At 74.0% G+C, this 85,463-nt stretch carries 82 protein-coding genes and 2 pseudogenes (1 of these 84 only partly in view); 38 read left to right on the top strand and 46 right to left on the bottom strand.

Translation table 11 applies throughout. The annotated features are described in order from the left end of the window. On the top strand, positions 1-481 hold a 481-nt coding region (locus tag ACIP5O_RS15910; protein ID WP_401293402.1), incomplete at its 5' end, for a tetratricopeptide repeat protein. 252 nt (positions 482-733) lie between these two features. Here the strand turns inward: ACIP5O_RS15910 and ACIP5O_RS15905 are convergent. Further along, on the bottom strand, positions 734-1,108 hold the full coding sequence (locus ACIP5O_RS15905) for a hypothetical protein (protein WP_401293399.1): 375 nt from the start codon (positions 1,106-1,108) through the stop codon (positions 734-736). A 64-nt stretch (positions 1,109-1,172) separates the two neighbouring features. On the opposite strand from ACIP5O_RS15905, the gene ACIP5O_RS15900 reads away from it, so the two are divergent. The 7 genes and pseudogenes from ACIP5O_RS15900 to ACIP5O_RS15870 all read left to right on the top strand — a co-directional run bounded on the left by ACIP5O_RS15900 (position 1,173) and on the right by ACIP5O_RS15870 (position 9,017). Beyond that, positions 1,173-1,730 (top strand): TetR/AcrR family transcriptional regulator, encoded by a 558-nt coding sequence (locus ACIP5O_RS15900; RefSeq protein ID WP_401293397.1) that lies wholly within the window; start codon positions 1,173-1,175, stop codon positions 1,728-1,730. Positions 1,731-1,905: 175 nt separating this feature from the next. Beyond that, positions 1,906-2,325 (top strand): annotated as a pseudogene (locus ACIP5O_RS15895) (hypothetical protein); the annotation flags it as partial. A gap of 89 nt (positions 2,326-2,414) precedes the next feature. Continuing rightward, complete coding sequence (locus tag ACIP5O_RS15890; RefSeq protein WP_401293396.1) at positions 2,415-2,762, top strand: RICIN domain-containing protein; 348 nt, start codon at positions 2,415-2,417, stop codon at positions 2,760-2,762. 90 nt (positions 2,763-2,852) lie between these two features. Then, positions 2,853-4,040, top strand: a complete 1,188-nt coding sequence (locus ACIP5O_RS15885; protein ID WP_401293394.1) for a flavin-containing monooxygenase — start codon at positions 2,853-2,855, stop codon at positions 4,038-4,040. 101 nt (positions 4,041-4,141) lie between these two features. Then, the gene (locus tag ACIP5O_RS15880; RefSeq protein WP_401293392.1) at positions 4,142-4,810 is read left to right on the top strand and encodes a chloramphenicol acetyltransferase; all 669 of its coding nucleotides are present in this window, start codon (positions 4,142-4,144) and stop codon (positions 4,808-4,810) included. 17 nt (positions 4,811-4,827) lie between these two features. Further along, a pseudogene (locus ACIP5O_RS15875) lies at positions 4,828-5,250 on the top strand (DUF6924 domain-containing protein). Between the two features lie 395 nt (positions 5,251-5,645). Beyond that, positions 5,646-9,017, top strand: a complete 3,372-nt coding sequence (locus ACIP5O_RS15870; protein WP_401293389.1) for a hypothetical protein — start codon at positions 5,646-5,648, stop codon at positions 9,015-9,017. A gap of 96 nt (positions 9,018-9,113) precedes the next feature. Here ACIP5O_RS15870 and ACIP5O_RS15865 read toward each other — a convergent pair whose 3' ends face one another. Beyond that, on the bottom strand, positions 9,114-9,611 hold the full coding sequence (locus ACIP5O_RS15865) for a hypothetical protein (protein WP_401293386.1): 498 nt from the start codon (positions 9,609-9,611) through the stop codon (positions 9,114-9,116). A 23-nt stretch (positions 9,612-9,634) separates the two neighbouring features. Continuing rightward, positions 9,635-10,942: an MFS transporter gene (locus ACIP5O_RS15860; RefSeq protein WP_401293384.1), complete on the bottom strand. Its 1,308-nt coding sequence runs from the start codon at positions 10,940-10,942 to the stop codon at positions 9,635-9,637. A 269-nt stretch (positions 10,943-11,211) separates the two neighbouring features. On the opposite strand from ACIP5O_RS15860, the gene ACIP5O_RS15855 reads away from it, so the two are divergent. After that, the gene (locus ACIP5O_RS15855; RefSeq protein WP_401293381.1) at positions 11,212-12,255 is read left to right on the top strand and encodes a GlxA family transcriptional regulator; all 1,044 of its coding nucleotides are present in this window, start codon (positions 11,212-11,214) and stop codon (positions 12,253-12,255) included. A 182-nt stretch (positions 12,256-12,437) separates the two neighbouring features. Here the strand turns inward: ACIP5O_RS15855 and ACIP5O_RS15850 are convergent, their stop codons facing one another. Then, entirely contained in the window at positions 12,438-12,890 is a 453-nt protein-coding gene (locus ACIP5O_RS15850; RefSeq protein ID WP_356543332.1) for an ATP-binding protein, read from the bottom strand. A gap of 419 nt (positions 12,891-13,309) precedes the next feature. Next, positions 13,310-13,678 carry an STAS domain-containing protein gene (locus ACIP5O_RS15845; protein ID WP_401293378.1) on the bottom strand — a complete coding sequence of 123 codons (369 nt, stop codon included), beginning with the start codon at positions 13,676-13,678 and terminating at the stop codon, positions 13,310-13,312. 160 nt (positions 13,679-13,838) lie between these two features. Between ACIP5O_RS15845 and ACIP5O_RS15840 the strand changes: the two genes are divergently transcribed. Together ACIP5O_RS15840 and ACIP5O_RS15835 are read left to right on the top strand one after the other, a co-directional pair. Then, positions 13,839-14,420: a sigma-70 family RNA polymerase sigma factor gene (locus tag ACIP5O_RS15840; protein WP_356543328.1), complete on the top strand. Its 582-nt coding sequence runs from the start codon at positions 13,839-13,841 to the stop codon at positions 14,418-14,420. Next, positions 14,417-15,655: a maleylpyruvate isomerase N-terminal domain-containing protein gene (locus tag ACIP5O_RS15835; RefSeq protein WP_401293374.1), complete on the top strand. Its 1,239-nt coding sequence runs from the start codon at positions 14,417-14,419 to the stop codon at positions 15,653-15,655. The genes ACIP5O_RS15840 and ACIP5O_RS15835 overlap by 4 nt, the downstream gene beginning before the upstream one ends. A gap of 5 nt (positions 15,656-15,660) precedes the next feature. On the opposite strand, the gene purU is transcribed toward ACIP5O_RS15835, so the two are convergent. Further along, a complete protein-coding gene (gene purU / locus ACIP5O_RS15830) occupies positions 15,661-16,512 on the bottom strand; it encodes a formyltetrahydrofolate deformylase (RefSeq protein ID WP_356543325.1) in 852 nt (283 codons plus the stop codon). Between the two features lie 59 nt (positions 16,513-16,571). After that, positions 16,572-17,015 carry a hypothetical protein gene (locus tag ACIP5O_RS15825; RefSeq protein ID WP_125666827.1) on the bottom strand — a complete coding sequence of 148 codons (444 nt, stop codon included), beginning with the start codon at positions 17,013-17,015 and terminating at the stop codon, positions 16,572-16,574. Between the two features lie 216 nt (positions 17,016-17,231). Here ACIP5O_RS15825 and ACIP5O_RS15820 point away from each other — a divergent pair, with 216 nt between their 5' ends. Next, on the top strand, positions 17,232-18,521 hold the full coding sequence (locus tag ACIP5O_RS15820; protein ID WP_401293371.1) for an ABC transporter substrate-binding protein: 1,290 nt from the start codon (positions 17,232-17,234) through the stop codon (positions 18,519-18,521). An 8-nt stretch (positions 18,522-18,529) separates the two neighbouring features. Here the strand turns inward: ACIP5O_RS15820 and ACIP5O_RS15815 are convergent, their stop codons facing one another. Both ACIP5O_RS15815 and ACIP5O_RS15810 read right to left on the bottom strand, forming a co-directional pair. Continuing rightward, positions 18,530-19,984 (bottom strand): hypothetical protein, encoded by a 1,455-nt coding sequence (locus ACIP5O_RS15815; protein ID WP_401293368.1) that lies wholly within the window; start codon positions 19,982-19,984, stop codon positions 18,530-18,532. A gap of 192 nt (positions 19,985-20,176) precedes the next feature. After that, positions 20,177-21,559: a transcriptional regulator gene (locus ACIP5O_RS15810; protein ID WP_401293366.1), complete on the bottom strand. Its 1,383-nt coding sequence runs from the start codon at positions 21,557-21,559 to the stop codon at positions 20,177-20,179. Positions 21,560-21,818: 259 nt separating this feature from the next. On the opposite strand from ACIP5O_RS15810, the gene ACIP5O_RS15805 reads away from it, so the two are divergent. From ACIP5O_RS15805 to ACIP5O_RS15795, 3 genes are all read left to right on the top strand, one after another. Beyond that, positions 21,819-22,508 (top strand): bifunctional DNA primase/polymerase, encoded by a 690-nt coding sequence (locus tag ACIP5O_RS15805; RefSeq protein WP_401293363.1) that lies wholly within the window; start codon positions 21,819-21,821, stop codon positions 22,506-22,508. A gap of 80 nt (positions 22,509-22,588) precedes the next feature. Further along, positions 22,589-23,464, top strand: coding sequence for an ABC transporter ATP-binding protein (locus ACIP5O_RS15800; RefSeq protein ID WP_401293361.1), 876 nt, complete (start codon positions 22,589-22,591; stop codon positions 23,462-23,464). Then, positions 23,464-25,107, top strand: coding sequence for a transporter (locus ACIP5O_RS15795; RefSeq protein WP_401293359.1), 1,644 nt, complete (start codon positions 23,464-23,466; stop codon positions 25,105-25,107). Before ACIP5O_RS15800 ends, ACIP5O_RS15795 begins: the two co-directional genes overlap by 1 nt. A 98-nt stretch (positions 25,108-25,205) precedes the next feature. On the opposite strand, the gene ACIP5O_RS15790 is transcribed toward ACIP5O_RS15795, so the two are convergent. Both ACIP5O_RS15790 and ACIP5O_RS15785 read right to left on the bottom strand, forming a co-directional pair. Continuing rightward, positions 25,206-26,414, bottom strand: coding sequence for an FG-GAP-like repeat-containing protein (locus ACIP5O_RS15790; RefSeq protein ID WP_401293356.1), 1,209 nt, complete (start codon positions 26,412-26,414; stop codon positions 25,206-25,208). A 38-nt stretch (positions 26,415-26,452) separates the two neighbouring features. Continuing rightward, positions 26,453-27,487 (bottom strand): hypothetical protein, encoded by a 1,035-nt coding sequence (locus ACIP5O_RS15785; protein ID WP_401293354.1) that lies wholly within the window; start codon positions 27,485-27,487, stop codon positions 26,453-26,455. A 175-nt stretch (positions 27,488-27,662) separates the two neighbouring features. On the opposite strand from ACIP5O_RS15785, the gene ACIP5O_RS15780 reads away from it, so the two are divergent. Further along, on the top strand, positions 27,663-28,487 hold the full coding sequence (locus ACIP5O_RS15780) for a TetR/AcrR family transcriptional regulator (RefSeq protein ID WP_401293352.1): 825 nt from the start codon (positions 27,663-27,665) through the stop codon (positions 28,485-28,487). Here the strand turns inward: ACIP5O_RS15780 and ACIP5O_RS15775 are convergent. The 5 genes from ACIP5O_RS15775 to ACIP5O_RS15755 all read right to left on the bottom strand — a co-directional run bounded on the left by ACIP5O_RS15775 (position 28,484) and on the right by ACIP5O_RS15755 (position 32,233). Beyond that, positions 28,484-28,921, bottom strand: a complete 438-nt coding sequence (locus ACIP5O_RS15775) for a GNAT family N-acetyltransferase (protein WP_401293349.1) — start codon at positions 28,919-28,921, stop codon at positions 28,484-28,486. The two genes, ACIP5O_RS15780 and ACIP5O_RS15775, sit on opposite strands and share 4 nt — an antisense overlap. Further along, positions 28,918-30,171, bottom strand: coding sequence for an RNA polymerase sigma factor (locus tag ACIP5O_RS15770; protein WP_401293346.1), 1,254 nt, complete (start codon positions 30,169-30,171; stop codon positions 28,918-28,920). The genes ACIP5O_RS15775 and ACIP5O_RS15770 overlap by 4 nt, the downstream gene beginning before the upstream one ends. Continuing rightward, positions 30,168-30,530, bottom strand: a complete 363-nt coding sequence (locus ACIP5O_RS15765) for a YciI family protein (RefSeq protein ID WP_401293344.1) — start codon at positions 30,528-30,530, stop codon at positions 30,168-30,170. The genes ACIP5O_RS15770 and ACIP5O_RS15765 overlap by 4 nt, the downstream gene beginning before the upstream one ends. 169 nt (positions 30,531-30,699) lie before the next feature. After that, on the bottom strand, positions 30,700-31,725 hold the full coding sequence (locus ACIP5O_RS15760) for a hypothetical protein (protein WP_401293342.1): 1,026 nt from the start codon (positions 31,723-31,725) through the stop codon (positions 30,700-30,702). A 97-nt stretch (positions 31,726-31,822) separates the two neighbouring features. Next, on the bottom strand, positions 31,823-32,233 hold the full coding sequence (locus tag ACIP5O_RS15755; RefSeq protein WP_401293339.1) for a hypothetical protein: 411 nt from the start codon (positions 32,231-32,233) through the stop codon (positions 31,823-31,825). Between the two features lie 81 nt (positions 32,234-32,314). Between ACIP5O_RS15755 and ACIP5O_RS15750 the strand changes: the two genes are divergently transcribed. The 4 genes from ACIP5O_RS15750 to ACIP5O_RS15735 all read left to right on the top strand — a co-directional run bounded on the left by ACIP5O_RS15750 (position 32,315) and on the right by ACIP5O_RS15735 (position 36,708). Further along, positions 32,315-33,133 (top strand): helix-turn-helix domain-containing protein, encoded by an 819-nt coding sequence (locus tag ACIP5O_RS15750; RefSeq protein WP_401293336.1) that lies wholly within the window; start codon positions 32,315-32,317, stop codon positions 33,131-33,133. Continuing rightward, complete coding sequence (locus tag ACIP5O_RS15745; RefSeq protein WP_401293333.1) at positions 33,130-33,303, top strand: DUF397 domain-containing protein; 174 nt, start codon at positions 33,130-33,132, stop codon at positions 33,301-33,303. The genes ACIP5O_RS15750 and ACIP5O_RS15745 overlap by 4 nt, the downstream gene beginning before the upstream one ends. A 155-nt stretch (positions 33,304-33,458) precedes the next feature. Beyond that, entirely contained in the window at positions 33,459-35,606 is a 2,148-nt protein-coding gene (locus ACIP5O_RS15740) for a hypothetical protein (protein WP_401293331.1), read from the top strand. Between the two features lie 181 nt (positions 35,607-35,787). After that, positions 35,788-36,708: a serine hydrolase gene (locus ACIP5O_RS15735; protein ID WP_401293328.1), complete on the top strand. Its 921-nt coding sequence runs from the start codon at positions 35,788-35,790 to the stop codon at positions 36,706-36,708. 24 nt (positions 36,709-36,732) lie between these two features. On the opposite strand, the gene ACIP5O_RS15730 is transcribed toward ACIP5O_RS15735, so the two are convergent. Beyond that, on the bottom strand, positions 36,733-37,776 hold the full coding sequence (locus ACIP5O_RS15730) for an alpha/beta fold hydrolase (protein ID WP_401293325.1): 1,044 nt from the start codon (positions 37,774-37,776) through the stop codon (positions 36,733-36,735). Positions 37,777-38,533: 757 nt separating this feature from the next. Then, entirely contained in the window at positions 38,534-39,223 is a 690-nt protein-coding gene (locus ACIP5O_RS15725; RefSeq protein WP_030208665.1) for a metal-dependent transcriptional regulator, read from the bottom strand. Between the two features lie 150 nt (positions 39,224-39,373). Between ACIP5O_RS15725 and ACIP5O_RS15720 the strand changes: the two genes are divergently transcribed. Beyond that, entirely contained in the window at positions 39,374-40,129 is a 756-nt protein-coding gene (locus ACIP5O_RS15720) for an SIS domain-containing protein (RefSeq protein ID WP_125666281.1), read from the top strand. Positions 40,130-40,184: 55 nt separating this feature from the next. Here ACIP5O_RS15720 and ACIP5O_RS15715 read toward each other — a convergent pair whose 3' ends face one another. Continuing rightward, positions 40,185-41,084 (bottom strand): NAD(P)-dependent oxidoreductase, encoded by a 900-nt coding sequence (locus ACIP5O_RS15715; protein WP_401293321.1) that lies wholly within the window; start codon positions 41,082-41,084, stop codon positions 40,185-40,187. A 99-nt stretch (positions 41,085-41,183) separates the two neighbouring features. Between ACIP5O_RS15715 and ACIP5O_RS15710 the strand changes: the two genes are divergently transcribed. Then, positions 41,184-41,534: a winged helix-turn-helix transcriptional regulator gene (locus ACIP5O_RS15710; protein WP_401293318.1), complete on the top strand. Its 351-nt coding sequence runs from the start codon at positions 41,184-41,186 to the stop codon at positions 41,532-41,534. Positions 41,535-41,642: 108 nt separating this feature from the next. Here the strand turns inward: ACIP5O_RS15710 and ACIP5O_RS15705 are convergent, their stop codons facing one another. Continuing rightward, entirely contained in the window at positions 41,643-42,383 is a 741-nt protein-coding gene (locus ACIP5O_RS15705) for a helix-turn-helix domain-containing protein (RefSeq protein WP_401293316.1), read from the bottom strand. Between the two features lie 241 nt (positions 42,384-42,624). On the opposite strand from ACIP5O_RS15705, the gene ACIP5O_RS15700 reads away from it, so the two are divergent. From ACIP5O_RS15700 to ACIP5O_RS15690, 3 genes are read left to right on the top strand one after another with little or no spacing between them, the layout of a single operon-like run. After that, positions 42,625-43,287: a DUF4097 family beta strand repeat-containing protein gene (locus ACIP5O_RS15700; RefSeq protein ID WP_401293313.1), complete on the top strand. Its 663-nt coding sequence runs from the start codon at positions 42,625-42,627 to the stop codon at positions 43,285-43,287. 50 nt (positions 43,288-43,337) lie between these two features. Continuing rightward, complete coding sequence (locus ACIP5O_RS15695) at positions 43,338-44,321, top strand: ATP-binding cassette domain-containing protein (RefSeq protein WP_401293310.1); 984 nt, start codon at positions 43,338-43,340, stop codon at positions 44,319-44,321. Next, positions 44,318-45,106, top strand: coding sequence for an ABC transporter permease (locus ACIP5O_RS15690; RefSeq protein WP_401293306.1), 789 nt, complete (start codon positions 44,318-44,320; stop codon positions 45,104-45,106). The genes ACIP5O_RS15695 and ACIP5O_RS15690 overlap by 4 nt, the downstream gene beginning before the upstream one ends. Positions 45,107-45,154: 48 nt before the next feature. Here ACIP5O_RS15690 and ACIP5O_RS15685 read toward each other — a convergent pair whose 3' ends face one another. Together ACIP5O_RS15685 and pdxH are read right to left on the bottom strand one after the other, a co-directional pair. Then, positions 45,155-46,510 carry a PAS domain-containing protein gene (locus tag ACIP5O_RS15685; RefSeq protein WP_401293303.1) on the bottom strand — a complete coding sequence of 452 codons (1,356 nt, stop codon included), beginning with the start codon at positions 46,508-46,510 and terminating at the stop codon, positions 45,155-45,157. A gap of 414 nt (positions 46,511-46,924) precedes the next feature. After that, a complete protein-coding gene (gene pdxH / locus ACIP5O_RS15680; protein WP_356543433.1) occupies positions 46,925-47,551 on the bottom strand; it encodes a pyridoxamine 5'-phosphate oxidase in 627 nt (208 codons plus the stop codon). Between the two features lie 286 nt (positions 47,552-47,837). Between pdxH and ACIP5O_RS15675 the strand changes: the two genes are divergently transcribed. Continuing rightward, positions 47,838-48,938 carry a citrate synthase 2 gene (locus ACIP5O_RS15675; RefSeq protein WP_053644959.1) on the top strand — a complete coding sequence of 367 codons (1,101 nt, stop codon included), beginning with the start codon at positions 47,838-47,840 and terminating at the stop codon, positions 48,936-48,938. Here the strand turns inward: ACIP5O_RS15675 and ACIP5O_RS15670 are convergent. The 6 genes from ACIP5O_RS15670 to ACIP5O_RS15645 form a co-directional block, all read right to left on the bottom strand. Further along, positions 48,917-49,960 (bottom strand): isopenicillin N synthase family dioxygenase, encoded by a 1,044-nt coding sequence (locus ACIP5O_RS15670; protein ID WP_401293300.1) that lies wholly within the window; start codon positions 49,958-49,960, stop codon positions 48,917-48,919. The two genes, ACIP5O_RS15675 and ACIP5O_RS15670, sit on opposite strands and share 22 nt — an antisense overlap. 414 nt (positions 49,961-50,374) lie before the next feature. Beyond that, entirely contained in the window at positions 50,375-50,953 is a 579-nt protein-coding gene (locus ACIP5O_RS15665) for a TetR/AcrR family transcriptional regulator (protein WP_401293297.1), read from the bottom strand. Then, positions 50,941-51,666 (bottom strand): enoyl-CoA hydratase family protein, encoded by a 726-nt coding sequence (locus ACIP5O_RS15660; protein ID WP_356543271.1) that lies wholly within the window; start codon positions 51,664-51,666, stop codon positions 50,941-50,943. Before ACIP5O_RS15660 ends, ACIP5O_RS15665 begins: the two co-directional genes overlap by 13 nt. After that, complete coding sequence (locus tag ACIP5O_RS15655) at positions 51,663-53,249, bottom strand: 4-coumarate--CoA ligase family protein (RefSeq protein ID WP_401293294.1); 1,587 nt, start codon at positions 53,247-53,249, stop codon at positions 51,663-51,665. The genes ACIP5O_RS15660 and ACIP5O_RS15655 overlap by 4 nt, the downstream gene beginning before the upstream one ends. Positions 53,250-53,371: 122 nt before the next feature. Then, entirely contained in the window at positions 53,372-55,663 is a 2,292-nt protein-coding gene (locus ACIP5O_RS15650; protein ID WP_401293292.1) for an ATP-binding protein, read from the bottom strand. 329 nt (positions 55,664-55,992) lie between these two features. Continuing rightward, on the bottom strand, positions 55,993-56,706 hold the full coding sequence (locus ACIP5O_RS15645) for an alpha/beta fold hydrolase (protein WP_401293290.1): 714 nt from the start codon (positions 56,704-56,706) through the stop codon (positions 55,993-55,995). A 244-nt stretch (positions 56,707-56,950) separates the two neighbouring features. Between ACIP5O_RS15645 and ACIP5O_RS15640 the strand changes: the two genes are divergently transcribed. After that, on the top strand, positions 56,951-57,838 hold the full coding sequence (locus ACIP5O_RS15640; RefSeq protein WP_401293287.1) for an alpha/beta hydrolase family protein: 888 nt from the start codon (positions 56,951-56,953) through the stop codon (positions 57,836-57,838). Between the two features lie 11 nt (positions 57,839-57,849). On the opposite strand, the gene ACIP5O_RS15635 is transcribed toward ACIP5O_RS15640, so the two are convergent. The 9 genes from ACIP5O_RS15635 to ACIP5O_RS15595 form a co-directional block, all read right to left on the bottom strand. Next, entirely contained in the window at positions 57,850-58,659 is an 810-nt protein-coding gene (locus ACIP5O_RS15635; RefSeq protein ID WP_401293285.1) for an excalibur calcium-binding domain-containing protein, read from the bottom strand. Between the two features lie 140 nt (positions 58,660-58,799). Continuing rightward, positions 58,800-59,534: a hypothetical protein gene (locus ACIP5O_RS15630; RefSeq protein WP_401293283.1), complete on the bottom strand. Its 735-nt coding sequence runs from the start codon at positions 59,532-59,534 to the stop codon at positions 58,800-58,802. Between the two features lie 133 nt (positions 59,535-59,667). Then, a complete protein-coding gene (locus ACIP5O_RS15625; RefSeq protein WP_356543262.1) occupies positions 59,668-60,801 on the bottom strand; it encodes an acyl-CoA dehydrogenase in 1,134 nt (377 codons plus the stop codon). Between the two features lie 44 nt (positions 60,802-60,845). Next, a complete protein-coding gene (locus ACIP5O_RS15620; protein ID WP_401293525.1) occupies positions 60,846-62,798 on the bottom strand; it encodes an acetyl/propionyl/methylcrotonyl-CoA carboxylase subunit alpha in 1,953 nt (650 codons plus the stop codon). A gap of 32 nt (positions 62,799-62,830) precedes the next feature. Further along, a complete protein-coding gene (locus tag ACIP5O_RS15615) occupies positions 62,831-64,444 on the bottom strand; it encodes an acyl-CoA carboxylase subunit beta (protein ID WP_401293280.1) in 1,614 nt (537 codons plus the stop codon). Positions 64,445-64,514: 70 nt separating this feature from the next. Further along, positions 64,515-66,215 (bottom strand): acyclic terpene utilization AtuA family protein, encoded by a 1,701-nt coding sequence (locus ACIP5O_RS15610; protein WP_401293277.1) that lies wholly within the window; start codon positions 66,213-66,215, stop codon positions 64,515-64,517. Continuing rightward, positions 66,215-67,051 (bottom strand): TIGR03084 family metal-binding protein, encoded by an 837-nt coding sequence (locus ACIP5O_RS15605; RefSeq protein ID WP_401293274.1) that lies wholly within the window; start codon positions 67,049-67,051, stop codon positions 66,215-66,217. The genes ACIP5O_RS15610 and ACIP5O_RS15605 overlap by 1 nt, the downstream gene beginning before the upstream one ends. 126 nt (positions 67,052-67,177) lie before the next feature. Continuing rightward, positions 67,178-67,591 (bottom strand): hypothetical protein, encoded by a 414-nt coding sequence (locus tag ACIP5O_RS15600; RefSeq protein ID WP_401293272.1) that lies wholly within the window; start codon positions 67,589-67,591, stop codon positions 67,178-67,180. Positions 67,592-67,748: 157 nt separating this feature from the next. Continuing rightward, complete coding sequence (locus ACIP5O_RS15595; RefSeq protein ID WP_125667724.1) at positions 67,749-68,282, bottom strand: NUDIX hydrolase; 534 nt, start codon at positions 68,280-68,282, stop codon at positions 67,749-67,751. Positions 68,283-68,482: 200 nt separating this feature from the next. Here ACIP5O_RS15595 and ACIP5O_RS15590 point away from each other — a divergent pair, with 200 nt between their 5' ends. Further along, on the top strand, positions 68,483-68,926 hold the full coding sequence (locus tag ACIP5O_RS15590; RefSeq protein ID WP_401293268.1) for a hypothetical protein: 444 nt from the start codon (positions 68,483-68,485) through the stop codon (positions 68,924-68,926). A 190-nt stretch (positions 68,927-69,116) separates the two neighbouring features. Here the strand turns inward: ACIP5O_RS15590 and ACIP5O_RS15585 are convergent, their stop codons facing one another. Then, positions 69,117-71,420: an excinuclease ABC subunit UvrA gene (locus ACIP5O_RS15585; protein ID WP_401293265.1), complete on the bottom strand. Its 2,304-nt coding sequence runs from the start codon at positions 71,418-71,420 to the stop codon at positions 69,117-69,119. Positions 71,421-71,843: 423 nt separating this feature from the next. Next, on the bottom strand, positions 71,844-72,029 hold the full coding sequence (locus ACIP5O_RS15580) for a DUF1272 domain-containing protein (RefSeq protein ID WP_401293262.1): 186 nt from the start codon (positions 72,027-72,029) through the stop codon (positions 71,844-71,846). 170 nt (positions 72,030-72,199) lie between these two features. Here ACIP5O_RS15580 and ACIP5O_RS15575 point away from each other — a divergent pair, with 170 nt between their 5' ends. From ACIP5O_RS15575 to ACIP5O_RS15555, 5 genes are all read left to right on the top strand, one after another. Next, positions 72,200-72,940, top strand: a complete 741-nt coding sequence (locus tag ACIP5O_RS15575; protein ID WP_401293259.1) for a MerR family transcriptional regulator — start codon at positions 72,200-72,202, stop codon at positions 72,938-72,940. A 32-nt stretch (positions 72,941-72,972) separates the two neighbouring features. Beyond that, a complete protein-coding gene (locus tag ACIP5O_RS15570) occupies positions 72,973-73,308 on the top strand; it encodes a YnfA family protein (protein ID WP_401293256.1) in 336 nt (111 codons plus the stop codon). Positions 73,309-73,592: 284 nt separating this feature from the next. Beyond that, a complete protein-coding gene (locus ACIP5O_RS15565; RefSeq protein ID WP_401293255.1) occupies positions 73,593-73,790 on the top strand; it encodes a hypothetical protein in 198 nt (65 codons plus the stop codon). 46 nt (positions 73,791-73,836) lie between these two features. Beyond that, entirely contained in the window at positions 73,837-74,310 is a 474-nt protein-coding gene (locus ACIP5O_RS15560; protein WP_401293252.1) for an Rrf2 family transcriptional regulator, read from the top strand. Positions 74,311-74,378: 68 nt separating this feature from the next. Further along, positions 74,379-75,086: an NIPSNAP family protein gene (locus tag ACIP5O_RS15555; RefSeq protein ID WP_401293249.1), complete on the top strand. Its 708-nt coding sequence runs from the start codon at positions 74,379-74,381 to the stop codon at positions 75,084-75,086. A gap of 49 nt (positions 75,087-75,135) precedes the next feature. Here ACIP5O_RS15555 and ACIP5O_RS15550 read toward each other — a convergent pair whose 3' ends face one another. The 5 genes from ACIP5O_RS15550 to ACIP5O_RS15530 all read right to left on the bottom strand — a co-directional run bounded on the left by ACIP5O_RS15550 (position 75,136) and on the right by ACIP5O_RS15530 (position 77,369). Then, positions 75,136-75,285 (bottom strand): hypothetical protein, encoded by a 150-nt coding sequence (locus ACIP5O_RS15550; RefSeq protein WP_401293247.1) that lies wholly within the window; start codon positions 75,283-75,285, stop codon positions 75,136-75,138. A gap of 59 nt (positions 75,286-75,344) precedes the next feature. Continuing rightward, positions 75,345-75,722, bottom strand: coding sequence for a VOC family protein (locus ACIP5O_RS15545; protein WP_401293244.1), 378 nt, complete (start codon positions 75,720-75,722; stop codon positions 75,345-75,347). Between the two features lie 61 nt (positions 75,723-75,783). Then, positions 75,784-76,125 carry an SCO0607 family lipoprotein gene (locus ACIP5O_RS15540; protein ID WP_401293241.1) on the bottom strand — a complete coding sequence of 114 codons (342 nt, stop codon included), beginning with the start codon at positions 76,123-76,125 and terminating at the stop codon, positions 75,784-75,786. 118 nt (positions 76,126-76,243) lie between these two features. Then, positions 76,244-76,444, bottom strand: a complete 201-nt coding sequence (locus ACIP5O_RS15535) for a hypothetical protein (protein WP_356543245.1) — start codon at positions 76,442-76,444, stop codon at positions 76,244-76,246. A gap of 25 nt (positions 76,445-76,469) precedes the next feature. Further along, the gene (locus ACIP5O_RS15530) at positions 76,470-77,369 is read right to left on the bottom strand and encodes an EamA family transporter (protein WP_401293523.1); all 900 of its coding nucleotides are present in this window, start codon (positions 77,367-77,369) and stop codon (positions 76,470-76,472) included. 155 nt (positions 77,370-77,524) lie between these two features. Here ACIP5O_RS15530 and ACIP5O_RS15525 point away from each other — a divergent pair, with 155 nt between their 5' ends. Then, positions 77,525-78,394, top strand: coding sequence for a LysR family transcriptional regulator (locus ACIP5O_RS15525; RefSeq protein ID WP_401293237.1), 870 nt, complete (start codon positions 77,525-77,527; stop codon positions 78,392-78,394). 101 nt (positions 78,395-78,495) lie between these two features. On the opposite strand, the gene ACIP5O_RS15520 is transcribed toward ACIP5O_RS15525, so the two are convergent. After that, positions 78,496-81,291, bottom strand: coding sequence for an FAD-binding and (Fe-S)-binding domain-containing protein (locus ACIP5O_RS15520; protein WP_401293234.1), 2,796 nt, complete (start codon positions 81,289-81,291; stop codon positions 78,496-78,498). Between the two features lie 51 nt (positions 81,292-81,342). Here ACIP5O_RS15520 and serC point away from each other — a divergent pair, with 51 nt between their 5' ends. Further along, a complete protein-coding gene (serC, locus tag ACIP5O_RS15515) occupies positions 81,343-82,461 on the top strand; it encodes a phosphoserine transaminase (RefSeq protein ID WP_401293232.1) in 1,119 nt (372 codons plus the stop codon). A gap of 79 nt (positions 82,462-82,540) precedes the next feature. Here serC and ACIP5O_RS15510 read toward each other — a convergent pair whose 3' ends face one another. Beyond that, positions 82,541-83,542, bottom strand: coding sequence for a WD40 repeat domain-containing protein (locus ACIP5O_RS15510; protein WP_401293230.1), 1,002 nt, complete (start codon positions 83,540-83,542; stop codon positions 82,541-82,543). A gap of 70 nt (positions 83,543-83,612) precedes the next feature. Between ACIP5O_RS15510 and ACIP5O_RS15505 the strand changes: the two genes are divergently transcribed. The 3 genes from ACIP5O_RS15505 to ACIP5O_RS15495 all read left to right on the top strand — a co-directional run. Continuing rightward, a complete protein-coding gene (locus ACIP5O_RS15505; protein WP_401293227.1) occupies positions 83,613-84,467 on the top strand; it encodes an alpha/beta fold hydrolase in 855 nt (284 codons plus the stop codon). Positions 84,468-84,595: 128 nt separating this feature from the next. Then, the gene (locus tag ACIP5O_RS15500) at positions 84,596-85,306 is read left to right on the top strand and encodes a class I SAM-dependent methyltransferase (RefSeq protein WP_401293225.1); all 711 of its coding nucleotides are present in this window, start codon (positions 84,596-84,598) and stop codon (positions 85,304-85,306) included. 71 nt (positions 85,307-85,377) lie between these two features. Further along, positions 85,378-85,463 carry the start of a GDSL-type esterase/lipase family protein gene (locus tag ACIP5O_RS15495; RefSeq protein WP_401293222.1) on the top strand. The gene runs 607 nt beyond the window's last position, so the window shows 86 of its 693 coding nt (coding positions 1-86); its start codon is at positions 85,378-85,380; the stop codon falls past the right edge of the window.

Genomic DNA, 85,463 nt, shown 5'->3' with positions numbered 1-85,463 from the left:
GCACGAGACCACCCTCGCCACACGGGAACGAGTCCTGGGCCACGACCACCCGCACACACTCAACTCACGCCACAACCTCGCCAACGCGTACACGTCGGCCGGGGACCTGAAACGGGCCATCCCCCTGCACGAGACCACCCTCGCCAGCTGCGAACGGGTGCTGGGCCAGGACCACCCGCACACACTCGTCTCGCGCGGCAGCCTCGCCCACGCGTACGAGTCGGCGGGGGACCTGAAACGGGCCATCCCCCTGTACCAGGCCAACCTCGCCAGCTGCGAACGGGTACTGGGTCAGGACCACCTGCACACACTCATCATGCGCAACAACCTCGCCAGCGCGTACGGGTCGGCCGGGGACCTGAAGCGGGCCGTTCCCCTGTACGAGGCAGTCCTTGCCGACTGCGAGCGAGTGCTGAGTCAGAAGCACCCCCTCGTCGAGCAGGTGCGTTCGAACCTGGAGCATGTGCGGGCCGCGCAGTAGGAGACGCTCGGGGTCGGAGCCGCGCGTCACGCCGCCCACCTGGCCGTGCACCACGCGCCGGTCCAGGTCGACGCCGTGGACGCCTCCCCGGCCCAGTACGCCATGGCCACCACCCTCCACGGCCCGCTCGCCCCGCGCCTCGTCCATCAGGACGCCGTCGCCCACCTGCGGACGCACCCCGCCACTTCCCGACCCTGTCGGAGGCGGCCCCGCACGTCCTGGCGGCGCTCGGCGCCTGACCCGGGGTCCGGGTCACCGGCTCCGTACCCAGGCGCGTGCCGCCTCCGCGTCCTGGGTGGCCGTCGTCGGACAGCCCCAGAGGCTGTCGCTGCTGTGGATGGCCTTGGCTCGTTCCTCCGGGATGTCGGCCGGTGCCACGAAGGCGAGGCCGCGGCAGTGGGCCGTCAGGCCGGGGCGGAGTTCCTTGAGGGCGCGGATGCGGTCGGTGGCGGGGGTGCCGGCGGGGCGTTCCTCCGGTGCGGGCATCAGAAGGACGGCGGCGAAGGGGGCGGTCCGTTCGGTGAGGGTGCGCAGCTCGCGCAGGATCAGTTCCTGGGCTTCGGGCGTGGGCAGACCGGTTGCGTCGATCTCGTGAACCGTCGTCCCGCGCGTCTTTCGTATGTCCATGGGCGCGAGTGTAGAGAAATTAGCGACCATCGGTCACTAATAAGGTCGGCATAGCCTGGCCGCGATGACCACGAAGGCGAAGAACACGACCGGAAATCGGCCCGGACGGCCCGCGCGCCTCAGTCGCGAGCTGATCGTCGAGGCCGCGCTGCGAGGTGACGTGGGGACGCTCACCATGCGGGAGCTGGCGTCCCGTCTCGGCGTGTCGCACTCGTCGCTGTACCGGTGGGTGCCGGATCGGGACGGTGTGCTGGATCTGGTGAGCGAGGTCATGGTCGAGCGGCTGCTGCCCGAGGGGGAGCCGGGGGCCGACGACTGGCGGGAGTGGCTCGCGCGGCTCGCGCGTGCGATGCGGGACGAGTTCCTGGCCGTACCCGGGTACGCGGCTCATGTCGCCCGCCCGCACCGGCACCACCCGGAGTCGTTCGGGCGACTGCGGGAGCGGGTCGTCACGGCGTTCCGGGCGGCCGGTGCGGAAGAGACGGACGCCGAGCTGAGCTGGCAGGTGTTCGGGTTCGGTGTGGTGCGGTGGCTGGGGGCGGCCGGGAGCGACCCCGGAGAGCCGCCGTTCGAGGTGTTCCTCGAAACCTTGTTGCGCGGGCTTCCGGTTCGGTCCGGTTAGGGCCTGTCCGGCGGATCAGGGTCGGGTAGGCCGCGGCGTCTGGTGCATGGGGTCTCCCCAGGCCCTCAAGGGCCTAGGGGAAGCATCGCAAGGCGCCGGAGCGGCTCGATAGCGGAGCTATCGGGACGTTTCGGCAACGCGGCGAGGTACCGTGCCAGACGCCGCGGCCCCGGCCATGATCCGCCGGACAGGCCCTAGGGCCCGTCCGGCGGGCCGGGTCGCATCCGGACAGCCCTCGACAAGATCCGCCCGACAGGTCCCGGCTCCCGCACGGAGCGGGGTCCGCCTCATGACGGGCGGTCGCCGGCGCCTTCCTCCCGAACCGGCTGCGTCGCGCGCCGCCGACCGGAGCCGGCTGACCAGGACCGGCATGGTCATCGGCACCCCCGCCTCCATGGCCCCCGAACAGGCCGTCGCGGACCCGGTCCTGACCGGCGCCGCCGACGTCTTCGCCCTCGGCAGCCTGCTGCTGTACGCGGCGAACGGGCGGCCCCCGTTCGGCGACGGTTCCGGCCCCGACCTGCTCTACCGGGTGGTCCACGGCGCACCCGACTTCGGGGGCCTGGCCGAGGCCGATCCCGCGCTCGCGGAGCTCGTACAGAAGTGTCTTTCGAAGGATCCGGCGGACCGGCCCACCGCCGCCGAGCTGGTGGAACTGACCGAGGAGGGGGCGGCGGGGGCCGCGTGGCCGGACGCCGTCGCCGCGCGGATCGGGGAGCGGGCGGCCTTCGCGGCCGGGGCGCCCCCTACCGCTTCGCCTGGCGGTACGCGTCCGGCGCGGACGGCACGTTCCGGCTGGTCAACACGTACAGCGGCCGCTGCCTCCAGCCGGCCGGCAACACCAGCGTCACCACCGCCGCCTGCAACGGCTCCTCCGCCCAGTCCTGGAAGGTCTTCTCCTCGTCGTCCGCCGGGCGGCTCCTCAAGAACACGAGCGACGGGAAGTGCCTGATGGCGGGGGCGTTCGCGTCGACCTGCACGTGCGGGGCGAACCAGGGCGGCCAGGTCCGGCGGAACATCGGGGCCCTGTGACCGGCACGCGGGCGCGTGTATACCGATTCGCAACCGAAACCCCGCCCGGCCGAGACCCACTACGTGTACACGTCATTACGCTCGGTTCTCATGGTCACCACCCCGCACGAGCCCCCCGCCCACCCCGCGCCTCCGGTGTACGTCATCGGCGGCGGCCCCGGCGGACTCGCGGTCGCCGCCGCCCTGCGCGGACGGGGCGTCCGGGCGGTCGTCCTGGAGAAGTCCGACGCCGTCGGCGCCTCCTGGCGCGCCCACTACGACCGGCTGCGGCTGCACACCACCCGGCGGCTCTCCGGGCTCCCGGGCCTGAAGATGCCCCGCTCGTTCGGCCGCTGGGTCGCCCGCGCCGACGTCGTCCGCTACCTGGAGAAGTACGCGGAGAAGCACGAGCTGGAGGTCGTGACGGGCGTCGAGGTCTTCGGCGTCGAGCGGTCCGGCGACGACTGGGTCCTGCACGCGACCGGCGGGCGCCGGCTCGTCGGCGGCGCGGTGGTCGTGGCCACCGGCCACAACCACACCCCGAGCCTGCCCGACTGGCCCGGTCTGGACGCGTACGAGGGCGAGGTGAGCCACGCGCGCGCGTACCGCGATCCGAAGCCGTACGCCGGGAAGGACGTCCTGGTCGTGGGCGCCGGGAACACCGGCGCCGAGATCGCGGCCGACCTCGCCGGGGGCGGCGCGCAGCGGGTGCGGCTCGCGGTGCGGACGGTCCCGCACATCGTGCGGCGCACGACGGCCGGGTGGCCGGCCCAGCGCACCGGCATCCTGGTGCGGCGGCTGCCGGTGCCGGTGGTCGACAAGCTGGGGGCGGTGACGGCCCGCTTCGCCGCGCCCGACCTCTCGGCGTACGGGCTCCCCCGGCCGGACACCGGGATCGCCACCCGCCAGCGGCAGGGGGCGATCCCGGTGCAGGACGTGGGCCTGGTCGACGCCGTGCGGTCCGGGAAGGTCGAGGTCGTCGCCGCCGTCGAGGGCTTCGAGGGCGGCGAGGTGCTCCTCGCGGACGGCACCCGGATCGCCCCGGACGCCGTCATCGCCGCGACCGGCTACCGCCGCGCCCTGGAACCCCTCGTGGGCGACCTGGGCGTCCTCGACGACCGGGGCCGCCCGGTCGTCCACGGCGCCCGCTGCCCCCGCGAGGCCCCGGGCCTGTACTTCACGGGCTTCACGAACCCGATCAGCGGCATGTTCCGGGAGCTGGCGATCGACGCGGAGAAGATCGCGCGGGCGATCGCGCGCCGGGCCGCGAAGACCGGGCGCGCCCGCAAGCCCGTGTGACGGCGTCCGGCCCGGCCCCCGGGTGCCGTCGCCACCGTCCGAAGGGGCGGGCCCGGCAAATTCGGTTGGGGCCGCGCCCCGGCCGTTGACACGATGGGCGGATGGACGCCCCCGCCCCGATCGACCTCGACACGTGGCCGCGCCGGCAGCACTTCGAGCACTACCGCCGGCGCGTGCCGTGCACGTACGCGATGACGGTGGAACTGGACGTGACCGCGTTCGCCGCCGCCCTGCGCCGATCGCCGCGCAAGACCTACCTCGCGCAGGTCTGGGCGCTCTCCACGGTCGTCAACCGTCACGACGAGTTCCGGATGTGCCTCACCGCGTCGGGCGAGCCGGCCGTATGGCCCGTCGTGCACCCCGCCTTCACGGTGTTCAACCCGGAGCGCGAGACGTTCGCGTGCGTGTGGGCCGCCCACGACCCCGACTTCGGCGCGTTCCACGACGTGGCCGCCCCGCTGCTCGCGGAGCACGCCCGCGCCACCGACTTCTTCCCCCAGGGGGAGCCGCCGGCCAACGCGTTCGACGTGTCCAGCCTGCCGTGGGCGCCCTTCACCGGGTTCAACCTCCATATCGGCGGCAACGGCTGGGACCACCTCGCGCCGATCTTCACCCTCGGCCGCTACACCGAGCGCGACGGCCGGACCCTGCTCCCCCTGGCGGTGCAGGTGCACCACGCCGCCGCGGACGGGTTCCACGCGGCCCGGCTCGTCAACGAGTTGCAGGCCCTCGTCGCGGACCCGACCTGGCTGGAGGGCCCGGCGGCGTGAGGTGAGAGGGTGGCGGGATGCCTCTGCCCCAGCCCGGCGACCTGACCTCGCTGGTCCTGCGCACCCACTTCGGTGACGACGGGGCCTGGGACGCGGTGCGGGCCGCGCTCGACGCGGCCGACCGGCACTCCCACGCCACCTACGTCGGCGAGCCGCGTTTCGCCGACGCGGAGGTCGGGGCCCTGCTGGCCGAGGAGGCCGCCGCGGAGTAGGACGAGCGGGTCGTCCACCTGTTCCTGGCGGACGCGGCCACGATGACGGATCCGGGCCACCCGCTCCTGGCCGTGGACCTCTCGGACGAGCCGGGGCGGACGTTCCGGGTCCCCGCCCGCTGGTTCCCCGACGTCTCGGCCAACCTCAGCATCGCCAACATGGACTTCGCGGAGTTCGCCGACGCCGCCGACGGGTCGGGGACCTTCCGCGGCTTCGACGAGGACTGACGGCTCCTCATCGCGACCGGCCGGGCGAAGGAAGCGACATCGTCCGAGAGGGGCCCGGCATCCCGTCCCGCGACGGGGCCGCCCCCGCAGCTCCCGGGGCTGCCCGTAGGGTGGGGGGCGCATATGCCAAACGCCGCTCCGGGGGGAACGGAATGTCCAACTCCGCGCGCTCGCGCACACGATCCCGAAGATCCGGAAGATCCCTTCTTCTGGTTCCCGCCCTGCTGACGGCCCTGCTGGGACCGCTGCTCCCGACGGGCACGGCCCTGGCGGCGACGCCCGCGTCGGCGGCCACGCCCGCACCGGCCGGGACGGCCACGCCGGCTGCGACGCCCGCACCGGCGGCGACACCCGCACCCGCGGCGCCGACACCGGCCGCACCCGCGTCCGGCCCCGTGACGGCGGCCCAGAACCCCGCACCGGCCCCGAACCCGCCGGAGCCCACCACCGGCACCTGTCCCGTCCTGCCGCTCGCCCCGCTGGGCGACCCCGGCGACGCGGTCCGGCGGGTGACGCTGGACCCGCACGACACCACCTGCTTCACGGTCACGGTGGCGGAGCCGGGCCTGCACCAACTCCTCCTGGGCAGCGGGTCCCCGTCCCTCGCGCTCTCCTCCGGCGGGGTGCCGGTCGCGTGCTACGGGCTGGACTCCGGTCCCTGCGAACTGGCCGCCGGCACGTACACCCTCACCGTCACCACTGACGCCCACGCCCTCGACACGCGGCTGTCCATGGTCCCGCTGGGGACGGACACCGGCTGTGCGGAGCCCGTCGACACCGCCTTCGACACGCCTCCCGTGACCGGCACCAGCCCCGGCGCGCTCGGCATCGTCTGCCACCCCTTCACCGCCGAGGCGGGCGAACTGGTCACCTCGTCCTTCCTGAACTCCTCGTTCGCCAACGACAGCACGTGGATCACCGACGGCACGGGCAAGCACTTCTGCACGGGCGGCTACGCGTGCGTACTGCGCCCCGGGACCGGCGGCTACCGCTTCCTCGTGCGCTCCGACGCCCCCGTCGCGTACACCCTCCGCATCCGGCAGCTCTCCCACCCCTCGGGCTGCGCGGACGTGTCCGTGACGCCCTACGGCTCCGCGCCCGTCGTGGTCTCTCCCCCGACGGAGTGCAAGACGTTCACCCCGGCCGCGACCGGCCCGTACGAGATGTGGTCCCTCGACGGGGCCGGCATCTCGCAGCGGGTCGACGTGTACGGGCCGGCCGGGCGGGTCTGCGAGTACACGGACGCCTGCACGCTCACCGCGGGCGTCACGTACACCCTGGTCACCGGGGGCACCGTGCGGATCCTCGACCGGAGCTCCTCGGCGGGCTGCGAGGACGTGTCCCTCGGCCGGCCCCGCCACGGCGCGCTCTCCGCGCCCGGCGAGACCGACTGCCTGAACCTCCCGCTGCCCCGGGGCGCCCGGGTGGCCGTCCTGACCGGCTCCTCCGGCGACGGCGCGACGGCCGGCGTCCGGGTCCTCGACGGCGCCGGCGCCCTGCTCTGCTGGACGAGGGAGACCCTGGTCCCGGGCACCTGCGTCCTCGACGGCCCCGCCCCCTACCGCGCCGTCGTGGCGAGGGAGTCGGGCGCGGCCACCGGCCCGTACGGGATCGTCGTCCACCGCACGGACGTCCCGAGCGCCTGCCGGACCTTCCCCGCGGGCGACTTCGGCGCCGATCCGGCCCGGGCGGACGTCTCCCTCGACGAGGACGCCTTCGCGGACTGCCTGACGATCCCGGCGGACGACCACTCCGCCCGCGAGCTGATGACGCTCGCCCACACGGCGGGCAGCGGGTACCTCGACGTCAGCGTCCTCGACGAGAAGGGCAAGTGGATCTGCGGTTCCGGCGAGGCCGTGAACGACAGCGCCTCCCCGCTGGACTGCGCGCTGACCCCCGGCCTCTCGCACACCGTCCTCCTCCAGGGCCGTTTCGGCCCCGACGCGCACACCCTCGTGCGCCGGGACGTCACCGGCACCGCGCGCGGCTGCGTCGACAGCCCGGCCACCCCGGTGGGCGCCCCCTCCCGGGGCGGCGTCCCGACCGGCCCCGGCGCCCTGGTGTGCCACCGGGTGACCACCGCCGACGCGCGGGACACCCTGCACCTGAACGCCCGGTACACCGCGGCGGGCACGGCGTCCGGGTTCAAGGTCTACGGCGCGAACGGCAAGGCCGCGTGCGGGGACTTCGGCTCCGGCTGCGCCGTCTCCGGCTCCACCGCCTACCAGGCGGTCGTCGAGGTCGTCCACGGGGACGCCGCCGCCCCCGCCTACCGCCTCGACGCGTTCCGTGTCGGCACCGCCGCCGGGCCCGCGCCCGAGTGCGTCCGGGTGCCGGACGTCACGTACGGCGCCGGGCCGCTCACCGCCACGCTGACCGAACAGAGGCCCGCGCTCTGCGCGGTGCTGCCGACGGCGTCGAACGACTGGTTCAACCTGACGTTCACGCCGGCGCAGAGCGTCTCGAAGACGCCGGGGGCCTGGCTCTACGACGGGACGACCCGACGGAACGTCTGCTCCACCCGGACCGGCGGGTACTACAGCTGCGTGGTGCCGGGCGAGGACACCTACGGGCAGGTGGCCCGCCCGACCACGCTCGTGATCGGACTGCCCTCGCTCCCCTCCCGGGCCCCGGCCGAGGTGAGCGCGAAGGTCGTCTGCACGTCCTTCTGCGGCACCGTCTCCCGCGCGGTCACCGCCGTGGGCCCCGGCACCGTCGGCGCCGCGAGGATCACGATGAAGGTCACCGGGGCCGCGCTGCACGAGAAGGACGTGGTCGAGGTCGCCGGCGGCTCGTACCGCGCCCGGTCGACGCTCGTCTCCCTCGCGCCCGACCGGCGGACCATGGAGGTCTCCCTGGACCTGACGGGAGCCCCGCGCGCCGCCCTGGGCCTGAGCGTGCTCACCCACGACGGCGTGCGGTACTCCCGCGGCACCGTCACCGTCGTCGCGCCCCTCCGCGCCACCACCGCCCCCGCCGTCACCGGCACCGCGGTCGTCGGCGGCAGGGTGACGGCGTCGGCCGGTTCCTGGTCGCCGTCCGGGGCCTCGTACGCGTACCAGTGGCGGGCGGACGGGATCGCGGTCGCGGGGGCCACGGCCGCCGCGTACACGCTGCCCGCGTCGCTCCAGGGCAGGCAGCTCTCCGTCGCCGTCACCGCCCGCGCGGCGGGGCAGCCGACGGTGACCTCCGTCAGCGCCGCCACGGTGGTGAAGGGGACCGCCCCCAAGGCGACGAAGGCGCCGGCCGTGTCCGGCACCGTGCGGGTCGGCAGCAAGGTGACGGCCGTCGTCGGCACCTGGTCGCCCGCGCCGACCTCGTACGCCTACCAGTGGCGGGCGAACGGGGTCGCGATCGCGGGGGCCACGGCCGCCGCGTACACCCTGCCCGCCTCCGTCGTGGGGAAGAAGCTCACGGTCACGGTGACGGCGCACCGCACCGGGCACCTGAGCGGGTCGGCCGCGTCGGCCGGGTACACCGTCGCCACGGGCCTCGCGCCGAAGGCGACCAAGGCCCCGTCGCTCACGGGCACGGTGAAGGTGGGGCGGACGCTCACCCTGAACCGGGGGACGTGGACGCCGGCGCCGACCTCGTACGCCTACCAGTGGTACGCGAACGGGCGGGCGATCAGCGGGGCGACGAAGACCGCGTTCACGCCGTCGAGGGCCCAGCGCGGGCTGCGGATCACCGTCCGGGTGACGGCCCTGCGGACCGGGCACGCCTCGGGGACCGCGTGGACCCCGGCCACGGGGGCGGTCGCGGGCTGAGCCCTCCTGGAAACCATGAGGAGCCCCCGGGGCGGCGGACGGACCGCCGCCCCGGGGGCTTCTCCGCGTACGGGCCCCCGCGCGGGGGCCCGGCCGTCACCCCGTGACGTGGAGGAAGATCCCGCCCGCCATGAAGACGCTCACGACGGCGAGCGCGCCCCACACCAGGAGCGAGACGAACCACCCCTGGCGCGCCGGGCGGGTGAGCAGCGCCGCCACGGACAGGGCCGCCCAGGCCACGAGCCAGCCCCGCAGACCGGCGAACGGGGCGAGGAGGGCCCCGGCGAGGGCGGAGAGGGCCAGGTGCCACCACAGGGGCCGGCCGCCGAACCTGCGCCCCAGGTCCTCGCCGAGCAGGACCACCGGCAGGACGAGGAGCGCCGACACCGCGAACGCCGCCAGGACCCAGAGCACCGTCACGAGCGGGAGCGACGGGAGGAAGAGTCCTCCCCCGTCGTACTCCCAGGCCTCCGGCTCCCCGCTCCGGCCGGTCACCACCCCCACCGCCAGGGCCACCCCGCCCTCCAGCAGCAGCGCCAGCGTCGAGACCCTCAGCATCCGGGCGTGCGTACGCCCCGTGTCGGGACCGCTCATCCGCGATCACCCCCCTGGGGACATCATGCTCCCGCCGGGAGCACCGCCCGCGATTGGGGGCGGCTGATGACCAGGGCCATCAGGGCCGCCGCCGCGCACAGCGCGCCCGAGGCGTACCAGACGACGTCGTAGGTGCCGAAGACGTCGCGGGCCAGGCCGCCCGCGAAGGCGACGACGGCCGCGCCGACCTGGTGGGAGGCGAGGACCCAGCCGAAGACGATCGCGGAGTCCGCGCCGAAGTGCTCGCGGCACAGGGCCATCGTGGGCGGGACGGTGGCCACCCAGTCCAGGCCGTAGAAGACGATGAAGAACAGCATCGGCGGGTGCACGGACGGCGCGAGCAGGATCGGCAGGAAGCAGAGCGAGATCCCGCGCAGGGCGTAGTAGACCGCGAGGAGGCGGCGGGCGGAGAAGCGGTCGGTGAACCAGCCGGAGGCGACCGTGCCGACGACGTCGAAGACGCCGATGACGGCGAGCAGTCCGGCCGCCGCCGTGATCGGCATGCCGTGGTCGTGGGCGGCGGGCACGAAGTGGGTGCGGACCAGGCCGTTGGTGGAGGCGCCGCAGATCGCGAAGGAGCCGGCGAGGAGCCAGAAGGGGCCGGTGCGGGCCGCCTTGAGGAGAGCGGTGACGGCCCGGCGGGCGGCGCCCGGGACGGGGGCGGGCTTCGCCACGTACTCCCCGCCGTACGGGGCGAGCCGGACGTCCGCCGGGTGGTCGCGGAGCAGGAGCCATACGAACGGGACGACGGCGAGCGCGGCGAGGGCCACGGTCACGGCGGCGGGCCGCCAGCCGTGCCGCTCGACCAGCCAGGAGAGCAGCGGCAGGAAGATCAGCTGGCCCGAGGCCCCGGCGGCGGTGAGGACGCCGGTCACCAGGCCCCGGCGGGCGACGAACCAGCGGTTGGTGACGGTCGCGGCGAAGGCGAGGGCCATGGAGCCGCTGCCGAGGCCGACGAGGACCCCCCAGTAGAGGACGAGCTGCCAGGCGGCGGTCATCCACACCGTGAGGAGCGAGCCGAGCGCGATGACGGAGAGGGCGACGGCGACGACCCGGCGGATGCCGAAGCGGTCCATGAGCGCGGCGGCGAAGGGGGCGGTCAGGCCGTAGAGGGCGAGGTTCACCGAGACCGCGAACCCGATCGTGCCGCGCGACCAGTGGAGTTCGGCGTGCAGCGGCCCGATGAGCAGGCCCGGCAGGGAGGCGAAGGCCGCGGCCCCGATGATCGTGACGAAGGTGACCGCCGCGACGGACCAGGCGCGGTGGACGCGGGGGGTGCGGACCGGCCCGCCCTCGGGCGTGCGGGCGGGGGTCTCGGTTGTCTGAGCCATGCCACGAGCATCCCGGCCCGCTCCCGCGCCCGGCCATTGGCCCGGATGACAGCTTTCCAACGGATCGGGCCACCGCGCCGGACGGCGCCGGTTCGGACGGGGCCGGTGCGGATGGAGCCGGTGCAGACGGGGCCGGTGCAGACGGGGCCGGTTCGGGCGCACGGCGGGAGGAACGGCCCCCGGGCGCCGGAGAAGGCCCGGGGGTTACGGTTCCGGGGCGGCCACCAGCGGCCGTCCCGGGCCGCCGCCCTCCGGAGGGAGTACCACCCGTGCCGTCACCGTCACCGTCCCCGTCCCCGCACCGCGTCGCCGTCCTCGCCCTGCCCGGTCTCCTCCCCTTCGAACTGGGCATCCCGCACCGCATCTTCGGTCGCGCCCGGGACTCCGCGGGGCGGCGCCTGTACGAGATCGTCACCTGTGCGACGGCCGCGGGCCCGGTCCGCACCGACGCCGACTTCGCCGTGCAGGTGGAGCACGGCCCGGAGGTCCTCGCCACCGCCGACACGGTCGTGGTGCCCGCCTCGTACGAGCTCGGGCCGGTCTACGAGGAGGGCAGGCTGCCCGACGACCTGGCCGCCGCCCTCGCGCACATCCGGCCCGGCACCCGGCTGGTCGCCATCTGCACCGGCGGGTACGTGCTCGCCGCCGCGGGCTTCCTCGACGGGCGCCCGGCCACCACCCACTGGTCCGCGGCCGAGCACTTCCAGCGCCTCTTCCCGCGGGTGCGGGTCGACGCGGACGTCCTCTTCGTCGACGACGGCGACGTCCTGACCTCGGCGGGCGTGGCCGCCGGGATCGACCTGTGCCTGCACCTGGTGCGCCGCGACCACGGGACGGGCGTCGCCAACGAGGTGGCCCGCAGGACGGTCGTGCCGCCGCACCGGGACGGCGGCCAGGCCCAGTACGTCGCGCGGCCCCTGCCGCAGGACGGGACGCACACCACGACCGGCGCCCGCGCCTGGGCGCTCGCCCACCTCCACGAGCCGATCCAGCTGCGGGACCTGGCGGAGAAGGAGGCGATGAGCGTACGGACGTTCACCCGGAGGTTCCGCGACGAGGTCGGCGTCAGCCCCGGCCAGTGGCTCGTCCGGCAGCGCGTCGAACGCGCCCGGCACCTCCTGGAGTCCACCGACCTGCCCGTCGACCGGGTCGCGCGGGACGCCGGCTTCGGCACGGCCCAGTCACTGCGGACGCACCTGATGACCGCGATCGGGGTGACCCCCACCTCGTACCGGCGCACGTTCCGCGTCGCGGGCACGGAGGTCGTGGAAGCCGTGACCACGAGCGGAACGCCCTTGCCCGCGAAGGGCTGACGTCCGGGCGGCGGCGCGCCCGCGCGCGCCCCGAGCACGGCACGGTCCCGCCGCCACCCGGCCGCGACCCGCGCTCGCCGAGGGCCCACCGGACCCCGGGCCGGACAGGCCCGGGGCACACGGCCCTCGGCTCCCCTCGCCACGAATCGCTCACCCCAGGGTGGGCAAAACGGAACGAACCGTCAACAGGGCACCCGTCCGGGCGACACCGGGATCCCCGGCGCCCCCACCGGCGCGGGCGCGACCGGAGCCCGGTCCACCTCGCACCAGATGCTCTTGCCGCGCCCCTCGGGCTGCCAGCCCCACCGGTCCGCGAGGCCGTCCACCAGCTCCAGGCCGCGCCCGTTGGTGTCGTCGCCGTGCGCGTGCCGGGGCTTCGGCGGGCGGTCGCTCGCGTCGGCCACCTCGACCCGCACCCCGCCCTCCGCCGCGAACAGCATCCGCAGCACGGCCGGACAGCCCGTGTGCACCACGGCGTTGGTCACGAGCTCGGAAATGATCAGCACCAGCGTCTCGGCCAGCGGCTCGTCCTCCCCTATGCCCGAACCGGCGAGCCGCGACCGGGCCCACCTCCGGGCTCGCCCCACCTCCGCCGGGTCCGGCCCGACCTCCAACTGAACCTGAAGCACCTGCACCGTTCACACCATCCGAACCGGCGGACACATCGCCTCGCGCCTCACAGCCATCGACGCCCTCACGGAACGTGATTCCCTTGCGAGACAGCATGGTTGACGTACAGTCACCGCAACAAGCGCTTCGGGCATATTCCAGCGCGAAGGAGTACGCGTGGTCCATACTGTGCGACGCGCGCTGCGGGGAGTCGAACAGGAGCGCGCGGGGCGCCTCCTGGGGGCGCGAGCGGGGCGCATTCCGGGGCGCGGAGTCACCGCAGGGGCGACACCGGGACGATCCGGGGCAACGTGCACTCGCATCCCACGGAGAGTACCGGAGCCGGAGGCCGACTCCGGGCCGTGACGGCCCCGCCGGAGGACACGACCCGGTATCGACGTTCCGTGACGCGGACGGCCCGGACGGCCCGGACGACGCCGGGGCCTCAGCGCGCGCCGCCGGCGAGCGCGCCGTCCACGTCCTCGTACACCTCGAAGAGGCGCCGGACGCCGAGCGCGGCGAGCACCTTGGCCACGTGGCCGTCCCCGGGCTCCGGGAGGATCAGGCGGAGCCGGCCGCCGCAGGAGCGGAGCAGCCGGCGGGAGGCGACCAGGACGCCGACGCCGCTGGAGTCGCAGAACCGCACTCCGGTCAGGTCCATCACCAGATCGTGGCGCCCGACCGCGACCGCCGCGCGGACGCGGCGGCGTATCCCGGGGGAGGTGACCAGGTCCAGTTCCCCCTGGACGCGGAACACCGTCCAGGAGCCGTGCTCGTCCTCGTCGACCTCGATCGTCGCCACGGAACGCCGCATTCCCCACCGCCGTCCCGCGAAACCAGCGCATCGGGGGACGACGCTTTCCTTACCATCCGGGCCCCCGTCAAGGGCGCACTTGCGGCAAACGGGGGTGCGTTGTCGGTACGGCGCACTACTTTGGAGGGGAAGCGCAGGGTCGGCACGGGTGGAGGGTCGGATGGCGAAGGACACACCACCGCGCTGGGACCGCAGGATGCAGCAGCGGCTGGCGCGCGGGGAGGCCGCCGCCCTCGGGGAGTTGTACGACCGGTTCGCCGCGCTGGTGCACAGCCTGGCCCACCGGGTCCTCGACGACGACGCGGCGGCCGACCAGGTCACCCGCGAGGTCTTCGGCTACGTCTGGGAGAACCCCGACGCGTACGACCCCCGGCAGGGGAACATGCGCGCGTGGGTGGCCGGACTCGCCCAGCGGCAGGCCGTGCACCGGCTGCGGCAGGCGGAGACGACGGCGTACGCGGAGACGGGGGTCGGCTCCGCCGAGGAGCTGGAGCAGAAGGTGCGCCGGGCCTCGATCGCGGCCCGCGCCGACTACATCGTGACGTCGATGCCCGCGCCGCTGCGGGCCGCGCTCGAACTCGCCCACTTCCAGCGGCGGGACTACCGCCAGACCGCCGCCGACCTCGGGGTCACCGAGGACGAGGCGCGCCGGCGCCTCCGGCTCGGCCTCCAACTGCTCTCCACGGCGAACACCCGGTCGTTCGAAGGGACCTCCCCGCCCGGCTACGGACGGGCCCTGTGACCGCGGCGGACGACGGCGCGGAAGGCGTCGCGCGCGCTCCCCGGATACCGGGCCCCCGCCGGTCGGCGGACGACCACGCGGACCTGACGGAAGGGCCGGGACAGGAAGTGGAGGAAGCGGAGCCGGACGTGCCCGTCCTCTCCCACGGCGTGCTCAAGTCCCTGCTCGGGGCCTGGGCGCTCTCCGCGTGCTCCGCCGGGGAGACCGCGGCCGTCGAGGCGCACCTCACCGAGTGCGGCCCGTGCGCCGACGAGGCGCTGCGGCTGCGCGACGCCGTCGCCCTGCTCCACCGGGACCGCGACCTGGACCTCGACCCGCTGCTGCGCTCGCGGGTCCTGGAGAACTGCCTGGGCCGCCGCCCGGCCCGCATCCCGATCCCCGACTGGGTCACGCCGTACGACGCGGAGACCGCCCGGCTCGACGCGCTGCTGCGGGACATCGGCGACTCCGAGTGGCACGCGCCGGTGCGGCTCACGTGGTACGAGGAGGACCGGCAGGTGCGCCGCAGGGCGACCGTCGCCGGGGTCGTCGGCCACCTCTTCGCCGTGGACGGCCTGGTGGCCGGGGCCCTCGGCCTCGACGACCCGCTGGGCCCCGGCACGCCCGAGCTGTCGCCGTCCGAGCGGACCGAGGCGTTCTGGTCGGGCCTGGAGCGGCCGCCGGGCCGGGCCCTGCGGGAGCCCTGGCGGGACCAGAGCCACACCCTGATCCGCACGGTCTCCTTCGCCGGGCGCGGGGTGGCCGACCTCACGGTCACCTACAAGGACTTCGCGCTGCCGCTGCGGGACTCGCTCCTGGAGCGGGCCTTCGAGTGCTGGCTGCACGCGGACGACATCGCGAACGCGGTGGCGTACCCGTACGAGCCGCCCTGCGGCGCCCATCTGCACGACATGATCGACCTGGCGACGCGGCTGCTCCCGGCGGCCCTGGCCGGCCGCCGCCGCACCGGTCTCGCCGCGCCCGCCCGGCAGCTGGTCGCGGCGGGCGCGCCGGGCCGCTCGCTGCACCTGGAGGTGGAGGGCCCGGGCGGCGGCCACTGGTACATCGCGCTGGACTCCCCGGCCGCGATCGGCGACCCGGGCCGGGCGGTGGCCCAGGTCGCGATGGAGGGCGTCGAGTTCTGCCAGCTCGTGGCGGGCCGGGTCTCCCCGGAGGAGGCGGCGGCGGGCCAGGACGGCGACCGCGAGGCGATCCGCGACGTCCTGGCCGCGGCGGCGTCCCTCAGCCGCCTGTGAGGAACCTAGGCGAAGACGACCGTGCGGCTGCCGTTGAGCAGGATGCGGTGCTCGGCGTGCCACTTGACCGCGCGGGCGAGGGCCTGGCACTCGACGTCGCGGCCGATCGCGACGAGCTGGTCCGGGGTCACCTCGTGGCCCACCCGCTCGACCTCCTGCTCGATGATCGGGCCCTCGTCGAGGTCCGCCGTCACGTAGTGGGCGGTCGCGCCGATCAGCTTCACGCCCCGGGCGTGCGCCTGGTGGTAGGGCTTGGCGCCCTTGAAGCTCGGCAGGAAGGAGTGGTGGATGTTGATGATCCGGCCGGAGAGCTGCTTGCAGAGGTCGTCGGAGAGGACCTGCATGTAGCGGGCGAGGACGACCAGCTCGACGTCCTCCTCGCGGACGAGGTCGAGCAGCTTCCCCTCCGCCTCGGCCTTGGTGTCCTTGGTGACGGGGATGTGCCGGAACGGCACCCCGTAGGAGCCGACGAGCTCCTCGAAGTCGGTGTGGTTGGAGACCACGGCCACGATCTCCACCGGCAGCGCCCCGATCCGGGAGCGGAACAGCAGGTCGTTCAGGCAGTGCCCGAACTTCGACACCATGAGCACGACCCGCGTGCGCCGGTCGGCCCGGTCGATCTGCCACTCCATGCCGAAGGCGTCGCCGACCGCCGTGAAGCTGGCCCGCAGCTTCTCGACGTCCACGGGCGCCTCGGCCGAGAAGTGGACCCGCATGAAGAAGAGCCCGGTGTCCCGGTCTCCGAACTGCCGGCTGTCCTCGATGTTGCACCCCGTGATGAAGAGGTAGCTCGACACGGCGTGCACGATGCCCTGCTTGTCGGGGCACGAGAGGGTGAGGACGTACTGGTCGGTCATCCCGTCAGCCTGCCACACCCGGCCGGGGTCGAGGCGCACCGTCCGTCAGGCGGACCGGTTCAGGACCGCGTCATGATACGGAGCAGGTCGAGGGAGCGCGGGGGCGTGTCGGGGTCCTCGCCGTCGGCGAGCGCGAGGCGCACGTGGGCCTCGCGGGCGGCCCGCACGGCCTCCGGCCAGCCCTGGTGCTCCAGGTAGGCGGAGACGGGCGCGTCGGGTCCGACCTGGTGCAGGATGCGCAGCACCCGCAGGACGGCGACGTCGACGAGGGCGGCCTCGCCGGAGTCCCGGAAGATCGCGCCGACGTACTTCTCGGCGGACCAGTTGTCGAGCCAGGTGTCCTCGACCAGGCGGTAGACGGCGTCGGTGACGTCGCCGTACCCCTCCCGGCCGGCCAGCCAGGTCGTCTCGTGGAACGCGGGGTCGGAGAGCATGTGCAGCGCCGAGCGCACGTTGCTGCGCCAGCGCCACCACGGCATGTCGTTGAGCGGCATGCCGCCCATGGTGGAGGAGCGACGGCCGCGACGGGAAGGGTTCCCCGAACCGGGGGCCGGACCGGTGGCGGGGTCGTTGGCGGGACTGGACACGTTTCGATCGTACGTTCCCCTGTCCGGCAAGCGGACCCACCCCCGCCCGACCCCCGCAATTCACCCTCCCGTCACCCACCGTCGACCCGCGCTCACTCCCGTGTTACCCCTGGGGAGGAAGTGTGCGTGTTCATGACCGGCAGGCGACTGACCCCACTCCTCGCGTACGTCACGGCCACGGCGACCGGAGCGTCGCTGCTCACCGGGTGCGGCGTGCTCCCCGGAGCCGCGGGGGGCTCCAAGGAGCCCCTCACCGTGATGACCTGGGCCCCCGACCGGACCCGGGCGACCAACATGCCGGGCATGCCCGCCATGGCGCAGACCTTCGCCCGCTGGGTCAACGCCCAGGGCGGCATCGACGGCCACGAACTGCGCGTCCTGACCTGCAACGAACGGAACACCTCCGAGGGCGCCGCCGACTGCGCCCGCCGGGCGATCGACGAGAAGGCGGTCGCCGTCGTCGGCTCGTACAGCCAGCAGGGGCGCGTCTTCATGGGCTCCCTGGAAGCGGCCGGCATCCCGTACGTCGGCGGCTACGGCGTCACGGAGGACGAGTTCACCAGCCCGCTCTCGTACCCCGTCAACGGCGGACAGGCCTCCCTGGTCGCCGGGCACGGGATGCAGCTCGCCGGCATCTGCGACAAGGTCTCCCTCGTCCGGCCCGACAACGTCACCGGGGACAAGCTCCCCGCCCTGCTCGACTCCGGCCTGCACCGGGCGAAGCACGGGGGCGCCGTCGACATCCCGGCCGCCGAGGACGCCGCCGAGTACACCCGGCAGGCCGGCCGGGCCAGGTCCGGGGCGGAGGGCGGGGACGGCTGCGTGACCGCCGTGCTCGGCGAGCGCACCCAGACCTTCTTCGACTCCTTCCGCCGCCTGCCGGAGGAGGAGCGCCGCGGGAAGGGCGGGAAGGGCGGGGACGGGAAGGGCGGCGGCGTCCGCATCTCCTCGGTCCTCGGCAGCGTCGACCAGCCCGTGATCGACCGCACCGGCGGCGCCCACAGCCCCTTCGAGGGCGCGTTCGTCACCGGCTGGTACCCGGAGACGACCGACAGGAGCTGGGCGCCGATGCGCGAGGTGATCCAGGAGTACGCGTTCGTCGACAACCGGGTCGACCCGGCCGACACCGGCGTCCAGACCACCTGGATCGCGTACACGGTCCTCAAGGAGGTCGTGGAGGCCCTGGACCGGGACCGGATCACGCCGACGGACATCGCCCACGCCCTCGACCGGGGCGAGCGGATCGACACCGGCGGTCTGACCCCGGCCCTGCGCTGGAAGTACACGGACCTGCTCGGCGCCTCCGGCTTCCCCCGGATCGTCAACCACCAGGTGACCTTCCAGGTGGTCCGCCAGGGGCGGCTCGTGGCGCAGAGGCCCGGCTTCGTCGACGTCGGGGAGACGCTCCTGAGCGTCTCCTGACCCGCCCGTCAGAGCTGGGTGGGCTCCCGCTTCTCCAGTCCGTACTTCTCGGCGGTCGGGTTCCACAGGCCCGCCGCCCTGCGCTTGGCCCTTGTGGCCTCACCGCTCTTCGTGTTCGCCGCGGAGAGTTCATTGGTCGAGCGGGCCTTGCCGCCCTTGCAGCCGTTCTTCGCCTTCATCTGGACGGCCCAGGCGGCGTAGTGGTCGTCGGCGGACGCCGACGCCTTCCACGCCTCGGTGAGCGCGGCGGTCAGCCGGCCGTTGTCCGGGATCTTGTCGACCGACAGCGACCGGAGCTTGGTGACCAGGCCCCGGCGCTGCTCGGCGGCGCCCCGCAGGTCGGAGGCGGCCTGGTCCAGGTTCTTGCACTGCTTGATGGACTCGACCGAGCTGATCACCGTGTCGCGGCTGTCGCTGCTGGTCGCGAGGAGCTTGCTCAGCTCCTGCGCCTGCGGCTCCGCCGGGTCGGCCGGCTTCTCCTCCGACGGCTGCTCGCCGGGGGTCGCGGAGGAGGTCGCCGCCACGGTCGAGCCGCTCTTCTCGGGCTCCTTCTTCTCGTCCTCGCCGCTGAGCAGCGCCCCGGCGCCGAGGCCGACGACCGCGCAGCCGACGACGACGGCGGCGATCAGCGCGACCGGCGACTTGCGGCGCGGCGCGGGCTCCTCCTCGTCGTCGTAGTAGGCCTCCTGGTAGGCGTACCCCTGCTGAGGGGGCTGCGGGGGCTGCTGCTGGTACGGACCCGGGGGCGGCGCCCCGTGGCCCTGCGGCTGCTGGGGCGCCCGGGGCGCCTCCGTGCGGAAGAGGCTGTCGAACTCGGCGGGCGGCTGCCGCTCGCCGGGCTCGGCCGGGGGTACGGGGGCGATGTACCGGGTCGCGTCGGAGGCCCCGGCCTGGCCGGACTGGCCGGATCCGCCCGGCTGCGCCAGCGGGCCCGTGCCCAGGAACTGGGTCGAGTCCCCGCCGCCCTGCTGCGGCGGCACCGGCGCGATGTGCTGGGTCGCCTGCAGGTCGGAGGCGGGGGCGGCCGGGTGCGGATAGCCGTAGCCGGGCTGCTGGGCCTGCGCCTGGGGCGGCGGATAGCCGTACCCCGGCTGCTGGGGCTGGACCGGCGGCATCGCGCCCGGCACCGGCGCGATGTGCTGGGTGGCCTGCGGGTCGGAGGCGGGGGCGGCCGGGTGCGGATAGCCGTAGCCGGGCTGCTGGGCCTGCGCCTGGGGCGGCGGATAGCCGTACCCCGGCTGCTGCTGGGGTATCGGCGCCAGGTACTGCGTGGACTGCATGTCGGCGGCGCCCGGTGCCGCCTCCGGGGGCAGCGGCTGCGCGGGCGGCAGCGGCTGTCCGCCCGGCTGACCGCCGGCGGGTGCCCAGCCGCCGTCCCACGACCGCGCTTCCCCGTGGGCACCGTCGTGCGCGGGGGGCACCGCCGGGTACTGCGGCTCCGGACCCTGTCCGTTCTGCGTCACCGGGACTCCTACTGATGGACCTACGGAATCGTCGGTTCACGCTACCGGGTGGGCCCGGGGGTCCGCACACACGTGTGAGCCCGGTTACAGAACTGGTTCACGGAACCGGGCCGCGCGCCCCCGCCGGCCGATCCCTAGGGCCTGTCCGGCGGATCAGGGCCGGGGCCGCGACCCCGATCCGCCGGACAGGCCCTACGCCGCGTACAGCTCCATCCGGACCCCGAACTCCCGTACCGCCGGCTCCCCCGCGAACGGTTCGAGACGGTCCCTCAGGTCCTCCAGGTACTCCATGCCGCGCGACGACCGCAGCGTGCCCAGGAGTTCGAGCGCCCGCGTCCCCGTCCGGCAGGCCTGCTCCACCTCCCGCTGCTGGATCTGCGCCGCCGCGAGCAGGGCGAGACCGATCGCCCGCCGCCGCGCGCGCGTCTCCGGGTGCCCGGCGACCGACTCCTCCGCCGCCCGCGCCGCCGCCTCCGCGCGCCCCAGGTCCCGGTAGCAGTGGGCCAGTTCGTCCGCCAGGTACGCGTGGTCGAAGTGGGTGATCCACACCGGCTCGTCGCCCGCCTCCGGATCGGCCCGCTCCAAGGCCCGCACGGCGCCGCCCGCCGCCTCCTCGAAGGCCCGGACGTCGCCCATCAGGGCGTGCCCGCGCGCCTCGGCGGCGAGGAACATCGACTCCGCGCGCGGCGGCACCTTCCCGCGCGCGCCCTCCTGCGCCGCCCGCGCCAACTGGGCGATCTCCCGCGGGTTCCCGAGCTGCGCGGCGAGGTGGCTCATCGAGGCGGCGAGCACGTAGCCGCCGTATCCCCGGTCCCCGGCCGCCTGCGCGAGCCGCAGCGCCTGGATGTAGTACCGCTGGGCGAGGCCCGGTTCGCCGGTGTCCACCGCCATGTACCCCGCGAGCTCGGTCAGCCGGGCGGCCGCCGCGAAGAGCTGCCGCCCCACCGCCTCCCGGTACGAGCCGGACAGCATCCCCGAGACCACGCTGTCCAGGTAGTGCACCACCACCGGGCGCACGTGCCCGCTGCCGAACCGCCGGTCGAGGTCGACGAGCGCGGCCGTCGTCTCCCGCACCGCCGCCACGTCCGCGACCCCGACGCGGGCCCCCGCCGTCCGGGCCACGTGCGCGTCCGGCACCGTGATCAGCCAGTCGCGGCTGGGCTCGACCAGGGCGGAGGCGGCCACCACGGAGCCGGACAGGAACTCCCGGCGTCCCACGTCGCTGCGCCACAGCTCGCAGACCTGCTCGATCGCCCCGGGCACGGTCGGCGCGAACTGGAGGCCCACCCCGGCGGCGAGGTTCCGGCCGTGGGCCATGCCGACCTCGTCGATCGTGACCGTGCGGCCCAGCTTGCGGCTCAGCGCCTCCGCGATGATCCCGGGCGCCCGGCCGCGCGGCTGCTGCCCGCGCAGCCAGCGCGCCACGGACGTCTTGTCGTACCGCAGGTCGAGGCCGCGCTCCGCGCCGACCGTGTTGACCCTGCGGGCGAGGCCGGCGTTGGAGCAGGCCGCCTCCTGGATGAGCGCCCGGAGCCGTTCGTTGACCTGACGCGGAACGAGTGGCCTGGCTGCCATGAAGTACCCCCTGAGGCCGTGCGGGTGATCACTGGGAAGGGATCACTGCCCGGCGGATATCCGGTCAATGCCGATGTGAACACGCGAAACCGGACACGTCGGCCGCAAGCACTCACCGGCGTCCCCACCCCTGCGTACCCGCCCCGGCACCCCGGTCCTCCGCGCGCCCCCGCCCGTGCACCGGTGCGCCCCGCGTGCGGAATCGTTGCGTCACCCCGCTTCTCCGCCCCGCCCGTAACCCCGGGTGGTGCCGGGAGTTGTGCTCACCGTGGAAGAGACCATCGGAGTCACGGCGGCCGCGCGCGTCCCCGAGCAGCGGAACGAGCAGCTCCTGGACAGCGCCGTGCGGTACGCGGAAGAGCGGCACTGGGACGTGTTTCCAGGGACCTGGCTGGAAGCCGCCGAGGGCCGGGAGCGCTGCTCCTGCGGCGCGGACGACTGCGCGCTGCCGGGAGCCCATCCGTCCCGGCCCGACTGGTCGACCCAGGCGACCGGCAGCGGGGTCGGCGCCCGGCGGATGTGGTCGAAGCAGCCGAGGTCCTCGATCCTGCTGCCGACCGGCCGCACCTTCGACGCCCTGGAGGTCTCCGAGTCGGCCGGCTTCCTCGCGCTCGCCCGCATGGAGCGGATGGAGCTGACGCTCGGCCCGGTGACCTGCGCCCCGGACCGGCGCATGTACTTCTTCGTCCTGCCGGGCGCCGCCGTCAAGGTCCCGGACCTCGTCCGCAGGCTGGGCTGGATCCCGTCCTCCCTCGACCTCGTCACGCGCGGCGAGGGGCACTACGTGGCGGCCCCGCCGACCCGGATCGGCGGCCGGGGCGCCGTGCAGTGGGCCCGCCGCCCCACCCCGGTGAACCGCTGGCTCCCCGACGCGGAGGAGCTGATCAGCGCCCTCGCGTACGCGTGCGGCCGGGAGGCGGCGGACGCGAGGGCGTCGCGCGCGTCCTGACGTCCGGCCCCTGGGGCCCCGTGACGTCCGCCCTTAGGGTGGGCCCGTAAGCACGGGGACGAACGAGGGGCTGACGGGGCATGCCTGACCAGGCATCAGAGGGAGTGTTCGGAAGGACGGGCGCCGCACCGGGGGACGGGGCGGCGCCCGCGGTGCGGGTCGAGGGGCTGTGGAAGCGCTTCGGACAGCAGATCGCGGTGCACGGGATCGACCTGGACCTGCCCGCGGGGAAGTTCATCGGGCTCGTGGGGCCCAACGGAGCGGGCAAGACCACCACGCTCTCCATGATCACCGGCCTGCTCCGGCCCGACCAGGGCCGCATCCTGGTCTCCGGGAGCGACGTGTGGGCCGATCCCGAGTCGGTCGCCCGGGTCAAGTCCCGCATCGGCGTCCTGCCGGAGGGCCTGCGGCTCTTCGAGCGCCTCTCGGGCCGCGAACTCCTCGCCTACAGCGGCCGGTTGCGGGGCCTGCCCGGCGCCGAGGTCGACAAGCGCGCCGCCCAGCTCCTGGACGTGCTCGGCCTGACGGGCGCGCAGCACAAGCTGGTCGTGGACTACTCGACCGGCATGCGGAAGAAGATCGGTCTGGCGGCGGCGCTCCTGCACAATCCCGAGGTCCTCTTCCTCGACGAGCCCTTCGAGGGCGTCGACCCGGTCTCCGCGCAGACCATCCGCGGCGTCCTGGAGCGGTACACCGCGTCCGGCGCGACCGTCGTCTTCTCCAGCCACGTCATGGAGCTGGTCGAGTCGCTCTGCGACTGGGTCGCCGTCATGGCGGCGGGCCGGATCCGGGCCCAGGGCCCGCTGGCCGAGGTCCGCGGCGACGCGCCCTCGCTCCAGGCGGCGTTCCTGGAACTGGTGGGCGCGAACGAGCGCGCGGCGACGGGGGATTCGCTGGACTGGCTGGGCGGCGGCAACGGTACGGGATCGGGTTCGGGTTCGGGCGGGGCCCAGTGATGAGTGCCGTCCCCTCCCCCACCGCCCCCGCGCCCGCCGCCGCCGTCCCCTCCCTCACCTCCGTCTTCGTACGGCTCAAGCTGTCGCTGCTGCGCAACGGGCTGCGGCAGTCGGGCGGGCGGACCGCCGCGTACGTCGCCTCCGTCGTCTTCGGCGTGCTCCTCGCGGCGGGGATGCTGCTGGCCTTCGTCCTCGTCCGGGGCCACGAGAACGCCGGGACGGTCGCGATCCTCCTCACCGGGGTGGTCGCGCTCGCGTGGGCGGTGATGCCGCTCTTCGTGCCGAGCGGCGACGAGACCCTCGACCCGTCGCGGCTCGTGATGCTGCCGCTGCTCCCCCGCCCGCTGGTCCGGGCGCTGCTCGTGGCCTCGCTCGTGGGCATCGGCCCCGTACTGACGCTGTTCCTGGCGTTCGGCGCGGCGCTGTCCGTGGCGCACGGCGTCGCCGGGACGGTCGCCGCCGTGCTCGCCGTGCCGCTGGTGACGGTGACGTGCGTGGCGCTCTCGCGGGCGGTGGCCGCCGCCAACATCCGGCTGCTCACCTCCCGCAGGGGCCGGGACCTGGCGCTCCTCAGCGGTCTGGTCATCGCGGTCGGCATGCAGGTCGTGAACTTCGCGGCCCAGCGGCTCACCCGGCCCGGCGGGATGGACACGGTCGAACCGGCGGCGGCCGTCGTCGGCTGGCTGCCGCCGGCCGCCGCGATCGGCGCGGTGGACGCGGCGGGCGAGGGCGCGTACGCGGTGGCGGCGGCGCGGCTGCTGCTCACGGCGGCGGCGCTCGCCGGGCTCGTGCACTGGTGGCGGCGGAGCCTGGTGCGGCTGATGGTCGAGCCGGACGGCTCCACGATCGGCGCGGCCCCGGAGGCGGGCGCCCGGGGGAAGGACGGCCGCGCGGGCCTGCTCGGCCGGATCCTGCCGGACGGGCGCACGGGCACGGTCATGGAGCGCAGCCTGCGGTACATGTGGCGGGACCCGAAGACGAAGGCGGCGTGGGTGACCTCGCTCGCCGTCGGTCTGATCGTGCCGCTGTTCAACGCGCTCCAGGGCGCGGGCTCGATCTACTGGGCGTGCTTCTCCTCCTTCATGCTCGGCATGCTGATGTACAACCAGTTCGGGCAGGACACGTCGGCGTTCTGGATGGTCGCGCAGACCGTCTCGACGCCGGCCGACGCGTACGCCGAGCTGCGGGCGCGGGCGTTCGCGCTGCTCGCCGTCACCCTGCCGTTCACGCTCCTCGTGACGACCGCGACGGCGGCGGTGCTCGGCGACTGGGGGCTCCTCGCGGAGGGGCTCGGCCTGGCGTTCGGCCTGCTCGGCGCGATGCTGGGGACGGGCGCGCTGGCCTCGGCCCTCTTCCCGTACTCGATCCCGCAGGACAGCGGCTACAAGAACGTGGTGCCGGGGCAGGCGGGTTTGGCCTGGATCTCGATCTTCGGCGGCGTGCTGGTGTCGGGGGCGCTGTGCGCCCCGCTGATCGGCGCGGTGGTCTCCCTGCACTTGACCGGGCGGCACGCCCTCCTCTGGCTCCTCCTCCCGGCCGGAGCCCTCTACGGCACGCTCCTGACCTGGGCGGGCCTCCGGCTCGCGGCCCCGCGCACGGCGAACCGGCTGCCGGAGATCCTGGCGGCGGTCAGCAAGGGCTGACGGCCTTCGTGAGACGGGCGGGCCGCCCGGTGCGTACGGACGCACCGGGCGGCCCGCCCCGTTTCCGATCCGTGAGCCGGAAGGGGATCAGAAGGGGGTCAGAAGGCGCCGTTGAGGCCCCACCACTCGCCGTCGGTCCGCTCGCCCGACCCGAAGGCGCCGGTGCCGAGGCCCCGGTAGTGGACGAGCCAGCCCGGGTTGCCCGGGTTGCCGTTGATGGCGTAGTTCGTGTTGGTGACGGTCGCGAGGTCGGGGCGGCCGTCGCCGGTGGTGTCGCCGACCGCGAGGAAGGACTCCATGGCGTTCCAGCCGCCGGAGCCGATCAGCTTGCGGGCGCCGAGGCCGCCGGAGGCGGTGCCCGGGTAGGACCAGAGCTTGCCGGTGGACTTCTCCCGGGCGATCAGGTCGACGCGGCCGTCGCCGTTCGTGTCGCCGGGACCGACGAGGGCGTTCATCGCGTTCCAGCCGCCGGAGCCGAGCAGTTTGCGCGCGCCGAGGCCGCCGGAGGCGGTGCCCGGGTAGAGCCAGAGCTTGCCGGTGGACTTGTCGACGGCCAGCAGGTCGGCGCGGCCGTCGCGGGTGAGGTCGCCGACGCCGGCGATCCGGCCCATGGCGTTCCAGCCGCCGGAGCCGAGCAGCTCGCGCGCGCCGAGTCCGCCCGTGCCCGTGCCGGGGTACAGCCACAGCTTCCCGGTCGAGGGCTCGCGGGCGAGCACGTCCTCCTTGCCGTCGCGGCTGAAGTCCCCGTGGCGCACGAGGGCGTCCAGGGAGTTCCAGCCGCCGGAGCCGACCAGCCGGCCCGAGCCGTCGCCGGGCAGGAACCAGAGCCGCCCCAGCAGGTCCCGCGAGAGGACGTCGGCCCTGCGGTCGCCGTTCAGGTCGCCGAAGCCGGCCGCCTTGGGGGCCGCCTCCGCGTACCACGAGGGGTAGGAGGGCCGGGAGCACTCCCGCTCCGTGCCGGTGAACTTGATCGAGGAGATGGTGGTGGGCGACCACGTGGTCCAGGAGCCGTTGCTCGAAGGGTTCTCGATCGAGTAGCCCTCGTACGCCTCGTAGTCCCGGGACTCGTACAGGCAGGCGTACAGGGAGGTGCGGTTGATGTGCGAGAGGAATTTACTGCCCGCCGGGCCCGGCGCGGGCATGTTCGTCCTCGTCTTGAACATCGTGCCCTTGGCGTCCTCCTGCGTCCAGGCGCAGAAGTAGCCCTTGGGGCAGTCGCCCACGGCCGCCTGGGCGGGCGCGGCCGTGGTGACGGCGACCGTGCCCAGGGCCGCGAGGCCCAGCAGGGAGGCCAGTCCCCGCTTCATCGTCTTTCGCAATGTGTTCCCCTTTCCCCGGGGGAGACTCACGAACGGCCGGATGGTTGTACGGGAATCCGGAGGGAGTTCGACCGGCGGTCGGCGACGAAGAGCAGGACGAGGCCGAGGGCGACCCAGGCGGCGAGGGTGAGGGCCGGGACGGCCGCGCCGGTGCCGTCGAAGAAGGCGAGGGAGCGCAGCAGGCTGCCGGAGGCGCCGGGCGGCAGGACCTGGCCGAGGGTGGACCAGCCGGAGGGGAGCCAGTACGGGCCGCTGCCGAGGCCGGACAGGGGGTTGCCCAGGAGCATCATGACGGCGATTCCGGCGCCGAGTCCGGCGAAGCCCGCGAGCGCCTCCAGGCCGATGAAGGTCATGGACAGGGCGGCCATGCCGAGGCCCAGGCCGAGGGCGGTGAGCCAGTAGCTCCCGGCCAGCGACCCCGTTCCGTACTGGAGGCACCCGGCGATGGCGGCCCCTGCGAGCAGCGAGAAGAGGACGACGCCGGCGAAGCGGGTGCGCAGGTGCGCGTGGCCCGGGAAGAGCCGGGTGAGGAGGACGGCGGGGAAGATCCCGCCGAAGACCAGCGGCAGTCCGGCGGCGGCGAGTCCGGCGCCCCGGGGGTCGTCCCCGGGGAACGGCACGAGGTCGTGGACGGTGGCCTTCACGTGCTGCCGGTCCGCCGCCGCGTTGCCCAGGGCAGTCAGGGCGCCGGTGGCCGTCGGGGCTCCGGCGGTGGCCGTGTAGACGTCGATCCCGCCGGTGCCGAGGGCCAGGCCGCCCGCGACCTCGCGCTCCCGGATCGCGGTGGTGAGGGCGTCGGCGTCCTCGTAGACGGTGACGTCCCACTCGGGCCCGTCGAGCTTCGCCTTGAGTCCCTCGGCGGCGGCCTGGGGGCCGGTCACGCCGACGGGGACCTCGTGGGGGCCGCCGTTGACGCTGGGCAGGGCGAAGGCGCAGAGCATCAGGACGACCACGGCGGTCAGGCCGAGCAGGACGGCCGCGAGCTTGCGGGGCGTGCCCGGGCCCGGGCGGGGGGCGCCGGTTTCCACGGTCGCCACGGGAGGTGTGCGGTGTTCGGACATGGGGGACCTCTTTCCGGTCCGTCCGACGGCCGCCTCTCTCGGCGGGAGCGGACTGGGCGGTCGACAGGGCGGGGAAACGGGAGCGGGCGCGGAAGAACACCGCGCCGCGCCGGACGGCAGGACAGCCGGACGGAACATCCAGCATGACACACGATTACAGGGTAGGCTTATCCATGTGTCAAACCTCAGCGATTCGTCATCCCACGCCGTCCCCGACGACCTGGTGCGGGCCGCGCTGCGCGTCGCGCGCACCCGGGACGTCCCCGTCGCCGACGTCCCCCTGATCGCGGTCGCCGAGGAGGCCGGGATCTCCCGGAGCACTCTGATGCGCCGCCTCGGGGGCTCCCGCCGCGCCCTGGACGAGGCGGTGCGCGCCGCCGGGGTGGACCCCGGCGGGCAGAAGCCGGTCCGCGAGCGGGCCATGGTCGCCGCCGCCGACCTCATCAGCGAGCACGGCCTCGCCGCGGCCACGCTGGAACGGGTGGCCGACGGCGCCCGGTGCTCCGTCCACAGCCTGTACGCGGCCTTCGGCGGCCGGGACGGCCTGCTGCACGCCGTGTACGAGCGCTACAGCCCGATCCTGGACGTCGAGGCCGTCCTCGCCGCGCCGCGCGAGGACCTCCAGGAGACGATCCGCACGCTCTACCGCCTGCTGACCGAGGCCCTCGTCCGCGAGCCGCGCGTCGTGCCCGCCATGTTCGCCGACGCCCTCGCGCGCCCCGACGACCCGGCCGTCCAGGGCGTCTTCCGGCACGCCTTCTCGCGCATGGTCGAGGGCGTGGGGACCTGGCTCACCGGCGAGATCGCCGCCGGACGCATCCGCGACCTGCCCCCGCTGCTCCTCGTGCAGCAGATGCTCGGTCCCCTGGCCTCCCACTTCCTCATGCGCCCGGCGGCCGCCCACCTGTCCGTGACGGACCTGCCCTCGCACGAGGAGGCCGTCGAACTCTTCGCGGACAACTTCCTGCGGGCGGTGGGGACCCGGCCCCCGGCCCCTTAGAGCGGCTTGTACAGGTAGACGTCCTCCGCGCCGCCCGGCACCCCGGGCACGCGGCCCTTCTCCACGTACCCGTGCCGCTCGTAGAAGCCCGGGGCCTGGAAGGTGTACGAGGAGACGCAGGCCCGGTCGCAGCCCCGGCGGCGGGCCTCGGCCTCGGCGGCGCGCAGGAGCCTGCTCCCCCAGCCGTCGTGGCGGCTGTCCTCCCGCACCCACAGCAGGTCGACGGAGAGCAGCCCGCCCCAGGTCGAGGCCGTCAGGCCGCCCACGAGCACGCCCTCCGCGTCGACGGCCTTCACCGACAGCTCGCCCCGGTCGTCGGGGGTGGTGCCGGTGGCCGCGAGGTTGTACGCGTCGAGCCGCGCCTCCAGGTACGCGCCGAGCTCGGTGTCCTCGGCCCCCACGCTCAGGGCCGGTTCACGGTGGTCTTCGGTCATGCCGGGGTCTCCAGGCGGTGGGCGCGGGCGGTGAGGTGGCGGCGCTCGGGGGCGCTGGTGGTGCGGCGGGCGGCCTCGCGGTAGGAGGCCGCCGCGGCCCCGTGCTCCCCGAGGAGCTCCAGGAGGTGGGCGCGGGTGGCGTGCAGGCGGTGGTGGCGGGCCATGCGCTTGTCGGCCTCCAGCGCGGTGACCAGGGCGAGTCCGGCGGCCGGGCCGTGGACCATGGCGACGGCGACCGCGCGGTTGAGGGTCACCACCGGGTTCGGCCCGAACCGTTCCAGGAGGTCGTACAGGGCGAGGATCTGGGGCCAGTCGGTGGCACCGGCGTCCCCGGCCTCGTCGTGCACGGCCGCGACGGCGGCCTGGAGCTGGTACGGCCCGACCCGGCCGCGCGGCAGCGTCCGGCTGATGAGCTCGACCCCCTCGGCGACGAGCCGCCGGTCCCACCGGCCGCGGTCCTGCTCGGCCAGCGGCACCGGCTCCCCGGTCGGGGTCGTACGGGCGGGGCGGCGCGCCTCGGTCAGCAGCATCAGCGCGAGGAGCCCGGCGGTCTCGGTGTCGCCGGGCGTCAGGCGGTGCAGCATCCGGGTGAGCCGGATCGCCTCGGTGGACAGCTCCGGCACGGTCAGATCGGCGCCGCCCGTGGCGGTGTACCCCTCGTTGAAGACCAGGTAGAGCACGTGCCGCACCTCGGCCGACCGCTCGGTGAGGTCGGCCCCCTCCGGCACGGCCAGGGGGATCCCGGACGCCTTGACGGTCTGCTTGGCGCGGCTGACGCGCTGGGCCATGGTCGCCTCGGGCACCAGGAAGGCCGCCGCGATCTGCGCGGTGGTCAGGCCGCCGACCGCGCGCAGGGTCAGCGCGACCCGGCCGGCCGGGGACAGCGCGGGGTGGCAGCACAGGAACAGCAGGGCCAGCGAGTCGTCCCGGTCCCCCTCGGGCACGGCGTCGGCGGCGCGGTCGAGCAGCGCGGCCTGCGGAGTCGCGAGCGCGAGGGCGTCCTCGCGGCGCCGCCGGGCGCTGTCGCTGCGGACCTGGTCGACCAGCCTGCGGGAGGCGACGGTGACCAGCCAGCCCCGGGGGTTGTCCGGGACGCCGGCCTCCGGCCACTGCAGGGCGGCGGCCAGCAGGGCCTCCTGGACCGCGTCCTCGCACGCGTCGAAGACGCCGTACCGGCGCACGAGCGCGCCGAGGACCTGCGGCGCCAGCTCGCGCAGCAGGTCCTCGACGGCGGGGTGCGTGGTGGTCACGCGTCCGCCGCGGACTCGTGCAGCACCGGCCACAGCTCCACCGGCTCCACGTCCGCGAACGGCATGTCCGCGGCGATCGCCTGCGCCCGCTCCAGGCTGTCGCAGTCGAGCATGTAGAAGCTGGCGATGTACTCCTTGGTCTCCAGGTACGGCCCGTCGGTGACCGCCGGGACGCCGTCCTCGCGGCGCACGAGCTGGGCGGCGGCCGCGTCCGCCAGGCCGTAGGCGCCGAGGAGTTCACCGCTCTCGCGGTACTTCCGGTTGAACGCCTCCTGCTTGGCGATCGCCTCCGGCCACGCCTCGGCCGGGAAGGAGTCCCACTTGGCCTGGTTGCCGTAGATCATCGCGACGTACTTCATCCCGGGTGTCCCCTCGGTCCCGCGCGCCCCGTCGGCGCGCTGTCACCCCTCAGTCGGAGCCGGACACGAGCCTTCTACATCCGGCGGCGACTTTTCTCGGAAATTCTTTCCGCGCCGCCGCCGCGCCGCTGCCGTGCCGCCGCCGCCCTCCTCCGCACCACCGTACGGCTCAGGTGATGAGCCCCTGGGCGACCTTGTCGAAGTGGTCCCGCCAGGACACCGGCCCGCCGACCGGTTCGGTCCGCGTACGGGCCCGTTCCCGGCGGCAGGGGCCGCAGCGGGTCTCGTCGGCCACCTGCCGGAAGGTGTGTTCCCTGCCCGGCCCTTCGCAGATCACGATCCCGCCCCCGGCCGGGGCGGCCACGGCCGGCGCCGAGGGGCGCTCCGGGAGCTTCACCGTCAGCCGGTGCCGGAGGAACCCGACCGCCGACCGCACGCCGTCGACGGGCAGGTGGGACGTCAGGGCGTGCCGCAGCTCCGCGACCGACACCCCGCGCCGCAGCCACTCCGCCGCCGCCTCGGCCAGGCCCCGGGCCTCCCGGACGCCGAGCAGCAGGTCCCGGCTCTGGTGCCGGAGGGAGAGCAACAGGCGCTCGGCCGTCGCGACTTCGGGAGCGGGCCCCTCAGCGGCGGGCTCTTCGACGGCGGGCTCTTCGGCGACGGGCTCCTCGACGGCGGGCTCCTCGACGGCGGGCTCTTCGGCGGCGGAAGCCTCGGCGGCGGGCTCTTCGGTGGGTGGGTGGGAAGAAGTCTTCCCCCAGTCTTCGTCCTTGGGGTTTGAGCGACCGAGTTCCGGTGACGTCGGCGGACCGACCGTCGGGTTCGCACCACCCGGACCTTCCGGATCCTCCGCCTTCCGTGCCGGTGCGCCGCTCCGGATCGCCGACGCCTCTTCACGCGTGAGGGTGATGTTGGAGAGGACCTGCTGGGTGCTCCAACGACCGTCTCGCCTCTGCACCTTCCACTCGTGCAGGAACCCGCCCGCCGTCAGCGCCTTCTTCGCCCGCTGGTACTCCCGGGGCCGCAGGCCCAGTTCGTCCGCGTGCTCCCCGAGCGGCTTGGCGGCCTCGGACTCGGGGAGGCCCTGCACGTAGAGGAGGAGGAGCTTGGCGTCGCTGTTCAGGTGCCGATGGCGTACGAGTTCGTTCGATGCCTTGGTGAACGATCGAACGGGAGCGATAGCATGACGAAGCATTTCTGGTTTCTTTCTTTGGTGGGCCAGAAGTGAAGGCCCCCGAGGTGTGTTCCAGCACCCTCGGGGGCCGCTCTTTTCACAGAGCGTGACGACATATTTACCGTACAGCAGATTTCACGAACCGATGCAACAACTCCGGCTCCACGAACGGATCTTCGAACGTCGGACGTGACCTCCAGTCCAGCGGCCACGTCGCCCCGTGCAGCGCCGGGATCCCCACGTACGCCTCGCCCCTGCCGTTGCCGCTGAGCGCCCGCGCCGGAGCGGGCCAGGCGTACGCCGCCGCCGTACGGGGCGGCAGCAGGAAGTACAGGTTCCGCGCGCCCTTCGCCTCCCGGACGATCGGCCCCGCCTGGAAGTCCGTGAACGCCATCAGGCGGTACGCCACGTCCTCCCCGAGGAACCCCCCGATCCGTACGGCGTCGAAGTGCACGCCCGCGTGGCGGAGGGCGTGTCCGGTTGCGGGGACCCAAGTGGGCGCGCTGTCAAGCGGCTTGCGCAGATTCATGCGGCCAGCTTCGTGGGCGTGGTCTCCTGTGACCAGCGACACAGTCCGGTTGTGCAGGACTGTGCACTCGGGAGGTCGGGTGTGAACAGAGAGAAGAAGAAGACCGCAGGGGCCGCGAAGGCCTTCGGCACGCTCCTGCGCTTCCACCGCGAGCGGACGGGGATCTCACAGGAGGCGCTGGGCCAGAGAACCGGTTATTCCAAGTCCCAGGTGGCCATGATCGAGCGCGGGGAGCGGCGGGCCAGAGGCGACTTCGTCGAGATCGCGGATGGACTGCTGGGTGCACAAGGTGCACTTCTGGTCGTCGCGAAGGACGTGACGATCAGCGCGATGGCCGCGTGGTTCGAGGACTACCTGGCGGAAGAGGCGAAGGCCGCGAGCATCCAGGCATACGAGAACCAGCTCGTTCCCGGACTGCTACAGACCCCGGAGTACGCGCGCGCGGTTTTCGGCTGCGCCAGCCCGCCGTGGGAGGACGAGGAGGTGGAGGCCATGGTCGCGGCCCGGATGAACAGGCACGAGGTGTTCCACCGCAGGCCGCTCCCCCTGATCCGGTTCGTCCTGGAGAAGAGCGCGCTCAAACGCCCCATCGGGGGCCGCCCGTGCCTCAAGAGAAACCTCCTGCACATCCTGGAGATCAGCCAACTGCGCAACGTCGAGATCCAGGTCATGCCGGAGGACTGCGAGACCCACGCCGGGCTCAGCGGGCCGTTCATCCTGCTGGAGACGGCCGAACGAAGCAGTCAACTGGTCTACGTGGAAGGGCTGAGCGGCCGGTACTTTCTGACGGAACAGCCCGAGCTGGGAGATGCGTTCGCGCGCTTCGGAACCCTGCGCGCGCAGGCCTTCAGCCCGGGAGAGTCCTACAAACTCATCGAACAGGTGGCACGAGAGCTATGAGCACCGACCTCCACTGGACCAAGTCCTCCTACAGCAGCGAGCAGGGCGGCAACTGCGTCGAGGTCGCCGCCTGCGCCCACTCCGTCCACGTCCGTGACTCCAAGGACACCGACCTCCCCTCCTTCGAGGTCTCCCCCGCCGCCTGGGCCGCGTTCGTCTCCGGCGTGTGACGGCGTACGGACGACGGCGACCGCACCCGCCTCCCGTAAGAGGAGGGAACGGCTCCTGAAGGATGGTGCAACCATCGGTTCCGCCCGGGTGTCTTGAGGGCAGTGCGGCGCTCTTCGCCGCACCCGCTCCCATCCGCTCCTCAAGGAGGCCCCGCGTGTCCCGTGCCCGCACCACCCGGAACCGGCTGACGGTCGCCGTCGCCGTCGCCCTGGCCGTCACCACCGGAGTGCTCGCCGCTCCGGCGACGGCGGCCACGGGTGCCGTGACCGCGCCGTCGGCCGTCGCGCCGAAGGCCGTCCTCTTCCCGGCCGACTCCGCCGAGACCGCCGGTCCCACCGGCTTCCTCTCCCGGCAGGAGGACGGCGCCGTCTGGACGCGGTACGCGGACGGCGCCACCACCGCCTTCCCCGGGGGCGACGGGGTCACCCACCGGGGCTCCGCCGAGTCCGACGTCGTCGTGGTGAGCAAGGGCACCCGCCACACCGTCCACGACATGGCGCGGGGCGGCGAGCCGGTCGTCATCGACTCCCCGTACGAGCTGCGCGAGGTCAACGGCTCGACGCTCGTCATGGTCGACACCACGACCAAGGAGCTCCACCTCGTCGGCCGGACGACGCCCGACGGCGAGGTCGTCGACCGCAAGGTGACCGGGCTGCCGGCCGGGGCGGTCCCCTGGACGTTCTACGGGACCTCGCCCGGCACGCTCGGCCTCCAGGTCTCCTCGGCGACCGACGGCTTCGGCTTCGCCGTGGTCGACGTGGCCACGGCCGCCGTCACCGAGTGGTACGAGCTGGGCCAGTACAGCCGCTTCGGCCAGGTCACGCCCGACCGCGTGCTCTGGGAGGACGGGCTCGGCCGGACCAGGATCGTCGACCGCGCGACCAAGCAGGGCAGGACGCTCCCCTACCGCGCACGGGCGGTCCTGGGCGGCGACTGGCTGGCGGTCACCGACGCCAAGACGGTCGACGGCGTCACGTACCCGAACAGCCCGGTCGTCCTCGTCTCCCCGGAGGGCGACCGGAAGGTCCCGCTCCTCGACCTCGCGGGCGACGTGGCCCCGACGGGGGACGGCACGTTCCTGGTGACCGGCGGCACCTTCGCGCAGGGCACCGGGGTCTTCCGCGTCGCGCTCGACGCGAGCGGCACCCCGGCGGCCACCATGATCGGGGGCGGGCGGGTCCCGCTGGAGATGGTCCTGGAGAAGGCGAACGTGCCCGACACGTACCGCTTCGACGGCACCGACCCGCGGGTGACCTGGCAGACCAACCACCCGGACCTGGGCGTCTCCCTCGAACTGACCCACGTGGCCACGGGCCGCAAGGTGTCGCTCTGGAGCTACTACGACACCTCCATCGGCTGGGACGGCTACCTCGACCAGGTGATCGGCGCGTACAACGGCGCCTACACGTGGAAGATGAGCGCCCGCCCGGCGCACGGCGTCGGCCCCGCGGCCGTCGCGACCGGCACCACCACCGTGCGGCGCGGCACCGGCGCGGCCCGCGACTTCAACGACAACACCGGCGCCGACGCCCTCGTCCGCGACGGCTCCGGCAACCTCCTGGCCTACGACCTCGACCAGTTGAACGCCATGAAGGACCGCGACTGCCACGAGGAGGGCTGCAAGCCGGTCGTCCGCGACCCCGCGCCCGACCTGCTGGGCACCGGGTGGAACACGTACACGCTGATGGCCTCGCCCGGGAACGTGGCCGGTTCGGCCGCGCACGACGTGGTGGGGCGGGACCGCGACGGCGTGCTCTGGCTCCACCGGGGCGAGGGGCAGAAGCTGCTGCCGCGCACGAAGGTCGGCGGCGGCTGGCAGATCTACGACAAGCTGGTCGGCGGCTCGGACCTGAACGGCGACGGCCGCGGCGACCTCCTCGCGACCGACACCTCGGGCGTCCTGTGGTTCTACGCCTCCACCGGCGACGCCGAGGCCCCCTTCAAGGCCCGCACGAAGATCGGCGGCGGGTGGGGCGCCTACAACCTGCTGACCGCTCCCGGGAACATCGCCGGGGCCCCCGGGGGCGACCTCGTGGCCCGCGACGGGAACGGCGTCCTCTGGCTCTACCTCGGCAAGGGCGACGGCACCTTCACCGCCCGCCGCGAGGTCGGCGGCGGCTGGCAGAAGTACAGCCACGTCATCCCCGGCGGCGTCGACGCCAAGGGCGTGGCCGGTCTCTACGCCGTCGGCCCCTCCGGCTCCGCGCTCTACCACGGCACCAACAGCACCACCCGCCCCTTCGAGCCGGCCTCCACGCTGCCGCTGCGCAGCGACTCCACCCGCTTCAAGACCTTCTTCTGAGGCACGAGTTCCTCTTCCGAGGCACGGGGCCCGCTTCTGAGGCACGAAGCACGACGGGGGCCGCTCCTGAAGCGGGCGGCCCCTCGATTTCCCCGAATTCGTACAACCATCCGCACCCCCGGGAGTCGTACAAGGCGAACACGTCGCAGGCGTGTTCGTTTCGTTTCCAGGGGGAATCCACATGAATCGTCACATATCCCTGCGTGCCCGCGTGCTCACGGTCGCGGCCGCGGCCGGGGTGCTCGTGTCCGTCGTCGCGGGCGCGGCACCCGCCTCCGCCGCCCCCGCGCCGAAGGTCGCCTGCACGTCGGGCAAGGCCGGGCTCGCCGCCAAGCTCCAGAAGGACATCACCGCCGCCCTCGCCGGGCGCTCCGGCACCGTCGCCGTGGGCCTGTACGACCGCACCACGAAGACCACCTGCACCCTGCGCGCCACGACCGCGTACGACTCGGCCAGCGTCGTGAAGGTGACCGTCCTCGCCACGCTCCTGTGGGACGCCAAGAAGACCAACCGGTACCTGACCTCGCGCGAGACCGGCCTCGCCACCGCCATGATCACCAAGTCCGACAACGCGGCCACCACCACCCTGTGGAAGCAGCTCGGCCTCACCAAGGTGAAGGGCTTCCTGAAGGCCGCCGGCATGACGAACACGGTGCCGGGCGCCGACGGCTACTGGGGGCTCACCCGGATCAACGTCACCGACGAGCAGCGCCTGCTCTCCCTGCTCACCGCCAAGAACACCGTCCTGAGCGACAACGCCCGCGCCTACGTCCTCAAGCTCATGGGCGGCGTCGTCACCTCGCAGCGGTGGGGCACCCCGGCCGGCGCCCCCTCCTCGGTGTCCGTGCACGTCAAGAACGGCTGGCTGCAGCGCGCCACCCGCGGCTGGCGCGTGCACAGCATCGGCACCTTCAAGGGCGCCGGCCACGACTACACCGTCTCCGTGCTCACCGACGGCAACAGCACGATGAACTACGGCGTGACCACGATCCAGGCCGTGTCCAAGGCGATCCACAAGGACCTGATCCCGACCGCGTCCGCCGCCTCCCGCTACACGCCGACCACCACGCCCATGGAGGCGCACGTGGCGGTGCCGCAGTAGCGGGGACGGCCCGCCCGTCCGGCTCTACGGGGTGAGGACCCCGTTCAGGAAGGGCTCCACGGCCTCGCGCCACGCGTCCGGGTGCTCGTAGTGGAGGAGATGGCCGGCGTCGGGGATCTCCGCGTACTCCCCGTGGGGGAGGACCCGGACCATCTCCTGGGCCTCGGCGCGGCCCAGTTCGCCGTCCAGGCCCCGGACGACGAGGGTCGGGCAGCGGACCTGGGCCAGCGAGTCCCAGTGGGCGTCGTGGACCCAGGTCTCGCGGGAGGTCAGCATCTGCTCCGGGTCGAACACCGGGCGCCAGCCGTCGGCGTGCTCGGTCATCACCTCGGCGAAGAAGGCGCCCCGGGCCGGATTCGGGGTCTCCACCCAGGGGTCCTCGTCGCCGAACCAGCGGTGGACCGCCTCCAGGGACGGGAAGGGCGCCGGCCAGCACCGGAACCAGTCCTGCCAGGCGCGCTGCGAGGCCGCGCCGAGCGCGGAGGCGCGCATGTCGCAGATGACGAGGGCGCGGACGAGGTCCGGGCGCTCGGCGGCGAGCTGCCAGGCCGTCAGGGCGCCCATGGAGTGGCCGATCAGGGTCACGGGGCCGAGGCCGAGCTGCTCGACGACGGCGGCGGCGTCCGCCACGTACGCCTCGCGCGTGAACGGTCCGGCGGCGGGCTTCCCGCTGCTCCCGTGGCCGCGCTGGTCGAGGGCGACGAGCCGGTGCCCGCCGGTGAGGCGGCTCGCGGCGCGGGCCCAGTGGCCGGCGTGGCCCATCAGTCCGTGGAGGAGTAACACGCCGGGGGCGGGGGCCCGGTGGGCGTCCGGAGCGGGCGCCTCCGGGGCGGGACGGCCACCCGGACGCGGAACCGCGCCCCGACCGGGACCGGGCTGCGGGACGATGCCCGCGACGCCGGGGGCGGGGGTGGCGGGGGCGCCTTGCGCGGGGGCGCCTTGGACAGGGGCGCCGCCCCGGCCCGTGGCGCCGCTGCCCGTGATGCCGTCGCCCGTGGGTCCGGGCGTGTGGTCCCAGGCCGTCAGCCGGACGCCGTCGGCCCCGGTGACGTCGAGTCGTCGCGCCATGTCTCCGGCACCCCCTCTTTTCCGTCGAACCTCGCCAGAGTATCGAACTCGCATTCGAAAATGCTCTCCTGCCACACAACACCCCTCGTTCGAGTGACAGCCCTCAAGGATTGACGGGCGCTGCCGAGGGGAGATCTTGAGCGGGAGGCGGACCGCTCGGGGAAAAACGGTCCGAGGGGAATGACCTTGAGAGCTCGGGGCTCCAGGTCATGACCGGGGAGGACAGACCCCGGCGCCCACGGGCGTCGGGGTCCTCTGTCGTCGGTGGCGTCGTCCGTCGCCCTCATGGCCCCCACCCCTCCGCACCCGGCTCCTACCAGCGTGGCACGCCGAAGGGGCGGGCGTGGCCATTCCGACGTAAACCGGGGCGGTGTCACCGCCGCGCGGGCGGCTCGGGTCCGCCTCCGGCCACCAGGCCCACCCCAGGCGCTCGGGCCCACCCCGACCGCCCGGGTCCGCCCCCGGTCGCCCGGGTCCACTCCGGGCCGCTCGGGGCATCTCCGTACGGCCGCGCGCACGCGCGAAGGCCCCGCGCACGCGAAAGGGCCGCCTCGGCCGCCCGGGCTCGCCCCGGTCGCCCGGGCCCACCTCCGGCGCTCGGACCCGCCCCCGACCGCCCCCGGCCGCCCGGGTCCGCCCCGGCATCTCCGTACAGCAGCGCACGCGAAACCGCCGCGCACGCGAAAGGGCCGCCCCGGACCCTTCGGTCCGGGGCGGCCCCGCGCGTCACTCCACCGCCCTCCGGTGGAGCCCCGGCTCAGCGCTTCGCGACGAAGACGTGCGCCGCGACCTCCGGGTCCAGCTCGGCGGCCTCGCCGCTGCTGCCCACCAGGACGCCGCCCGCCGACTCCGAGACGGACACCACGGAGCCGGGCTGCACGCCCGCGCGCCGCAGGGTGTACATCAACTGGGCGTCCGTCTGGATCGGCTCGCCGATCCGGCGCACGACCACGGTCTTGCCGCCGCTCGCGTCCAGGTCCGCCAGGGAGACCATCGAGTCGTCGAGGAAGGCCTCGGCCTCCGCCTTCTCGCCCAGCTCCTCCAGACCCGGGATCGGGTTCCCGTACGGCGACTCCGTCGGGTGGCGCAGCAGCTCCAGGACCCGCCGCTCCACGGCCTCGCTCATCACGTGCTCCCAGCGGCAGGCCTCGGCGTGCACCTGCTCCCACTCCAGGCCGATCACGTCGACGAGCAGACACTCCGCGAGACGGTGCTTGCGCATCACGCGGGTGGCGAGGCGGCGGCCCTCGTCGGTGAGCTCCAGGTGGCGGTCGCTCGCCACGGCCACCAGGCCGTCGCGCTCCATCCGGGCCACCGTCTGGCTCACCGTGGGACCGCTCTGGTCGAGCCGCTCGGCGATCCGGGCGCGCATGGGGACCACGCCTTCCTCCTCGAGCTCGAGGATGGTGCGGAGATACATCTCCGTGGTGTCGATCAGTCCGGACATACGTGCCCCTCGATGAGTCGTGCGCTGGCCCTGCACCAATTCTGACGCATCGGACCGACAACCGGGCCTCACCCGGGTGCGGCGGTATTGACAGAGCAATGGTCCAGACCGCACCGTGAGCGGCGACCACGACGAGAAGGAGTCGCCGCGATGGGCGAGAGCAAGCTGGCCGGACAGTTCTTCGACGCCGCGATCGGCCTGCTCCAGGAGGTGCGCGACGGGGACTCCGCCGAGATCGCGGCCGCCGGCGAGGCGATCGCCGAGGCGGTCGCGAACGGCAACCGGCTCTTCGCCTTCGGCGCGGGCCACTCCTCCCTCGCCGCGCAGGACGTCGTCTACCGGGCCGGCGGCCTGGCCCTCATGAACCTGCTCGCCGTCCCCGGCGTCGTCGGCGTCGACGTCATGCCGGCCACGCTCGGCTCCGCCCTGGAGCGGGTCGACGGCCTCGCGGGCGCGGTCCTCGACTCCTCCCCCGCCAAGGCCGGGGACGTCCTCATCATCATCTCCCTCTCCGGGCGCAACGCCCTGCCCGTCGAGATGGCCATGAACGCCCGCGCGCTCGGCCTCACCGTCATCGGGGTCACCTCGGTGGCGTACGCGACGGAGACGAAGTCCCGGCACGTCTCGGGGACGTACCTCAAGGACCACTGCGACGTCGTCCTCGACTCCCGGATCGCCGTCGGGGACGCGGAGCTGACGCACGAGGGCATCGAGGCCCCCTTCGCGCCCGCGTCCACCGTCGTCACCAGCGCCCTCATGCAGGCCACGCTCGCCGCCGCCGCCGAGGAGCTCGTCCGGCGCGGCATCGAGCCGCCGCTGCTGCGCTCGGGGAACGTGGACGGCGGGCACGAGTGGAACGGGCGCGTGATGACGGAGTACGGGGACCGGATCTTCTACCGGCGGTGACCGGGGTGACCGGTGCGGGGCGGCAACCCGGTGTCCCCGCCCCCGGCCGCCCCCCTCAGCGCAGGTCCAGCAGCTCCGTCACGCGGGTGAAGCCGTCGGCGCCGTGGCCCCGGTCCAAGGCGCGGCGGGTCAGGGCCGCGGCGGCGCGCATGACGCTCGCGTCGAGGCCGTGGTCCTCGGCGGCGTGCACGACGTGCTCCATGGTCGAAAGACCCGAGGTGAGCGGGTTGATCGTGCCCGGGTACGTACGCTCGTCCACGTCCCCCGCCCACTCCTCGAACAGCGGCGGCTGGATCGTCGCGATGCCCGCCGCGAACGGCGCGAACTCCCGGGCCGTGATCCCCTCCGCCCGGGCGAGCGCGAGGGCGTGGACGTACCCCGTCATCGACGTCCAGAAGAGGTCGAGCAGCGCGACGTCGTACGCGGCGGCCCGGCCGATGTCCTCGCCCAGGTGCGTGTGGGAGCCGCCCAGTGCGTCGAGCACCGGCCGGTGTTCGACGTAGAGCGGCTCGGGACCGGCGTACAGGAAGACGCCCTCGGGCGATCCGATGGTCGGGGCCGGGGTCATGACGGCGCCGTCCAGGTAGCCGACGCCGTGCTCCGCCGCCCAGCGGCCGGTGTCGCGCGACCGCCCCGGGACGTCGGCGCTCAGGTTCGCCACCGTCCGCCCCTTGAGCGCGTCCGTGACGGCCGGCCGGCGCAGTACGGAGTCGGTGGCGTCGTAGTTGACCAGGCAGATCACCGTCAGGGGGCTCGCGGCGACCGCCTCCTCGGCGCTCGCGGCCACGAGCGCACCCCGCGCGGCGAGGTCCCCCTCCCGGCCCGGGGTCCTGTTCCACACGGTGGTCCGCACCCCGGCGTCCAGGAACGCGCCGGCCAGCGCGCGGCCCATCGGACCGAGGCCGAGGACCGTGACGGCGGGGCGGGAGGGGTGCTGCTCGGGGGAAGAAGGCATGGGTGTGTTTCCTTTGTCATCGATGTCATCAACGTCATCGGGTGCGTGCGCGTCCCATCGGGCGCGTACGCGGGTGACCGAGCGAGGAGAGGGGTGCGCATGGCGAGCCGCCGGACCCAGGACACGGACGTCTGCGGCGTCACGGCCGCGATCTCCGTGATCGACGGCAAGTGGAAGACGTCGCTGCTGTGGCTGCTGGAGTCCGGGCCGCACCGGCCCGGCGAACTGCGCCGCAAGCTCCCCGGGCTCAGCGAGAAGGTGCTGTCCCAGGCGCTGCGGGAGATGGCGGAGGACGGTCTCGTGCACCGCGAGGCGCACGACGTCCTGCCGCCGAAGACGGTCTACTCGCTGACGGACTTCGGACGCGAACTGTCCGGACTGCTCGGCCCCTTGTCGGACTGGGGCCACCGGCGCCTGGACCGGCTCACGGAAGCGCGGACCGCTTCCTGAGGCCCCGCTCCCTCCTTCCTCGTCCGGGCCCGCCACCAGGTTCTCCCGGGCGGCGGGCACCGACAAGTACCCACAAAAAAGTGGGTGCACGGGGAGGGTGACACCTCGTCAGGCGTCGGCCTCCTCGTCCCGGTCCGGCTTCGTGGAGAGGACCTCGCGGGCCTGCTCGGCGGCGCGGGCGAGGCTCTCGGCGACGAAGTCGAGGAAGCGGGCGACGTTCTCCAGGCGGGCGCCGGCCGGGGTGCCGGGGCCGAGGACGCCGACGCCCTGCCGGGCGAGTTCGCCCTGGTCGACGAGGGACCGGACGCTGGCGGCCATCGACTGGTACCAGACGTCGGCGTCGACGACGTACCGCTCGCGGCGGCGTTCGTCGCGCTCCCTGCGGATGAGGGTCTGACTCTCCAGGAACGCGATCGACTTGGAGACGGTCGCCGGGCTGACCTGGAGGTGCCGGGCGAGTTCGGACGCCGTCAGGCTGCCGGCGTCGGTCAGGAGCAGCGCGACCATCACCCGGGACATCATCTTGGGCAGGCCCGACTGCATCATGACGGTGGTGAACAGCTCCTCGTACGCCCGCACGGCCTCGGGGTCGCGCCCGTGCGGCTGGGGGGCCGGCTCGGCGGCGCCCCGGGGCGGCGCGGCGGGCTTGCGCCGGTGGGCGCGCTGCTCCGTTGCGCGGTGGGCGAGGTCCGCGCGGTACCCGGCGGGGCCGCCGTTGCGCATCACCTCGCGCGTGACCGTCGAGGTCGGGCGGTCCAGGCCCCTGGCGATCTCCGCGTAGGCGAGGCCTTCGGCCAGCCCCAGCGCGATCCGCTGACGGTCCTGCTGAGTGAGCCTGCCTCCCGGCATCACGGCCTCCTTCGTTCCCTGAGGCCCCCAGCATAGCGTTCAGCTTCATCTCATTGCAATGCACGCGCCGTCTGACGTTGCGTTAAATACATCTCCAGTGCAACGATTTAGCTGATCTGAGCTGCGGTGATGCACTTTCTACGCAACTAACTTGTTGCCAGGTTCTCGAACGCAACGTAGCTTTTCCTACATCGGAAACGACGGAAGCGCCGGAGACGGCGCGGACCGAGGAGCACCCACCATGCAGACCTTCGCCACCCCCGCCCCGATCACCACCGTCCTCGACGTCCCCGCCGGACGGATCCAGGTCATCGCCGCCGACCGCGACGACACCGTGGTCGAGGTCCTCCCCGCGAACCCCGCCAAGAGCCGCGACGCGAAGGCCGCCGAGCAGACGGCGGTCGCGTGCGCCGACGGCGTCCTGCGGATCGAAGTCCCCGCCAAGAAGGGGAACTTCGGCCCCTCCGGATCCGTCGAGGTGACGGTCCGGGTGCCCACCGGCTCCCGCGTCGAGGCGAGGGCGGCCGCCACCGAGTTCCGGGCCGTGGGCCGCCTCGGCGACGTCTCCTTCGACGGCGCGTACCGGCGGATCAAGATCGACGAGGCCGCGACCGTCCACCTCACCGCCACCGACGGCGACGTCGAGGTCGGCCGGCTGAACGGCCCCGCCGAGATCACCACCGCGCGGGGCTCGATCCGGATCGCCGAGGCCGTACGGGGCGAGGTCGTCCTCCGCACCCAGGACGGCGACATCGCGGTCGGCGCCGCCGCCGGGGTCTCCGCCTCCCTGGACGCGGGCACCACCCTCGGCCGCGTCGGCAACGAGCTGAAGAACGACGGCACCACCGTGCTCGCCATCCGGGCGACCACCACCCGGGGCGACATCACCGCCCGCAGCCTCTGAGCCCCCTGCTCCACCGTCCTCTCCCGCGTCCCTCCCGAAGGAGCATCACCATGACCGACCTGGCCATCGCGGCGAACGGGCTGCGCAAGTCCTACGGGGACAAGGTCGTGCTCGACGGCGTCGACCTCGCCGTCCCCGAAGGAACGGTCTTCTCCCTGCTCGGCCCGAACGGCGCCGGCAAGACCACCGCCGTCAAGATCCTCTCCACCCTCGTCACCGCCGACGCCGGTGACCTGCGGGTCGGCGGCCACGACCTGGCCGCCGATCCGCAGGCGGTACGGGCCGCGATCGGCGTCACCGGACAGTTCTCCGCCGTCGACGGCCTGATCACCGGCGAGGAGAACATGCTCCTGATGGCCGACCTGCACCACCTCTCCAAGCAGGAGGGACGCCGGGTCGCCGCCGGACTCCTGGAGCGCTTCGACCTCGTCGAGGCGGCGAAGAAGCCCGCCGCCGGGTACTCCGGCGGCATGAAGCGCCGCCTGGACATCGCCATGACCCTGGTCGGCGCCCCGCGGATCATCTTCCTCGACGAGCCCACCACCGGCCTCGACCCCCGCTCCCGGCACACCATGTGGCAGATCGTCCGCGAACTGGTCGCCGGCGGCACCACCGTCTTCCTCACCACCCAGTACCTGGAGGAGGCCGACCAGCTTGCCGACCGCATCGCCGTCCTGCACGACGGGAGGATCGCCGCCGAGGGCACCGCCGAGGAGCTCAAGCGGCTGATTCCCGGAGGACACGTGCGGCTGCGCTTCTCCGACCCGGTCGCCTACCGCGCCGCCGCCGCGGAGCTGCGCGGAGCCACCACGGACGACGAGGGGCTCACGCTCCAGATCCCCAGCGACGGCACCCAGCGCGCCCTGCGCACCGTCCTGGACCGGCTGGACACGGCCGGCATCGAGGCCGACGAACTGACCGTGCACACCCCCGACCTCGACGACGTCTTCTTCGCCCTCACCGGCACCGCCGACGTCCCCGCCCAGAACGCCCACGACAGCCGGCCCACCCAGACCGAGGAGACCGTCCGATGAGCACCTTCGCCCTCGCCGTGCGCGATTCGTCCACGATGCTGCGCCGCAACCTCCTGCACGTGCGCCGCTACCCCTCCCTCACCCTGAACCTGCTGCTCACGCCGGTGATGCTCCTGCTGCTGTTCGTCTACGTCTTCGGCGACGCGATGAGCGCGGGCCTGGCCGGCGGCGGGGGCCGCGACGCCTACATCGCCTACGTCGTCCCGGGCATCCTGCTCATGACCATCGGCTCCACCGTCGTCGGCGCCGCCGTGTCCGTGGCCATGGACAAGAACGAGGGGATCATCGCCCGCTTCCGCACCATGGCCGTCCACCGCGGCTCCGTCCTCGTCGGGCACGTGGTCGGCAGCGTGATGCAGTCGCTCGCCAGCGTCCTCCTCGTCGGCGCCGTGGGCCTCGCCATCGGCTTCCGCTCCACCGACGCCACCGTCCTGGAGTGGCTGGCCGCCCTCGGCCTGATCGGGCTCTTCGCCCTCGCGCTCACCTGGATCGCGGTCGGGATGGGCATGGCCAGCCCCAACGCCGAGGGCGCCAGCAACAGCGCCACGCCCCTGATCCTGCTGCCCCTGATCTCCAGCGCCTTCGTGCCGCTGGACTCGATGCCCGGCTGGTTCCGGCCCGTCGCGGAGTACCAGCCCTTCACGCCGGCCATCGAGACCCTGCGCGGCCTGCTGCTCGGCACCGAGATCGGCCACAACGGCTGGCTCGCCGTCGCCTGGTCCCTGGCCCTCACCGTGCTCGGCTACCGCTGGTCGACGGCCGCGTTCCGGCGCGACCCGGAGTAGGACGTGACCCGTACGCACGCGAACCCCCCACGAAGAACGGGCCCCCGGTCAGTACGCCGCCGGGGGCCCGTCCCCGTCTCCGCGCCCGTCCCCCAGCGCCAGGAACGCCGCCGCCCCCGTCGCCACCGACTCCGCGAAGACCACGTCCTCGCGCTCGAAGGCCGGGCGGCAGGCGGCCCGCAGGAAGGTGAGGACGCCGAGCGTCCGGCCCCGGGAGCGCAGCACCACGCACAGGGAGTGGGCCGCGTCGCCGGGCCACTGGTGGGCCTCCGCCCACACCTCGGCGGTACGGCCCGCGCTCGCCCGGACCGCGCCCACCCGGTCCCAGGCCTGGAGCGCCGGGTGCCTCGGCCCGTACCGCAGCGGGATGCCGCCGCCCACGGACGGGGAGGACGGGCCGGGGACGGACGCCGGAACGGCCAGGGCGCGCGTCAGGCGCCGGTCGCCCGCTACCCGGTCCACCAGGGCGTGGTCCGCGAACCCGGCCAGGGCGAACTCCAGGAGGACCGTCGCCGCCTCCGCCGGGTCCTCGCACTCGGCCGCCGCCGCGCCCGCCCGGTGCAGCTGGCTCCACCGGAACCGCAGCCGGTCCGCCTCCCGCGCCGCGAGCCGCTCCTCGGTCACGTCCTGGAAGAGCCAGGCGACCCCCAGCGGGACCGCCGCCTCCGTCATGGGGGAGGCGAGCCGCAGGAAACCGCTGCGCCAGCACCGGCGCCGCTCCCCCGAGGGCGTCCGCAGCGTCACCCACACCTCGGCGGGGGCGGGCGGGGTGCCCTCCGCCAGGACGTGCTGGAAGGCGGCCTCCAGCTCCTCGACGCCGTGCACGACGACGTCGCCGAGGGGGCGCCCGAGCAGGGTGGTGCGCCCGGCGCCGAAGGACCGGGCCGCGTGGGCGTTGACCATGGCGGGGCGCAGGTCGGCGTCGACCAGGACGACGCCCCAGGAGGCGTCGTCGAACAGGGCCTCGCTGAGGGCGACCGACCGCTCCAGGTCGAGCTGGACGTGGACCTCGCTGAACGCGCAGTACACCCCGGCGGGCGCGCCGTCCGCGCCGCGCACCCCGGCCGCCTGGCTGCGCACGAGCACCCGCCCGCCGTCCTTGCGGAGGAGCACGAACTCGTGGACCTGCCGGCCGGGCCCCTTCATGGCCCCCATCAGGCGCCCCAGGGTCTCCTCGGCGTCCGCGCTCCGCGCCGCCCACCCCTCGAACCCGCGCCGCCCGACGGCCTCCCCGGCGGACCAGCCGAGGATCCGCTCGGCCTCCCGGTTCCAGTGCGTGACCGTCCCGTCGGCGTCGAAGGCACAGAGCGCCGCGTCCATCCCGTCGAGCAGCGCGGCCAGCAGATCGGCCCCCGCCCCGGGAACGGAAGCGGTCTCACTCGTGGACTCCGCGAAAGCACTCACCCGACACCCCCCATGCTGTGGACCATTCAACTGGAACGTGACGCAGGGCACACCACCTTCGCCCACATTGTTTCCTGCCGGAAACGAACGGGACCGGGAGTTCGAGCCCCTTCGACGGCGCGAATAAATCCCTTGAAGGGGATCGGGACGGTGCCTAGTGTGGGGGTACACGCGAAAGGAGGTGATCCGAAAAAATGGTTTCTTTTCGGACTCGTGAGGTGACTGCGGGCTAAGGCCTGCCGTCGCACTCTGTGCACCTCGGCAGGCCAGTCTGCCGAAGACCAACGCAGTCACCCGACCCGTGAGCCGCCGGTAAGTCCGGCCGGCTCCCGTCCGACCCAGGCGCCTGGGCGGACGGGACCAAGGCTCACGGGTCGTCTGCGTGTACGGGCCCCCGGGGGGTTTCCGGGGGCTTTACGGGGCCAGGCGCTCCACGCGCCAGGAGTCGTCCTCGCGGACGTAGCGCAGGCGGTCGTGGAGGCGGTTCTCGTGGCCCTGCCAGAACTCGACCGCGTCCGGGACGACGCGGAAGCCGCCCCAGTGCGGGGGGACCGGGACCTGGGCGTCCTCGGGGTAGCGGGCGGCCAGCTCGTCGTAGCGGGCGAGGAGGTCCTCGCGGGAGGCGATCACCGAGGACTGGGGGCTGGCCCAGGCGCCGAGCCGGGAGCCGTGCGGGCGGGTGCGGAAGTACGCGACCGTCTCCTCGCGCCCGACGCGGACGGCCCGGCCCGTGACGACGACCTGGCGGGCCGCCGGGTGCCAGGGGAAGAGCAGCGAGGCGTACGGGTTGGCCGCCAGCTCCCGACCCTTGCGGGAGTCGTAGTTGGTGAAGAAGACGAAGCCGGCCTCGTCGTAGTGCTTGAGCAGGACCGTCCGGGAGGACGGGCGGCCGTCGGGGGTCGCGGTGGAGACGACCATCGCGTTCGGCTCGTGGACCGCCGGGTCCTCCGCCGCCTCCTTGAACCAGCGCGCGAACTGCGCGACCGGTTCGGGCGCGAGGTCGGCCGGGGACAGCTCCGTGGTGCGGTACTGCTCGCGCATCTCGGCGGGGTCCGGGACCCCGCCGGCCGCCGGACGGGTCGCCGGACAGTGCGCGGGATCGTCGCTCGCTGCATCGTTCACGGGATCGGTCACGGGCCCATTCTGCGACAGCGGGCCAGTCTGCCCGGCACCGGAGCCGCCCAACCCTCTCCCCCGGATCGACGGAGTGTGCCGGATGTCACGCTTCCCCGCATCATCGGAACCGTACAGACTCTTCGGCTGGATGACTGTTGATTCCCGCCATCGACCAACTCGGTTGATCGATCATCGATAGAGGAGCCGCCTGATGTCCGACTTCGTACCCGGACTTGAGGGAGTCGTCGCGTTCGAGACGGAGATCGCCGAACCCGACAAGGAGGGCGGCGCCCTCCGCTACCGCGGCGTCGACATCGAGGACCTCGTCGGCCACGTCTCGTTCGGCAACGTCTGGGGCCTGCTGGTCGACGGCGCCTTCAACCCCGGCCTGCCCGCCGCCGAGCCGTTCCCGATCCCGGTCCACTCCGGTGACATCCGCGTCGACGTGCAGTCCGCGCTCGCCATGCTCGCGCCCGTCTGGGGCCTCAAACCGCTCCTGGACATCTCGCCCGAGCAGGCCCGCGACGACCTCGCCCGCGCCGCCGTCATGGCCCTCTCGTACGTCGCGCAGTCCGCGCGCGGCCAGGGCCTGCCGATGGTCCCGCAGGGCGAGATCGACAAGGCCCAGTCCATCGTCGAGCGGTTCATGATCCGCTGGCGCGGCGAGCCCGACCCGAAGCACGTCAAGGCCGTCGACGCGTACTGGACCTCGGCCGCCGAGCACGGCATGAACGCCTCCACGTTCACCGCCCGCGTCATCGCCTCCACCGGCGCCGACGTGGCCGCCGCCCTCTCCGGCGCCGTCGGCGCCATGTCCGGCCCGCTGCACGGCGGCGCGCCCTCCCGCGTCCTCGGCATGATCGAGGAGATCGAGCGGACCGGCGACGCCACCGCGTACGTGAAGCAGGCCCTCGACAAGGGTGAGCGGCTCATGGGCTTCGGCCACCGCGTCTACCGCGCCGAGGACCCCCGTGCGCGCGTGCTCCGCCGTACGGCCAAGGAGCTGGCCGCGCCGCGCTTCGAGGTCGCGGAGGCCCTGGAGAAGGCCGCCCTGGAGGAGCTGCACAACCGGCGCCCCGACCGCGTCCTGGCGACGAACGTGGAGTTCTGGGCGGCCATCGTCCTCGACTTCGCCGAGGTCCCGGCGCACATGTTCACCTCGATGTTCTCCTGCGCCCGCACGGCCGGCTGGTCGGCGCACATCCTGGAGCAGAAGCGCACCGGCCGCCTGGTCCGCCCCTCGGCCCGCTACACGGGCCCCGGTCGCCGGGACCCGCGCGACATCGAGGGTTACGCCGACATCGCCGGCTGACCCTCGGGGTGCGGCAGGAGCTCCGCGTGGTGGCGGGCCGCCACCGACGGGTGGGCGCGGAGCTTCCCCTTCAGGGCGTTGCGCCCGTACTCGGCGAACAGCGGGTTCGCCGGGTCCGTGGTGACGCCCGGGGCCGTGGAGGCGTGCGGGAAGTCCAGCGGGGCGATCCGGGCGTCGAGCCGCGGGTTGTAGAAGAACGGGACGGAGAACCGTTCCGTCGCGCCGGGCGGGGAGACCACCCGGTGGTTGGTGGCGATCAGGTAGCCGTCGGTGGCCACTTCGAGCAGCTCGCCCAGGTTGACGACGAACGCGCCCGGCAGCGGCGGCACGTCGTGGAAGTTCCCGTCCTCCCTCTGGACCTGGAGCCCGCCCACCTGGTCCTGGAGCAGCAGGGTGAGGAAGCCGTAGTCCTTGTGGGCGCCCACGCCCTGGTCGTCGCCCTCGCCGCTGCTGCCCGGGTAGCGGACCAGCTTGAGCTGCGGGTGGGCGTGCGGGCCGAAGATGTCGTCGTAGAAGTCCTCGGGCGCGCCGATCGAGGCCAGCAGCTCGTGCAGGAGGCGCGCGGCGACGCCGCTGAGGCGGTCGATCCAGTGCAGGGCGGCGGCGCGCAGCTCGGGGAGGGCCTCGGGCCACTGGTTGGGGCCTTCGAGCCACCAGTACGGGGCCTCCCAGGGCGCGGGGGCGTGCGCGGGGCGCTCGGCGCCGATGTCCAGCTGGTCGCGCCAGTCCCGGGCTCCCCGGGTGCGCTCGTCGCCGATGCGGGTGTAGCCGCGGAAGTGCGGCGAGTTGACGTTGTCGAGGGCGAGCCGGTCGGCCTCGGGCAGCGCGAAGAAGGCGCGCATGGCGGAGGTGAGGGCCCGCGTCTCGGTCTCGGTCACCCCGTGCCCGACGAGCTGGAAGAAGCCCACGTCGTGGGCGGCCGAGTGGAGCTGGGCGTGGAGCAGCCTCCGGGCCTGCGGGCCGCGGTCGGCGGCGGAGAGGTCCACGATGGGGAGCTGCGAGGAGTACGAGCTGCTGGTCATGAGGTGTCCGCGGGGTCTACGGGTGCCCGGGGCGTCCGCCGGGGGTGGGGCGGGGGCCGCGGGTGCCGGTCTGCTGGGGCTCGGTGACGGACCCGGAGGGGTGGGTGGAGTGGTACCCCGGAAGGTCTGGGAGGCCGGGCGGGTCCGGAGGACCCGGGAGGCCCGGGGGCCCACCGGGAGGCGGAAGGCCGGTGCCCGGGCGGCCGTGGGGGTCAGACGGAGCGTCGACAGCTCATGCTCGTGACGCGGACGAAGTCCACGTGGCGACGGCGTACGAGCGGGGGCATGCGAACAGGGTACTGCGAGGGGGCCGGGAGGGATGTGGCGCGGGTCACGGAACGGGACGGTCCTCCCGTTGCGGACCGGGGGCTCTTCCCGGTCGGGGCGTACTCCCGCTCCGGCCCCGGACAGGCCCTACGCCAGCGCCTCGTTCACCAGCCGTGCCCACTGGGACACCACCCGTTCGCGGCGGGCGCGGTCGTCGGTGAGGAGGGTGGCGAGGCCGAGGCCGCGGGCCATGTCGAGGAGGCCCTGGACGGTCTCGCGGACGCCGGGGCGGGACTCGTCGGCGCCGAGGACCTCGACGGCGATGCGGTGGGACTCGCGGCCGACGCGGGCCTCCAGCTCGGTGACGCGGGCGCGGAGCTGGTCCTCGCCGGTGGCGGCGACCCAGAGGTGGAGGGCGGCCCGGAAGAGGGGGCCGGTGTAGAGGTCGACGAGGGCGGCGACGGCCGCCGCGCGGTCGTCGGAGGGCAGGGCCCGCAGCGCCTGGGAGCGCTCCTCGGCGACGTACTCGACGGCGGCCGTGAAGAGGTCCTCGCGGGTGGGGAAGTGGTGCTGGGCGGCGCCCCGGGAGACGCCGGCCCGTTCCGCCACCGCGGAGACCGTCGAGCCCGCCCAGCCGTGTTCGGCCAGGCAGGACACGGCGGCCTCCAGGAGCCGCTGCCGGGTGGCGCGGCTCCGGTCCTGCTTGGGTGCGGTCACAGCCGCCATGCGGGGTCCCGTCGTTCGAGGAAGGCCGTCATCCCTTCGCGCGCCTCGGCGGAGGCGAAGAGCGTGGCCGACCTCTGCACCAGGTCCTCCGCGTCGCGTTCGAAGGTCTCCAGGACTTTAGCGGTGACCAGCCGTTTCGATTCCCGCAGGCCCTGCGGGGACGCGGCGCGCAGGGCGTCGAGGATGCCGTCGAGGGCGTCGTCCCCGGCCGTGACCAGGCCCATGGCGAGGGCCTCCGGGACGCCGAAGCGCTCGCCCGTCAGGTAGTAGCGGGCCGCCGCGCGCGGTTCGAGGCGCGGCAGGAGGGTGAGGGAGATGACGGAGGGCGCGACCCCGATCCGCACCTCCGTGAGGGCGAAGTCCGCCCCCTCCCCCGCCACCACCAGGTCGCACGCGCCGAGCAGGCCGAGGCCGCCCGCGCGCGCGTGGCCGGTGACCCGGGCGACGACGGGCTTCGGCAGCTCGACGATCTGCCGGAGCAGGGCCACGAAGGCGTACGGGCTGGGGGGCGCCTTCAGGTCGGCGCCCGCGCTGAAGGTGGTGCCGGCGTGGTCGAGGAGCACGGCCCGTACGCCCGGGTCCTTGCCGCACGCGGTGAGCGCGTCGGCGAGTTCGGTGACGAGGGGGGCGGAGAGGGCGTTGCGGGTGGCGGGGGAGTTCAGCGTGAGGGTGGTGACGCCCCGTTCCTCGGACGTGGTGACGAGTGCGGTCATGAGCGCTGCCTCAGTTCCCTTCGGAGGATCTTCCCGGACGCGGCCCGGGGGACGGTGTCGACGAACTCCACGGCGCGGACCTTCTTGTACGGGGAGACGCGCGCGGCGACGTGCGCGACGACCTCCTCGGCGGTGAGGCCGGGCGCGGAGGGCTGGCGGACGACGAAGGCCTTGGGGATCTCGGTGCCGTCGTCGTCGGTGACGCCGATGACGGCGGCGTCGGCGATGCCCTCGTGGGTGAGGAGCAGCGCCTCCAGTTCGGCGGGGGCGACCTGGTAGCCCTTGTACTTGATGAGTTCCTTGACGCGGTCGACGACGAAGAGCCAGCCGTCCTCGTCGACGCGTCCGACGTCGCCGGTGTGGACCCATCCTTCGGCGTCGATCATGGCGGCGGTGGCGTCGGGGCGGCCGAGGTAGCCCTTCATGACCTGGGGGCCCCGGATGGCGATCTCGCCCTCCTCGCCGGGGGCGGCGTCCTTCGCGGGGTCGTCGAGGGAGAGGATCCGCATCTCGGTGGAGGGCAGGAGCCGGCCGACGGTGCCGGGCGGGGGCGTCTCGGCGTCGAGGGGGACGACGTGGGTGCCCGGGGACAGCTCGGTCATGCCGTACGCCTGCCGGACCGGCGGGAGCCCGAGCCGCTTCGAACAGGCCTCGGCGAGGGCGGCGTCGAGCGGGGCGGCGGCGCTGACGACGTACTCCAGGGAGGACAGGTCGTAGTGGGCGACGGCCGGGTGCTTGGCGAGGGCGAGGACGATCGGCGGGGCCACGTACAGGCCGTTGACGCGGTGCTCCTGGATGGCGCGCAGGAAGGCGTCGAGCTCGAAGCGGGGCTGGACGACGACGGTGGCGCCCTGGCGCAGGGGCGCGTTCATGAGGGCGGTGAGCCCGTAGATGTGGAAGAACGGGAGCACGGCGAGGATGCGGTCGCCCGGCCCCATGGGGATGAACGGCTCCAGTTGGGCCAGGTTGGTCGCGATCGAGGTGTGCGTCAGCATCACCCCCTTGGGTACCCCGGTCGTGCCGGACGAATACGGGAGGGCGGCGACGTCCTCGTCGGGGTCGACCTCGATGTCGGGGACGGGTCCGGTGGAGCCGAGGAAGGCCTGGAGCGAGCGGACCGCCTCGCCCGCCGGGGGCTGGTCGCAGAGGAGGATCTCCTGGATCCCGCCCGCGAGTTCGGCGGCGGCGCGGGCGGTGGGGAGCAGGGGCGAGACGGTGACGATCCAGCGGGTGGAGGAGTCGCGGAGCTGCTTGGCGAACTCCTCGGGGGTGGCGAGCGGGTGGACGGTGGTGACGGCGGCTCCGGCGCGGGTGGCGGCGTAGAAGGCGACGGGGAAGAGCACGGTGTTGGGGCTGTGCAGGGCGAGCACGTCCCCCTTGCGGACCCCGGCCTCGGCGAGCCCGGCGGCGACGAGCCGGTGGAAGGCGTCGACCTGGGCGTACGTGAGGGTGAGCGCCCCCTCCGCGCCGGAGCCGTCGACGAGGGCCGGGGTGTCGCCGTACTCGGCGGCGCGGCCGAGGACCGCGTCGTGGATGGGGAGGGAGACGGTCGTCACGTCCTCGTACGCGCTGTGGAACACCATGGTTGACCTCCTGGAGAGGTGGAAGGTGAGCGCCGGGATCGCCGCTGCCGCTGCGGCTTGGGGAGACCTTGGCAGCAGCCCGTAGAACAATCAAGCGTGCATGCATGATTCGGGGCGGGGCGTCAGGTCCCCGGTTCCCCCGGGCCCGGTGCCGGGGTGCGGGCGAGCCGGTCGCGGGCGTACGCGACGCGTTCGGGGTCGGCGTCGGGGCCGAGGGAGAGGCAGTCGCGGAGGACGTCCCGCGCCTCCGCCGCGCGGCCGGCCCCGTGCAGGGCATCGGCCAGGAAGGTGAGGCGGCGGCTCAGCAGGGCGGTGTTGCCGCTGGCACGGGAGAGGTCGACCGCGATCCGGTGGTGACGGATCGCCTCCCGCCACTGCTCCCGGCCGCTGTGGCACCGCCCCAGACCGTTGTGCAGGCCGTGGCGCGCGAAGGCGGCTATGTGCGGTTCGATCCGGCCGTCGTGCTCGTCCAGCCACGCCAGCGTCTCGTGGTAGGCGACGATCGCCTCGTCCGTCCGGCCGGCGCTCCTCAGGTTGCTGGCGCGGCCGTGCAGGGCCTGGAGCAGGCCGTGCACGTCTCCGACGGACTCGAAGATCTCGACGGCCCGGCCGGTCGGCTCGTGGATCCGGTCGATCTCGCCGAGGTAGTAGAAGGCCATCGCCCGGTACTGGTGGGCCCAGGCCTGCTGGGCCGGGGCGTCGGCGCGCAGCGCGGCGGCGAGGGCCTCGTCGCAGAGGGCGAGCGTGTCGCGCGGCCGACCCTCGCACATCATGACCGCCCAGGCCCGGTAGTTGAGCTGGGTGGCCTCCACCAGCGGGTCGCCCAGGAGCCGGGCGGAGTTCGCCGCGGTGCTGAAGACCTCGGGCCAGTGGCCCCAGAAGATCCACTGGTCGGAGAACCAGTGGAGCGCCTCGGCCACCTCGACCACCACGGCGTGGTCACCGGCCGTCGCGGCGGCGCGGAAGGCGGCCAGCCAGTTGTCGCCCTCGGTCTGGAGCCACTCGCGCGCCTTCTCCGCGTCGGAGAGGTCCACCGCGCCCCGCCAGTCGGGGGACGGGCCGCCGTGGTCGGGCTCGTACCAGCGGCCCGCGACCACCGCCGTCTCCAGGAGCCACCGGTAGAGGGCGTTCCGCGCCGCGTCGACGTCCTCGGCGCCCTCCTCCTCGGCCAGGCGGGCGCGGGCGTACAGGCGCAGCAGGTCGTGCAGCCGGTAGCGGTCCCCCACGGCGCCGAGGAGCCCGGCCTCGACCAGTTCCTCCAGGGCGTCCTCGGCGTCGAACAGCCCCTGCCCGGTGGTGCGGGCGGCGCCCGCCACCCCGGTGTCCGCGCCGGGGACCAGGGCCAGCCGGCGGAACATGCGGGCGGTGGCGGGCGTGAGCCGACGGTACGAGAGGTCGAAGGCGGCGGCCACGCGGACGTCGCCGGCCGCGAGCGCGTCCAGTCGGCGTTCCTCCCGGGCGAGCCGGTCGGCGAGGCGGCGCGTCGACCAGCCGGTGCGGGCGGCCATCCAGTTGCCGGCCACGCGCAGGGCCAGGGGGAGGTGGCCGCAGAGCGCGGCCACGTCCGCCAGGGCCCCGGGGTCGGCCGCCGCGCGCTCGGCGCCCACCAGACCGGCCAGGAACGCGGTCGAGTCGCGGCCGTCGAGTTCGCCGATCCGCAGCCGGTGCACGTTGTCGAGGCCGGTGAGCATGCGGCGACTGGTGACCAGCGCCGTCGTCGTACCGCTTCCGGGCAGCAGCGGGCGCACCTGGGCCTCGTCGCGGGCGTTGTCGAGGACGAGCAGGCACCTGCGGTCGGCGAGGACCTGCCGGTAGAGCGCGGGGTGGCCCTGCGGGCCGGCCCGGACGAGGTCGCGGTCGGGCACCCCCAGGGTCTTGAGGACGCCGAGCATCGACTCGGCGGCGGTGGGCGGCCGTTCGTCGACCCCGCGCAGGTCGACCACCAACGGGCCGTCGGGGAAGCGGTCGTGGAACCGGCGGGCGGCGTGCAGGGCGAGGGTGGTCTTGCCCGCTCCGGGCGGACCGCTCAGGACCGCCACGACCGGCACGCCCTCGCGGGCGTCGTCCGGCTCGGTCAGCCGGGCCAGGCGGGCGAGTTCCTCCTCCCGGCCCACGAAGTCGTCCGCACCGCGGGGCAGGGACCGCACCCCGGCGGCGCTGTAGGTCCGGGGGCCGCTCCGGGTTCCGGCCGCGTCGATCAGTTCCCGCCGGTCCTCGCCGGAGAGCCCCAGACCGTCCGCGAGTGCCGCCACCGTCCGCCGGTGGGGCGCCGCACGCCGGCCCCGCTCCAGGTCGCCGATGCCGCGCACGCTCACCCCCGACGCCTCGGCCAGGCCCTCCAGCGTCAGCGAACGCGCCTGGCGCAGTGTGCGCAGCAGGGCCCCGAAGGTCGCGCGCTCCCCCTCGGCCTCCACGGTGCTCCCCCCGACCGCCGCCCGTCTCCGGTGTGATCATCGGAAGTCTACTGAGCGAAGCGCGGCTTCCGTGAGGGTCATTCAGTTGGTGGCGGGAGGGGCGTGACGCGGGCGGGGACAAGGGTGGGGGGCGGGAGCGAGGGTGGGGGCGGGGCGGGGGTGGCCACAGACGGGGGGGCCGGGCGGGGCGGGGCGGGGGCGGGGGTGGCCACAGACGGGGGGCCGGGCGGGACGGCTCGTGAACCGGACCGGCCTACAGGTCGGCTCGCGGGACGGCTCGTGGCCCCACCCGACCCGTAGGACGGCTCACGGCCCGCCCGGCCCGCGGATCAGCTCGTGGCCCGGACCGCCCGGAGGATCAGCTCGGCGACCGCCCCGGGCCGGGAGACGGCGACGGCGTGCGAGGCGCCCTCGGCCTCCACCACCGTCGCTCCGGCGCGCTCGGCGCCGAAGCGCTGCACCTCCGGGTTGATCGCCCGGTCCGCGCCCGCCACCAGCGCCCAGGCCGGCGTGGTGTGCCACGCGGCGACCTCCGCCGCCTCGGCGAAGGCCGCCGCGGTCAGCGGGCGCTGGGCCACCGCGAGGACCTTCGTGACCTCCGCGGGGACATCGGCGGCGAAGACCTCCGGGAACGCCTCCTCGGCGATGGTGACCTCGGCGGCCGTGCCGCCGTCCGGGGTCGGGTACGTCCACTGCTTCAGGTTGGCGACCAGCGGGGAGTCGGCGAAGCGGCCCTGGAGTTCGCCCAGGCTCTCGCCCTTCTCCAGCACGTAGGCGGCCACGTAGACCAGGCCGACGACGTTCTCGGCCGCCCCCGCGACGGTGATCAGGGCGCCGCCGTAGGAGTGGCCGACGAGAACGACGGGACCGTCGATCTGGGAGACCACCGAGGAGACGTGGGCGGCGTCGGCGGCGAGACCGCGCAGCTCGTTGGGCGGGGCGATCACCGGAACGCCCTCCGCCTGGAGCGCGGCGATCACGCCGGACCAACTGGCGGCGTCGGCGAAGGCGCCGTGGACGAGGACGACGGTGGGAATGGTCATGACGGAGGTCCTCCTGCGGGACGTGGGGTGTCGGTGCGGAGCCCGTGGGCGCCGTGGAACGCGGCCGCCGTTCCGGAAGGCCGCCGCCGTCACGCTAGGAGGACCCGGACGGGGACATCTGCCCCTCAGTGCACCGGCGTTGGCCCGTCGGTGCACAACCGGCGCCCCCGCGCCCTCCCGCCGCTCCCGGTTCGTCGCCGCCGCCGGCGGCCGGGCGGGGCCGTGGCCTCTCTACGATGCCGCCATGGCGACCCCCCGGCGGCAATGTCCCCTGATACGCGTCCTGTACGACGAGTCCCGGCGGGACCTGCGGGATCCGGGGCGGCCGCGGCCCGTGCGGGTCTACCTGTGGGAGCCGGATCGGCCGGGAGCCGCCTCCGCGCCGCCGGACGGTCCCGTCCCGCTGGTCGTCGTGTCGCACGGGACCGGGGGTTCCGGGGGTGACATGGAGTGGCTGGCGGGGCCGTTGCGCGGGGCGGGGTTCCGGGTCGTGGCGCTCGACCACCACGGCAACAGCCACGTCGACGGGTACGAGCCGGAGGGCTTCCTGCACGTGTGGGAGCGGCCCCGGGACGTGAGCTTCGTGCTCGACGCGCTCGCCCGCGAACGGCCCCTGGGGCCGGTGGGCGCGGCGGGCTTCTCCCTCGGCGGCTACACGGCGGCGGCCCTCGCCGGGGTCCGGGTCGACCCGGGGATCCTGTGGGCGGTGCTGACGGGTGGGGTTCCGCTGCCGGAGATCCCCGAGTTCCCCGGCGTGCTGGAGGCGCTGCGGGTGAAGCACCCGCCGGACGAGGCCTCGCGGCGGGCGCTGGACGCCGCCGGGGCGGACCTCTCCGACCCCCGCGTGCGGGCGGTCTTCCAGGTGGCCCCCGGGGTCGGCGGGCTCGTGACCCCGGAGAGCCTGGCGGCCGTGCGGGTGCCCGTGGACATCCGCTGGGGCGGGGCGGACACCGTCACCCCGTACGAGGCCGACACCCGGCCGTACCTGGAACACATCCCCACGGCGAGCGGGCGCTCGGCCGGTCCCGACGTCCGCCACGACGACTTCTTCGCCCCGGAGCCCGCCGACCCGGACGTCCGCTTCCGGGTCGGCGGGGAGGCCGCCGCGTTCTTCCGGCGGCACCTCACCTGAATCGACAGGGGTCAGTTCTCGCAGCCCACGCCGTCGCCGTCGCGGTCGAGGTGGGGGGCGTAGCCGGGGTCGCCGCGGTGGATGGGCGCGGCTCCGGCCGCGCGGACGGCCGTGCAGTTGGCGTAGGAGACGTTCTCGTCGGCGGTGTCCTGCGTGGGCTCCGGCTCCGGCTCGGGCTCCGGGGCCGTGGTCGGCGGCTGGGTGGCGGGCCGGGGCCTCGGGGCCGGGGGCGGGGTCGGCTTCGGGGTCGGCTTGTGGAGGACCGTGTTCGGCGACTTCGGGCACGGGACGCCCGGCTCCGTCAGGTACACCACCGGCACCGCGGACGTGACCGGCGCGCCGGCGTCCGGGCGCTGGAAGCAGACCCGCCACGTGCCGTACTCGGCGGGGAGGTCGACGTCCTCGTAGGCGGCGTGGGCCCGGCCCTGGTTGGCGGTGAGGATCTGCTCGGCGGCCGCGTAGTCGCCGCCGACGAGCGAGGGCATCACCGGGGGCTCCTCGGCCTCCGTCGGGGTCGGCGTCGGGGTCGGGGTCGGGGTGGGGCTCGGGGACGCGGTGGCCGTGGCCGCCGGCCGCTCCGCCTTCGCGTCCTCCTCCGGCGGGTCCGGGGTGACGAACGGCAGCAGGAACCACAGGCCCGAGAGGACGGTCGCCAGGACCTTCTGCGACCGGTTCCAGAGGCTCGTCCAGGCCAGGGCGATGCCGGCGGGCGGGAAGACCACCAGCAGGGTGACGACCAGGGCGGGGTGCTGCCACCAGCGCCGGAGGCGCGGGGGCGGAGGCGGAGGGGCGTACGGGTAGGACTGCGGCGGTGTGTACACGGACGTCTCCCCCGGCGGGCATGAACCACAGGCGTGAACGACCTGTGTGCGAAGTGACGAGATCGTACACAGGCCGTTCACGTCCGGACTCCCGGATCACGGAAACCGTTACGCCGCCTCCGCGGGGCCCGGGCCGGCGCTCAACGGGCGGCGGGCCCGGCGGACACCACACCGCGCGCGAGTGCGGCGCAACTGACCAGGAACACGGCCAGGGCGCACCACAGGCCGGTCACTTCGGGAAGGACGAGACTCGCGGTGCCGTCGGTGAAGACGCAGTCGACGGCGGGGGGAAGGACGCCGCGGTCGACCCGCACGATGTCGCCTCCGGGCGCGGTGTGGAGGTGTCGCACCTGCCAGGTGAAGCACGCGTTGCGGAGGTCCGGGCCGGACAGCTCCATGAAGTGTCCGACCCGGGCGATCCAGATCGCACCGGCCGCCGCGGGTGCGAGGACCGCGCCCGCCCTGGCCCACCGCGGCGTGCGCGAGGGGCGGGCGACGGCCCGCGCGGCGGCGCCGGCGGTGACCAGCACCGCCCCGAGCCAGATCAGCCATCCGCCGGCGGCGGTGGGGTGCGTGGGGCCGTACGCGCTCGAGTCCGTCCAGTGACACGCCACCTGCGGCGGGAACAGGCCGACGTCGACGTGCGTGAGCGGGAAGTCGTCGTCCAGCGTGCGCCGGCCGCACACCGACCTCGGTCGCACCAGCGCCACCCCGTAGGCCAGCGCGTGGGCGTAGCCCACGGCGATCGCACCGGCTCCCGCCTTCAGCAGTCGCCCGTGCACCGGTGCGGGGCGGTACCTCCACCACGTGAGGACCATCGTTCCCACGACGATCCACACGAGCAGCATGAAGACCAGCCCGAGCCACACGACCATGTCCGTTCCCTCCGTCGCCTGTTCGGACGGAGGGAACGATCCGCCGGTTGCGCACCCCTCGGCTCAGGGCCCGTCGGTCTCGTGTCCGTCGGTCTCGTGTCCGTCGGTCTCGGGCCCGTCGGTCTCGGGCCCGTCAGTACGACTTCGGCAGCCCCAGCGTCTGGTGGGAGACGTAGTTGAGGATCATCTCGCGGCTGACGGGGGCGATGCGGGCCACGCGGGCCGCCGTGATCAGGCGGGCGAGGCCGAACTCCTTGGTGAGGCCGTTGCCGCCGAGGGTGTGGACGGCCTGGTCGACGGCCTTCACGCAGGCCTCGGCGGCGGCGTACTTGGCCATGTTGGCGGCCTCGCCCGCACCGAAGTCGTCGCCCGCGTCGTAGAGCTGCGCCGCCTTCGCCATCATCAGGCGGGCCAGCTCCAGTTCGATGTGCGCCTGGGCCAGGGGGTGGGCGACGGCCTGGTGGGCGCCGATCGGGGTCTTCCAGACCTGGCGCTCCTTCGCGTACGTCACGGCCTGCGCGAGCGCGTACCGGCCCATGCCGATCGCGAACGCGGCCGTCATGATCCGCTCCGGGTTGAGCCCCGCGAAGAGCTGGAGGAGGCCCGCGTCCTCGTCGCCCACGAGCGCGTCCTCCGGCAGGCGCACGTCGTCGAGGGTCAGCTCGAACTGCTTCTCGTCCGCGTCGAGTTCCATCTCGATGTGGCGCCGCCCGAAGCCGGGGGCGTCGCGCGGGACGATGAAGAGGCAGGGCTTGAGCTTCCCCGTGCGGGCGTCCGACGTGCGGCCCACGATCAGGGTCGCGTCCGCGATGTCCACTCCCGAGACGAAGACCTTCCGGCCGTTGAGGACCCAGCCCTCCCCGGTGCGGGTCGCGGTGGTCGTGATGCGGTGCGAGTTCGACCCGGCGTCGGGCTCGGTGATCCCGAACGCCATCGTCCTCGTGCCGTCCGCGAGCCCCGGCAGCCAGGCCCGCTTCTGCTCCTCCGTGCCGAAGCGGGAGATGACCGTGCCGCAGATCGCGGGCGACACGACCATCATCAGGAGCGGCGCGCCCGCCGCGCCCGCCTCCTCCAGGACGACGGACAGCTCGGCCATGCCGCCGCCCCCGCCGCCGTACTCCTCGGGCAGGTTCACGCCCAGGTAGCCGAGCTTCCCGGCCTCGGCCCACAGCTCGGCCCGGTCGAAGCCGGGGCCGTGGCGGCGGCCGAGCGCGGAGACGGCGGCGCGGAGCGCGGTGAGCTCTTCGGTCTCGATCATGGTGCTCATGCGGACGGTTCCTCCTGTGCGTCGGGCGGTGCGACGGGCCGTTCTCAGGACTGCGCTTCGGGCCGTTCTTCGGTCTGTACGACGGCGAGCAGGGCACCGACCTCGACCTGGCGGCCGGGGGCGGCGTGGAGCGCGGTGAGCGTGCCGGAGGCCGGAGCGGTGACGCGGTGCTCCATCTTCATGGCCTCCAGCCAGAGCAGCGGCTGCCCGGCGGTGACCGGGTCGCCGACGGCGAGGCCGTCCGCGACCCGGACGACGGTGCCGGGCATAGGGGCGAGCAGGGAGCCGGGCGCGGTCTGCTCGCGGGGGTCGGTGAAGCGGGGGCGGGCGGCGAGGCGGTGGCCTCCCACGTGGACCGTCCCGTCCGCGTAGGCCGTCACGTCGAAGTGCCGTACGACTCCCGCCGTTTCGAGGCTCACCCGGTCCGGGGCCGCCGCCACGACCCGTACGCCCTCCGGGGCGGTGACCTCGTACCCGCCGTCCCGCGTCGGCCGGTAGCGGACCTCGTGGTCCCCGCCCGTCCCTCCGGACGCCCCTCCGCCCGTTCCTCCGGACGTCCCTCCGCCCGTTCCTCCGTACGTCCCGTACGTCCGCGTCTCGTCCTGCGAGCGGAGGTTCCGCCAGCCGCCGCCGAAGCGGCCCCGGCGGGCGGACGCGGCGGCGAGGGCGGCGGCGACGGCCGCGAGCCCCTCGCCCCCGGGGGCGGTGGTGAGGGCGGGCAGGTTCCGGTCGTAGAAGCCGGTGTCGAGGGCCTCCACGGTCGTGTACTCGGGGTGGCGGAGGGAGGCCACGAGCAGGTCCCGGTTGGTGACCGGGCCGTGGATCCGGGCCCGTTCCAGGGCGCGGGCGAGCTTGCGGACGGCCCCGTCGCGGGTGGGGGCGTGGACGGTGAACTTGGCGATCATGGGGTCGTAGTGGACGCCGATCGCGTCCCCGGAGGCGTAACCGGTGTCGAGCCGGACCCCTCCCGGCACGTCGAAGAGGTGCAGGGTGCCCGTCTGCGGGGCCCAGCCCCGGGCCGGGTCCTCCGCGTACAGGCGGGCCTCGATCGCGTGGCCGCGCGGGGCGGGGGTCTCCGGCGGCAGCTTCCCGCCCTCGGCGACGGCGAGTTGGAGGGCGACGAGGTCGACCCCGTAGACCTCCTCCGTGACGGGGTGCTCGACCTGGAGGCGGGTGTTCATCTCCAGGAAGTGCGCGCGGCCGTCCGCGACGAGGAACTCGACCGTGCCCGCGCCGACGTAGCCGACGGCCTTGGCGGCGCGGACGGCCGTGTCGAGGAGGGAGGCCTCCAGGGCGGCGGGCAGGCCGGGGGCCGGGGCCTCCTCGATCACCTTCTGGTGGCGGCGCTGGAGGGAGCAGTCGCGGGTGCCGAGCGCCCAGACCGTGCCGTGGGCGTCGCAGAGGAGCTGCACCTCGACGTGGCGCCCGTCCTCCACGTACGGCTCGACGAAGACCTCGCCGTCCCCGAACGCGCTCGCCGCCTCCGCCGACGCCGACTCCAACTCACTTTCCAGCTCGCCCAGTTCGCGTACGATCCGCATGCCCCGGCCGCCGCCGCCCGCCGCCGCCTTCACCAGGACGGGCAGGTCGGCCTCCGTGACCCGGGCCGGGTCCAGGGGCGCGATGCCGAGGAGTTCCTTGGCACGGGTCTTCGAGGCCATGGCCTCGATCGCGGCCGGGTGCGGGCCGATCCAGACGAGCCCGGCACCGATCACCGCACGGGCGAAGCCGGCGTTCTCGGAGAGGAAGCCGTAACCGGGGTGGACGGCGTCCGCGCCCGCCGCGAGGGCCGCCTTCACGATCAGGTCGCCGCGCAGGTACGTCTCCGAGGGCGCGGCCCCCGGCAGCCGTACCGCCGCGTCGGCCTCGCGTACGTGCAGGGCGTCGGCGTCCGCGTCGGAGTACACGGCGACGGTGGAGATCCCCAGGTCGCGGCAGGTGCGGAAGACGCGGCAGGCGATCTCGCCCCGGTTCGCGACGAGGACGGAGGTGATCAACGGAGTCGGGTGCGAAGAGGTCATCAGGGGTCTCACATTCGGAAGACGCCGAAGCCGCCGCGCGCGCCCTCGACCGGTGCCGTGTGGATCGCGGAGAGGCACAGCCCGAGGACCGTGCGGGTGTCGCGGGGGTCGACGACCCCGTCGTCGTAGAGCCGCCCGGAGAGGAACATCGGCAGCGACTCGGACTCGATCTGCGCCTCGACGAGCGCCCGCAGACCGGCGTCGGCCTCGGCAGCCTTTTCGTCGTACGGCTGCCCCTTCGCGGCGGCGGACGCCCGCGCCACGATCGACAGGACGCCCGCGAGCTGCTGCGGGCCCATGACGGCGGACTTGGCGCTGGGCCAGGCGAAGAGGAAGCGGGGGTCGTAGGCCCGGCCGCACATGCCGTAGTGCCCGGCGCCGTAGCTCGCGCCCATCAACACCGACAGGTGCGGGACCTTCGAGTTCGAGACGGCGTTGATCATCATCGCGCCGTGCTTGATGATGCCGCTCTGCTCGTACTCCTTGCCGACCATGTAGCCGGTGGTGTTGTGCAGGAAGACGAGCGGGACGTCCCGCTGGTTGGCGAGCTGGATGAACTGGGCCGCCTTCTGCGACTCGGGGCCGAAGAGGACGCCCTGCGCGTTGGCCAGGATGCCGACCGGGTAGCCGTGCAGGGACGCCCAGCCGGTGACCAGGCTCGGCCCGTACAGCGGCTTGAACTCGTCGAAGTCCGAGCCGTCGACGATCCGGGCGATGACCTCGCGCGGGTCGAAGGGGGTCTTCAGGTCGCCGGGGACGATCCCGAGGAGTTCCTCCTCGTCGTACTTGGGCGGCTCGACGAAGGCCGGGTCCGGATCCGGGTGCGCCTTGCGGTGGTTGAGGCGGGCGACGATCCGGCGGGCCTGGCGGAGCGCGTCGGCCTCGTCCACCGCGTAGTGGTCGGCGAGGCCGGAGGTCCGGGCGTGCATCTCGGCGCCGCCGAGCGACTCGTCGTCGCTCTCCTCCCCCGTCGCCATCTTCACGAGCGGCGGCCCGCCGAGGAACACCTTCGACCGCTCCTTGATCATCACGGCGTGGTCGGACATGCCGGGGACGTACGCGCCGCCGGCCGTCGAGTTGCCGAAGACGACCGCGATCGTGGGGATCCCGGCGGCGGAGAGCCGGGTGAGGTCGCGGAAGAGCGCCCCGCCCGGGATGAAGATCTCCTTCTGGGAGGGCAGGTCGGCGCCGCCGGACTCGACGAGCGAGACGACGGGGAGCCGGTTGGCGTACGCGATCTCGTTGGCGCGCAGGGCCTTCTTCAGGGTCCACGGGTTGGAGGCGCCGCCGCGCACGGTCGGGTCGTTGGCGGTGATCAGGCACTCGACGCCCTCGATCACCCCGATCCCGGTGATCAGGGAGGCCCCTACGGTGTAGTCGCTGCCCCAGGCGGCGAGCGGCGACAGCTCCAGGAAGGGGCTGTCGGGGTCGACGAGCAGCTCGATCCGCTCCCGGGCGAGCATCTTGCCGCGCTTCCGGTGCCGGGCCGTGTACTTCTCGCCGCCGCCCGCGAGGGCCTTGGCGTGCTCGGCGTCGAGCGCGGCGAGCTTGTCGAGCATGGCGGCGCGGGCGTCGGCGTAGTCGGGTCCGCCGGTGTCGAGGGCGGAGGCGAGGACGGTCACGGGGATTCCTCTCGGGGGACGTGACGGGGGGCGTGGCGGACCACGTGACGGGCGGCGCGGTGGGCGGGGGTCACAGCAGCCCCTCCGGTACGTCGATCTCGCGCGAGCGCAGCCACTCGCCGAGGGCCTTGGCCTGGGGGTCGAAGCGGGCCTGGGAGGCGACGCCCTCGCCGAGGATCCCGGCGACGGTGAAGTTGAGGGCCCGCAGGTTCGGCAGGACGTGCCGGACGACGGGCAGGTCCGCCGTCTCGGGCAGCAGCGCGCGGAACCGCTCGACGGTGAGGGCGTGGACGAGCCAGCGCCACTCCTCCTCCGTGCGCACCCACACGCCCACGTTGGCGTCGCCGCCCTTGTCGCCGCTGCGGGCCCCGGCGATCCGGCCGAGGGGGACGCGGCGGACGGGCCCGCCGGCCGCCGGCGGCGGCGGAAGCTCCGGCTCGGGTACGGGTTCCAGCTCACGGGTGTGGGGCGGTACGGGAATCCCCTGACGGGTCCCGTCGGGGAGCACGGCCGTGTGCGGGACCTCGGCGGCGTCCACGTACACCGTCTCGAAGACCCCATAGGGGGAACCCTTGCCCGGTGGGGCGGTGACGTGGAAGCCGGGGTAGCTGGCGAGGGCCAGTTCGATGGCGGCGCCCGTAAGGGTGCGGCCGACGGCCTCGGGGCCGGGGTCGCGGACGACGAGCCGCAGCAGGGCGCTCGCGGTCTCCTCGGTGGCGGCGTCGGCCCGGTCGGTGCGGACGAGGTCCCACCGCACCTCCGCCGGACGGGACCCGCTCCGTGCGAAGGCGTCCTCGATCTGGTCCCGTACGAGCGCGGCCTTGGCCTCGACGTCGAGGCCGGTGAGGACGAAGACGACCTCGTTGCGGAAGCCGCCGAGGCGGCTGAGTCCGGCCTTGAGGGTGGGCGGCGGGGCCTCGCCCCGGACGCCCTCGATCCCGACCCGGTCGGGGGCCTCCTGGGTGAGCCGTACGGTGTCGAGCCGGGCGGTCGCGTCGGGTCCCGCGTACCGGGCGCCCGCCGTCTCGTAGAGCAACTGGGCCGTGACCGTGCCGACGTCGACGAGGCCGCCGGTGCCGGGGTGCTTGGTGATCACGCAGGAGCCGTCGTCGTGGAGCTCGGCGACGGGGAAGCCGGGGCGGCGCAGGAGGGCCGGGTCGTGGTCGCGGAAGAAGGCGTAGTTGCCGCCGGTGGCCTGGGTGCCGCACTCCAGGACGTGCCCGGCGACGACCGCGCCCGCGAGCCGGTCGTACTCCTGCGGGCCCCAGCCGAAGTGCCACTGCGCGGGCCCGGTGACCAGGGCGGCGTCGGTGACGCGGCCGGTGACGACGACGTCGGCGCCGGCGGCGAGGCAGGCGGCGATGCCGGCGCCGCCGAGATAGGCGTTGGCGGCGAGGGCGCCGTCCCGGGCGGGCAGGCGGTCGCCCTCGACGTGCGCGACCCGCACGGGCAGGCCGAGCTTCGCGGCGAGGGCGCGCAGGGCGTCGGCGAGTCCGGCGGGGTTGAGGCCGCCGGCATTGGTGACGATCCGGATCCCGCGCTCGTGGGCGAGGCCGAGGCCCTCCTCCATCTGGCGCAGGAAGGTCTTGGCGTATCCGGCGGCCGGGTCCTTGAGCTGGTCGCGGCCGAGGATGAGCATGGTCAGCTCGGCGAGGTAGTCGCCGGTGAGGACGTGCAGCTCGCCGCCGGGCCCGGCGCCGGTGAGCATCTCGCGGACGGCGTCGAAGCGGTCGCCGTAGAAGCCGGAGGCGTTGCCGATGCGGAGGACCACTAGGCCTCCCCGGGCACGGTGCGGGCCGGGCGTCCCGCTCCGGCCGGACGTCCCGCTCCCGCCGGGCGCCCCGCTCCGGCCGGACCGGCGAAGGCCTGGGCGATGGTCAGCCAGTGCGCGGCGCCGGGGCCGTGGGCGACGAGGGCGGTGTCGTCGCGGTGGACGCGCTGGGTGACGAGGAGGCAGAAGTCGAGGGCGGGCCCGGTGACCTTCTGGGCGGCGCCCTCGGGCCCGTAAGCCCACAACTCCCCACTCGGCGAGACGAGTTCCACGCGGAAGGGCTCGGCGGGGGGCTGCTCGCCCCGGACGAAGTAGGCGTAGTCGCGGGCGCGGTGGCCGATCCAGGCGACGTGCCGGAGGCGGGCGGTCGGCGGGCGGACGACCCCGAGGGCGTCGGCGACGTCCCGGCCGTGGGCCCAGGTCTCCATCAGCCGGGCGGTGGCCAGGGCGGAGGCGCTCATCGGCGGCCCGTACCAGGGGAAGCGGGCGCCGGGCGGGGCGGCGCGCAGGGCCTCCTGGAGGCGTGCGCGGTCCGCGCGCCAGCGGGCGAGCAGCTCGGCGGGCGGCAGCGCGGCCCCCTCCTCGGCGCCCTCGTCGACGAAGCGGTCGGGGGCGGCGAGGGCCTTCTCCGTCTCGGCGGCGAAGGCGTCGGCGTCGGTGGCGGCGAGGAGGGCGGCCCGGTCGGTCCAGGCGAGGTGGGCGATCTGGTGGGCGATCGTCCAACCGGGGGCGGGGGTCGGCGCCCCCCACCGCTCCTTGCTCAACTCGCTTACGAGCCGGTCGAGTTCGTCACTCTCGTCGCGCAGATCGTCGAGGAGGACGACGGGGTCGGACACGGTGCGCTCCCCTCGGGGACGGGCGGTCCCGGTCACGGGCCTTCGCGGAGGAGCATGGCAGCGGCACCGGAAACAATCAAGCGTGCTTGCTTTAGTTTTGGAAAGAGCTTGAACCGACCGGCTGCTCTACATCCGGGACCGCCGCATCAGCGAGGCGAGGGCGGCGGCGCCGACGACGAGGGCGAGGGAGCCCAGGGGGAGGACCGCGCCGGGCCCGCTGTCGAGCACGTCGACGCCGTGACCGACGGCGGCGACCCACCCGGCGGTCCCGACCGCCACCATCGGACCGACCCTCCGCTCGCCGGTGATCCGCATGCCGATCCACAGGATCAGCGGCATGAGCAGGAAGGTGTTGAGGAGCGCCGAGGTGAACGCCTGGTCGGAGGAGTAACCGCCCCCGACCCCGAGGGCGGTGGAGGCCTGGGCGGTGAAGGACAGATAGAGGGTGTCGGACAGGACCAGATGGGAGGCGGCGACGCCGACCGACGAGACGATGAGCGCTTTGAGGAGGCGGGGGAGGGTGGGGGTGGGTGATGCCATGACACTCGACTATACGCGCAGCGTATACACCGAGTGCATAGACGCCCGAATGCTGGTCGCGGTCTGCGCGGAGGACACGTCCGTACGCCCTGGGCGGCGACGACGGTGACAGCGGTGGCGCTCGAAACCCGGCTCCGGGAAACGCTGCCCCGCCAGGTCAGCGGATCGCCTCGTCCATGAGCACGTAGAGCAGCCCGACGAGGGAGCCGCTGCTGACGATCTCGCGACGGTCGATCATGCCCCGCACGTCGGCCAGCGGAATCCACTCGACCCGATCCGACTCGTTCTTCTCGGTCGGCGGCCCTTCGTACGTCGCCCCGTCGGCCCGGAAGACGTGGTGCTGGGAGTCGGTGATGCCGTTCGCCGGCTCGGCGTAGATCAGCGGCTTGATCGGACCGGGCCGCCACCCGGTCTCCTCCAGCACCTCACGCGCGGCCGCCTCGGCAGGGGTCTCGCCCACCTCGACCAGGCCCATCGGCAGCTCCCACGCCCAGGCGTCCGTGATGAAGCGGTGCCGCCACATCATCAGAACCTCACGCCGCTCGTTGACCACGGCGGCCACGGCCAGGTGCCGGAGCTTGACGACGTGGTGCTCCCAGCGGTTCCCGTCCGGGGTCTCGATGTCGGTGAGCCATACGTTCACCCAGGCGTTCTCGTAGATCGGACGTTCCCCGTGGATCTTCCACTGCATCGCCGCGGCCCCTCTCGATCGGTCTCCAGGATCGCAGAACCACCTCTGGATTCCGCTAGGTTCGGCTAGATTTTGCGTCAGGGTGACGAATACTGACGCCTCCGCCTCCTCGGCACTCCTGCCTCTTGGCCCGGGTTCTGTCAGTGGCCGCTGTTAGCGTCCAGCCGTTCTGGAAGAGCTGCGGAGGGAGGGGCCGCCTCATGGGCGCGTCGGGGTGGGACTACTCGGTGCCGTATCAGGAGGATCTCGTCGGGGCGTTCGACGCGCTGCGGCGGAAGGTCTTCGAGGAGCGGGAGTACTACTGGGGTCCGGGAGGTGACTGGCGGTCGGAGGAAGAGCGGCTGCCGTGGCCCGAGACCGAGGAGGAGCTGTGGGAGCACGAGCTCGTGCAGCACGACGGGACTCACTCGATTCTCGACATCTTCCGGATCATCGGACCGGACGAGAAGCCGGATTACTCCACGATGAAGCAGGTGACCGAAGAGGAGGCGCTGCGTGTCCTGGGCACGCGGAAGCCCACCCGGGCACACGTGCCGAGGTTCGAGGAGTTCGACCACTGGCGTTGGTACGGGCGGTGTGCCGTGCTCCACGACGACCGGGGGGAGCCGCAGGAGATCTACTTCTGGGGTTTCTCCGGCGACTGAGTCGTTCCAGTGGACCAGGCGTGGACCGGTCGGGGCGGCGATGGGCGGGGAGGACGGGGAGCGAGCGGGGCGGACACGTGCGGCAGGCTTCCCGCAGCGCCCTCTTGAAGCCGTCGTGGACGCGGTGTCCGGGGCATGCGCCACCCGCCACCGCACCGGCCCCTTCCGGCGGTCACCGCGTCGTACGTCCTCACCCCTTCGCAGCCGCCGCCAGCGCCCGTCCCGTCAACGAGTCCTCCCGCTCAGCCAGTTCGGCCGGTGGCCCGGTGAAGAGCAGGCGGCCGCCGTCCGTGCCGGCGCCCGGGCCGATGTCGATGACGTGGTCGGCCTGGGCGACGACGCGGAGGTTGTGCTCGACCACGACGAGGGTCGCGCCCGCGTCCACGAGGTCGGCGAAGAGCACGTCGAGGCGTTCCACGTCGCTGGGGTGCAGGCCGGTCGTCGGTTCGTCGAGGACGATCCGCTCCTCCGCGAAGCCGGCGGAGGCGGAGGCGGCGCTGAGGTGCCGGGCGAGCAGCAGGCGCTGCTTCTCGCCGCCGGAGAGGGTGTCGAGCGACTGTCCGACGGCGGTGTAGCCGAGCCCGACGCGCTCCAGCCACCTCAGCGGTTCCGCGATGCCGGGGCGGTCGGCGAAGAGTTCGGCCACGGGCCCCGCCGCCATCCGCAGGACGTCGGCGATCGTGTGGCCGTCCAGCTCCGCCTTCAGGGCCGTGGGGTTGAAGCGTTCGCCCCCGCAGGCGTCGCAAGGGGTGGCGACGTCGTCCAGGAAGGCGAGTTCGGTGGTGATGTGGCCCTTGCCCCGGCAGGCGGGGCAGGCCCCCTTGGAGTTGAAGCTGAACCAGGCCGGTTCGAGCCCGGACGCGGCGGCGAACGCCTCGCGGACGCCGTCGGCGACACCGAGGACGCTCAGCGACATCGACCGGACGCCGCCCCGCAGGGGATCCTGTCCGACCACCGTGAACTCACGGTGCTGACGCGGGAGTTCGTCGACGGCGAAGGAGCTCTTGCCGGAGCCGGCGACGCCCGTGACGGCGGTGAGGACACCGATCGGGACGTCGACGTCGAAGCCGGTGAGGTTGTGCGCCGAGGCGCCCGCGACCCGGACCCGGTCGCGCGGCTTCCGGACCGCGCGCCGCGGCTCCAGCGGCGTCGAGAGCAGCCGCCCCGTGACCGTGTCGCTCCCCCGCAGCTCCTCCGGCGTCCCCTCGAACCGTACGAGCCCGCCGTCCGCGCCCGCACCCGGCCCCATGTCGACGACGTGGTCGGCGACGCGGATCACCTGGGGGTGGTGCTCGACGACGAGGACGGTGTTGCCCGCGTCGCGCAGCTTCAGCAGCAGCTGGTTGAGGCGCTGCACGTCGGCGGGGTGAAGTCCGGAGGAGGGCTCGTCGAAGACGTACGTGATGTCGGTGAGGGCGCTGCCGAGGTGCCGGACGATCTTCACGCGCTGCGCCTCGCCGCCCGAGAGCGTCGACGACTCGCGGTCGAGCGAGAGGTAGCCGAGCCCGACCGAGAGCAGCGCGTCGAGGGTCCGGCGGATCCCGGCGAGCGCGGGCGCCACGCGCGGGTCGCCGAAGTCCTCCAGTACGCGGCGGAGTTCGGCCACGGACATCGCCGACCAGTCTACGATCGACCGCCCGTCGACGAGGCTGGCACGGGCGGCTTCGTTGAGGCGGGCGCCGCCGCAGGCGGGACAGACGCGGTGCGTGGTGAGGCGCTCCAGCTCCGCGTGGACCTGCGGGGAGATCTTGGCCGGACGGTTCTTCACGTACACGTCGCGCATCCGGGTGACGACGCCGTCGAAGCGCGCGGTCTTGGGGAAGCGCGGGTCCGGATCCGGCAGCTTCATCTGGTCGGCGTACAGGAAGAGGTCCCTCTCCTCCTCCGTGTAGTCCTTCAGCGGCTTCTTCCGGTCGAAGAGGCCGCAGTAGGCGAAGCGCTTCCAGCGGTAGACGCCGGGCCGGAACTGGCTGAACCGCACGGGGCCTTCGTCGATGTTCTTCTCGGGGTCGATCAGCTCGTCGACGTCGATGTCGACGACGCTGCCGAGCCCCTCGCAGGCGGGGCACATGCCCGTCGGGTCGTTGAAGGAGTACGCGGGCGAGTACCCGGCGGAGGGCTCGCCGATCCGGGAGAACACGAGCCGGAGCAGCGGGGCGATGTCGGAGGCCGTGGCGACGGTGGACCGGGCGTTCCCGGTGAAGCGGCGCTGGTCGATGATGGCGGTGAAGGTGAGCCCGCTCATCGACTGCACCTCCGGCGCCGGCATGTGCGGGAGCCGGTTCCGTACGAAGGAGGGGTACGAGTCGTTCACGAGGCGCTGCGCCTCGGCGGCGACGGTGTCGAGCACGAGCGACGACTTGCCGGACCCGGAGACGCCGGTGACGACCGTCAGGGCCTTCTTCGGCAGGTCGACGGTGACGTTCCTGAGGTTGTTGGCGGCCGCTCCCACGACACGGATGACGGCTTCGTCGGCGGCGTTGCGGGCGTTCATGGGCGCCATCATGGTGCGGCGGGGCCCGGGGGGAGGGCGCCGCGCGCGCCACTGGGCGAGAACCGCAAGGAAATCACCTCTCACGGAGTCCGTACGTCAGGAGCCCGTACGTCAGGAATCCCTACCTCAGGAATCCCTACGTCAGGAATCCCTCCAGCTGGGATCTCTCCGGTTGGGATTCATACGACCGGGATCTGTGCGACCGGGATCCGTACGACGAGCGACGAGCGGCCCGCACCTCCGCCAGGTGTGCGAGCCGCTCGCCCTGCTTCACCGGGCCCGTGGTACGGGGGGGAAACCACAGGCCCGGCGTTCTGGAGCGGTCCCACGCGCTCCCCCTCCGTGTGCCCGGGAAGGCGGAGGGCATGCGCGCCGCGCCGCGAAGTTTTTCCACCGGCCCGCCTACCCCTCCCCCGGCCGCCCCTACCCCGTGGCGAAGCGGCGCGGTCGCGGGACGAGCTCGCCCCCGCAGTTGGGGCAGATGCTCCCCAGGGCGTCGGCGCACGGCACGCAGAAGCTGCACTCGTACGAACAGATCCGCGCGAGCCCGTCCAGGGGCAGGACCGCCACCCGACACCGCTCGCACCGGTCACGCATCTCCAGGGCCACGGCGGCCTCCCTCTCTCGTACAGCCGGACACGTCACCATCCTCGAAGCCGCACCCGGCCCCCGGAAACAGTCCGGCGGCCGAAGAGCGACGGAATCGAGCCATCGCCCACCCGTACGCCGCCCCCGTCCCCTTGACCTTCGAGCCGGGTGGAAGGTTTACGGTCGACGGCATGACCTCCATGCGGATCTCCCGACTGGCCGAGCGGAGCGGGGTGCCGGCCACGACCCTGCGCTTCTACGAGGACAAGGGGCTGCTGCCGGCCGACCGGACGCCCGCCGGGTACCGGGTGTACGGCGAGGACGCCCTCGCCCGTCTGTCCTTCATCGACGCGGCCAAACACCTGGGGCTGCCGCTGGAGGAGATCGGCGAACTGCTGCGGGTGCGGGAGGCCGGCGCCTGCCGGGACGTGAAGGCGGACCTGCGGCCGCGGATCGCCGCCCGGCTCGCCGAGGCCGAGGCCCGTACCGCCGAACTGGCCGCGTTCACCGCCTCCCTCCACGGGGCCCTCGCGCACCTGGACGCGCTGCCCGACCGCGCGGGCCGGTGCGACCCGGAATGCGACTTCCTCGCCCCGCCCCCGGAAGACGGAGCCCCCGGCCGCCAGGAGGCCGAGCGGTGGCGTACGGCACCGGTGGCCTGCTCACTCACGGGCGAGGACGTGCACGAGCGCGCCGCCCGGTGGCGCGAGGCGGTCGACGGCGCCACCCGGGCCGAGGTGCCCGAGGGCCTGCGGCTGACCCTGCCCGCCGACCGGGCCGTACGCGTCGCCGAGCTGGCCGCCGCGGAACAGCGCTGCTGCCCGTTCTTCGACTTCCGCCTCCACCTCGACGGCCCGGTCCTCCACCTGGAGGTCCGGGCCCCCGCGGAGGGCCGGACGCTGCTGACCGACCTCTTCGCCCCCACCCCCTGACCACCGCACTCCCCCACCGGAAAGCCCCCACCGTGCTCGTCGCCCGCTCCCTCGCCCTGTTCGCCGTCGCCGCCCTGTTCGAGATCGGAGGCGCCTGGCTGGTCTGGCAGGGCGTCCGCGAGCACAAGGGCTGGATCTGGATCGGCGCCGGCGTCGTCGCGCTCGGCGTGTACGGCGTGGTGGCCACCCTCCAGAACGACGAGAACTTCGGCCGCGTCCTGGCCGCGTACGGCGGGATCTTCGTCGCCGGATCGATCGCCTGGGGCATGGCCGCCGACGGCTACCGCCCGGACCGCTTCGACGTCGTCGGCGCGCTGGTCTGCCTGGCGGGGATGGCCGTGATCATGTACGCCCCGCGCGGCCACTGAGCACCGCGTAGTCTTCGGGGCCCTGCACCTGCCGCACGGCGACTTCGCGGTCACGGCGTGCGGCGGCCCGGAAACCGTCCGCGCGAGGACCGCGACCGCCACGTGCCCGGACCCCCGCCCGATGCGGTCCCGCTCGGCCGACGGCGGCTCCTGGGCGGACCTCCTGGACCTGTTCGACCGAGCGCCGGGGGCACAGGGGCACGGGGGCCGAGTCACGGAACGTGCCCCGGTCAGCCACTCCCGGAAACCGGCTGTCCGGGGTCGTCCAGCCACGGAGTCTCCCCGTGGCGGTCACCGACGAAGCCGACGAGTTCCTGGCGTTCTGCGACTCCCCCGCCGAGCACTGGGTGCGCCTGCGCCTTCAAACGGCGTCCGCTTCGAGAGCGGTCACCGCGTCGAGCTCGCCGACGCGAAGGCTTCGGCATGAGCCGGCCGACCCGGGCGGGTCGTACCGCGTCGCATCGATCGTCCGGAGTGCTTGACCACGAGCATGGCTGTAACAGAAGCTGTTGCAGCAAGGAGGAAGCAATGGCGGCGAACAGTCGATTGACCATCGCGACGCATGCGCTGGCATGGTTGGCGTTGGCGCGGCGCCGTGGCCGGGAGGTTCTCACTTCGGACCAGGTCGCGGCCAGCGTCAACACCCATCCCGTGATCATCCGGCGCAGCCTCGGTGATCTGCGGCGGGCCGGCCTGGTGGAGGTGCGCCACGGTGCCGGTGCGGGCTGGAGCCTCGCCCGCGAGCCGGAGGAGATCACCCTGCTCGACGTGCACGAAGCCGTCCGTGCGGAGCCACCGTTCGGCCTGCACCACACCGAGCCCAACCTGGAGTGCCCGGTCGGCCGAGGCATCCGGCCCGCCCTGAGCGAAATCTACGGTCGGGCCGAGCAGGCCATGCGACGGGAGCTGGCGAACACGTCGATCGCCGATGTACTTCGCGAGACGCTGGTGAACCAGCCGATGGATCCGGGGGCCGGACAGCCGTCACGCCGCTTGTCGTAACGAGGATCGTTCCAGCAACCGAACGAGGAGCAAGGCCGGTGAAAGCCCCGCGGTGTCCAGTCGTCGAATTGCGGCAGTACACGCTGCACCCCGGACGGCGGGACGTACTGATCGATCTGTTCGACCGGGAGTTCGTCGAGCCCCAGGAGGAGGTGGGCATGACCGTCCTGGGGCAGTTCCGCGACCTGGACGACCCCGACCGGTTCGTCTGGCTCCGCGGCTTCGAGGACATGCCACGCCGCGCCGAGGCACTGGAGAGCTTCTACGGCGGTCCGGTCTGGCAGGCGCACCGCGACGAGGCGAACGCGACGATGGTCGACTCCGATGACGTACTGATGCTGCGGCCGGCCTCGGCACGGGGCGGGTTCCCGGTGCCGACGGGCGCCCGGCCGGCCTCCGGCGAGCCGGCGGCACTGCCGCCGTCGCTCCTCCTCGCCACGATCTGGTACGGCCACGGCCCGTTCGACACCGCGTTCGTCGAGTTCTTCGAGCGGCGCGTGCGCCCCGTACTGGCCGAGACCGGCGGCGAGCCACTGGCGTACCTGCGGTCCGAACACGCCCCGAACACCTTCCCGGCGCTGCCGGTGCGGATGAACGAGGAGGTCTTCGTATGGTTCGCACGTTTCACCGACGAAGGCCACATCGACGATCACCTGAATCGCTTGCGGCATTCAGAACGCTGGCGGGAGGAGGTGCTGCCGACCCTTTCGGAACGGTGGGCCAGGGCCCCGCAACGGCTACGGCTGGCACCCACCGAGCGGTCGATACTGCGGTAGTCCGAGGGCGCCGGCGGACAGAACGCGATCTCGTCGCCATCACCAGGAGTCAAACCGATCCACATCCATGGGCTATTGCTCGGTCGATCCGCTCGTCCTCGTGCACCCGGTCGGGCGTACCGAACGCGGCCAGGAACTCCTCGTACGAGGTCAGGTGGGCGAAGTGGGACGGGCGCCGGCCGTGGAGGGCGAAGCCCACGACCGTTCCGCCGCGCCCCGCACCCGTATTCCGCTCTCCGGAGCCGTCGGACGCCGCGCTCAGTGCCGGACCAGGCAGAACGGGTGTCCGGCCGGGTCCGCGTACACCCGCCAGCTCCGGCCGCCCTCCCCCGCGTCCAGGAGGGTCGCGCCGTGGGTCAGGACCTGGGCGTGGGCGGTGTCGAGGTCGGGGACGCCGAAGTCGAGGTGGGACTGCTGGGGGTTGTCGGGGGCCGGCCACGTCGGCGGGCGGTGGTCGGGGACGCCCTGGAAGCAGAGGACGGGCCCGCCGGGGGTGTGCAGGGTGGACCAGTCCTCGCCGAGGGACCAGCGCCGGTCCGGCCGGTCGACCTCCCCGCCGAGCACGGCCCGGTAGAACTCCGCGAGCGCGCGGGGTGCGGGACAGTCGAGGACGAGGCACTGGAAGTCGGCGATCACGCGGGGAGTCTAGAGGCCACCCGGTGGACAAGGGGCGAGGCCCGGACCGGCCCCGGCCCCGTCAGCCCGCCTCGGGGGCGTCGATGACGTTTCCCTCCTTGTCGACGGTGTGGGTGCGCCAGTACACGTCCCACTCGTCGTCGACCTTCTGCGGCACCTTGCCCTCGGGGTAGCGCGTGTAGCCCTCCGGGACCTCCTCGCCGTCCTTGACGCAGGCGGAGCCGGTCGCGCCGACGGTCATGACGGGGTACTCGCCCCCGCCGCAGATGTCGTCCCGGAAGGAGAGGCCGGAGCAGCCGGCCAGGGCCAGGACCGCGGCCGCTCCCGTGAGCGCGGCGGCCGCGGAGGTGCGGATCCGGCGGCGGGGGGAAGGTGTGTCGCCGGTCGGAGCGGGGGTGGTCACGGGCGTCTCCTGTCGGTCGTGAGGACTGTCCCCACTCTCGTTCCCGGAGATCGCCGGAGCGTGAGTACCGGTACTCAGGCGGGCGCCGCGTCCCTACTCAACGGAGCCGGCGCACGCGCTAGCGGTTTCCCGTCATCACGACGTACACGCCCCCGACCACCGCGAGCAGGCCGACCACCAGGAAGGTCACCAGGGCGCAGCCGAGCAGGCCCGTCACGCCCGCGATCGCCGTCCAGCCCCAGCGGGTGGCCCGCTCGGCGCGGCGGAGGACCTCTCGGCCCTCGTCGTCGTCCCACACGCCTTCACCGTCACCGCGCACGTTTGTTCCCCCCCTTGCCGGGACCCTATCCCTTCGGCCGGGTGCGGACCGCGCCGATGCTCGCCGCGATGACGAGGGCGATGGCGAGGGCGTCGGCGGCGGACAGGGCCTGGCTGAGGACGAGGAAGCCGGCCAGGGCCGCGACGGCCGGTTCCAGGCTCATCAGGATCGCGAAGGTGGGCGCGGGCATGCGGCGCAGGGCGAGCAGTTCGAGGGTGTACGGCAGGACCGACGACATCAGCGCGACCGCGAGGCCCAGGCCGATCGTCGACGGCACGAGGAGCCGCCCGCCCGCCTCCGCGATGCCGAGCGGCAGGGTGAGGACGGCCCCGAAGGCCATGGCGAGCGCGAGCCCGTCGGCCTGCGGGAAGCGGCGGCCGGTGCGGGCGCCGAAGACGATGTACGCGGCCCACATCCCGCCCGCCCCGAGCGCGAAGGCCGCCCCCAGCGGGTCCAGGCGGTCGAAGCCGCCCCCGCCGAGCAGGACGACGCCGGCCAGGGCGAGCCCGGCCCACAGCAGGTTCGCCCGGCGGCGCGAGGCGACGACGGAGAGGATCAGCGGGCCGAGGACCTCCAGGGTCACGGCGGCGCCCAGCGGGATCCGGCTCGACGACTGGTAGATGAGGACGTTCATCCCCGCCATGGCGGTGCCGAAGGCGACGATCGTCCCCCAGTCCGCGCGGCCGTAGCCGCGGACCCGGGGCCGGCAGACGGCGAGCAGCACGAGCGCGGCCAGCACGAGCCGCAGCGTGACGACGCCGAGGGCGCCGGCGCGCGGCATGAGGAGGACGGCGACGGCGGCCCCGAACTGCACGGAGAGCCCGCTCGTGACGACCAGGGCGACCGGCCCGAGCCGACCGCCCGGCCCCCCGTCCCGCACGGGGACTCCCCGGGGCCCCGCGGCCGCCGTCGCGACCGGGGTCACGTCCTTGACCGGACTGTCCACCGGCTGCTCCTCAACACCACACGCGATACGTACGAAGGTCCGCCGCACCGGGACCCGGCGCGGCACCACCTCACCGTACGGGCCCCCGCGCGGCAGCGGAAATGCCGATTGCGCTGCGTTTATGCTCCCGACGCATGAGCATCGAGCTGCGCCACCTCCGCTGCTTCCTCGCCATCGCCGAGGAGTCCGGCCTGACCAGGGCGGCCGCCCGGCTCCACCTCACCCAGCCCGCCGTCTCCCGCACGCTCGCCGCCCTGGAACGGCACCTCGGCATCCGGCTCGTCGACCGCTCCACCCACCACCTCGCCCTCACCGCCGAGGGCCTCGCCTTCCGGGACCGGGCCGCCGCCGCCCTCGCCGCCTTCGACGCGGCCGTCGACCCGGCCGGGCTGCGCCGCCGCCCCCTGCGCCTCGGGCACGCCTGGTCGGCGTTCGGCCCGTACACCACTCCCCTGCTCCGGCGCTGGCAGCGGGAGCACCCCGACACCCCGCTCGAACTCCTCCGCGTCGACGACCGCACCGCCGGGCTCGCCCGCGGCGAGGTCGACGCCGCCCTGCTCCGGGGCGCGGTGGACGCGCCCGGCCTGGTCACCGAGGAGCTCGCCACGGAGCCCCGGGTGGCCGCGCTGCCCGCCGACCACCCACTCGCCGGCCGGTCGCGGCTCGCGCTCGGCGACCTGGCGGGCGAGACGGTCGTCCTCAACACCGTCTCCGGCACGACCACCCTCACCCTGTGGCCCGCCGCCGGCCGCCCGGCGGCCACGCTGACCGTCGCCAACACCGACGACTGGCTCACCGCCATCGCCGCCGGCCGGGGCGTCGGCGTCTCCTCCGCCTCCACGGCCGCCCTCCACCCGTACCCCGGCGTCGTCTACCGCCCCCTGCCGGACGCGCCCCCGCTCCCGGTCGTCCTGGCCTGGCGGGACGCCTTCCCGCACCCGGCGACGGAGGCGCTGGCGGCGCTGGCCCGCGAGATCGTCACGGAGAACCGTACGAGTTCCTGAACCTCCGGTACGGGTCCTGCCTTACGGGTCCTGCCTTACGGGCCCTGCCTTACGGGCCCTGCCTTACGGGCCCTGCCTTACGGGACCGCCCGCCCACCCGCTCACCGCGCCGCCTCCTCCACCCCCTCCGCGAGCAGCTCCGCCAGGTGCCGTCCCCGCCCGCCCGTCAGGTCGGCGATCTGGGTACGGCAGGAGAAGCCGTCCGCCAGGACCTCGGCCTCCGGGGGCGCGTCCCGCAGGGACGGCAGGAGCTGGTCCTCGGCGCAGGCCACCGAGACCTCGTAGTGGCCCGGTTCGAAGCCGAAGTTGCCCGCCAGGCCGCAGCAGCCGCCCGCCAGGTCGCCGGTGAGGCCCGCGCGGGCGCGCAGCCGCCGGTCGGCGGCGTCGCCCAGGACGGCGTGCTGGTGGCAGTGGGTCTGGCCGGTGACCGGACGGTCGAGACGGGGCGGCGTCCAGTCGGGGGCCAGCTCCTCCAGGGCCTCGGCGAAGGTGCGGACGGAGGCGGCGAGACGCGCGGCCCGGGGGTCGTCCGGCAGCAGCTCGGGCAGGTCGGTGCGGAGGGTCGCCGCGCAGGAGGGTTCGAGGACCACCACAGGGGGGCCGTCCCCGGACGGAACCATCACGTCCAGCGTCCTCCGCATCACCCTCCTCGCCGCCCCCAACTGCCCCGTCGACACGTACGTGAGCCCGCAGCACACCCGCCCCTCCGGCAGCGCCACCCCCAGGCCCGCGTCCTCCAGGACCCGGACCGCCGCCCGGCCGACCTCCGGGGACAGGTGGTCGGTGAAGGTGTCGGGCCAGAGGGTCAGGGCCGGCGGGCGGCCCGAGGCGCGTTCGGCGAACCAGGACGTGAACGACGCCTCCGCCACCCTCGGCATCGTCCGCTCCGGCGTCACCCCCGCGAGCCGCGCCGCGAACGGCAGCCGCAGCCCCGCGTTCAGGCCCCGCCCGAACAGGTCCAGCCAGTGCGGGAGCCGCCCCATCGTCCAGTGCGAGCGCGGCCGGCGGAGCAGGCCGCGCAGGCCCGCGTAATGCCGGTCCAGGAACTCCGCCTTGTACGCGGCCATGTCGACGCCCACCGGGCAGTCGCTGCGGCAGCCCTTGCAGGACAGGCACAGGTCGAGCGCCTCGCGGACCTCCTCCGAGCGCCAGCCGTCGGTGATCACCTCCCCGATCGCCATCTCGTGCAGCAGCCGCGCCCGCCCCCGGGTCGAGTGCCGCTCCTCCCCCGTCGCCCGGTAGGAGGGGCACATCACGCCGGGGCCCGGACTCGGGCCCTCCACCCGGCACTTGGCGACCCCGACGCACCGGGCCGCCGCCCGCCCCACCTCCGCGAGCGGAAGTTCCGCCCCCGAAAGCCCCGTCCCCGAAAGCCCCCCGAACCGCAGCCCCTCGTCCAGCCGCCCCGGCCGGACCAGCATCCCCGGGTTCAGGCCCCCGTCCGGGTCCCACACGTCCTTGACCGCGCCGAAGAGCCCGACCAACTCCTCCCCGTACATCCTCGGGAGCAGTTCGGCCCGCGCCCGTCCGTCGCCGTGTTCGCCGGAGAGCGAGCCGCCGTGGGCGACCACCAGGTCGGCCACCGCCTCCGAGAAGCGGCGGAAGTGCCGTACCCCCTCCTCCGTCCACAGGTCGAAGTCGATCCGGACGTGGACGCAGCCGTCCCCGAAGTGCCCGTACGGGATCCCCCGGAGGCCGAAGTCGGCCAGGAGGGCGCGGAACTCGCGCAGGTACGCGCCGAGCCGCGCCGGCGGCACCGCGCAGTCCTCCCAGCCCGGCCACGCCTCACCCCCGTCGAGCGCCCGGGTCGCCGTCCCCGCCGCGTCCTCCCGGATCCGCCACAGCGCCCGCTGCCCGGCCGGGTCCCGTACGACGGCGGAGTCCAGCGCGTCCGCCGCCCGGACCAGCCGCCGTGCCGCGTCCGGCCCGTCCACCTCCACGAACAGCCACGCCCCGCCCCGGGGCAGCCCGACGGCGTCCGGTACGAGGTCGAGGGCCATCCCCTCCACCGTCAGCGGCCCCCACTCCAGGAGCCCCGGCGCCGCGTCCGCCGCCGCACCCTCGTCCGCGTACCCGAGCACCACCAGTACGGGTTCGGCGGGCAGCGGCACGAGCCGCACGGTCGCCTCCGTGATCACCCCGAGCGTGCCCTCGCTGCCGCAGAAGGAGCGGACCACGTCCCTCCCCCGCTCCGGGAGCAGCGCGTCGAGGGCGTACCCGGAGATCCGGCGCGGGAGCCCCTGCGGGTAACCGGTCCGCAGCAGGGCGAGGTTCCCGTCCACCAGCTCCCGCAGTCCGGGCGGCGCGCCCCGCCCCTCCCGCCCGAGCGTCAACTCCGCGCCCCGGTAGGTCACCACTTCCAGCGAGCGCACGTTGTCCGCCGTGGTGCCCCACGCGACCGAGTGCGCCCCGCACGCGTTGTTGCCGATCATCCCGCCGAGCGTGCAGCGGCCGTGCGTGGACGGATCGGGGCCGAAGGTCAGCCCGTACGGGCGGGCCGCCGCCCGCAGCCGGTCGAGGACGAGTCCCGGTCCGACGACCGCCGTCCGCCCCTCCGGGTCCAGGGAGACGATCCCGCCCATGTGCCGTGTGAGGTCGAGCACGACGCCCGTGCCCGTGGCCTGCCCGCCGATGGACGTCCCGCCGCCCCGGGCGACCACGGGCGCGCCGTGCGCCCGGCACACCTCCAGGGCCGCCGCGACGTCGGCGGCGTCGCGCGGGGCGACCGTACCGACCGGAACGCGGCGGTAGTTGGAGGCGTCCATGGTGGTCAGGGCCCTGGCCGCGGCGGAGAAGTCGACCTCTCCGGCGACGGCCGAACGCAGGGCGGCGGCGAGCTCAAACGCGTGTTCCTGGTGTGTTCCCACAACCCCAGGATGTCCCGTCCCCCGTCTCATCGGGCGGACATCCGGCGACCGGCCCCTCCGCGACCCGATACCCTCCGCCTCGTGGCTGATATCCAGATTCCCGCTGACATCAAGCCCGCCGACGGCCGTTTCGGCGCGGGCCCCTCCAAGGTGCGTACGGAGGCGCTGGACGCCCTGGCCGCCACCGGCACCTCCCTCCTCGGCACGTCCCACCGCCAGGCTCCGGTCAAGAACCTGGTCGGCGAGGTGCGTACCGGCATCCGTGACCTCTTCTCGCTGCCCGAGGGCTACGAGGTGATCCTGGGCAACGGCGGCTCCACCGCCTTCTGGGACGTCGCGACCCACGGACTGATCGAGAACAGGTCCCAGCACCTCACCTTCGGCGAGTTCTCCTCCAAGTTCGCGAAGGCCGCCAAGCTGGCTCCCTGGCTGGCCGACCCGAGCGTGATCTCCTCCGACCCGGGCACCCACCCGGAGCCGGTGGCCGAGGCGGGCGTCGACGTCTACGCGTACACCCACAACGAGACCTCCACCGGTGTCGCCGCCCCGATCAAGCGGGTCGCGGGCGCCGACGAGGGCGCGCTCGTCCTGGTGGACGCGACCTCCGGCGCGGGCGGCCTGCCCGTCGACATCACCGAGTCGGACGTCTACTACTTCGCCCCGCAGAAGTCCTTCGCGGCCGACGGCGGCCTGTGGCTGGCGGCGTTCTCGCCCGCCGCCCTGGAGCGCGCGCAGAGGATCCACGACTCCGGCCGGCACGTCCCGGAGTTCTTCTCGCTGCCGACGGCGATCGACAACTCGCTGAAGAACCAGACGTACAACACCCCGGCGCTCTCGACCCTCTTCCTGCTCAACGAGCAGCTCAAGTGGATCAACGGCCAGGGCGGTCTGGACTGGGCCGTGGCGCGCACGAAGGAGTCGTCGGACGCGCTGTACACGTGGGCCGAGGAGTCCAAGTACGCCTCGCCGTTCGTGACGGACGCGGCGAAGCGCTCGCAGGTCATCGGCACGATCGACTTCGCGGACGAGATCGACGCGGCGGCGGTCGCGAAGGTCCTGCGCGCCAACGGCATCGTGGACACCGAGCCGTACCGCAAGCTGGGCCGCAACCAGCTGCGGATCGCGATGTTCCCGGCGATCGACCCGGCGGACGTGCGGGCCCTGACGGCCTGCGTGGACTACGTGATCGAGAAGCTGTAACTCCCCCTTTCCGTACGGAGGGCCCGTCGCCGCGCTCGCGGTGCCGGGCCCTCCTGCGTGCGTACGCCGCGCACGGACGTCACTTGCGGCGCACGAGCCGCTTCCCCGCCACCACCAGGAGCGTGGCGCCCGCGAGGACGAGGAAGCCGACGGTGACGCTGCCCCGCTCGCCGCCGCCCGGGGCGGCGGACGGGGAGGCCGGGGCGCCGGGGGTGGCCGTGCCGCCGGCCGGGGGCTTCGTGTCCCGGCCGGCGCCGCCCGACGGCGGGTCCACGCGCAGGACGCGGCTGTTCTTCCCCTCCGAGCCGAACATGAGGGCCGAGCCGTCGGCCGTGTACGTCACCGACTCCGCCTGCCCCTGGAAGGGCACCCCCACGGACGTCCCCTCGTCGCCGAGGCGCCCGTCCTTCCAGGCGTACTCCTGGGCGGCGAAGTAACCGCGCAGGACGAGCCGGCCGCCGTCCGGCGAGAAGGCGCCGTCGGTCACCCAGGGCACCTCGTCCACGCGCCGGAAGACGTTCGTCCCGGACGCGGAGAGCCGCTCGGGCCCCGCGTACAGACCGCCGCCGTCCTCGTTCTTGCTCGCGATGTACACCCGGCCGGTCTTCGGGTGGACCATCAGGGCCTCGGCGTTGCGCGGCCCGTCGGCGTACTTCACGACGTACTGCTCCGCCGCCACCTTCTGGTCCTTCAGGACCTTCGGCTCGGGGAAGCGGTAGATCCAGACGTGGTCCCAGGAGCCGTCGAGGTTGTCGCCGACGTCCCCGACGTAGACGTCCCCGTCGGGGCCGACGGAGATCGCCTCCATGTCGCGGGGGGTGCCGATCCCCTCCATGGTCAGGGTCGCGACGGTCTCTCCCGTACGGGAGTCGACGCCGTAGATCAGGGGCGCGTCCTGGTCGTTGTGCGTCCAGTAGATCCCGGGGTGGGCGCGGCTCGCGGCGAGGCCGCTGGACTCGGTGATCCGGGTGTCCCGGATCGTGAAGTCCCGGTCGGGCTCCGGCCCTTCGGCACGGGCGTGAGCGGCCGGGAGCAGCACCAGGGCCGCCGCCGCGCCGAGGGCGCACAGAGCAGATCGCATGCGTCCAAGCCTGCCACGGAGCGGCGGCGACCCGTTGACCATGATCGGTTTCACTGTCATGGTCGCGCCCATGCCTACTTTCCTCGCGCCCGACGGCACGGAACTCACCTACCACGACTCCGGCTCCGGCTCCGGCTCCGGGGCCCCGCTCCTCTGCCTCCCCGGCGGCCCCATGCAGGACTCCGCCTATCTGGGCGACCTCGGCGGCCTCACGACCCATCGCCGCCTGATCCGGCTCGACCTGCGGGGCACGGGGGCGTCGGCGGTGCCGGACGACCCGGCCTCGTACCGCTGCGACCGGCAGGTGGAGGACGTGGAGGCGCTGCGGGCGCACCTCGGCCTCGACGCCGTCGACGTGCTCGGACACTCGGCGGGCGCGAACCTGGCGGCGCTGTACGTGACCCGGCACCCCGCGCGCGTGGCCCGCCTGGTGCTCGTCACGCCCGGCACGGCGGCGGTGGCGCTGGACACGCCCCCGGAGGAGCGGCTCGCGACGGCACGGCTGCGGAGTGGGGAGCCGTGGTTCGGCCCGGCGTACGCGGCCCTGGAGGAGGTCACGGCGGGGCGGGGCACGGCGGGGGCGTTCGGGGCGGTCGCGCCGTTCCTCCACGGCACCTGGGACGGGGCCGCGCGGGAACGGCACACCGAGAGCGCCCGGCAGCGCAACGGCGGGGCCGCTGCGGCCTACGGGGGCGAGGGCGCCTTCGACCCGCCCGCCACGCGCGCGGTGCTCGCGGAGTTCGACCGCCCGGTCCTGGTGGTGGCGGGCGAGGGCGACGTGAACACCCCGCCACCGACGGCCGCCGCGTACGCGGCCCTGTTCCCGAAGGCGGAGCTGACCGTACTGCCCGGGGCGGGCCACTTCCCGTGGCACGACGACGCGGAGGGCTTCACGGAAACGGTGAACGGCTTCCTGGTCTCCTGAGGCTCTCGCGGGCCCCGTCTCCGCGTGCGTGCCCCCTCCTTTGCCGTCTCCGCGTGCGCGTGCCCCCTCCTTTGCCGTTTCCGCAACAGGACTGGCCCGACGCGCGGGCGCTGCGCGACGGTGGGGCCATGGCAGACGACACCGCAGCAGAAGCCCTCCCCTCCCTCACCGGCTCCTCCGCCGAGCCCTTCACCGACGGCTACGTCGGCGACCCCGCCGTGCGCGACGAGTGGGACAACCGCTACTCCGAGCGCCACCGGCTCTGGAGCGGGCAGCCCAACGGCGCGCTCGTCGCCGAGGTCGCCGACCTCGCCCCCGGGCGCGCGCTCGACGTCGGCTGCGGCGAGGGCGCGGACGCCATCTGGCTCGCCCGCGCCGGCTGGGACGTCACCGCCCTGGAGGTCTCGGGGGTGGCCCTCGCCCGGGCCGCCGCCCACGCGCGGGACGCCGGCGCCGACGTCCGCTGGGTGCACGCCGGGCTGGCCGAGGCGGCGCTCCCGCCCGCCTCCTTCGACCTGGTCTCCGCGCAGTACCCGGCGCTGCTCCGCACGCCGGACGCGGCGGCCGAGCACGCCCTGCTCGCCGCCGTCGCGCCCGGCGGCGTCCTCCTGCTCGTCCACCACGCGGGCATGGAAGAGCACCACCCCGACCACCACACCGAGCCGCAGGACAACGCCTTCGACCCCGCCGCCTACGTCTGGCCCTCGATGGTCGCCGCGCTCCTCGGCGACGACTGGCGGATCGAGGTGGACGAGGAGCGACCCCGCGTGGTGCCCGAGGGCGGCGCGGGCGCCCACCACACCGACGACGTGGTCCTGCGGGCCCGCCGCCTGCGCTGACACAGGGGCACCCCCCAGGGGGTGCCCCGGATCACAACGGGCTCCGCCACCCGATCCGCGATGATGTGACCATGCGTTTTCTGTTCGTCGGCGACAGCATGACCATCGGACGCGCCGGCGACTGGACCTGGCGCTACCGGATGTGGCAGCACCTGGA

Source organism: Streptomyces sp. NPDC088915 (genome assembly GCF_044749825.1).
Lineage (GTDB): Bacteria > Actinomycetota > Actinomycetes > Streptomycetales > Streptomycetaceae > Streptomyces.
This window is presented reverse-complemented; position numbering and strand designations above follow the sequence as displayed.

Bases quoted from the DNA above. Each gene is read 5' to 3' on its own strand.
- purU (WP_356543325.1), bottom strand. From the start codon at position 16,512: ATGACCGACCAGTACGTCCTCACCCTCTCGTGCCCCGACAAGCAGGGC.
- ACIP5O_RS15725 (WP_030208665.1), bottom strand. From the start codon at position 39,223: ATGTCCGGACTGATCGACACCACGGAGATGTATCTCCGCACCATCCTC.
- ACIP5O_RS15510 (WP_401293230.1), bottom strand. From the start codon at position 83,542: ATGCGATCTGCTCTGTGCGCCCTCGGCGCGGCGGCGGCCCTGGTGCTG.
- ACIP5O_RS15745 (WP_401293333.1), top strand. From the start codon at position 33,130: ATGAGCACCGACCTCCACTGGACCAAGTCCTCCTACAGCAGCGAGCAG.
- ACIP5O_RS15700 (WP_401293313.1), top strand. From the start codon at position 42,625: ATGCAGACCTTCGCCACCCCCGCCCCGATCACCACCGTCCTCGACGTC.
- ACIP5O_RS15520 (WP_401293234.1), bottom strand. From the start codon at position 81,291: ATGAGACGGGGGACGGGACATCCTGGGGTTGTGGGAACACACCAGGAA.
- ACIP5O_RS15760 (WP_401293342.1), bottom strand. From the start codon at position 31,725: ATGCTTCGTCATGCTATCGCTCCCGTTCGATCGTTCACCAAGGCATCG.
- ACIP5O_RS15585 (WP_401293265.1), bottom strand. From the start codon at position 71,420: ATGAACGCCCGCAACGCCGCCGACGAAGCCGTCATCCGTGTCGTGGGA.
- ACIP5O_RS15640 (WP_401293287.1), top strand. From the start codon at position 56,951: ATGGCGACCCCCCGGCGGCAATGTCCCCTGATACGCGTCCTGTACGAC.
- ACIP5O_RS15690 (WP_401293306.1), top strand. From the start codon at position 44,318: ATGAGCACCTTCGCCCTCGCCGTGCGCGATTCGTCCACGATGCTGCGC.
- ACIP5O_RS15765 (WP_401293344.1), bottom strand. From the start codon at position 30,530: ATGAAGTACGTCGCGATGATCTACGGCAACCAGGCCAAGTGGGACTCC.
- ACIP5O_RS15900 (WP_401293397.1), top strand. From the start codon at position 1,173: ATGACCACGAAGGCGAAGAACACGACCGGAAATCGGCCCGGACGGCCC.
- ACIP5O_RS15675 (WP_053644959.1), top strand. From the start codon at position 47,838: ATGTCCGACTTCGTACCCGGACTTGAGGGAGTCGTCGCGTTCGAGACG.
- ACIP5O_RS15865 (WP_401293386.1), bottom strand. From the start codon at position 9,611: ATGAGCGGTCCCGACACGGGGCGTACGCACGCCCGGATGCTGAGGGTC.
- ACIP5O_RS15595 (WP_125667724.1), bottom strand. From the start codon at position 68,282: ATGCAGTGGAAGATCCACGGGGAACGTCCGATCTACGAGAACGCCTGG.
- ACIP5O_RS15825 (WP_125666827.1), bottom strand. From the start codon at position 17,015: ATGGGCGGCATGCCGCTCAACGACATGCCGTGGTGGCGCTGGCGCAGC.
- ACIP5O_RS15730 (WP_401293325.1), bottom strand. From the start codon at position 37,776: ATGGCGCGACGACTCGACGTCACCGGGGCCGACGGCGTCCGGCTGACG.
- ACIP5O_RS15860 (WP_401293384.1), bottom strand. From the start codon at position 10,942: ATGGCTCAGACAACCGAGACCCCCGCCCGCACGCCCGAGGGCGGGCCG.
- ACIP5O_RS15720 (WP_125666281.1), top strand. From the start codon at position 39,374: ATGGGCGAGAGCAAGCTGGCCGGACAGTTCTTCGACGCCGCGATCGGC.
- ACIP5O_RS15755 (WP_401293339.1), bottom strand. From the start codon at position 32,233: ATGAATCTGCGCAAGCCGCTTGACAGCGCGCCCACTTGGGTCCCCGCA.
- ACIP5O_RS15655 (WP_401293294.1), bottom strand. From the start codon at position 53,249: ATGGTGTTCCACAGCGCGTACGAGGACGTGACGACCGTCTCCCTCCCC.
- ACIP5O_RS15800 (WP_401293361.1), top strand. From the start codon at position 22,589: ATGCCTGACCAGGCATCAGAGGGAGTGTTCGGAAGGACGGGCGCCGCA.
- ACIP5O_RS15500 (WP_401293225.1), top strand. From the start codon at position 84,596: ATGGCAGACGACACCGCAGCAGAAGCCCTCCCCTCCCTCACCGGCTCC.
- ACIP5O_RS15660 (WP_356543271.1), bottom strand. From the start codon at position 51,666: ATGACCGCACTCGTCACCACGTCCGAGGAACGGGGCGTCACCACCCTC.
- ACIP5O_RS15795 (WP_401293359.1), top strand. From the start codon at position 23,464: ATGAGTGCCGTCCCCTCCCCCACCGCCCCCGCGCCCGCCGCCGCCGTC.
- ACIP5O_RS15665 (WP_401293297.1), bottom strand. From the start codon at position 50,953: ATGGCGGCTGTGACCGCACCCAAGCAGGACCGGAGCCGCGCCACCCGG.
- ACIP5O_RS15525 (WP_401293237.1), top strand. From the start codon at position 77,525: ATGAGCATCGAGCTGCGCCACCTCCGCTGCTTCCTCGCCATCGCCGAG.
- ACIP5O_RS15600 (WP_401293272.1), bottom strand. From the start codon at position 67,591: ATGGCATCACCCACCCCCACCCTCCCCCGCCTCCTCAAAGCGCTCATC.
- ACIP5O_RS15885 (WP_401293394.1), top strand. From the start codon at position 2,853: ATGGTCACCACCCCGCACGAGCCCCCCGCCCACCCCGCGCCTCCGGTG.
- pdxH (WP_356543433.1), bottom strand. From the start codon at position 47,551: ATGCGCGAGCAGTACCGCACCACGGAGCTGTCCCCGGCCGACCTCGCG.
- ACIP5O_RS15735 (WP_401293328.1), top strand. From the start codon at position 35,788: ATGAATCGTCACATATCCCTGCGTGCCCGCGTGCTCACGGTCGCGGCC.
- ACIP5O_RS15840 (WP_356543328.1), top strand. From the start codon at position 13,839: ATGGCGAAGGACACACCACCGCGCTGGGACCGCAGGATGCAGCAGCGG.
- ACIP5O_RS15705 (WP_401293316.1), bottom strand. From the start codon at position 42,383: ATGCCGGGAGGCAGGCTCACTCAGCAGGACCGTCAGCGGATCGCGCTG.
- ACIP5O_RS15845 (WP_401293378.1), bottom strand. From the start codon at position 13,678: ATGCGGCGTTCCGTGGCGACGATCGAGGTCGACGAGGACGAGCACGGC.
- ACIP5O_RS15625 (WP_356543262.1), bottom strand. From the start codon at position 60,801: ATGAGCACCATGATCGAGACCGAAGAGCTCACCGCGCTCCGCGCCGCC.
- ACIP5O_RS15905 (WP_401293399.1), bottom strand. From the start codon at position 1,108: ATGGACATACGAAAGACGCGCGGGACGACGGTTCACGAGATCGACGCA.
- ACIP5O_RS15775 (WP_401293349.1), bottom strand. From the start codon at position 28,921: ATGACCGAAGACCACCGTGAACCGGCCCTGAGCGTGGGGGCCGAGGAC.
- ACIP5O_RS15785 (WP_401293354.1), bottom strand. From the start codon at position 27,487: ATGTCCGAACACCGCACACCTCCCGTGGCGACCGTGGAAACCGGCGCC.
- ACIP5O_RS15810 (WP_401293366.1), bottom strand. From the start codon at position 21,559: ATGGCAGCCAGGCCACTCGTTCCGCGTCAGGTCAACGAACGGCTCCGG.
- ACIP5O_RS15590 (WP_401293268.1), top strand. From the start codon at position 68,483: ATGGGCGCGTCGGGGTGGGACTACTCGGTGCCGTATCAGGAGGATCTC.
- ACIP5O_RS15790 (WP_401293356.1), bottom strand. From the start codon at position 26,414: ATGAAGCGGGGACTGGCCTCCCTGCTGGGCCTCGCGGCCCTGGGCACG.
- ACIP5O_RS15575 (WP_401293259.1), top strand. From the start codon at position 72,200: ATGACCTCCATGCGGATCTCCCGACTGGCCGAGCGGAGCGGGGTGCCG.
- ACIP5O_RS15820 (WP_401293371.1), top strand. From the start codon at position 17,232: ATGACCGGCAGGCGACTGACCCCACTCCTCGCGTACGTCACGGCCACG.
- ACIP5O_RS15505 (WP_401293227.1), top strand. From the start codon at position 83,613: ATGCCTACTTTCCTCGCGCCCGACGGCACGGAACTCACCTACCACGAC.
- ACIP5O_RS15715 (WP_401293321.1), bottom strand. From the start codon at position 41,084: ATGCCTTCTTCCCCCGAGCAGCACCCCTCCCGCCCCGCCGTCACGGTC.
- ACIP5O_RS15710 (WP_401293318.1), top strand. From the start codon at position 41,184: ATGGCGAGCCGCCGGACCCAGGACACGGACGTCTGCGGCGTCACGGCC.
- ACIP5O_RS15880 (WP_401293392.1), top strand. From the start codon at position 4,142: ATGGACGCCCCCGCCCCGATCGACCTCGACACGTGGCCGCGCCGGCAG.
- ACIP5O_RS15695 (WP_401293310.1), top strand. From the start codon at position 43,338: ATGACCGACCTGGCCATCGCGGCGAACGGGCTGCGCAAGTCCTACGGG.
- ACIP5O_RS15560 (WP_401293252.1), top strand. From the start codon at position 73,837: ATGGCGGCGAACAGTCGATTGACCATCGCGACGCATGCGCTGGCATGG.
- ACIP5O_RS15630 (WP_401293283.1), bottom strand. From the start codon at position 59,534: ATGGTCGTGTGGCTCGGGCTGGTCTTCATGCTGCTCGTGTGGATCGTC.
- ACIP5O_RS15645 (WP_401293290.1), bottom strand. From the start codon at position 56,706: ATGACCATTCCCACCGTCGTCCTCGTCCACGGCGCCTTCGCCGACGCC.
- ACIP5O_RS15670 (WP_401293300.1), bottom strand. From the start codon at position 49,960: ATGACCAGCAGCTCGTACTCCTCGCAGCTCCCCATCGTGGACCTCTCC.